The following is a 113,217-nucleotide window of genomic DNA, read 5'->3' on the forward strand; positions in this document are numbered from 1 at the left end:
TGCCCCCCTCCTAAACCGGCTCCCCGTGGTCCCCCGGGGGCGGTCCCCCCCCCCGTGGGGGGGGGGGGGGTGGGGGCGGGGGGGGCCCGGGCCCCCGCCCACGACGAGCTTCTGTCTCCCGCCGGGTCAACCTGCTCGGCTGACCTGCGGCATCGTCGGATCAACCGCCGAGGGTCGCCAACTCCGAGACGACGACGTTGGTCAGGGCCCGGCCGTCCCGGCGGACCTGGCGGAGGTACCACTTCTGGATCGGCGCGTGGGTGGCCTTGGCGAACTGCCAGGGCCCACGTGGGCTGTTGAGCTGCCCGAGGCCGGCGATCGCGGAGTTGATCTGCTCCGGGCTGGGGTTGGTGCCCGCTGCGGCGATCGCCCGGTCCAGCACGGCCGCCGCGTCGTACGACGCCATCACGATCGAGGTGGGTACCCGGCCCGGGTAGGCCGCGTTCCAGGCGGCGACGAATTCCCGGTTCGCCGCGTTGTCCAGGTCGGGTGAGTAGTTCAGGCCGTTGTAGATGCCCTCGGCCGCGTCGCCCTGCTCGGCCAGGCTGGCCGGCTCGGTCACGAAACCCGCCGCGTAGAGCGGCAGGTCAGCGACGGCGGACTCGGCGTACTGCTTGACGAACGTGATGGCGTTCTGCGCGTCGAAGAAGCAGTAGACCGCGTCGGCGCCGGACTCGGCGATCTCGTCCAGGTACGGCCCGAAGTCCTCGGTGACCGGGAACGGGCTGAACACGGCCTTGCCGCCGGGGTTGGCCAACCGGCCGCCGAGTTCGACGAACGTGTCGACGAATCCGCGCAGCTCGTCGCGACCGCTCTGGAAGTCGGGACCGATGGCGTAGACGCTGCCCTGCCCCACCTCCTGTTTGACGAACGGTGCCATGGCCACGCCCGGCTCGACGGAGATCAGGTTGGTGTGCCAGACGTACGTGACGTCGGTCAGCGCCGGTCGTCCCAGCGCGCCGACCAGCGGCACCTTGTGCTCGTCGATGAGCGGATGGATGGCCGCGACGCTACCGCCGTTGATGAGGCCGGTGATCGCCGAGACGCGGTCCTTTTCCAGCAGCTTGGTGGCGGACTCGACGGTCACGTCGCGGTCGTATCCCTCGTCGGCGACGATCAGCTCGGTCGGATGGCCACCCAACTGACCGCCGCGCATGTCCAGGTAGAGCTGGAAACCGTCGCGCAGCTCAGAGCCCGGCGCCTCAAGCGAGCCGGCCAGGACGGTGAGCATCCCGATCCGGATGGTCTGGCGCTCCGGCTCCGACCCACCGTCACAGGCGACGGTGCCGGCGACCAGAACGCCGGCCGTCAGGGCCGCGAGCAACCGGCGGGTGGGGTGGCCGGCGCTCACATCATCCCCAGCAGTTGGGACCGCACCGCCGGGGTCAGCACCTCACCCATCCGGTTGGCCAGGTCGGTCATCTCGTACGACACCTGACCCACGTCGCAGACCGGGGAGGCGAGCACGAGCAGCGACGCCCCGTCGCTGAACGACATGCAGAACATGAAGCCGCCGTCCATCTGGGTCACGTTCGAGATCACCGAGCCCGCCTCGAAGAACCGGGCGGCCCCGACGAGCAGGGCGATCAGTCCACTGCCGGTGGCGGCGAGCTGGTCGGCGCGGTCGCGGGGAAGGCTGTGGTTGTGCGCCAGGACCAGGCCGTCGGTGGAGATGGCGAGGGCATGGCTGACCTCCGGCGTACGGTTCACGAAGTTCTGCAACAGCCAGCTCAGATCGTTCGGGCTTGTCACGACGTTGCTCCAGATCGGGGAGGGGGGTTGGACAGTCAGCGTCAGAGGGGGTTGGGTGCGCGGCGTCCGGCTACGCCCTTGGCGTAGGCCGACATGGCTGCCGCCACGGCCGTCGGGTCCAGCTTCCGACGGGGGTCCGCGATCCGTTGGGGCACCTCGGGGACGAGATGCGGCTGGGGCACCCGGCGTGGCAGCCCGACCTGGGTGGCCAGCGGCGGCGTGGTGGTCGCCCAGGTCTCGCCGGCATCGACCGGCCAGATGACGGCCGCCGAGTCATCGTCCAGGGCGGTCTTGAACCAGCCGTTCACCGTCGGTCCAGCGGGTCGGCCCGAGCCGACCGGTTGGGCCTGGGTTGCCGGTTTGAACAGCGGTGCGGGCGCTGCGGGTCGGGCGACGGGGTTGGGCGACGGCGGTGCGCTCGACCGCCCGGCACCCGCCGTCACGGCACCGACCGGGGCCCGCCCGACGGTGGGCGTCGGGGTACGGGAGCCGGCCACCGGGAGGTCGGCGCGGGCCACCGTCGCGGCGACCGGGCGGGCCACGGCTGCGGAGGGCCGAGGGCGGGTCAACTCGGCTTCCACCGGCTGAAGCTGCTGAGCCGGTCGGCGCTCGACGATCGGCGCGGGCAGCGTGATCTCGGCGACCGTGCCACCCTTCGGCCCGGGACGTAGCTCCACCTTGACCGCGTGTCGGGCGGCGAGCCGGGCGACCACGGTCAGACCCATCGCCCGCACTCCCGACACGTCGATCGTCGACGGGTTGGCCAGGGCCGCGTTCAGGTGCGCGCAGCGTTGCGCGGACAGCCCGACGCCCTGGTCGACCACCTGCACGATGGCCCGGTCGGAGAGCGCGTGGCCGGTGACCAGCACCTCGGCGTCCGGCGGGGAGTATCCGGTCGCGTTGTCCAACAGCTCGGCGACCAGGTGCACGATCTCGTCGACCGCCGTGCCGGCGATCGCCAGTTCCTTGTCCACCGTGCCGATCCGGACCCGGGTGTAGTGCTCGATCTGGGACAGCGCGGCCTGGAGCACGTGGTCGAGGGGAACCGGCTCCTGGCGTACCCGGGAGATGCCGGAACCGCCGAGCACCAGCAGGCTCTGGTTGATCCGCGCCATCCGGGTCGCGAGGTGGTCCAGCCGGTACAGCTGCTGGAGGCGCTCCGGGTCGGCCTCGTCCCGCTCCACCTCGTCCACCTGGGCCAGCATCGCGTCCACCAGCCGCTGCTCGCGTCGGGACAGGTGCACGAAGATCTCGGCGATGTTCGCCCGCATCACGGCCTGTTCACCGGCGATCCGGACCGCCTCCCGGTGCAGCGCCCGGGTCGCGGTGGCCACCTCGGCGATCTCGTCGGAGCCGGTGATCCGGAATTCCGCCACCGAGCGATCCGCCACCTCGTCGGGCTGCACGCTCCCGGGTGGGGCGGCGCTGAGTTCCCGCACCACGGCCGGCAGCCGGTCGTACGCCACCTTGGTCACGGTGTTGCGCAGGGACCGCAGCCGGCGGGTGATCCGTCGGGCAACCACACCGGTGAGTACGACGGTGAGCGCCAGGACCAGGAAGATGCCGGCGCCCTGCGCCAACGCGTTCCGCAGTAGTTGTCCGCGTTCGGTGGACACCCGCTCCGCCACGGCGGCGTCCACCTCGCTCTGGATCCGGAACATCTGGCTGACCCAGCCGTCGGTGGCCTCGACCCAGGCGTTCGCGTCGACCGCGAGTCGTCCACCGGGCAGTGTGCGGCCCACCTGATCCTGAAGGCGTTGCGCGGCGACGACCTGTGCGTCGGTGCCGATCTGTTCCCAGTTCGCCACCCAGCCGGGTTCGGCGAGGGCCAGGAAGGCGTTGGTGGCTTCGGCGTACCGGGCCTGTGCGCCGACGATCTCCTGCTGCCCGGCCGGGGTCAGCTCGCCCCCGGCGAGGCTACGCAGCACAATGACCTGGAGCTGGCCGATCGCCTCGCCCGCCTCGGACACCGCCACCGCGGCCCGGACGTCGTCGGCGATGCGCGTCGAGGTGTCGGTGGCCACGGACGCGCGGAAGGCGAGCAGGTCCGCGATGAGGATCCGGTAACTGAAGGCGATGGCGGACAGGGTGGCGCGCGGACTCGCCCGGACCTGCTGGCGCACAGTGCTGAGCGATATCAGACCCGCGTCGACCCGTTGCAGGGCGGAGTTCCCGCTGGACACCTCGGCCCGGCGGCGCTGGAACTCGACGATCTCGGCGTCGGTGCGGGCGACCTGTTCGTCGAAGGCGGCGCTGGCGGCCTGGCCCTGGGTGGTCACCTCGACCGCGGCGATCACGCGTTCGGCTTGGAGGGCGCGGGCGAGCGCACCGGCCTGGGTGGAGAGCGTGACGACGTCGTGCACGGTGCCCGCGTTGAGCACCTGCCGGACCGTGCCCTCAAGGGCCAGGCCGGCGAACCCCACGACGGCGATCAATGGTACGGCTACCAGCAGCCGCAGCAGCCGGACGATACTGCCCCGGGCCAGCCATCCTCGGCGCGCTTCGGCATGGGTGCGCACCGCGGCTGCCGCTGTAACACCTGTCACCGGCGTACTCCGCTCCCTTGCCTCATCGACGTTGATCTCAGCAGGATCCGACGCTCGCGCCGGGGCTACACGGTGGAGGGTGGGCGTACCTGCCCACGTCAGAGCGCATTCCTACCATGGTGTAACGGTTCAGCTCTAGGTCCTCACACGATCGCCGCAGGCTTGACTGGCGTCTCGGACATCAACCGGAAACACGACAGCGAAACTAGTTCAGCCGATCGTTGTGGACGAATGGATGAACGGGCGAGGTATGGCTGGCGGCGGCGCTGTTATGAGCCGAGCCGCGCACATCGCCACCTCATACCCCCGAGGGGTATATGGTGGCGTTGGAGGCGATGACATGTCCCACGCGCAGCACCACGCGAAGCAGCACGGAGACGACGAACACGCCGGGCACGACAAGCACGCCGGGCACGATCCGGCGGCGTTCCGCCGCAAGTTCTGGCTCAGCCTGGCGCTGACCGTGCCGATCGTGGCCACCAGCCACATGGTGATGGACTGGTTCGGCTACGAGTTGGACTTCCCCGGCATCGGCCTGGTGGGACCGGTGCTCGGCACGGTGGTCTTCGGTTACGGCGGCTGGCCGTTCCTCCAGGGCGCGGTACGCGAGATCCGAGACCGGGCACCGGGGATGATGCTGCTGATCGCGATGGCGATCAGCGTTGCCTACGTGGCATCGCTGGCCACCTCGCTCGGCGCGTTCGACCTGGACTTCTGGTGGGAGCTGGCCGCCCTGGTGACGATCATGCTGCTCGGCCACTGGCAGGAGATGAAGGCGATCGGCCAGGCCCAGGGCGCGCTGTCGGCACTCGCCGCCCTGCTGCCCGACGACGCCGAGCGGCTCGACCCGGAGGGGCAGCCGCAGCGGGTCGCGGTCACCGAACTCGGTGTCGGCGACGTGGTCCTGGTCCGGCCGGGCTCGCGGGTCCCCGCCGACGGCACCGTGGTGGACGGCCGCGCCGAACTGGACGAGTCGATGATCACGGGTGAGTCGCGGCCGGTGTCCCGGGCGACCGGCGACCGGGTGGTGGCCGGCACGGTCGCCACCGACGCCGCGCTACGGGTCCGGATCGAGGCCGTCGGTGACGACACCGCGCTGGCCGGCATCCAGCGGCTGGTCAGCGAGGCCCAGCAGTCCAGCGGCCGGGCACAGGTGCTGGCCGACCGATTCGCCGCCTGGCTGTTCTACATCGCCACCGCGACCGCCGTGTTGACCCTGGTGGTCTGGTCGCTGCTGGGCGATGTGGACGAGGCGGTCGTACGCACGGTGACGGTGCTGGTCATCGCCTGCCCGCACGCGCTCGGGCTGGCCATCCCGCTGGTCATCGCGCTGTCCACGGCCGTCGCCGCCAAGGCCGGCATCCTGGTCAAGGACCGGCTGGCCCTGGAACGGATGCGCACGATCGACACGGTGCTGTTCGACAAGACCGGCACGCTGACCCGGGGCGAACACGTCGTCACCGACGTCGCCGCCGCCAGCGGCACGACCGAATCGGACGTGCTCGCCATCGCGGCAGCGGTGGAGGCCGACAGCGAGCATCCGCTCGCCCGAGCGATCGTGGCCGCCGCCGAGCAGGGCGACCAGCGGGTGGCGACCGGTTTCCACTCGCTCACCGGCCGGGGCGTACGCGCCGAGGTGGATGGGGTGACCTACGCCGTGGGCGGTCCGGCACTGCTGCGGGAACTCGACGTGACGGTTCCGGAGGACCTCGACGAGCATCGGCGGGACTGGTCACACCGTGGCGCGGCGGTGCTCTACCTGCTGCGGCTCAACGACGGCGACGCCACCGTCCTCGGCGCGCTGGCATTGGCCGACCAAATCCGGCCGGAGGCCCGGCAGGCCATCGCCGACCTGCGTGGCCAGGGCATCCGCAAGATCGCGATGATCACCGGCGACGCCCGCCCGGTCGCTGAGGCGGTCGCCGCCGACCTCGGGTTCCGCTCCGGCGAGGACGAGGTCTTCGCCGAGGTGCTGCCCGCCGAGAAGGACGACACCGTGACGGAGTTGCAGCGACGCGGACTGCGGGTGGCCATGGTGGGCGACGGAGTCAACGACGCGCCCGCACTGGCCCGCGCGAACGTCGGCATCGCGATCGGCGCGGGCACCGACGTAGCCATCGAGTCCGCCGGGGTGGTCCTCGCCTCGTCCGACCCGCGCGGCGTGAGCGGAGTGATCCGGTTGTCCCGGGCCGCGTACCGGAAAATGCTCCAGAACCTGGTCTGGGCCGCCGGCTACAACGTGATCGCGCTGCCGCTCGCCGCCGGAGTGCTGGCCTGGGCCGGCGTGGCCCTGAGCCCGGCGGTCGCCGCCGTGCTGATGTCGGCCTCCACCATCGTGGTCGCGCTCAACGCCCAACTGCTGCGCCGCGTCGCACTGCGCCCACCAGAAGCCACGTAGGCGCTCGACGACGATCGCAACGAGCAGCGGTGACGGCCTTCGGTCGTACCGCCACGGTCGTCACTTCGCGTCGTCCGGGGCCGGGTGCGGATGCTGCCGGGGAACGGGCGGAGTCTCGGTGCTCGCGTAGCCGGCGGCCTGGAGGGCGAACAGTCCGGCGTAGCGGCCACCGGCGGCGACGAGTGCGTCATGGGTGCCCTCCTCGATCAGACGGCCGTGATCCAGCACGAAGATCCGGTCGGCGTGCCGGACGTTGGCCAGCCGGTGCGTGATCAGGATGGTGGTGGCCTGGCCCCGCCGGTCGCGGATGGCCTGGAACAGCGCGTCCTCGGCACGCGGATCGAGCGCGGAGGACGGCTCGTCCATCACCAGCAGTTCGGCGTCGCGGAGGAAACCGCGCGCGGCGGTGATCCGCTGCCACTGCCCACCGGAGAGATCCTGCCCCTTGGCGAAGGTGCGGTCGAGCAGGGTCTCGTACCCGTGCGGCAGTTCGCGGATCATCTCGTCGGCGACCGCCCGGTGCGCGGCGGCCTCGATCCGGTCCTGCCGGGCCTCGCTGTCGATGTCGCCGATGGCGATGTTCGTGGCGGCGGTGAACGGCCACTTGTGGTACTCCTGGGTGACCACGGCGATGCGTGCGCGCAACGCGTCGGGGTCCAACTCGGACAGGGGTCGTTCGTTCCAGCAGACCGCTCCGTCGCTGGGCGTACGCAGGGCGGCGATCATCGCGGCCAGGCTGCTCTTGCCGGAACGACGCCGCCGGACGGAGCCGGCCTCGCTGCGCGCCCGCATACCCGTCTCCCACCACATGGCCCGCATCTCGGGCAGGACCGACTTCCCGGCCGCTACCCCGGCCTGCTCCGCTCGGTCACGACGCCGGGTCGACGTGGCAGCCATGGACACCTCCTGGGGTCGACGACACGTGGCCGTCGCCCCACCCGTCGGCGACGACGGGCGACATCGTCGACATTGCCCTAGGCGACCAACCAGCTACTTATGGTCACCGTCGATGGGATGGCGGTCCAGCCCTGTCGGCGCGTCGTGCCGCCGACACCCGGGTTTCCACAGTGGTGGACAGTCAGACGCCGCGCGGGGCGTACATGATGACGGCGACGCCGAGCAGGCAGATCCCGGCGCCTGTGAGGTCCCACCGGTCCGGGCGGAAACCGTCGAAGATCATTCCCCAGGCGAGTGAACCGGCGACGAAAACCCCGCCGTACGCGGCCAGGATGCGGCCGAAGTTCGGGTCGGGCTGAAAGGTGGCGACGAAGCCGTACGCGCCGAGGGCGAGCACCCCGGCGGCGACGAACCACAGCCCCCGGTGCTCGCGCCAGCCCTGCCACACCAACCAGGCCCCGCCGATCTCGGCGATCGCCGCCAGGACGAACAGCAGCACGGAACGCAGCACGGTCACCGCCGCACCCTACCGCCGCGTGCCCGCACCCCGGGTCGACGCGGCGTTACCCTCTGCACGGTGCACGTCGATCCGGATATCGAGCCGAACGCGCCGCGCGGACGGGCCGTCCGCGGCGGCACGGCCAGCCTGCTCGCCGTGATCGCCGTCGGCGGCATGATCGGCGCGGTGGTGCGACACGGGCTGGCCACTGCCTTCCCGCCCTCGCCGCACGGCTTTCCCTGGGCCACCTTCGCCGTCAACGTGTCGGGCTGCCTGCTCATCGGGGTGCTGATGGTGCTGATCACCGAGGCGTGGACCGCGCCGCGACTGGTCCGGCCCTTCCTCGGCGTCGGCGTGCTCGGCGGCTACACCACCTTCTCCACGTACGCCGTCGAGGTGCAACAGGCGGTGGCGGCCGGGGCCGCACGGACCGGCCTGCTGTATCTGGCCGGCACCCTCGTCGCCGCGCTCGCCGCCGTGTGGTCGGGCATGGTCCTGACCCGGCTGGTGACCGGCGTGCACCGGAGCGGCGGATGACCGTCGTGCTGGTGGCGATCGGTGCCGCCCTCGGCGCGCCGCTGCGCTACCTGGTCGACCGGGCGGTGCAGGCCCGCCACGGATCCGTCTTTCCGCTGGGCACCTGCACGGTCAACGTGGTGGGCTCGTTCGTCCTCGGCGTCCTGGTCGGGGGCAGCGCCGTGGGCGCGGTGTCCGGTTCCCTGGTCGCCCTGCTCGGCGTCGGACTGTGCGGTGCGCTGACCACCTACTCGACCTTCGGCTACGAGACGATCCGGCTCTTCGAGGGCGGCGCACGTCTTCATGCGCTGGTCAACGCGGTGGTCAGCGTCGCCGCCGCGCTGGTTGCCGCGTTCGGCGGGGTCGCCCTCGCCGAGGCGCTGTGGACCTAGCTACTCGACGGGATGGGCCATGGTCCCGGTGAGGGCCAGCCCGCCCGGCGACCGGGTGTCCTGCCGGAGGAACTGCACGATCACCGGCACCGACGAGCGCAGCAGGCAGCCGTACGGGCGGTCGAGGCGGACCGCCTCCGGATTGATCAGGTCGTTGACGCGTACGTGCCGGATCCGGCGGGCACCGACGCCGAACGGGTACGGCCCGACCGGCTCGGCGTCCTCGTAGTAGAAGTGGAGTGTCACCTCCGCCTCGGAGTCGGTGGTGTTCAGCACGCACAGCTGGTCGAAGCTGGTGAACTCCGGCTCGACGCCGGTGCCGCCGAACGGGACGTGCCCGCCCGGCACCGCCCACACCCGCGCCATCACGCCTCCTCCAACAGTCGGGCCAGGTCCGGGGTGAGGAACACCCCGTCCGGGTCGAGGCGGCGGCGGGCCGCCTGGAAGTCGTCCCAGCGGGGAAAGAGCGGACGTAGTTCGGCAGCGGTCAGCCAGTGCTTCTTGCCCCAGTGCGGTCGTCCGCCGTACTGCCGGAAGACGGTCTCCATGTCCCGGAAGTAGTCCTCGTACGGCAACGAGGCGTTCTGGAGGCAGGCGATGGTGGTGGTGCGGCGACCGTACGCGGTGCTGAGCCAGATGTCGTCGGCGGCGACGGTACGCACCAGCACCCGCCACCCCACGGTGCGCCGGTGCCGGTCGAGGATCCGTCGGCGTACCTCCGCGAAGCAGTCCGGAAACGCCTCCGACGGGATCATGTACTCGATCTCGTCGAACCGCAGCTCCCGGTGCCGGGGGATGGTGTGGTGGGTCGGCCCGATCTCCAGTTCGGCGGGCGCGTACCACCCCTCGGACCTGGACATCCGGCTCGCCTCGATCGGCACCTCGGGCACCTCGTCGGCCCGGTTGATGATGCGGATCTTGGTCAGGTCGCTGCGCGGGTACCAGTAGAAGTCCATGTTGCGGTTGGCCTGCTGCAACTCGGCCAGATGGTCCAGCGTCCACCGGACCGGCGCGCACCAGGCCAGGCGGCGCAGGTCCTGGCGGGGTAGCAGGTCGAGGGTGAGCTGGGTGACCACCCCCAGCACGCCGAGCGAGAGGCGGGCCGCCGGCAGCAGGTCGCTGTTGCTGGTCGCGGAGACGTCCAGCACCTCGCCGGTGCCCGTGACCAGGCGCACCTCGGACACCTGGGTGGAGAGCACGCCGAAACGCAGGCCGGAGCCGTGGGTGCCGGTGGCGGTCGCGCCCGCGATGGTCTGGTAGTCCACGTCACCGAGGTTCTCCATCGCCAGCCCGGCGTCGTAGAGGCGCTCGCCCAACTCGCTGAGCCGGCTCCCACCCCCGACGGTGGCCCGGTCACCGGCCTTGTCGATCACACCGGCGAGCCGGTGCAGGCTGACCAGCGTCCCGTCGGTGCGTACCAACGGGCTCGACGAGTGACCCGAGCCGACCGGCCGCAGGGTGGTGCCCGACTCTCGGGCCCGCGACACCAGCTCCCGCACCTCGTCCTCGTCGGCCGGCTCAGCCTGCCCGGACGCGGTGAAGGTCAGGCTGCCGGACCAGTTCACGAACGTGCGGGACACCCACAACCCTCCTCGTGCCGAACCGACCGCGCGCGCTTACCCCCGGGCTGGAGGGGTAGTCATCGCGGGACCGTCCGAGACGGTGTCGGCGCCCACGTCCCTGCGGAGCTGCGAATGGCCTATCCCCCGATCGACTCCTACGCGTTCCTCTCCGACACCCACACCGCCGCGTTGATCGCCGCGGACGGGGCGGTCGAGTGGCTCTGCGTGCCGCACTTCGCCGGTGACGCCGTCCTGGCCCGGCTGCTGGACCGCCGCAACGGTGGCGTCCTCGACCTCACCGTGGCGGGTTGCGCCGAGCCGAGCAGGCGGTACGTACCGGGCACCCTGGTGCTGGAGAGCCGGTACGAGACCGCCGAGGCAACGGCGGTCGTTCACGACTTCCTCGCGGTCCGGCCCGGCGACACCGCCCGGCCGTTGCACGCGGAGAAGACGCTGGTCCGTCGGGTCGCGGTCGAGCGGGGCACCATCCGGCTGGGCATCGAGGTGCGGCCCCGGATCGGGTACGGCGCCACCACGGTGTCCTGGGCGGGAGGTGACGGGCGATGGTGGGCCGCCGACACGCCGCTGCGCGTGGACTGCGCGCTGCCCGGCGAGGTGGTCGACGGCACGCTGCGGTTCTCCGCCGAGCTGTCCGCCGGCCAGACCACCGCCCTGCTGCTCGGCTACGGCGACGACCCGGCCGAACCCGCCGACCCGGCCGACCTGTTGCGGCGGACCTGCCAGACCTGGGAGACCTGGACTCGGCGTACCGATTACCACGGCTTCGGTGCCGACACCGTCCGGCACAGCGCGCTGGTGCTGCGCGGGCTCTCCTTCGACGAGACGGGCGCGCTGATCGCCGCCCCCACCACCAGCCTGCCCGAGGAGATCGGTGGCGTACGCAACTGGGACTACCGCCACGTCTGGCACCGGGACGCGGCCCTGCTGCTGCTCGCGCTCTTCCGGCTCGGGCACGCCGAGGAGGGCCGGCGGTACCTGCGCTTCCTGATGTCCGTCTGCTCGGGTGATCTGCTGACCCCGCTGGTGGGCATCCACGGCACCACCGCGCGGGAGCAGGAGTTGCCGCACCTGGAGGGGTACGCCGGGTCGCGGCCGGTGCGGGTCGGCAACGAGGCCGCCGAGCAGGTGCAGTTCGACACGTACGGGCACGTGCTCGACGCCGCGCTGGCGTATCACCAGCTCACCGGCGAGTTGACCGAGGAGCAGTGGGCGCTGCTGCGTCGACACGTCGACGTGATGGCCGATCGTTGGCACGAGCCCGACCACGGCACCTGGGAGATCCGTGGGCCGCGCCGGCACTACGTCCACGCGAAGGTGATGACCTGGGTCTGCCTGGACCGGGGCATCCGCCTGGCGGAGTTGCTCGGCGACTCGTCGGCGGCGGACGTCGAGCGCTGGCGGCTGGCGCGCGACACGGTGCACGCCGAGGTGCTGGAACGCGGGTTCGACCCGCAGGTGGGCAGCTTCGTGATGGAGTACGGCTCGACCGAGCTGGACGCCTCCCTGCTGCGTATCCCCCTGGTCGGGTTCCTGCCCGGCGACGACCCCCGGATGCTGGCCACCATCGACCGGGTACGCGCCGGGTTGGAGATCGGCCCTGGCCTGCTACGTCGCTACCGGGCCGACGACGGCCTGCCCGGCACGGAGGGTGCGTTCCTGCTCTGCTCCTTCGAGCTGGTGTCGGCGTTGGTGCTGGCCGGACGGCGGGACGAGGCCCACGAGGTGTTCGCCCGACTCCTCGCGTACGCCGGTCCGCTCGGCCTGTACTCCGAGGAACTCGCTGCCGACGGCACCGCACTGGGCAACTACCCGCAGGCGTTCACCCATCTCGCGCTCATCGAGGCGGCGCTGAACCTCGACGGCGCGAGCAACCGGGACGCGTTGCACGCCTGGGCCAGCCGGGGTGGCCCCTGAGCTGGGCGTCCATCGTTTCCGCCGGGCCCGACCGGGAACCATGCCGGCCCGGCGAGCGACTATGGGTACATGCGGTGTGAGCAGTGGCGGGAGATTCTGTCGGCGCAGTTGGACGGTGAGGCCACCGCGGACGAGCAGCAGCGGGTCGGTGTGCACCTGGAGACCTGCGTCGGCTGCCAGACCTGGTTCGACGCGGCGGCGGCGGTGACCCGCCGGACGCGTACCCGGGTGGTGACCTCACAGCCGGATCTGACCGAGTCGATCCTCGCCGTGGCCCCGCCGCCACACCGAAGCCGTCGTACCCGCGTCGCCTCGGCGATCTCCTGGTGGCCGACGTCCCTCGGGCGACCCGGCCTGGTCAACGGGCTGCGTGCCACGCTGGGTCTGCTCGGCGCGGTGCAACTGGTGCTGGGGCTGGCTCAGGTCGGCCGGGGCGACGTCGGCACCCACCTGCACGCCACCGGGCAGCACCTGTGGCACGAGTCCGCCGCGTGGAACGTCGCGGTGGGTGCGGGATTCCTCTTCGTCGCGCTGCGCCGGACCTCCCCGTCGGGGCTGGTGCCGATGCTCGGTGCCTTCGTGGTCACCCTGGTGCTGCTGTCGGTCAACGACCTCGTCACCGCGCAGGTCGAGGTGGAGCGACTGGTGGGTCACGGTTTCCTGGTGGTCGGCTATCTGATCACCGTGTTGCTGGCCCGAAGCTCCCGCAGGCCGGACGGCTCGGGTGATCGACACCAGCCGGAGCGGTCCCGCTGGCGGTTGCGCATCGACGAGATCGACGAGCCCGCCCCGCTGCGGCTGCTGCCGCCACCCTCGGCCCAGGCCCGTTACGGCACCACGCACGCCCAGCACGGCCCGGTCCGGGTCAGCGATGCCCGGCGCTGGGTCGCCTGACGAGGCCCGGAGGACCTCAACCGGCGGCGTCGGGCCGCTCGGTCTGGCGCTCGGCCGAGCGGATCGCCGCGACCAGGTCCTCGCGGGCCCGCGCCACCCGGGACCGGATGGTGCCGACCGGCACGTCACACACCTGCGCGGCCTCGGCGTACGACAGGTCGAGCAACTGGGTGGCCACGAACGCGACCCGGCGCTCGGGTGCGAGACCGTCGAGCAGCCGACGGAGCACCACCTGCTCGTCCACCCCGGCACGTACTCCGGCCGGAATGCTCTCCACGGTGGCCTGCCAGTCGCTGAGGTTCGCGGTCCGTGGTCGGCAGGTGGCGGCGCGCACCTGGTCCACGGCGACCCGGCGGGCGATGGCGAGCAGCCAGGTCCGGGCCGTCGAGCGGCCGGCGAACGACGGCAGCGACCGCCAGGCCCGCAGGTACGTCTCCTGGACCAGGTCGTCGACGTCCCGCACCCCGGGCAGGTGGGCCAGGAACCGACGTACGTCGTGCTGGGTGGCCCGCACGAACGCCGCCGCGGCGGCGTGGTCGCCCCGGCCCGCGGCGAGCGCGTACCCGCTGATGTCGTCGGTCACGGCTGTCATCGCCGTATTGGTCGGCCGTACCCGACGATTGGTTCCCCCGGTGGGCGGACGATCGTAGGACCGGTGTCTCAGCCGCCCCGCGCAGCACGCCTTACACTGCATCGATGAGGCACCTGGGGTGAGCGTGTGGAACGCCGTGCTGGCTGATCTGCCCGCCCCGTGCATGGAGGTGGCCCGGTGAGGACTGGCCCGGCCGCCGGGCGCACCGGCTACTTCCACGAGGCGCTCTGTTACGCCTCGGAGGAGGAGCTGCTCGCCGTCGTGGTGCCGTTCCTGGTCGGCGGCGTCGCGGCGGGCGAGCCCACGTTCGTGGCGCTCGGTGAGCGCACCGGCAACCTGGTCCGGGCCGCGTTGCCCGCCGACACGAAGGTCGAGTTCCTGTCCGGCGGCGACGTCTACGGCCGACCCACCGCCGCCATCCGGATGTACCGCCATCTCCTCGCCGACCTGGTCGCCGACGGGGCCACCCAGATCCGGATCATCGGCGAGGTGCCCGCGTTCGGGCTCGGCCCCACCTGGGACTGGTGGGGTCGGTACGAGTCGGCGATCAACCGCGCGTACGACGACTGGCCGCTGTGGAGCATGTGCGCGTACGACACCCGGACCACCGCGCCGGGGGTGCTGGCGGACGTCGCCGCCACCCATCCGCACTTCGCCGCGACCGACGGGCGGCACCTGCCGAGTGCTGGGTACGTGCCCCCGGAGACCTTCCTGCGCCGGGCGCGCCCGGTGCTCCCTGATCCGATCCAGGCGGACCCGCCCCTGGTCGAGCTGCGCGACCCGACGGCGGCGCAGGCCCGCGCGGCCGTGCACCGGGTCGGCCAGGGCCGACTACGGGACGACGAGTTCGACGACTTCGTGGTCGCCGTCAGCGAGACGGTCACCAACGGGCTGCGCCACGGCCTTCCCCCGGTCCGTCTCCGGGTCTGGGTCGGCACGGACCGCATCGTGGCCACCGTCAGCGACGGCGGCACCGGCCCGGACGACCCGTACGCCGGGCTGCTGCCGTCGGCCGCCGGGGAGCCGGGCGGGCTGGGCCTGTGGATCACCTACCAGTCGTGCAACCACGTCACCCAGCACCGGGACTCCGAGGGCTTCACCCTGCGGCTCACCGGCGGTCGACCACCGGGTGCCTGAGCACGGACACGAAAGCGCCGGGCCGGTGGCAACCGGCCCGGCGCTGAGTCGCGTACCGGCTACTTGCGGAACGCGTCCTTGATCTTCTCGCCGGCCTGCTTGAGGTTGGCGCTCATCTGGTCACCCCGACCCTCGGCCTCCAGCCGCTCGTTGTCGGTGGCGCGCCCCACGCCCTCCTTCACCTTGCCGCCGGTGTTCTGCGCGGTGTTGTCGAACTTGTCTTCGATACCCATGTCGGCCTCCCGGGGTTCCTGTTGCTACGAACAGTCAGGTACCCAGCCGGGCTGGGGCCAACCGGAAAAACTCAGGCGACCTGGCGAAACCGCCGCAGCCGCAGGCTGTTGGCCACCACGAACACCGACGAGAACGCCATCGCCGCACCGGCGATCATCGGGTTGAGCAGCCCGGCAGCCGCCAGCGGCAGGGCTGCCACGTTGTAGGCGAAGGCCCAGAACAGGTTGCCCTTGATGGTGCCGAGGGTGCTGCGGGCCAGCCGGATCGCGTCGACCGCAGCCAGCAGGTCGTCCCGGACGAGAGTCAGGTCGGACGCCTCGATCGCCACGTCGGTGCCGGTGCCCATCGCCAGGCCGAGATCGGCCTGGGCCAACGCGGCGGCGTCGTTGACCCCGTCGCCGACCATCGCCACCACCCGGCCCTCTCCCTGCAACCGGGCGACCACCTCGACCTTCTCCGTCGGCAGCACCTCCGCGATCACCTCGTCGACGCCGACCTCGGCGGCCACCGCGCGGGCGACCGTGGCGTTGTCACCGGTCAGCAGCACCGGCTTGAGTCCGAGGGCGCGCAGTCGCCGTACCGCCTCCGCGCTCGTCGGCTTCACCTGGTCGGCGACGGCGAGTACGCCACGGGCCCGACCGTCCCAACCGACCAGCACGGCCGTACGCCCCGCCGCCTCCGCGTCGACGGCCGCCCGCGCGACATCGTCCGGCACGACCAGACCTCGTTCGCGCAGCAGCCGGGCCCGGCCGAGCAGCACCTCCCGGCCGTCCACGGTGCCGACGACGCCCAGCCCGGCGACGTTGGCGAAGTCGGTGACCGGCGGCAGTTCGCCGATCTCGGCAGCACCGGCCACCACGGCGTGGGCGAGGGGATGCTCGGAGCCGTTCTCCAGGGCGGCGGCCAGCCGCAGCACCTCGTCGTGCTGCTCGCCCTGGGCGGGGGTCACCCCGATCAGGCTCATCCGTCCGGTGGTCACGGTGCCGGTCTTGTCCAGCACCACGGTGTCCACCCGCCTGGTGGACTCCAGTGCTTCGGGCCCCTTGATCAGGATGCCGAGCTGCGCGCCACGTCCGGTGCCGACCAGCAGCGCGGTCGGCGTGGCCAGGCCGAGGGCACACGGGCAGGCGATGATCAGCACCGCCACGGCGGCGGTGAACGCGGCGGCCGGGCCGGAACCGTTACCCAGCCACCAGCCCAGCGTGCCGACGGCCAGGGCGATCACGATCGGCACGAAGACCCCGGAGATGCGGTCGGCGAGCCGCTGGGCGGCGGCCTTGCCGCTCTGCGCCTGCTCGACCAGCCGGGCCATCTGGGCGAGTTGGGTGTCGGCACCCACCCGCGTCGCGGTGACCACCAGTCGGCCACCGGCGTTGACGCAACCACCGATCACGGCGTCGCCCGTGGCCACCTCGACCGGGACCGACTCCCCGGTGACCAGGCTGGCGTCGACCGCCGAGGAACCCTCCGCCACCGTCCCGTCGGTGGCGATCTTCTCGCCGGGCCGCACCACGAAGCGGTCCCCCACCGCGAGCTGGTCGACCGGAATCCGGGTCTCCACCCCGCCGCGCAGCACGGAGACGTCCCGGGCACCCAACTCCAGCAGGGCCCGCAGGGCCGACCCGGCGGTGCGCTTCGCCCGCGCCTCGAAGTAGCGCCCGGCGAGGATGAAGGTGGTCACCCCGGCGGCGGCCTCCAGGTAGATGTTGCCCGCGCCGTCGGTGCGACCGATGTCGAAGCTGAACGGGTGGGTCATCCCCGGGGTGCCGGCGGTGCCGAGGAACAACGCCCACACCGACCATCCCAGGGCGGCCAGCGTGCCCAGCGACACCAACGTGTCCATGGTCGCGGCACCGTGCCGCAGGTTGACCAGCGCGGCCCGGTGGAAGGGCAGCCCGCCGTAGACCACCACGGGGGCGGCCAACGTCAGCGAGAGCCACTGCCAGTAGGTGAACTGCCAGGCCGGCACCATGGCCAGCACGATCACCGGCACGCTCAGCGCCACCGACACCCACAGCCGGGTACGCAGGGCGGTCAGCGGGTCGGTCGGCTCGGCGGCGGCCGTCGGCGCGGCCGAGGTGGGCGGCGGCAGGGTGGCCCCGTAACCGGTCTTCTCGACCGTGGCGACGAGGTCGTCGGCGGTGACCGGGTCGGCGTAGGAGACGCTCGCCTTCTCGGTGGCGTAGTTGACGCTGGCCTGCACGCCGTCCATCCGGTTGAGCTTCTTCTCGATCCTGGAGGCGCAGGACGCGCAGGTCATCCCGCTGATGGCCAGCTCGATCCGGTGCGGCGCGGAGGTCAGGGGTCGGCTCGTGCTCATGGCTGGTCCCGTCAGTCGTGCCCGTGCCCGGGGCTGCCGTGCCCGTCCTCGGGCTCGGTGTCGTGCTCGGGCGCGGTGGTGGCGTGCTCGTCGGCCTCGGTGGTGGAGTCGCCCACGTGCACCGTGAACTCGGCGGTCCGCACCACGCCCCGGTGGCGGAAGTCGAGGTAGATCCGGTACGCCCCGGCCGAGGGGAACTCGGTGCCGAAGCTCACCTGCGGGCCGGGGGTGGTCCGCCCGTCTCCGGGGGTGCCCTCGGGGTGCACGTGCAGGTAGGCCAGGTCACCGCGGCGTAGCGCCACCAGGTGACCGTACGCGCCGAGGTACGGCTCCAGGTCGGTGACCGGTGCCCCGTCCCGGCTGACCGTCAACGTCAACGTCGCCTGACGTGCCGGTTGCGGAGTACCGGCCAGGGTGACGGTGTAGCCGTCGACGGTGACGCTGCTCGCCGGGGCGGGCAGCGGCCGTTCGACCAGCGCGCCGGGGACGGTCACGTCGACGCCGAGCGTCAACGGGACGCCGCCGGTCGGGGTGAAGTCGGCGAAGACGCGCCACGCACCGGGCGAGTCCAGCGGTGAGGCGATCCGCCAGGTGCCGTCGTCGGTCAGCTCGGGGTGGACGTGCCGGAAACCGGAGAGGTCGCGGCGGGCGACGATGAGGTGCATCCGCTTGTCGTGGGTGACGTCGTACCCGGTCACCGGACGGCCGTCGGGGCCGGTGATCCGGAACGCGAACTCGCCGGTCGGCGCACTGACCGGCACCAGGGTGAAGCCACGGTCGGAGACGAGCAGGCCGCCGGGCAGGTGCCCGGCCGCCTCCTCGCCGTGCCCGGTCGCTCCGTCGTCGCGGACGTCACCGCCATGGTCGGCGCTCTCGCTGTCGTGACCGGCTTCGGCCACGTTCACCGGGCCGGTCAGCTGCCCCACCCCGTACGTCGCGCCGAACACCGCTGTCAGGCCGAGTGCGAAGCCGATCAGCTTCGTCGCCGTGTTCATGGTTGACCCCTCGGTTCCGCCCGCCGGCCGTCAGGCTCCGGCCAACTCGTATCCGGCCTCGTCCACGGCGGCCCGCACCGCGTCGTCGGACAGCGGCTGGTCGCTGGTGACGGTGACCCGACCGGCGGCCAGGTCCACCTGGACGTCCTGCACTCCCTCGATCGCGCCGATCTCGGTGCTGACCGCGCTGACGCAGTGCCCGCAGGTCATGCCCTGCACCTGGTACGTCGTGCTGACCATGGAACTCTCCTCCACCTTCTCGGGCAGGCGAACGCCCACCCTGATACCCGTAGGGGGTATACAGCGGATCGACCGTACCATACCCCCCAGGGGTAGGTTATCCTTGCCGCCATGAGCACACCTGCGCCGATCCGTGGCTACACCGCCAGCAAGGACCAGCTCCTCGCCCGGCTGCGTCGGGTGGAGGGCCAGGTGCGCGGCATCGAGAAGATGGTCGACGAGGACCGCTACTGCATCGACGTGCTGACCCAGATCTCCGCCATCCAGGCCGCCCTGGACAAGGTCGCCCTCGGCCTGCTCGACGGGCACGCCCGGCACTGCATGCACGAGGGCGCCGCCGAGGGGCGTGCCGACGAGATGGCGACCGAGATGATGGCCGCCGTGGGCCGCCTGATGAAGCGCGGCTGACCCCGACCCGACTCACCGACGCACCCCTCGCGACCTGCGTCGGAATACCGGGCTGGTTACCATTCGCACACGATGGCCAGCCGAAATCCGCGCCTCGCGGCCCGAGGTCGCTGTCGGGCGTACGCCCGCACGGCTGCCACGACTCCACCGGCACCTCACGGTACGCAGCCACCCAGCCACGTTCAGGCCATCCCGGCTGCCCTACGGAATCTGTCGTCGGGCGGCACTGAACCGTCTCGCCCATCGACACGTACTCAGCCCTGAATCGTTGGGAGACAATGAATGGGCGCCGACCACACCCGTTCCGCGCCGCCCACCCCGCCCGGGGTGCGGCGGATACTCGTCGTGACGGTGGTCCCCCTCTTCCTGGCCACCCTGGTCGCCGCCCTCGTGCTCTGGCCCCGGGACGCACCCCGCCCCGAGGCCGCCGACGACACCCCCCGCTACCACGGCACGGTCACCCGGGTGGTCACCGAGCCCTGCCCGCCCAACCCGGCGGTGCCCGAGGGCACGCCGACCACCGCGGCAGGGCCCTGCGGCACGGTCACCGTACGGGTGCAGACCGGCCCGGACGCCGGCCAGGAGGTGCAGACGCCCATCCCGACCGGACCCGGAGCGCCCCGGATCGACGTCGACGACGACATCATCCTGGTCTCGCTGAGCGATCCGGAGGATCCCTCGGTCAGCAACTACAACATCGCCGAGCACCAACGCGGAAAGCCGCTGGTGTGGCTGGCCGTCCTCTTCGCCGCCGCCATCGTCGCCTTCGGGCGGCTGCGCGGGCTGGCGGCGCTGGGTGGTCTCGCCGCCAGCTTCGCCATCCTGTTGACCTTCGTGCTGCCCGGGATCAGCGCCGGTAGTCCGCCGCTCGTGGTCGCCATCGTCGGCGCCTCGTTGATCATGTTCGTGGTGCTGTACCTGACCCACGGCATATCCGCCCAGACCTCGGTGGCCGTGCTCGGCACGCTCGCCAGTCTGGTGCTCACCGGGCTGCTCGGGCTGGCCGCGACCGGGGCCACCCACCTGACCGGGTTCGGTAGCGAGGACGCCACCACCCTGTCCATGTTCCGCGCCGACGTCGACCTGCACGGCCTGCTGCTGGCCGGCATCATCATCGGCTCGCTGGGGGTGCTCGACGACGTCACGGTCACCCAGGCCGCCGCGGTCACCGAGCTGCGCCACGCCAACCCGAACTACACCCGCCGGGAGCTGTACCGCTCGGCCACCCGGGTCGGGCGCGCGCACATCGCCTCGGTGGTCAACACCATCGTGCTGGCGTACGCGGGCGCCTCGCTGCCGCTCCTGCTGCTGTTGACCGCCGACTCCCGCGCGCTGGGTCAGATCGTGACCAGCGAGTTCCTCACCACGGAGATCGTCCGCAGCGTGGTGGCCACCCTCGGCCTGATCGCCGCGGTGCCGCTGACCACCGCGCTGGCCGTGCTGGTCAGCACCGCCGGGCGCGGTGCGGCCGACACCGACTCCGACAAGCCCACCCCCGTGGTTCCCCGACCCGCGCCGGACCGGGCCGAAGCGCTACACGCCCTCAGCACCCCACCCACGCGAAACACGTCCCCCGCCACCCCCTCGGGGTGGCCCGACCCGGACAGGAGCACGGACACCAAATGGTGACACTCCTCAACGTGACCGTCCCGACCCGTAGGGCTCGAAACCGTGTCGCTGGTCACTCAACGCGATTACGAAATGACGCATCTCGTCGGGTTAGGGACGTAGAAGCACAGTCGGACGGTCGGGTAACCTCACTGCCGGTCACCGCCGAAGGCGCGCACCGGCGCCTGCGGTACCACCGCCCAATCGCCGTCAGGCGAGCCGGGGACCCAGGTACGTGGGGTGAATCCGCGAGAGCGGTAGGGGCCACTTCCGTCCCGAACCCGTCAGCTAACCCGGTCGGCGGTCGATGGAAGGGAAAACAGTGACGGCACCCCTACGCCGCTGGTTGACACCCGTGGTGGCCGTGCTCGCCGCGTTCGCCGTGTTCGCCGGTCCGATGCCGGCGACGGCCGCGCCGAACGACCCCAAACCGGCGGAGCACGACGACGATCCGCCGATGCTCAACGACCTGATCGAGGCGACCACCCGGGACTACTCCAAGGCCAAGGCGAAGCTGGAGAAATCCAAGAAGCGCCAGCTCAAGTTGGCGGTCGAGGTCCGCTCGGCGCAGGCCGACCTGGACGCGCTCGCCCCGCAGGTCGCCAAGATCGCCACTCAGTCGTACCGCACCGGCCGGGTCGGCGCGATCGCCATGCTGTTGCAGAGCACCGCACCGGACTCGTTCATCCACCGGGCCTCGGCGCTGGACGAGTTGAACCTCTTCAACGACAAGAAGCTGGGCGAGGTCAACGCGATCAAGCTCCGTGCCGAGCAGGCCAAGCTCGCGCTCGACGCCGAGGTGCGCGAGCAGAAGAAGCTGACCAACGACATGGCGCGCAAGAAGAGCGAGGCGGAGAAGTCGCTCCGGCTGGTCGGCGGTGTCGGCCTGACCGGCGGGCTGGTGGACGCCACCTCCCCGGTGGCCCGGGTCGCCCCGAACCGGGCCGCGGACGGCAGCTGGAAGCCCGAGTCGTGCAGCCAGAAGGACCCCACCACGTCGGGTTGCATCACGCCTCGGACGCTGCACATGTACAAGGAGGTCAAGCGGGCCGGATTCAACAGGTTCGTCGGCTGCTACCGCCCGGGGGACAAGTTCGAGCACCCCAAGGGCCGAGCCTGTGACTGGTCCCTGCAGAACAGCGGCTTCCGGCCGTGGCACAACAACGACACCCGGATCTACGGCAACAACCTGGCGGCCTTCCTGGTCCGCAACGCCGACCGGCTGGGCGTCTACTACGTGATCTGGAACCGGCAGATCTGGTTCGCGGCGACGGAGCGTTGGAGTTCCTACAGCGGCCCGTCCAACCACACCGACCACGTACACGTGTCACTGCTCTGACCGCTCGATCTCGACGCGACGAGGGCCGTTCCGCTGGCGGAACGGCCCTCGTCGTCAGGCATCAGGGTCAACGGGTCCGCCGGCGGTGTCACGCGGCGGCCCCGGCGGTCGCGGTCAGGGAACGGCTGCCACCGCCGCCTCGGCCAGCTCGGCCGGTTCCGCGGCCACCGTCCGCACCTCACCGGCGGCCAGCCGGTACGACATCCCGACCACCGCGCACCGCCCGGCGCCCACCTCCGCCGCGAGGGTCTCCGAGGAGGCCAGCATCGTCTCGACGGTCCGCGCGATGTGGATGTCCACGATCCCGTCCAGGTCGCGCACCCCGACCTCCCGTGCCCGGTGCAGGCTCGGCACCACCGCGTCGACCACGGCACCCAGGTGACCCGGGGGCGCGGTGGCGGTGGTCAGCGCGTCACAGGCCGCCCGGACGGCACCGCACGAGTCGTGCCCGAGCACCACCACCAGCGGCGTACGCAGCACCAGCACGGCGTACTCCACGCTGCCCAGCACCTCCGGCCCGACGGTGTGCCCGGCGGTGCGGACCACGAATAGGTCACCCAGTCCGCGATCGAAGATGATCTCGGCGGCGAGGCGGGAGTCGGAGCAGCCGACGATCACCGCGAAGGGGTGCTGTTCGTCCGCGACGGCGGCCCGCCGCCCGGCGTTCTGGTTCGGGTGCCACAGCGTGTCGGTGACGAACCGTCGGTTGCCGGCGAGCAGTTCGGCGAGGGCCTGCTGCGGGGCGCCGGGAAGATCTGCGGTGAGGAACTCGCGTTCCGGTCCGGGCTGTGGGCCGAGTGTTCCGGGTCGACTCATTCGGCTGCACCTCTTCACTGGGAGGAATGCCTGGTCATCCCGGGCCGACGCTGGTCACGGGCTGCTCTCACCGTCACACGCGGGGAGAACGTGCGTCAAGCTATACGTGATATGGATTTCATGCATTCGGGTAACCCTTGCGCACCGACCGGGTGCCACCACCAGCACGACAGAAAACGCGAATGGCAGGTCATACGATGGCGAGCATGGTGAGCACTGACGGCCGAGAAACAGCGCGAAACTGGACCTTCCTCACAAACCACGCGCATGTCCTGCTCGCCATCGCCCGCAACCCCACCGCCCGGCTGCGGGACGTCGCCACCGAGGTCGGCGTTACCGAGCGCGCCGCCCAGGCGATCGTCGCCGACCTTGAGGCCGGCGGCTATCTGCGCCGCACCCGGGTCGGCCGGCGCAACGAGTACACCCTCAACCCGGCCGGGCGGTTCCGTCACCCGGCCGAGGCCGACCGCCAGGTCGGCGACCTGCTGGCCCTCTTCACCGAGGTGGAGATGACCGGCACCGCCGACCGCTGAGCCGCCGTCCACACCGGACGAGTGGCGCGCCTCACCCGACCCCGCCCGATCGCGGCGCTGCGACGACGCCGAGGGCGGGATAGGTTGGGATGATGCCGTCGCCAGCGATCGCCCGTCCACTGTGGCCGGCGACGCTGCGCGCACTACGCGAGCTGACCCGGTTGGCGCTGGCCTCTCTCGTGCTCGCCGTCGGTCTCGGTGCCGCCGTCGCGGCCGATCCGGCGGCCCCTCCCGCCACCGTCCCGCCGCCGAACGCAGCGGTCGCGGTCGTCCCACCAGCCGGCCCGGTGGCGACGGTCCGGGCCGCCGCCCAGTCCGGCCCGGCGATCGACGCCGGTCACCAGCGACGGGAGCCGGCCCGCAACGCGCCGACCCGGCCCGCAGGCGACGCGGCCACGACGGCCGGTGCGGCCCAGGTCGAGCACATCTCCGCCGTACGCGCGGGCGAGCCGACCCGCCGTGGCCCACCCACCGGCTGACCCACGGCAGCCCCGACCGGCCGAACGAGCCGGTGACGTCGCCACCGGTCGCTCGCTGGTCAGCGGCCGACCGACCACGCCACGTCGCCGCCTCGGGCCGGTGAGCCCCGGACCATCCCGGCGATCCTGATCAGCCGGCCGGACGCACCTGCCGGACCACCGACCAGCCGTCACCGGCGTCCACCACAGTCGACGATCCATTCCGACCGCGAGGTGTTGATGATGCGTACCGCCCTCTCCACCGTTCTGCTCGACGCGCCCCGCGCCGCCGCCATCTGGCTCGGCCTGCTCGGCGTGGTGACCCTCGCCATCGCCGGCCTGCTGTTGCGCCCCCAGCTCTTCCGCTTCGACGCCGGTGCCCGCATCCGCGAGGCCGCGCTGCCGAGCCGGTCCGAACGCACCGAGCTACGACGCGACCAGGAACGCTGGGCCGAGGAGGTCGCTGTCGCCGCCAGCCGGGCCGAGGCCACGGCCCGGCACCGCCGCGAGGAGTGGCTGACCGCTCAGGACGAGGCCGAACAGTCCTGGCGGGCGTACGAGGCGGCGGAGGCGAACGTCCGTCGACTCGCCGACGCCGCCGCGATGCCATTGCCGCAGACCGACCGCACCCCCGCCGAGTACGCCGACCGTGAGCGCTGGCTGCACCGGGCCGCACTGGCCGCGTACTGGCGACGGGAGCTGTCGGTGGAGCAGCTCAGCGACGTCTTCGCGCACCGTGGCTGGGATCCCCGGCTGCATCCGGTCGAGCAGGAGTTGGTGCTGCGTCGCGCGGTACGCGACCACCTCTTCGCCCAGCAGCGGGCGGCCCGGGAACGGGAGCAGCTCGCCTGGCGAGCCGCGGAACTCGCCACCGCGGCGGCCCGCAGCCTGCGTGCGGAAGCCGCTCGCGCGCTGCTACCGGTGGTCGAGGAGCCCGATTCCGTCCTGCCGCTGACCGCGCCGGGTGCCGCCGAGCAGACCCGGGAGATCCCGGCGGTCGTCGTCGGTCGGGCACCGGCCGCCGCCTACTGAGGGATTTCCTACGCCCTAGGCGGCGGGCTGGGGGCTGCCCTAGGCGGCGGGCTGGGGGAGCAGGTGCTCGCGGAACCAGGCGACCGCCGCCTCGGCGACCTGGTCCAGGGTGCCCGGCTCCTCGAAGAGGTGCGTCGCACCGGGGATCACCCGCAGTTCGGCCTGGGACGTCAGCTTGCCGAGCGCCAGCTCGTTGAGGGTGATCACCTGCTCGTCGAGCCCGCCGACCAGGAGCAGTGTGGCGGCGCGTACCCGGCCCAACGCGTCCCCGGCCAGGTCCGGGCGACCGCCCCGGGACACCACCGCGCCCACCAGTTCCGGCCGTTGCGCCGCGGCGACCAGCGCGGCGGCGGCTCCCGTACTCGCGCCGAAGAGACCGATCGGGATCGCCCCGAACGGCCGCTCGGTGGCCAGCCAGTCCACGATCCCGGCGAGCCGGTCGGCCAGCAGCCCGATGTCGAAGCGCAGCTCGGCGGTGACCGCGTCCTTCTCCTCCTCGGCGGCGGTGAGCAGGTCCACCAGGACGGTGCCGATTCCACCACGATTCAACGTGCGGGCCACCGCGACGTTGCGTGGGCTGTGTCGGGAGCTGCCGCTGCCGTGCGCGAACAGCACCGCCCCGACCGGCTCGGCCGGTACCAGCAGGTCGGCCGGAAGCAGCACCCCTCCCGTCGGGATCGTCGCCGTCTCATCGCGTACGTCCATCTCGCCTCCCCACCGCCCGGCTCACCGGACCGGACTACCCGGACCGGTCAGCCGACACGCTCGGCCATCCGGAGGGTTTGTGGCCGGGAGTGCCGGGTAGCCGACCAGACGACCGCAGACGGACCGGCGTCACCGGCGCCGCCAGCAGATCGCGAGGACCGTCATGGCGCATCACCAGCGTGAGCCCGTGCAGACCGCCGCCGAACACAAGCGGCGGGAACAGGACGACCAGCACGGACGGGACTGGGCGGACGACGCGGCCGAGGCCCGTTCGGCCGACGATCCCCGGGCGAGGACGCCACACGACGCCACCGGCCGCCCCTCCCAGGGCGAGCCCATCTGACCCGGCGGCGCGACCGGGTCAGGCCCGGATCTCCGGCAGCCGGACCAGCGGTGCCCGGCCAGGTGCCTGCTCCGGCATCGGCAGATCGGTACGCGGCGGTGGGTTCGGCACGGTCACCGGCTCGTCGCAGACGACCCGCACCGCCTTGCCGTGGTGACGCAACTCGATCACCGCGTCCGGCTCGGCGTGGTGCAGGGCGTACGTCGTCTCGTGGTTGCGGACGTCGACCCGCAGCCGCATGCCGCACCACTGGAGCGAGAACGACAGGGCGTTGAGCCGGCTCGACAGGCACGGCGCGAAGGACAGCGTCCCGTCATGGTCCCGCAGGCCACCGAACCCGGCGACCAGCGCGATCCAGGCACCCGCGAGCGAGGCCATGTGCACCCCGTCGCGGGTGTTCTCGTTCAGGTCGTGCAGGTCCATCAACGCGGCCTCGCGCAGATAGGTGTGCGCCAGATCGGTGTAGCCGACCTCGGCCGCCAACACCGCCTGGGTGCAGGCCGACAGCGACGAGTCGCGCACGGTGCGCCGCTCGTAGTAGAGGAAGTTGCGCAGCTTCTCCTCGGCGGTGAAGGCGTCCCCCCGCCAGTGCATGGCCAGCACCAGATCGGCCTGCTTGATCACCTGCTTGCGGTACAGGTCGAAGTACGGGTAATGCAGCAGCATCGGGTACTTGTCGGGCGGGGTCTGCTCGAAGTCCCACTCCTGCAACCGGGTGAAGCCCTCCACCTGCTGGTGCACGCGGAGATCCTCGTCGTACGGGATGTGCATGGCTGCGGCGGCGTCCCGCCACGCGGCGGCCTCCTCGTCGGTGACCCGGAGGTGGAACGCCTCGTCGCGGTATCGCATCGCCACCTCGGCGGCGGCCCGCAGGTTCCGCTGGGCCATCAGGTTGGTGTAGACGTTGTCGTTCTTCACGGCGGTGTACTCGTCGGGGCCGGTCACCCCGTCGATGTGGTAGTTGCCGGCGCGGTCGTGGTGCCCCAACGAGCGCCACAGCCGGGCCGTCTCGACCAGCAACTCCAGCCCGATCTCCCGCTCCACTTCCCGGTCGCCGGTGGCCAGCACGTAGCGGCGCAACGCGTCGGCGATACCGGCCGCGACGTGGAACGCGGCGGTCCCCGCCGGCCAGTACCCCGAGGACTCCGGCCCCTCGATGGTCCGCCACGGGAAGGCGGCACCGGCCAGGTTCAGCGTCCGGGCCCGCTCCCGGGCCTGCTCCAACGTGGAGTGCCGCCAGTACAGCGCGTCCCGGACGGCGGCCGGATGGGTGTACGTCAACACCGGCAGGACGAACATCTCGGTGTCCCAGAAGGCGTGCCCGTCGTAGCCGGGTCCGGTGAGCCCCTTGGCGGAGATGGGCCGCCGCTCCGCCCGCGCACCCGCCTGGAGCACGTGGAACAGCCCGAACCGGACCGCCTGCTGCACCTCCGGATCCCCGTCGACCACGACGTCGGCGGCGTCCCAGAACTCGTCCAGGTATTCCCGCTGCTCACGGACCAGCCCGTCCCAGCCGTCCAGCTTCGCCGCGGCCAACGCGGCACCGACCTGGTCCCGCAGCGCCGGTAGCGACCGCCGACTCGACCAGCCGTAGGTCAGGTACTTGACCACCTGAAGCTTCTGGCCCGGCTCCAGCACACACGCCACGGTGGTACGCACCCAGTCCTCGTACCCCTCGGAGCCGACGGACGTCCGGGCGGGTGAGGTCACCTCGTGGTCCATGGCGGCGGCGACCCGCAGCCCGGAGACCTTGGTCTGGTGGATCAGCAGCCCGCCCGTGGCGGTGGTCAGCTCCTCCTCCGCCTGCAACGGCGACTCCAGCACGGCGGCGACGCGCGGATCACGGCTCTGCGGCGGCAACGTCTCGTTGGCCACCAACTCCGACTGGATGATCAGCCGCAGCGGCTTGCCGTCGGCCACCTCGACCTCGTAACGGATCGCGGCCACCGAACGTTGCCGGAAGGAGACCAGTCGGGTGCTGTTCATCCGGACCTCGCGCCCGGCCGGGGAGCGCCAGTGCAGCAACCGGTGCAGCGTGCCGGCCCGCATGTCGAGGGTCCGCTCGTGGGCGAGCACCTCGCCGTAGCGCACGTCGAGTGGCTCGTCGTCGACCATCAACCGGATGAGCTTGCCGTTGGTGACGTTGACGATGGTCTGACCGGACTCGGGGAAGCCGAAGCCCGCCTCGGCGTACGGCAGGGGTCGCAGCTCGTAGAACGAGTTGAGGTAGGTGCCGGGCAACCCGTGCGGCTCCCCCTCGTCCAGGTTGCCGCGCAACCCCACGTGCCCGTTGGACAGGGCGAACACCGACTCGGACTGGGCGAGCACGTCGATGTCCAGCCGGACCTCCCGGACGTGCCACGGATCGACCGGATACGCCCGCTCCCTGATCATTCGGGCCGTCCCGCGTCGAGCAGGTCGGCCAGATCGTCGACCACCACATCGGCACCGTGGGCGCGCAGCTCGTCGGCCTGCCCTGCCCGGTCCACCCCGATGACGTACCCGAAACCGCCGGCCCGACCGGCCTCGACCCCGGCCAACGCGTCCTCGACGACGGCAGCCTTCTCCGGTGGGACCCCGAGCAGCTTCGCCCCGGCGAGGAAGGTGTCCGGGTGCGGCTTGCCGCGCAGCCCCTCGGCTCGGGCGGTGAGGCCATCCACCCGCGCCTCCAACAGCGGCTCCAGCCCGGCGGCGGCGACCACCTCCCGGCCGTTTGCGCTGGCCGTGACGACCGCCCGACGCAGTCCCGCCGCCGCCACCGCCTTGAGGTAGGCCACCGAGCCCGGGTAGACGTCCACTCCGATGGTGCGGATCCGCTCCAGCACCAGGGCGTTCTTCTGGTTGCCGAGACCGTGCACGGTCTGGGCTCCCGGCGGGTCCTCCGGCGACCCCTCCGGCAGCGTGATGTCACGCGAGGCGAGGAAGCTGCGGATCCCGTCGAGACGAGGGCGGCCGTCGACGTAGCGGTGATAGTCCGGCCCCGGATCGAACGGCCGGTACGGCTCACCGGTGGCGGCCGATCGTCGGCGCAGGTAGTCGTCGAAGGTCTCGGTCCAAGCGGCGTTGTGCACCCGGGCGGTCTGCGTGAGCACACCGTCGAGGTCGAACAGCACTGCGGTCACGTGATCAGGCAGGCCGAGCATCGTATCAATCTATCCGCCGACACGTACCGGCAAACCACTTCCGCGAATACCGACGCGACAGGTCCACCCGGCGAGGTACGGGCGCCTCGCTCGTGCTGCCTGCCGGCGCGGGGTCGTGCGGCCTGCCAGCGGGTCAGAGTCCGGCGGCGGAGTCGTACCGGCGACGCAGGTCGGCCATCTCGGACGGCTCCAGCGCTTCCCGCTCCGCCAGTTGCGCGTACTTGGGCGGGAACATCTCGTGCAACCGGTCGATGAACCTGGTGTCCTCGGTCGCCTCCACCACCTCGATGCCGATCGGCTCGGTGGACATGTCCATGATCACCGGACCGGCGAGTTTGACCGCCCAGTCCCAGGTGCGGCCCTGCTCGGCGACTCCGCACAGGTGGAAGCCGTAGACCGTCTTCACCTCGTCCAGCACGGTGACCTCGGCCGGCTCGTAGCCGTAGACGTGGACTCCGCAGATGACCGGGGGCTTGACGTCCTCACCGTTGATCTGCTGGACCTCGTGCCCGGTGTGGTTGTGCTGCTCCGGGTCGGCCTGCTCCAGCGCGGCACGCATCCGGTTCATGATCTGCCCGCGCAGATCCGGCGGTCCCGACTTCGAGCCGGCCGTGTTGACCAGCACGACCGCACCGGCGGACACCAGCAGCACGATCGCCGCCGCCCACACGTAGCGGTGCCGGTACCAGCCCGTGAAACTCTCCCGGGAAATCATGATTGCTTCTCACCTCGTCGCCGGTTCGGTGCGTTGCGGATCGCTGGGACGCCTCCGGCGCGTCGACGGTCATCCGTCGCGGAACACGTGCCGGTTCACCTGCGACGAGACGCCTGCCCGGGAGGTGCGCTCGCCGATGTGGCGTGGAGCCGACGACGCGGCATGCGGCGCACCCCGAAGCGGCGCGCTGCCGGCACTGCGTGGCTCCCGTGCTCACCGGTCTCAGCGCGTTTGCCCCCACGCTGCGGCGATATGAGCCATTCCAGCACGCGTGGACCCGCCCCGGCAACATCGACGGTCCTCAGCAGCGGACCGGCGGCGGGTCAGTTCGGGCGCAGCGTCCAGATGACCGTCATCTCCGAGGTGGGCTTACCCGCCTCGGTGGCGATCTCCACGCGTACCGGAAACTCGGGTCGCTCACCGGCCTCCAACTCCGCGACCACCTCGGCGGGCGGTCGGCCGAGCCGCGCCGTCGCGCGCACCGCACCCATGGCGAGCTTGCGGTACGCGATCTCCGCCCGCACGGCCAGCGGCGTGGCCCGGTCGAGCAGGTGACCGAACGCGGCGAGCGCCACCGCGCCGGAGGCCGTCTCGCCGAGGGTGAACATGGCCCCGGCGTGCGGACCGCCGATGTGATTGTGGGTGGCCGGTGAGTCGGGCAGCCTGACCACTGCCCGGACGCCGCCCTCCGCCTCCGGGGCCACCTCGACGAACTCGACGCCGAGCGTGCGGGCGAACGGCACCGCATCGAGCATCCGAGCCGCCACCTGCCGCGAGTCGATGGTCATGCCCAGACGCTACGCGCCGGTAATGTCACCGGCAAGGCGCGATCGTGGCTGCACAGATGGTCGACACGCCGACGCCGGACCACCTGCCCTGCCGCTGTCCGGGGTCAGCGCCGGGTGGCGTACGCCAGGAAGGAGCGCCAGGTGTCGGGGGTGAAGGTGAGCGCTCTGCGATGGCGCCCCTCAACTGGTTGTCCAGGTAAGCCAGGTCATCGCCGTCAGTAGTTGTGGCGATCACGAAGGCGCCGTTGAGCCCGGGATAGGCGCCGACGCCCCGGGGCACCACGTGCAGGTGCACCCGGGTCCGGTTGCCCACCGTCACCAGGTGCCGCAACTGCTCCCGCATCACCTTCGGTCCGCCGACCGGGCGCTCCAGCACCGTGTAGTCGAGCACCGCCACCAGCAGCGGCGGGTTGGGCCGGTCGAGCACCTTCTGCCGGTCCAGCCGGGCCGCCAGCGGTTGCTCCACCTGGTCACCGACGAGGTGACTCGCGCCCTCGTAGAGCGCGCGGGCGTACTCCTCGGTCTGGAGCAGGCCGGGGACCACCAGCGGCTGGAAGCTGCACAGCGCGGTCGCCTCCTGCTCGATCGTCACCCACTCCCGGAACCACGGCATCAGGCTCTCCTTGAGGCCGATGTGGTGCTGCCGGGCCTGCGGCCAGCCGTGGCCCTGCTCGCTGGCCCGCGATAACAAGGGGCCCTTCCTCTACCGGAGGAGTTAGCAGGGGGCCCTTCCTTGCACCTCAGCGCCAGCCGACGTCGATGCGGTCGCCGCGCTCGTCGAAGAAGTGCAGGGCGTCCATGCGCACCTGGACCGCGAGCGGGTGACCGGCGGTGACGGCGGGATACGGCGCGAGGCGCACCGCCAGTTCGGCCGGGCGGCGGTGGTGGCGACCCGGATCGTTCAGCACGCTGGTGCGGTTGCCGTTTCCGCCGGTCGTCGTCGACTCGTTGACGGCACGCCCCTTGATGCGTTGCATCATCTGGCCGAACCGGCGCAGGCCACGCTGACCGGGCTGGGTCTCCGCGTCCACCGGTGCGCCGATGTCGTCCACCATGATGGCGGTGGCCCCGATGTCGAGGAAGGCCAACGACTCGTGGCCGTGGTGTTCCAGGTAGCGGATCCGGCCCTGGAGCACGTCGCCGGGGGTGTCCGGGGCGACCGGGGTGAGCGCCTCGGCCCGCATCCCGACCACGATCCGCTCACCGTGGTAGTGCGCCACGGCCCGGCTGCGGATGTCGTCCCACGGCAGGTAGAGCGCCTGTTCACCGAGGGTGAGGGTGACATAGCGGTCGAGGTGGACGTAGACCGACGCCTCCAGCAGGTTCATCCGGGGGCTGCCCAGGAACGCGGCCACGTAGAGCGTGGCCGGTCGGCCGTACACCTGGGTGGGGGTGCCCACGTCCTGGAGGACACCCTTGCGCATGATGGCGACCCGGTCGGCCATGGTCAGCGCCTCGGCCTGGTCGTGCGTGACGTAGATGGTGGTGACGCCCAGCTCGCGGGTCAGGCCGGAGATCTCGGCGCGCAGTTCGGCACGCAGCCCGCTGTCCAGGTTGGACAGCGGCTCGTCCATCAGGAACAACCCGGGCCGACGGACGATCGCCCGACCCATCGCGACCCGCTGCCGCTGCCCGCCGGAGAGCTGGCTGGGCCGTCGGGCCAGCACGTCACCGATGCCCAGCGCGCTGGCCACGTCGGTGACCCGCTCGCCGCGCGGCACCGGCTCGACGCCGGCCAGCTTGAGCGGGAAGGCGATGTTGTCGTTGACGCTCATGTGCGGGTAGAGCGCGAAGTCCTGGAAGACCATCGCGACCCTCCGCTCCCGGGGCGGCAGGTCGTTGGCCAACGCCCCGTTGAGCATGACGGCACCGGAGGTCGGGGTCTCCAGGCCCGCGACCATTCTCAGCACGGTCGACTTGCCGCAGCCGGACGGCCCGAGCAACACCATGAACTCACCGTCGTTCACGTCGAGGTTGACGCTGTCGACCGCGACCGTGCCGTCCCGGAAGACCTTGGTGACATCCTTGAGCGCGACGGTGGTCACCGTCTCCTCCCCACCTTCGTTCCACGAAGCCCCGAATGACTGTGGCGAGGATCATGCGGACGGCACATCGGGTAAACGTGCCATGTTTGAAACGTGACAGACCTATTACGGTCCATCGACCAGCGGCGTCCGGGGCAGAACTTCCAACTCAATCCAGGGTCTCGCCGAGGAAGACCCGGCGTACCACCCGTTCGGCGGCACGTCCGTCCTCCAGGGCACAGAACCGCTCGCGGAAGCGCGCCCGCGCCCGCTCGGCGTCGGGCGACCTCAGCGCATCCGAGTGGAACACATCGAGCAACTCGGTGAAGGTCCGGGCCACCGGGCCCGGCGGCTCGGCGACGATGTCCAGGTAGACACCACGGGTCAGTCGGTAGGCGTCCCAGTCCGGGGCATAGATGACGATCGGCCGGTCCAGGACGGCGTAGTCGAACATCGCCGACGAATAGTCGGTGACCAGGACGTCGGCGGCGAGGTACAGATCCTCCACCCGGGGATGGGCGCTCACGTCCAGCACCCGACCACGCGCGGTCGGCGGCGGCGACCGCCGATCCCGGTCATGGAAGTAGTGGCTGCGCATCAGCAGCAGACCGGCCGGACCGAGCGCGGCGAGGAACCGCTCCGGGTCGAACGGCGGCCGGTACCGGGGCAGATGTTCCCGATGGGTCGGCGCGTACAGCACGACCTGCTCACCGAGGCCGGCGTCGAACTCCGCGCGCAGCCGCAGCACCTCATCGGGGGTCGCGGTCACCAGCCGGTCGTTACGCGGATACCCCACCTCCAGAGTGGTGTACGCGGCCGGATAGGCGCGTTCCCACATCTGCGTGGAGAAGCTATTCGAGGTGATGCTGTAATCCCACCGGTCCACCCGGCGCAACAGCCCGGCGAAGTCCATCCCACCCGCGCCCAGTGGATAACGCTGCTGGTCCAGGCCCATCACCTTGACCGGGGTGCCGTGGTGGGTCTGCACGTGCACCGTGCCCGGCCGCTTGCGTACCGAGTCGGGGAAGTTGACATTGTTGACGAACCATCGGGCCCGCGCCAGCACCCGGTGGTACGCGGCGGTGCCCGCCACCACGTACTCGACCCCGTCCGGCAGGGTGTGCACCCGGTCCCGCCGGACGATCCACACGCCCCGGACCTGCGGTGCCAGTCGACGGGCCGCCTCGTAGACCGCGGCGGGATTGCAGCTGTAACCGCGATACCAGTACGCGGCGTAGACGGCCAGGTTCTCCTCGACCGGCCGACGACGCTCGGCCCGTTGGTACTGACGCAGCACCACGTCACGGGTCCGCCGTACGCCGACCCGGGCCGACGGCAACACCCGTCGGCTGGTCCTGCCGGCGACCCGGCGGACGGTCTCCCCCGCCTGGCTCGCCGCCCGCAACGCGCTGAACGTACGCCACCGACCCGCCGCCACCAGCCGGTGCTTGAGCCCCGCCACCCCACCCGGCACCCGGTGCCCCTCGGGCGGCCGGAACCGGGCGTGTTCGGCCGCCACCCGAGCGAAGAAGGTCGGCCGCAGTTCGGGCCCGATCCGGTCGCCGTTGCCGAGCACGACCAGGTAGTGCCACATCATCCGCTCGAAGATCACCGGGCGCAGTTCCTCGGCCCCGAGCCGGTCCAGCTCCCGGAACACCCGGTGCCACTGCTCGAAGACGTCGAAGTGTCGCTCCCCACGGGTCCTCGTGATCGCCCCCGCCCGCCGCTGCCGGTAGTTCACACAGACCAGGTCCAGGACCCCGATCCGGTCGGCGGCCATCAGCGTCGGGTAGCTGAAGGAGACGTCCTCGTACCAGCCGGGCGCGAAGCGCAGCCCCACGTCGGCCAGGAATTGCCGACGGACCAGCCGGTTCCACGCCGTGTGCAGCAGGTTCACCGTCTCCGGCCGCTCGGCCAGGCGGAACGTCGCCGGTCCGGGTGGGACAGGGAAGACGTCGGCCATCGCGCTGCGGGTCGTCGTGTCGTCCCAGTGCGCGCGTACGTGGTCGACGATCAGCACGTCCGGCCGGGTTTCGCGCAGTCGGGCGGCCACCTCGACCAGGCAGTCCGCCGTCAGCCAGTCGTCACCGTCGACGAACCAGACGTACTCGCCGACAGCCCGGTCCAGACCGACGTTGCGGGCCGGGCCGAGCCCCACGTTGTGGTCCAGGCGGACGGCCGTCACCCGGTCGTCCCGGTCGGCGTACTCGGCGAGGATCTCGCCACTGCCGTCCGGCGAGCAGTCGTCGACCCCGATCACCTCGATGTCGGTGACCGGTTGGGCGAGGATCGAGTCCAGGCACTCCCGCAGGTAGCCCTGCACCCGAAAGGCCGGGACGACGAAGCTGACCAGCGTCACCGTCCCGGACCTCCTCAGCGAGTCGCGCCACCTCCCGCGCCCACCGGCAGCTGCGCGGCGCGTACCGGCCGAACCCACGCCAACACCACGCTGGCCACGAACAGCGCCAACAGGTAGATACCGAGTGTAGCCAGACCAATACTCACGATTCCGGCGATCGCCGTCAGCGCCAGCACCAGCGAACGTCCCTCCCAGCCGAGCGAGGCGGCGTGCAGCGGCGGTGCCGGCTGCCGCTTCTCCAACCGCGCCACCAGGTCGTAGTGGTGCAGGGTGAGCACGAAGACGTACCCGAAGATGAGCCAGGGCGGCGCATCGCCGAGTACGCCGACGGCGATGGCGAACAGGTACTCGGCGGCCCGCAACGCGGCCGGTACCAGCCAGTCCAACGGCCCGTTGTGCACCGCCGCCGAACCGGCCCCGGCGATCAGCAGGAGCAGCACCACCGGCACCACCGCCCAGCGCAGCCACGACGGCGCGGTGCCGTCGGCACCAGCAACCTCCACCAGCGTCACCACCAGCAGCATCGCCGCGCCGAAGGCCGCGATCGTCGCGAGCACCAACGGTCCCGGTCGCCGCAGCACCGGCAACCGGGCGGCCAGCAGCCCGTCGTCGCGGTGCAGTGCCGCGTCGAGCGTGTCCAGCACCGGCACCCGCATCCAACGTGCCCGCAGCGTACGCAGCCCACCGGTGTACGCGAACGCCAGTACGCCCCAGGTCAGCACCGCCAGCAGGGCGGCCCGCTGGTCGACCAGCGCCACCACCAGCGAGATCAACGCCCACCGCTCCCCGATCGGGAAGACCACCGTGCGCTTGAGCCAGTACGACACCGAGCCGGTGTCCGCCTGCACCCGCGTCGACGCCGCGTTGAGCCGGTCGCCGATCCCGCCACCCGCAGAGCCGACGGTCTTCGGCCGCCGCGCCGCCTCGTCGTGCAGCACGCCGTACCACGCGTCGGTCATGTGCCGCGCGGTCTGCAACGTCATCGCGGCGACGGCCAGCGCCCAGCCGTACCGGAACCCGGCCTGGCTGGCGCCGAGGCCGAGACCGGCGTAGACCAGATACTCCTTCGCCCGGTCGGCCATGGTGTCCAGCCAGCCACCCCAGGCGCTGAAGTTGCGGGTGTACCGGGCCAGTTGGCCGTCCACACAGTCCAGCACGAACCCGAGGTAGAGCAGCACCGCGCCGACGACCAGCAGCGGTCGGCCACCGATGGCGAACATCGTCGCCGCAGCCACCGCGAAGGCCACCGAGATCATGGTGACCGCCGTCGGGCTCAACCCCAGCCGGGCACAGACCTTCGTGACGTACGGCGACCAGGTGCTGACGAAGAAGGTGGTGAAGAAGTCGTCCCGCTCCTTCACCGACAGCCGCAGCTCGGCCCGGTCCTCGTCGACCGCGGCCACCGCCGCCTCCGCACGGGCCAGCTCCGCCGCCTCGTCGACCCGGTGCGCCACGAGCAGGCGTACCCGGTGCGCGAAGACCAGCACGCGCTGCCGGGTGAGCGCGGCGAAGAGCCGATCCACGACCGGGGCCGCCGGGTCCGGACGGGAGACCGACCCGGCGGCCTCGAAGGGGTCGACCGCGACGCCGCCGGCCGGTATCCGCCCCCCGGCGACCGCACGGGCCGCCGCCACCAGCGCCGGCACGTCGGCCCGACCGACCCGCACCGCGCCGCCGAAGATGCCGGTGGGCGTACCCCCCGTCACCTCCTCCGGGGTGCCCGCCTCGACCACCTGGCCGCGCTCCTCGCGCAGCACCGTCCGCCCGTCGGTGGGCGGGTCGGTCAGCACCAGCGCCACGGTCGGCCCGACCGGGCTGGTCACCAGGTGGCGCAGCACGGCCGTGTGCGCGACCAGGTCGACTCCGCTGACCACCACCGGGCCCTCGGCCGCCCCGGCGAAGTCGGCCAGCTCGTCCAGGTCGGCGGCTACCCGCACCTCGGTCACACCGGCCCGACGCCACTGGGCGGCCAGCCGGTCGCCCATCGTCTCGCCGGTACCCGTCGGCAGGCTCGCGGCCGGTGAACCGGCGGCGAGCACGATCGCGAGGGTCACCGGGGAACCGCGTCGTGGTAAGCGGCCATCGCCTCGGCGATCGTGCCGTCGACGGTCAACCGGCCCGCGTCGAGAAAGAGACCGCGACGGCAGAACCGGGTCAGATCCTTTTCGTTGTGTGACACCAGCACCAGAGTGCGCCCCTCCCCGAGCAGACGGTCGATGGTCGTGTAGCACTTCTTGCGGAACTCGGCGTCGCCCACCGCCGTCACCTCGTCCATCAGGAGTATCGGGTGCGGCAGGTGCGAGATGATCGCGAACCCGAGCCGCACCTTCATACCCGACGAGTAGTGCCGGACCGAGGTGTCGATGGCCCGTTCCACCTGCTCGCCCGCGAACGCGACGATCTCGTCGAAGTGTCGTCGCAGGTAACCCGAGGACAGCCCGTGCAGACCGCCCACCAGGTGCAGGTTCTCCCGCCCGGTCAGGTCGTTGGAGAAGCCGGCGGAGAGTTCCAACAGCGGAGCGACCGCGCCGGAGACCCGGATCCGACCCTCGTCGGGTATCAACACCCCGGCGATCAGCCGCAGCAGGGTGCTCTTGCCGGTGCCGTTACGGCCGATCACCCCGACGGTCTCCCCGGGCTCGATCGAGAAGGAGACGTCGCGCAGCGGCCAGAACCGGCCGTCGGAGGCATTCCGCGTACCCCGGTGGATGAACAGTTCCCGCAGCCGCAGCTGTCGGCGACGGTTGCGGACGAACTGGATGCCGAGGCCCTCCGCCTCGATGATCGGCGCACCCATCACAGCTCCTTGAGCACGGCGGGTTCCAGCCGACGGAACGCCCACCAGCCGCTGACCAGCAGCAACACGCTGATGCCGACGGTGGTGGCGAGCAGCCGGGCATTGGGGAACTCGGCCGGGTACCACACCGCGTGGTGCAGCTGGAAGATGCCGACCAGCGGGTTGAGTTCGTACGCCAGTCGGAGCCAGCCCGGCAGGTCGGAGTCGCGGACCAGGCTCAGCGGATAGATGATCGGCGTGGCGTAGAAGAGCACCCGGATGACCAGGCGCATGAACCGCTCCACGTCCCGCATCAGCACGTTGAACGCCGACAGCAGCAACGCCAGCCCGATCAACAGGGTCGCCTGCACCAGCACCGCGAGCGGCAGGGCGAGCAGCGACCAGCCCGGGTCGATCCGGCCCTGCGCCGTGTACCAGATCGCGATGGCGGCGAGGATCGGCAGGCCGGCGGCGTACTCGGCGAAACGGCCGACGACCCGGCCGATCGGGAAGACCTGCCGGGGCACGTTCATCGTGGTGATCAGCCGGGACTGGCCGGTGAGCGCGTGGGTCGCCTCGCTCAGCGCCGAGCTGGTCCACATCCAGGCGAAGATCCCGGTGATCAGGAACAGCGGGTACGACCCGGCCGCCTCGCCGAGATGTCGGTTGGTGTCCCGGGAGTAGAGCACGCCGAAGACGAACCAGTAGATCGCGCCCATGCCGAGCGGCTCGATCAGCGACCAGAGGTAGCCCAGCACCGACTGCTGGTACTTGACCGCGAGATCACGCCGGACCAGGATGCGCAGCGAGTTGCGGTGCGACCACAACGCCCCCACGCCAGAGGTCACCGTCGTTCTCCCGCCTACTGAACGGACGACAGGTTAGCAGCCGGGCGGACGCCGCCCGTTCAACACTCGATCACGTTGACCGCGAGCCCGCCGCGCGCCGTCTCCTTGTACTTCACCTTCATGTCGGCGCCGGTCTCCCGCATGGTCTTGATGACCTTGTCGAGCGAGACGGCGTGCACCCCGTCGCCGCGTAGCGCGAGCCGGGCGGCGGTGATCGCCTTGATGCTAGCCACCGCGTTGCGTTCGATGCACGGGATCTGCACCAGGCCACCGACCGGGTCGCAGGTCAGCCCCAGGTTGTGTTCCATGCCGATCTCCGCGGCGTTCTCCACCTGGGCCGGTGTGCCACCCAGCGCCTCGGCCAGCCCGGCGGCAGCCATCGAACAGGCCGAGCCGACCTCACCCTGGCAGCCCACCTCCGCGCCGGAGATCGACGCGTTCTCCTTGAACAGCACCCCGATCGCGCCCGCCGCCAGCAGGAACCGCACCACTCCCTCGTCGGAGGCACCCGGTACGAACCGCGTGTAGTAATGCAGTACCGCCGGGATGATCCCGGCCGCCCCGTTGGTCGGCGCGGTCACCACCCGACCGCCGGCCGCGTTCTCCTCGTTGACCGCCAGGGCGAACAGCGTCACCCAGTCCATCACGTGCAGCGGATCCCCAGCGGTCGGCGTTGCGCCGACCGAGGTGTCCGGACTACCGGAGTCGGCCTCCAGGCTGCGCCGCAGTTCGGCGGCGCGGCGGCGCACCTTGAGGCCACCGGGCAGGGTGCCGTCCCGGGTGCAGCCGCGCTCGACACACTCACGCATGACCCGCCAGATGTCGAGCAGGCCCGCCCGCACGTCCGCCTCGGCGCGCCAGGACATCTCGTTGGCGAGCATGACCTCGCTGATCGAGAGCCCGGTCGCGGCGGTCACGTCGAGCAGTTGCGCACCGGTCAGGAACGGATGCCGGACCGGGGTGTCGTCCGGCTTGATCCGGTCCGCACCCGCCGCCGCCTCGTCCACCACGAACCCGCCGCCGACGGAGTAGTAGCTGCGGGTACGCACCTCGGCCCCACGCCCGTCGTACGCCGTGAAGACCATCCCGTTCGGGTGGTACGGCAGCGACCGGCGACGGTGCAGCGTCAGGTCCCGCTCCGGATCGAAGTCGATCTCGTGCGTGTCGAGCAGGGACAGCCGGTGCTCCGCCCGGATCCGGCCCACCCGGGCCTCGACGCCGTCCGTGTCGACCGTCTCGGGGGCTTCACCGGCCAGACCGAGCAGCACGGCCCGGTCGCTGCCGTGCCCGTGCCCGGTCGCGCCGAGCGAGCCGAACAGCTCGGCCCGTACCCGGGTGGTGTCCGCGAGCAGCCCGTCGGCCTTGAGCCCGGCCACGAAGGTACGCGCCGCCCGCATCGGCCCCACCGTGTGCGAGCTGGATGGCCCGATACCCACGCTGAACAGGTCGAACACGCTGATCATGACAGTGCCTTCTCGCCGTCGCCGGTGTCACCGGTCGACGGCCGGTCATGGGTCGGCTCCGGTCGTGGAGTCGACCCGGTCGTGGCCGGCCCCGGTACGGTCCAGCCCTGGTGGCGCGCCCGGGTGAGGGCGTCCGACCGGCGAGCCTACTACCCGGAGTGGGGCCGTGACCTGCGTGCGGGCACGACCGAGCCGACAGCGCCCGGACGAGGACGGCACCGGTTCGCCCAGCACACGAGCGGCTCATCGACGGTAGGCGTCGCCCCCGGGCGGGTAAGCACCTACGGGTCAGCGGTGTCACCGTCCTCCTCGGGACCGAGGGCAGGACGGCCATTCATTCCTAGCGTTGATCTCAGCAGCGGCGGATCGCCGCAGAGGGGAAGTGACACGAATGAGTCGCAAACTGGTCCGCCCCCGCGAGGGGCGCATGTTCGCCGGGGTCTGTGCCGGTCTGGCGCAGCGGTTCGGGACATCGGCCGGGTTGGTCCGGCTGCTGTTCCTGCTGTCGCTGCTGCTGCCCGGCACCCAGGTGGTCATCTACCTGGCGCTCTGGATCATCATGCCCAACGAGGACCGCTACCTCGTCGCCGGACGCTGAGTCACCCGCCGCCGACCGGACCTGCCCACCCGGCGGCGGGGACCGGTCGGTCAGGGAGCCGTGTAGCTGACGCTGACCTGCTCGAAGCCGAGCGAGCGGAGCAACCCCTCCAGCATCTTGCGAGTGTTCTCCTCGGCTCGGGCGTTCAGGCCGCTGTCCCGGGCGGCGGCGGTGATCCGGTCCTCGGCCAACCGGTAGACCTCCTGCTGCCGGTTCGGGTCACCACCGATCAGATCACCGACGCGGTTGAGCAGGCCGCGCTCCTCCGCGAAGACGTAGCTCTTGTCCAGGTCGAGGTTGGTCTTGGCCAGTTGCGGCGACGGCAGCGTGATCTCGACCGACTTCCCGTCGGCCGACTGCACGATCGCCCCCTCGGTGAGGGTGCCGAAGTCGACGTACGCCTCGACGCTGCCCGACCCGACGAACAAGGTCCGCTGGTTGAGCAGCCAGTCCGGCACGTGACGTCGATCGTTCTGTAGGTCGACCACGACCTGGAAGTTGCCCTCGGCGGCCACGTAGCGGCTGAGGTCCTGCATCGACTCAAGCAGCGCGGGCTGCGAACGGTCGGTCTGCTCCTTGGTGAACGGGTTACGGAACTCGGGCAGGATCCCGGTGGTCTGCACGCCGAGCAGCACCACCACCGCGAGCGCTGCGGCACCGAGCACCCACAGCAGGGCACGGGCCGCCCCGCCACCCGAGGGTGTGGCCTGCGGTGGTGCGTCCGGGGCGTCCGTGAGCACATCGCCCGACGGGTGGTCAGTCAACCTGCTGGTGGGCTCGTTGATGTCGCCGTCGCGTGCCATCGCCCTCACCGTCCTCGTCAGACGCGGTTTCTGTTGATGACGGTAAGCCCAACGTGCGACAGTCGCTCGCCGAGCCCGTCAGGTGAAGTGGGACAGGGTTCAGGTGAACGCCGAGACTCCGGTGAGCCGCTGCCCGATCACCAGCTGATGGATCTCCGAGGTGCCCTCGTAGGTCAGCACACTCTCCAGGTTGTTGGCGTGCCGCATCACCGGGTAGTCCCCGGAGACCCCGTTCGCGCCGAGGATGGTCCGGCACTGCCGGGCGATGGCCAGCGCCTCCCGTACGTTGTTCAGCTTGCCGACGCTGACCTGGTCGGGGCGCAGTTTCCCGGCGTCGGCCAACCGACCCAACTGGAGCGCCAGCAGGTAACCCTTGTTCCACTCGACCGCCATGTCGGCGAGCTTGGCCTGGGTGAGCTGGAAACCGGCCAGCGGCCGACCGAACTGGGTGCGGGTCGTCGCGTACGTCAGGGCGGTCTCCAGGCAGTCGCGGGCCGCGCCGAGGGCACCCCAGACGATGCCGTGCCGGGCCTCGGTCAGGCAGCTCAGCGGCGCCTTCAAGCCGGTCGCGTCGGGCAGCTGGGCGGCTGCCGGCAGCCGGACGTCGTCGAGGGAGATCTCCCCGGTCAGCGAGGCGCGCAGCGACATCTTCCGGCGGATCTCCCGGGCCGTCACCCCGGGCGTGTCCATCGGTACGACGAAACCCCGCACGCCCTCGTCGGCGCGCGCCCAGATCACCGCCACGTCGGCGATCGGCGCGTTGGTGATCCACATCTTGCTGCCGTTGAGCACCCAGTCACCGCCGTCACGGCGGGCGCGGGTGGCCATCGACGCCGGGTCGGAGCCGTGATCCGGCTCGGTCAGCCCGAACGAACCGATCGCCTCACCGGCGGCCATCGCGGGCAGCCAGCGCTGCTTCTGCTCCTCGCTGCCGTAGCGCCAGATCGCGTACATGGCCAGCGAACCCTGCACCGAGACCAGTGACCGGACACCGGAGTCACCGGCCTCCAGTTCCAGGCAGGCCAGCCCGTACGCGACAGCCGTCGAGCCGGCGCAGCCGTACCCGGTGAGGTGCATGCCGAGCAGGCCGAGCTTGCCGAACTCGCGGGCGAGTTCCCGGGCCGGCACCTCACCGGCCTCGTACCAACCGGCGACCTGCGGGCGCACCAGGTCGGCGACCACCTGGCGCACCACGTCGCGGATCTGTCGCTCGTCCTCGGTCAGCGACGCGTCGAGGTCGAGCAGGTCCACCTGGGTCACTCGACAGCCCCGGCGAGCACGAACACCCGAGCGTGGATCTGGTTGCGCTGTTGCAGTGCGGCACGCAACGCCCGGTGCAGACCGTCCTCCAGGTAGAGGCCCCCGTTCCACTGCACGACGTGCGGGAACAGGTCACCGTAGAAGGTGGAGTCCTCGGCGAGGAGCTTGTCCAGCGCGAGTTCACGCTTGGTGGTGATGAGCTGATCCAGACGCAGTGGCCGGGGCGGAATCTCCGCCCACTGCTTCAAGGTCAGGTTGTGTTCCGGGTAGGGACGCCCGTCCCGGACCGCTCTGAAGATCACGACGGCACGCTCCCCTCCCCTGGCCGGGCCGAACCACGACGCCGGGCCGCGTCGCGGCACAGCGCCGCGACCTGCGGCGCCGATGACCGTGCCAGCGTAGCCGGACCTCGCACCCCACGTTCTGCTCCCTGATGCCAGTTTCACCACCGGTCGTCCGGTTCTCAACCGGACGAAACCACCGGTTCGGGTCAGCTCCACCGCCCTCGCCGGACAACCTCACTCACCGGACGGCGACCCCGACGCAGCGATGGTGACCGGTGGTCGGGGGCCCGATAACCGATAGTGAGGGCACCGATCGGGTGGTACGCCTCCGGCACGCCGAACGCCGCCCGGTAGGAATCCAACCGTTGCGGCGGGATGCCGAAGAAGCAGGAGCCGAGCCCCTCGTCCACTGCGGTGAGCATCATCAGCAGCGCGGCGAAGCCGGTGTCGACGTACCAGTAGGGCACCGGCCAGCGATCCGTGGACCGGTCCGCCCAGCCCTTGTCCGGCTCCGCGTACCGCTCAAGGTAGACCGAGCGGTTGGCGTGCGGCACCACGATCAGCGGTGCCCGACGCATCCCGGCGAGCCACCGCCCCCGGCCGCCGCCCTCGGGGGTACTGGCCGACCAGAACAGCTCCCGGTCCTCCGGCGACTCCAGCACCAGGAAGCCCCAGCCCTGCGAGAACCCGGCCGACGGGGCCCGCACCGCGTGGTCCAGCAGCCGCTCCAGCACCTCCGGCGGGACCGGTCGGTCCGGGTCGTAGTTGCGCACCATCCGGCGTCGCCGGACCACCTCCGCGAACTCCACCGCTTCCTCCACACTGCCCACCCGGCCGGTCGCCCGGGTGCCGTTGCCCACCCGGGCGGTCGCCCGGGTGCCGTTGCCCACCCGGGCGGTGGCCCGGAGTACTCAGACGCCGGGTTGGATGCCCCATTCGCCGCGCCAGGTGTCGCCCGGGGCCAGGGTGATGAGGTCCCGGCCGGACCGGAACGCGTCCGGCGGGCAGGTCATCGGCTCCACCGCCACCGAGCGGCGGAACCGCTCGCCGGTCAGCGTGTCACCGGTGTACACCTGCCACCAGCCGAACTGCTCGTCGGCCCAGAGCCGCAGCCCGGTCGAGGTGTCCGGCCCGGTCAGCGTCACCGAAGAGCCGCCGTCGGCGTCCCGGATCACCTGCCCGAAGGCGAGATCCAGCACCGCTTCACCGATGCGGCGCGGCTCGGTGTAGTCGTACTCGGTGCCGGCCACGGCCGCCGCGCCGACCGGCAGCAACCGACCGTCCAACACCAACCGGGTCCGGCCGGGCACCCGCAGCGCGATGTCCTCCACCGGCACCCCCGGCAGCTGCAGGTACGGGTGGACGGAGAAGCCGAAGGGCACCGCCTCGGTGCCGATGTTGGTCACCTCGTGCTCGGCGCGCAGCCCGTCGGCGCCCACACTCCACCGGGTACGCAGCCGCAACGGCCACGGGTACCCGGGCTGCGGCAGCAGGTCCAAGCCGACCGTGACCTCGTCCGGTCGCTGCGCGATCAGGTGCCAGGAGGCCCAGTTCACCAGGCCGTGGATGGCGTTGTGCCGCTCCGGTTCGGTCAGGTTCAACTGCCTCGACTGACCGTTGAAGGTGTAGACGCCGTCGCGGATCCGGTTCGGCCAGGGCGCGAGCACCTGCCCCGCAGAGCCCGGGCACATCTCGTCGGTGGCGTACCCGTCGAGATGCTCGACCCCGTCCTGACGATAGGCGCGGAGCCCGCCACCCACCTCGACGATGACCGCCTCGTGACCGGCGGCTGAGATACTCCACTGCGCTCCCGACAGGGGAAGCGGATCACGGCTGTCCATGTCGCCAGACCCTAGCCGCCGATGCCGTCCTTCGCTGGACGCGGTCCGTCGCTGTCCTGAGGTCCGGACCTGTCCTCCCCGGTCGGCGGGCGGTAGCGGGCCAGCGCCGGGAAGGCCACGGCGAGCAACACCGCGAGCAGCGCCGCCGCGATACCGCCACCGACCCAGGCCACCCCGCTGCCGAACCCGGTCGCCATCGCCCCGGCCCGCAGATCGCCCAGGCGCGGACCACCGGCCACCACGACGGTGTTGACGCCCTGGAGTCGACCCCGCATCCGGTCCGGTGCGTAGATCAGCAACATCGACTGCCGTAGCACGGCGCTGACCAGGTCCGCCGCACCGGCGACGGCGAGCAGCAGCACCATGAGCCACAGTTGTCGGGCCAGTCCCGCCGCCGCGATGGCGAGCCCCCAGCCCACCACGGCCACCACCAGCACCAGGCCCTGCCGACGGAGCCGGCTGATCCAACCGGAGGTGAGCCCACCGAGCATCGCGCCGATCGCGATGGCGCTGAACAGCCAACCCACCGCCCCGTCCCCGCCGAACCGCTCCTGCGCCACCTCGGGGAAGAGCGCCCGGGGCATCGCCAGGATCATCGCGATCAGGTCGATGGCGAAGGACAGCAGCAGCACCGGCGTGGTGGCGAGGTAACGGAAACCGTCCACCACGCCGCGCAGCCCGCCCCGGCGCGCCTCGCCGTCGACACTCGACTCGGGCGGCATCGCCGGGAGCCGGACGGTGGCCACCACCAGCGCGGTGAAGAGCACCGCGTCCATCGCGTACGCGATCGGCAGGCCCCGGTCGGTCCCGAAGGCCGCGAAGATCAGCCCGGCGGCCAGCGGCCCGACCACCGACGCGCCCGTGAAGGTCGTGTAGTTGAGGGTGGCGCCGGCCGGCACGAGTTCCATCGGCAGCAGTCGGGGCAGGATCGCGCTGCGCGCCGGTGAGCTGATCGCGAACGCGATCGAGTGGAGGGTGACCAACGCCAGCAGCAGCACCGGGCTACCGATGTCGAACAGTGCGTGCCCGAGCAGCCCGAGCATCGACGCCCAGAGCAGCGCCGAGCCGCCGAGCAGCACCCGCCGCCGGTCCCAGGCGTCGGCCACCGCCCCGCCCCAGAGCCCGAAGACCAGCAACGGCACGAAACCGGCGACCCCGAGCAGGCCGACCCAGAGCGAGTCCCGGGTCAGCGCGTACATCTCCACCGGGACGGCGACTGCGGTCAGCTGAAAACCGAACATCGCCACGGTGTTGCCGAACCACATCCGCCGGTACGCCGGCACCCGCAGCGGACGCAGGTCGATCGCCCAGCGGCGCTGCTCGCGCTGCCGGTTGGCTGTGTCGACGGTCACGGAGCCAACCGCTCCACACGCCAGCCCACGCTGGTGCGGCGGAACCGCAGCCGGTCGTGCAGCCGACTCGCCCGGCCCTGCCAGAACTCGACCGAGTCGGGGCGTACCCGAAGCCCGCCCCAGTGCGGCGGCGCGGGGATCGGGTCGACCTCGGCGAACCGCTCCGCGGCGGCCCGGTACGCGCCGTCGAGGGCGGCCCGGTCCGGCAGCACCGAGGACTGGGCGCTGGCCCAGGCCCCGAGCTGCGAGCCACGTGGGCGGCTGGCGAAGTACGCCTCCGTCTCCGCCCGGTCGACGCGTTCCACCCGGCCGGCGACGATCACCTGCCGCTGCATCGGGAACCAGGGAAAGAGCAGGCTGGCGTACGGGTTGGCGGCCACCTCGACGCCCTTGCGGGAGTCGTAGTTGGTGAACAGGACGAAACCCTCCGGGTCGTACCCCTTGAGCAGCACCGTCCGCGCGCTCGGCCGCCCGGCGGCGTCGGCGGTGCCGAAGACCATGGCGTTCGGCTCGGGCAGCTCGGCGGCGACCGCGTCGGCGAACCACCTGTCGAACTGGGTGTGCCAGTCGGCGGCCAGTTCGCTCTCCGTCAGACCGGAATCGGCGGCGTACTCGTGCCGCATCCCGGCCGGTACCGGTGTGTCCCCCATCACGTCCCCGCTCATGTCCCGTCGGGCCGATAAGCGCCCGGCGACCAGCCCGTCCGGCCCAGTCTTATCGGTGTACGGAGGGGCCCGGCAAGCGGGATGTCGCCAGCAGCACATCGACAGCGTCTCGCGTACCCGGTCACCAGCAGGCAAGATGTCACGAACACATCCCTGAGGGTCGCCTAAGGCGCTCACCCGGCCGGGGCCGGGACACCGAGCCCGGGCGGGCGCACCGACCACACACCAGGAGTAGTGAGATGGCCGACTTCAAACCCGGACTTGAGGGCGTCGTAGCCTTCGAAACCGAGATCGCCGAGCCCGACCGCGAGGGCGGTGCGCTGCGGTATCGCGGGGTCGACATCGAGGACCTGATCGGCCAGGTCTCCTTCGGCAATGTCTGGGCGTTGCTGGTGGACGGCCGCTTCGGCCCGGGCCTGCCCCCAGCCGAGCCGTTCCCGGTGCCGGTGCACTCCGGCGACATCCGGGTCGACGTGCAGTCCGCCGTCGCCATGCTCGCCCCGTACTGGGGCCTACAGCAGATGCTGGACATCTCCGACGAGCAGGCCCGCGAGGACCTCGCCCGGGTGTCGGTGACGGCGCTCTCCTTCGTCGCCCAGTCCGCTCGCGGCCTCGGGCTGCCGGCGGTGCCGCAGAAGGAGATCGACAAGGCGGAGACGATCGTCGAGCGCTTCATGAAGCGGTGGCGCGGTGAGCCCGACCCCCGGCATGTCAAGGCTGTCGACGCGTACTTCATCTCGGCCGCCGAGCACGGCCTGAACGCCTCCACCTTCACCGCCCGGATCGTCGCCTCCACCGGCGCGGACGCCGCCGCCTGCATCTCCTCGGGCATCGGCGCGCTCTCCGGCCCCCTGCACGGCGGCGCTCCGTCGCGGGTGCTGAGCATGCTGGAGGCGGTCGAGCGCAGCGGTGACGCGGAGGGATACGTCCGGGGGGTCCTCGACCGGGGTGAGCGGCTGATGGGCTTCGGCCACCGGGTCTACCGGGCCGAGGACCCGCGCGCCCGGGTGCTCCGTCGCACCGCCAAGGAACTCGGTGCCCCGCGCTTCGAGGTCGCCGAGGCCCTGGAGCGGGCCGCCCTCGCCGAGTTGCAGGCCCGCCGGCCGGACCGGGTGCTCGCCACCAACGTCGAGTTCTGGTCGGCCGTGGTGCTCGACTTCGCCGAGGTGCCGGCGCACATGTTCACCTCCATGTTCACCTGTGCCCGGATGGGCGGCTGGAGCGCCCACATCCTGGAGCAGAAGAAGCTCCAGCGGCTGGTACGCCCCTCGGCCCGCTACGTGGGTCCGGGCACCCGCAAGCCGCACGAGGTCGACGGCTGGGACGCCGTCCCGCACGACGCCTGAGGTGTAAGGAAGGGCACCTTTATAACGCCTGCGGTATAGGAAGGTGCCCTTCCTTACATCCACCCGCCGACCCGAGCCGGCTGCCGGGGCGGCGGGCGGGTAACGGGTGGCGGCGGATGTGGGCGACGCCACGGGCTGTGGCGGACGCCTCAGGGTTCAGGGTGGGACCAGCACCCGGACCGGCCGTGACTGGTGCGAGGATGAAATCCGGCAGCGCTGCCGGACGGGCTTTGACCCGGCAACGCCGTGCGATCACGCACGCGCCCGCCATCGGTCCACGCCAATTCTGCTCACCCGGGCACCGACCATGCGGAAGGATCTTGAACACCGTGGCTGACGCACCGACCATCCGGATTCCCGACGAGATCAAGCCCGCCGACGGCCGATTCGGCTGCGGGCCGTCCAAGGTCCGTCCGGCGGCGGTCTCCGCGCTCGCCGAGGTGGCCACCAGCTACCTGGGCACCTCGCACCGGCAGAAGACCGTCCGCGACCAGGTGGCCCGGCTGCGCTCGGGCATCGCTGAGTTCTTCTCCCTCCCCGAGGGCTACGAGGTGGTCATCGGCAACGGTGGCACCACCGCCTTCTGGGAGGTCGCCACGTTCGGCCTGATCCGCGACCGGGCCCAGTTCGCCAGCTTCGGCGAGTTCGGCGCGAAGTTCGCCAAGGCCGTCAAGGATGCTCCCTTCCTGGGCGAGCCGACGATCCGCAAGTCCGACGCGGGCAGCGCACCGACCCTGGTCGCCGAGGCCGGCGTGGACGTCTACGCCACCCCGCACAACGAGACCTCGACCGGTGTGGCGGTGCCGATCGAGCGGGTGGCCGGTGCCGACCCCGGCTCGCTGCTGCTGGTCGACGCCACCTCCGGTGCCGGTGGCCTTGAGGTCAACGTCGGTGAGACCGACGTGTACTACTTCGCTCCGCAGAAGTGCTTCGGCTCCGACGGCGGGCTCTGGCTGGCCCTGATGTCGCCCGCCGCGCTGGAGCGGGCCGCCGAGATCAAGGGCTCGGGGCGGTACATTCCGGCGTTCCTCGACCTGGTCACCGCGATCGACAACTCGCGGCTGGAGCAGACGTACAACACACCGGCGCTGGCGACCATCTTCCTCGCCGCCGAGCAGACCGACTGGATGAACTCCCAGGGCGGTCTGGCCTGGGCGGCCAAGCGCACCGCCGAGAGTGCCGCGATCATCTACGGCTGGGCCGAGCGCTCCGCCGTCGCCACGCCGTTCGTCACCGACCCGGCGCTGCGCTCCAACGTGGTCGCCACCATCGACTTCGCCGACGGGGTGGACGCCACCGCGATCGCCAAGGCGCTGCGCGCCAACGGCATCGTCGACACCGAGCCGTACCGCAAGCTGGGCCGCAACCAGCTGCGGGTCGCGCTCTTCCCGGCCGTGGAGCCGGCCGACGTCGAGGCGCTGACCGCGTCCATCGACTACGTCGTCGAGCGGCTGTAGTACCGCCGACAGTCGTCGCGGCCCGGGTCCGGCATCCCGATCGGGTGCCGGGCCCGGCCGGACGAGCGTCGGGGATGGACCTCCGGTACCCCGGGGACCGGGGCGACGCCGAAGCACGTCGGCCTGTGCGCCACACCACTGTCCGCCGTCGACAGCTGACCCGCCGAACAGCGGCGGAGCAGCGGATCTGCCGCTTACCCGGGCGTGGCGTCTCCCACCCGGGGACGGATGGGCGTACCGTGGAGCGCAACGCCCCGGGTGGTCGGCTCGTGGCGTACGGCCAGCGAAGCGGGACGGAGGCAACGCGATGCGCCCAGTACGCTTCGTCGCCCTCTCCGAGGACGGCCAGGCCCTGGTGCTCGCCGACGAGGTTGGGCGACTGCTCGCCCTGCCGTTGGACGAGCGGGTCGCCGGAGCGCTGCAAGCCGAGCCGGGCACGCCCACGCTCGCGGTGGCAGCAGCCACCGCCGACCCGGTGCCCTCCCTGTCTCCTCGGGACATCCAGGCCCGAATCCGCTCCGGCGAGTCCGCTGAGGACGTCGCCCGGATCGCCGGTGTCCCGGTCGACCGGGTGCTCCGCTACGCCGGGCCGGTGCTCCAGGAGCGTGCCATGCTCGCCCAGCACGCGCGGCGGACCCGGCTCAAGGGTGCCGAGAAGCCGACGCCGCTGGCCGAGGTGGTGAACGGTCGGCTCGCGCAGCACGGGATCGACACCGAGAAGATCTCCTGGGACGCGTGGCGTCGCGACGACGGCACCTGGCGGATCGTCGCCACCTGGCCGTCTGGCAAGGCCACCGCCCAGGCGGCCTGGGATCTGGACAAGACCCGGCAGACGGTCACCCCGCACGACGACATGGCGCAATACCTATGCGCCGAGCGTCCGACACCGATCCTCGGTCAGGAACCAGCACCGGAGCGGGGCGGCCACGCCCTGCCCGGCCCGTCGCGTGGCGAGCCAAGCCGGGGTGGGCACGGGCTGCCGTCGCCCGCCGAGCCGGGGCGCTCGGGTCGTGACCCGATCCGGGCCGGTCGTGACGCCCTGCTCGCCTCCCTCGACCGGCCGCTGGGTTCGACCTCGGGCCGTGGTCTCGAATCGCGCTCGCCGGCCGCGCTCGCGGGTGGTTCGGAGTCGCAGCGTCAGCGGGCGGTGTCCGGGGGTGCTGCGGCGCTGCTCGGGGGCGGCCAGGGTTCGGCCTTCGACGACGACGCGGACGCGCCCAAGGAGGTTCCGGCCGTGCCCTCGCTGGCGGTGCTGCGGCCCCGCCGGACGAACGCGCCGACCGGTGGTGCCACCGAGTCCAGCGAGGCCGGCGGCAAGCCGCGCAAGCGGCTCCCCAGCTGGGACGACGTCCTCTTCGGCAGCGGCCCGGCGGCGCGCGAGTCATCCTGACCCGTGGCCGCCACGGCCAGCCGTCGGCCTTCCAAGCGGCCAGGCGGCGAGCCGGTGGTAACGCGACGGGGATCCGGGTCGGCTCTGCGCCAGCACCAGTTCCGTTGCTGGCCAGGGCGGCCCGAGGTAGCTGTCGAGTGCCGCCAGGTCCGCCTCGATGTCGTCGTGCGTCATCCGGTCACCGGGGCGGGCGATGGTCAGGTGCGGGCGGAAGGGCTTGTCGTCGTACGGCACCCGGGCCGTGGCCAGTGCGGCGCGTACGACATCAGCCAGCGCCACCAGGCCGGAGACGTCGCCGCGTACGTCGACCCAGAGCACGGTGCCACGGCCCCAGCCGAACCGGCCGCCGCCGCCCAGCCGCAGGACGGGTGGGCCGCCCTGTCCCGCCGCCACCACGGCACGCGCACCGTCGGCAGCGAGCCCGAGGGCCTGCCGTACGTCGCTCAGCCGCGCCGGATCGACCTCACCGAGGAAGGCGAGCGTGAGGTGGGCATGGGTCGGATCGGCCAGCCGTACGTTGGTGCCGGCCGCCGAGGCCGCCGCCAGGCGTAACCCGGCCACCCGCGCGGTCAGGTGCGCGATGGCCTCGGCCGGCGGGTAGATCGCGGTGAAGAGTCGCACCTGTCACAGGATGACAGTCAGCGGTTCCGTTCGGGCTGCTCGGGGCGGTTGACCGGCAGCCGTAGCCCGGCCGCGTCCAACTCGGCCTCGATCCGCACCCGTTCGATCTGTCGGTCGAGGCCGGTCAACTCGGCGAGATGTTCGCTGATGCCCAAGGCCCGGCAGGCCAGGCTGAGCCGGTGGTCGTACGCGTCGAGTACCTCGCTGTGCCACAGGACTGATCGGCTGCCACCGACCCGGTCCCGACGCAGACACCGCAGGTCGGCGGCGATCTGCTCCAGTGGTCGCCGGTCGGTGCGGTCGAACGCCTCGAGGTCGATTCGCCCGGCGATCGCCTCCGCGTCGGCGGCCTCGTCCAGCCGGGCGATCAGACGCCGCTCCTGACGCTGTCTTCGGCGCCCGCCGGTCAGTCGGTCGACGACCCCGTCGATGCCGATGGCCAGCGCGATCAGCACCGGCACGAAGACCACGGCGACGAGCGCCAGAGCCAGCAGCAGTACGCGTAGGACCTCCACCCGTTGAAGCTATGCCGATGCGCAGCGTAACGTCACCGAGTTTTCGTATCCGGCCGCGCCCGGCTCACACCTCGGTGACGTAGAAGCGGGGCAGCGGAAGGACCTGGAACCGCAGCCGGGCTCCGGCCCGGCGCAGTTGCCAGGCCAACGCGAGCAGTGCGGTGGTCAGCGAGAGCAGGCCACCGGCCCAGATGCTGGCGCCGGCGCCGAAGGTCTCCGCGACCCAGCCGATGATCGGTGCGCCGACCGGATTGGTACCCAGGAAGACCAGCACCCACAGGGCCATCACCCGGCCCCGGAACGCGGCGTCGGTGCCGAGCTGCACCCGCTGGTTCGCGGCCTGGGCGAAGTAGACCATGAAGAAGCCGGTCAGCGGCAGCAGGGCGACCACCATCCAGTACGCCGGGGCGAGCCCGACGAGCGTGCCGAAGGTGGCGCAGCCGATCGCGGCACCCAGCACCAACCAGACCGAGGGTCGGCTACGCCGTCCGGTCCCGGCCAGCGCACCGATCAGCGCGCCGACCGCCAGCGTGGTGCTGAACAGGCCGAACGACGCCGCTCCGGTGTTGAAAACAGTCTTCGCCAGGGCCGCGAGCGTCAACTGGAAGTTGAACAACGACATCCCGATCACCGACATCACCACCATCGGCAGCAGGAGGTCGGGGCGGCGACCGACGTAGCGCAGCCCGTCGAGCACGGTCGCGGCGGCCCGTTCGTCCCGTGATGGCAGCGGATCCCGATGCAGTTCGGCCGGACGCATCCGGATCACCGTGACCAGCGGTGCGATCGAGCTGAGCGCGGTGAACAGGAAGACCGGCCCGACGTCGAAGACGGCGATGGCCAGACCCGCCACGGCCGGACCGACGATCCGGGCCGAGTTGAACACGGCCGCGTTGAGCGAGAGCGCGTTGGGCAGCAGCGACATGCCGACCAGTTCGGAGACGAACGCCTGCCGCACCGGGGTCTCCACCGCGTTGGCCACACCGAGCAGCGCGGCGAAGACGAAGACGTGCCAGAGCTGAACCAGGCCGGTGAGCACCAGCACGCTCATCGCCAGCGACAGCACGGTCCAGAACGCGTTGGCGATGAACAGGAGCATCCGCTTGTCGTACCGGTCGGCGAGCCGGCCGGAGAGCAGCGTGAGCAGCAGCACCGGGGTGAACTGGAGCGCGACGACCACGCCGAGCGCGGTCGCCGAGTCACCGGAAAGCTCGAGGACCAGCCAGTCCTGGGCGATGAACATCATCCAGACACCGATCAACTTGACCAGTTGCCCGAATGCGAAAAGCCGGTAGTTGCGGACCTGTAACGACTGGAACATCGTGCTCAGCCTTGCCTGCACTCTTGGTGCGCCTCCTCGCGGTCGTACGCGTCGTCAACGACGGACGGCACGGCGCGGGGCGCACACCATGTGTGCGCGGCGTCAGGCGTGGGAGATTCTCTGCAGGATCTCCGCAGCTTGGTGCAGCGTCTTCCGGTCTGTGTCGCTCAACTCGGCCAGCCTGCGGGCCAGCCACTCGTCCCGGACCCGCTCGAACTGGTCGAGCACGGCCCGTCCTCCCTCGGTCGTCGCGAGGATGACCTGCCGACCGTCGGTCGGGTGTGGAGTGCGTTGCACGAGGCCACGCTCCTCCAGCTTCGCGACGATCTTCGTCATCGTCGGTGGCTGGACCCGTTCGACGTCGGCGAGTTCCCGCGGCGTGAGCGCGCCCGCCAGCCGAAGGCTGGTGAGCGCGGACAGTTGGGTGACCGTGAGGTCACCAACCGGTCGGGCCTGTCGAACCCGCCGGTTCAACCGGGTGATCGCATCACGCAGCTGAAGGGCCAGCTGCGCCGGTGGCATGCTCTGAGCCGTCACCGTCCGCTCCGTCACGATAGTTAGCCTAACTAAGTAGCTGACCGAACCGCAGCTGATATGAGCATGCTCACCCTGACGTTTCCCCTGCTCCGGGCCGGGCGCGCCGATCTGCGTTCCGTGGATCACACGCGCCCGGCCCGGTGACAAGTCAGAAGAGCAGCGCCTCGATCGGACCGCGAAGGAAGTACACCACGAACAGCGCCGCCACCGCGTACAGCAGCGGGTGAACCTCCCGCGACTTGCCCTTGGCCAGCTTGACCACCACGTACACGATCAGGCCGGCTCCGATCCCGTTGGAGATCGAGTAGGTGAACGGCATCAACACGATGGTGAGGAAGGCCGGGATGGCGATCTCGTAGTCGGACCAGTCGATGGTCCGCACCGCCGTCATCATCAGGAAGCCGACCACCACCAGCGCCACGGACGCCGCCTCGAACGGTACGACCACCACCAACGGCGCCAGGAACATGGCCAGCAGGAAGAGCACGCCGGTGACCAGGTTGGCCACCCCGGTCCGGGCGCCCTCCGCGACACCGGCGGCACTCTCGATGTACGACGTGTTGCTGGAGACGCTGGCCGCACCACCACTGGCCGCCGCGATCGAGTCGACCAGCAGGATCTCCTTGGTGCGCGGCGGGGTGCCCTCCTCGTCGAGCATGCCGCCCTCCTGACCGACGGCGACCATCGTGCCCATCGTGTCGAAGAAGTCGGTGATGAGCAGGGTGAAGATGAACATCAGCACGACCAGCCAACTGGCCCGCTCCCACGAGCCCAGCACGTTGAACTGCCCGAGCAGGGACAGGTCAGGCACGTCGACCGGGTTGCTCGGCAGCGTCGGGACGTTCAGCGACCAGCCCTTCGGGTTCGGCGCACCGTCGACGAAGGACGGGCCGATGTTGCCCACCGCCTCCACCACCATGGCCAGCGCCGTGGAGGCGAGGATGCCGACCAGGATCGCGCCCTTCACCCGGCGTACCACCAGCACCAGGGTCACCAGCAGGCCCACCACGAAGACCAGCATCGGCCAGCTGACCAGCTTGCCGCCGATGCCGAGGCCGACCGGGACGGTGGTGTTCGCCTCGTCCGGGATCCGCCGGACGAACCCGGCGTCCACCAGACCGATGATGGTGAGGAACAGGCCGATGCCGACCCCGATCGCCGTCTTCAGCTGGGTGGGCACCGAGCGGAACACGGCGGTACGCAGCCCGGTCAGCACCAGCACCGCGATGATCAGACCTTCGATCACCACCAGGCCCATCGCGTCGGCCCAGGTCATCTCGGGGGCGATCTCGTACGCCACCAGAGCGTTGACGCCGAGGCCAGCAGCGACCGCCAAGGGGAACCGGCCGACCACGCCCATCAGGATGGTCATCAGACCCGCGACCAGAGCGGTGGCCGCCGCGATCGCGGGAATCGGCAGGGTGTTGCCGTCTCCGTCGACGGCGCCGCCGAGGATGAGCGGATTGAGCACCACGATGTACGCCATCGTGAAGAAGGTGGCCAGGCCACCGCGTAGCTCGCGGGTGAGCGTGGAGCCGCGGGCTGTGATCTCGAAGTATCGGTCGAAGCCGTTGCGTGGCTGACCGGAGCCGGGTGGCGTGCCGTTATCGGGCGGCGCTACTGCCATCAGGAACCTCACAGCGAATCATCGGGTTGTCGCGCGCATCGTCGCAGATGGCCGGCCTGGCAGGAAACGGGGTCACGTACCCTGGTCAGGTGTCCGCCCCACCACCCCGCCCCGAGCCGCTCGACCCGCCGATGGTGCCGTTCGCCCTCGCCGGGATGGCGATCTGGGCCGTCACCGGGCTGGTGTTGCTGATCTTCCGCGAATGGCTGGTCGCCCACGGTCACGAGAACTGGCTCTGGGTCTGCCTGGCCGGATTCCTGTGGGGTTTCCCCGGTTTGGCGGTCATGATGCGGCACGACGCCAATCGCCGCCGCCGTCGCGGCACCGCCTGAACCGGCGGCAACGGCCCCACGATCAGGAGTGGCCGTACGGCTCCGCCGGCTCGCCGTCTTCGACGGACCCGGGCGCCCGGCTGACCGGCACCGGCTCCACCGCGCTGTCGTCGTAGACGGTGGGCATCTCGTCGACCGCCGTGTCCACCTCGACCAACGTCTCCGAGTGGGCGCCGCAGCCGTGGTCGGCGCTGACCACCCGGCCGTCGTCGGGCGCGTAGAAGTTGCCGCAGACGCCGAAGCACTGCCGCAGCTTGCCGGCGAGCGGCAGGTAGAAACCGCAGGTGCCGCAGCGGGCGGCGGCGGGCGCGGAGGTGGAGATCGGCGCCGAGGGGCCGTGATCGCCGTCGTACCAGCGCTGAGCCGTCTCGATCCGCCCCTCCCGCGACATGACCCGGGTCCGACCCAGCCCCAACTCCCAGGCGGTCTCCTCGACCGCCGGGTCGTCGGAGAGCAGGTAGCCGGGTTGCAGGCGCTCGTCGTCCGACGGGGTCGGCAGCAGATCGCCGGGGCCCAGGTCACCGGGCTTCAACCGCTCCTGCCAGGGCAGCCAGCCCGGGGCGAGCAACGCGTCCGGCCCGGGTAGCAGGACGGTCTCGCAGATCGTCACCGTCCGGCTGCGCGGCACCCGGGTCACGGTGACCGCCCACCGCCAACCGCGGTAACCGGCCAGCCGGCACTCGAAGTAGTGGGTGACGAGACGGTCACCCTCGGCCACGGCCTGGAGGTGATCGCCGACGTCGTCGGGGCCCACCTCGGTGATGCCGGCGCGGGCCACCTCGACGGCGGCGGCGCAGACCTGGTCAAGGCGAGCGGCACGAGCGGAGACGGGCCTGGTCACCCGACCATTGTTCCCCATCGGGTGGGCCGCCTGTGAGGCACTCCCCAGAGGTGTTCTCGGCCGGTGGCGCAGCATCGCCCGAGCCGATGGTTCAGGATGGGTGCCATGCCGCTGTTCTCCCGCTCTGAGCGGTCCCTCCTCGGGCGGACCGTCGGCACCGGCATCCGCGCCACCCGGCTGATGCTGCGTGGCTCACTGACCAGCGGTCGATGGGTGACCCGCAGTGCCGCTCGGGCCCGGGCCAGGGGCGCGGGCGGCGAGACCGGCATGGTCCGCCTGTTCGACCTGCACGCGGTCTCCTGCGCCGGTGACACGCTGATCGCCATCGGGCTGGCCGGGACGATCTTCTTCAACGTGCCGCTCGGCGAGGCACGGAGCAAGGTCGCGCTCTACCTGCTGGTGACCATGGTGCCCTTCGCCATGCTCGCTCCGGTGGTCGGGCCACTGCTCGACCACTTCCGGCACGGTCGGCGGTACGCGTTGGCCACGACCATGCTGGGGCGGGCGTTCCTGGCCTGGATGATCTCCGACTACATCCACGGCTTCGGGCTGTACCCGGCCGCCTTCGGGGTGCTGGCGCTGTCCCGGGCGTACGGGGTGGCACGTTCCGCCGCCGTACCCCGGCTGCTGCCGGAAGGGCTCGGCCTGTCCCAGGTCGGTGCGCGGGCCAGCGTCTATGGCACGGTCGCCGGGGCGCTGGTCGCCCCGATCGGGCTGGCTGCGTTCTGGTTCGGCCCGCAGTGGCCGTTGCGGGTCGCGTCAGTGATCTTCCTGGTCGGCATGGTGATCTCCCTCCGGCTGCCGCCGAAGGCCGATTCCGAACCGCCGGAACGGGTGCCGCGACCCCTGCGAGCGCTGCGTCGGGCCACGGACGACCGGCCACTGGGCCGGGGGCGGCCCGCCGGACGCCTGGTGATCTCGACGCTGGTCGGCGCGGCCACGTTACGCGCGATCTACGGCTTCCTGCTGCTGTTCCTGGCCTTCACCATCAAGGCCGGTGACCTGACCACCGTGGTGTTCGGCCGGGACCTCGGTGACGAGGGAGCACTCGGCCTGGTCGGGGGCGCGCTGGCCATCGGCACCTTCCTCGCCACCGCGATCGGCACCCGGCTGCGCATCCACCGGCCCGCCGCCCTCCAGTCCAGCGGCATCGTGATCGTCGCCGGGGTGGCCGTACTCACCGTGGTGAACTTCTCGCTGCCGATGGTCGCCCTGCTCTGCGTGGTGGCGGCCATGATGAGCGGCATCGCCAAGCTGGCCGTGGACGCCTCGATCCAGGAGCGCATCTCGGAACGCCTTCGGGCCAGCTCCTTCGCCCACTCCGAGACCGTGCTGATGCTCGCCTTCGTCGCCGGTGGCGGGCTGGGGCTCGTACCCTTCGACGGCCGGATCGGCATCGCCGTCGCCGCTGCCGTCGGCGCGCTCGCCGCCGCTCGCGGCCTGGTGATGGCTCGGCGACTGCGCGCCGAGCGGCTGCGTGGACGGCCGCTGACCGACGACGAGTTGCACGCCGAGAAACAGGCCGAGGAGGAAGCGGCCGACGAGGACCACGTCGCCGAGGCCACCCCCATGTCGCCGGCCCCCGTCCAGGGTGGCCGGGACCCTGAGGAATCGGAGATGGCACCGCCCGGCTTCCACATCTACCGCCCCTCCTCGACGGTCACCGGTTCCGCTGGCGGCGAAGACGAGACGCGGCGCAGTTCACCGGGCCCACTGTCGTGAGCGGTCTGCTCGTGGTGACCGCGGTACCGGCCGAGGCGGAGGCGATCCAGGCCGGGCTCGCCGACCCGGCCGTCGCGGTGCTGCCGGTGGGGGTCGGCCCGGCGGTCGCCGGTGCGGCGACCGCCCGTTTGCTGGCGCTCGCCGAGTTGGCCGGCCGCCCGTACCGGGCAGTGGTCAGTGCGGGGGTCGCCGGTGGCTTCACCGATCGGGTCGCCGTCGGCGACACCGTGATCGGCACCCGGGCCGTCGCCGCCGACCTGGGCGCGGAGTCACCCGAGGGCTTCATTCCGATCGACGAACTCGGTATGCCGGCTGAGCTACTCGGCGGCGGTCCGGCCCTCGACGCCGACCCGGCGTTGCTGGACGCCCTGCGCACGGCGCTGCCGACCGCGACCGTGGGGCCGGTGCTGACGGTCAGCACCGTCACCGGCACCACCGCCGGCACCGACGAACTGGTCCGGCGCTACCCCGACGCGGTGGCCGAGGCCATGGAGGGATACGGCGTCGCGGTCGCCGCCAGCCAGGCCGGAGTGCCCTTCGTCGAGCTGCGCACCGTCTCGAACCCGATCGGCCCCCGCGACCGCGCGGCCTGGCGGTTGCGCGACGCCCTCACCGCCCTCACCGCCGCCGCCGTCGCCCTACGCTGACCCGCCGACCCATCCAAGATCCGCGCAACTTCGGCGATGTTGCTGGCTCAGGCCGAGCTGAGGCAGCAACATCCGGGAAGTTGTCCGGATCTTGGATGGGGTGGGGGGTGGCGTGCTGGGGGCGGGTCAGGTGGGCCGGGCTACGGTGGGGGGGTGGCGCTCTCGCTGGCGATCTCGCCCTGCCCCAACGACACGTTCGCCTTCCACGCCCTGGTGCACGGACAGGTGCCCGGCGCACCGCCAGTCGAGGTGACGTACGCCGACGTCGACGTCACCAACACGGCCGCCGAGCGTGGCGCTTTCGACCTGGTGAAGGTCAGCTACGCGGCGCTGCCGTGGCTGCTGGAGAAATACCACCTGCTGCCCTGCGGGGGCGCCTTGGGTCGGGGGTGCGGCCCGTTGGTACTCACCCGGGCCGGTCACGGCGGCGCGCCGGACCGGGCCGACCTCACCGACGCCACCGTGGCGGTCCCCGGCGACCGGACCACGGCCTACCTGCTGTTCCGGCTGTGGGCGGCCGGACGGACACCGCGCCGCATCGAGGTGGTCCCGTTTCACGAGATCATGCCGGGCGTCGCCGCTGGGCGGTACGACGCCGGCCTGGTGATCCACGAGGCCCGGTTCACCTACCCACGGCACGGTCTCACCGCCCTGGTCGACCTGGGCGAGTGGTGGGAGTCCGACACCGGCCTGCCGATCCCGCTCGGTGCCATCCTGGCCCGTCGGGGCGTGGTCGACCCGCACCAGGCCGCCGATTGGATCCGGGACTCCGTCCAGCGGGCCTGGGCCGACCCGGCGGCCAGCCGGGCGTACGTGCTGGAGCACGCCCAGGAGATGGAGCCCGACGTGGTGGACCGGCACATCGGTCTCTACGTCAACGAGTTCACCGCGGACCTGGGTGACGCGGGTCTCGCTGCCGTCGAGGCGCTGCTCGGCCGGGCCGCCGACGCCGGGCTCGTGCCTCAGACCTCCAGCTCGCGGGCGACCGCGTGGACCAGCTGAGCGATCTTCTGCGCGGTCCGGCGGTCCGGGAAGCGACCCCGACGCAGGTCGGGCTGAACCTTCGCCTCCAGCACCTTGATCATGTCTTCCACCAGGCCGTGCAGCTCCTCGGCGGGACGGCGGCGCAGCTCCGCCACGGACGGCGGCGCATCCAGGAGCTTCACCCCCATCGCCTGCGCGCCTCGCCGGCTGTCCACCACGCTGAAGTCGACCCGTTGGCCGCCCTTGAGATCGGTGACCCCCACCGGTAGCGCGCCCTTCGGCAGGAACACGTCGCCACCCTCGTCACTGGTGACGAACCCGTATCCCTTGGCCGCGTCGTACCACTTCACTCGACCCGTAGGCACCTGAGAACCTCTGCTTCGCTTGAACCGTCTACTACCTCAAGGCTAGCCGGATCATCCCGTCGAGCGCCGCTGGGAATCCGGTGAGATCCGCCAGCACCACCGCCGCCCCGGCGGAGCGCAGTTCATCCGCCGAACATGGGCCCGTGGCCACCGCGATTCCGGGCACCCCGGCCGCCTCGGCGGCCACCATGTCCGCCACATGGTCGCCGACGTAGTGGGTCGCCCCGTGTGCCCGCAACGCGGTCGCCTTCTCCTCGGCGAACAGGTCACCGGCCAACTCGTCCACGACCAGCCCCAGATGGTCCAGATGCAGCCGCGCCAACCTACCGATCTTCGAGGTGACCACCAGCACCCGGCCGCCCCGCTCGCGGACCGCGGCGAGCGCCGCCTCCGCACCGGGCAACGGCACGGTCGGCGTGATCGCGTACGCCGGGTACAACTCGCGGTAGACCGACACCGCCTCCTCGACCTGCTCCGGCGGGAACCACCGGGCGATCTCGGTACGCAGCGGCGGGCCGAGCCGGGACACGGCGGCGTCGGCGTCGACGGGTACGCCGGTCCGCTCGGTCAGGGCGCGGTAGGTAGCGGCGATACCGGGGCGCGAGTCGACGAGCGTCATGTCAAGGTCGAATCCGACGGTCAGCGAGGACATGTGGGAAAGCTACCCGGCCAGCCGGAGCGGCCGGGACGTCCGATGGGCGAGAGTGGCCCCCACCGGGCTAGCGTGGAACGACGATGAGCACCTCACTCGCCGACCACCTGCGGTCGCTGTCCGACGAGTCCCTCGCCGCGCTCCTCCAGCTGCGGCCCGACCTCGTCGTGCCGGTCCCCGCCGACGTGGCCGCCCTCGCCATCCGGGCACAGTCCCGCGTCTCGGTGTCGCGCGCCCTCGACGGGCTGGACCAGTTCACGCTCCAGATCCTGGACGCCGCCCGGTTGACCCGTGACCCGGCCGACGGCACCACCTCGGTCGACGGGGTGCTCGCCCTGGCCACCGCCGGGCCCAACCCGCCCGCGCCCACCACCATCCGGGCCGCCGTCGACCGGCTACGCGCCCGGTTCCTGCTGTACGGCCCGGACAACGCCCTGCGACTCGTCGGTGGCATCGACGAGATCTCGCCGTACCCCGCGGGCCTCGGCCGACCGGCGACGGAGCTGGACGCGCGCACGGCGGCGCTCTGCGCGGACCCGGCGAAGCTGCGGCGGACGCTGCTGTCCGCGCCACCGTCGGCCCGGGCGATCCTGGACCGGCTGGCCGCCGGTCCGCCGGTCGGCAGCGTGCCGCCCGGCGCGTTGCAGGCACCGGCGATCGGCGCGGACGACGACCTGCCGCCGGACGACACCAACGGCGGGGCACCGACCGGGTCGCCGGTGCGCTGGCTGGTCGACCATCGGCTGCTGGTGCGGGTCTCCGGCGGTAAGAACGGCACCAACGGGATGGTCGAGCTGCCCCGGGAGGTCGGGCTGCTGCTGCGCCGGGAGACCGGGCCGCTGGGGCCGCTGCGCAGCAGCCCACCCCAGGTCACGGCCACTGTGCGCGAGCCGAAGGCAGCCGACTCCGCCGGAGCCGGGCAGACCATGGAGGTGGTACGTCACACCGAGGCGCTGCTGGAGCAGTTGGCCGCCGAACCAGCGCTGGTGCTGCGCTCCGGCGGGATCGGCGTGCGGGACCTGCGCCGGCTGGTGCGGGCCACCGGGCTGGACGAGCCGACCGCCGCGCTGCTGCTGGAGGTGGCGTACGCGGCCGGGCTGGCCGGTGAGCTGGAGTTGCCCGGCGTCGCCGGGCGTTACGGTGCCGACCAGCAGGTGCTGCCCACCGCCGGGTACGAGGTGTGGCGGGCCGGGTCACTGGCCCAGCGCTGGGAGCAGTTGGCCCGGGCCTGGCTGACCATGACCCGACAGGTCGGACTGGTCGGCCAGCGGGACGACCGGGACCGCCCGATCACCGTGCTGTCGGCGGAGGCGGAACGGGCCGGTGCACCCGCCGCCCGGCAGGCGGTGCTCGGCGTACTCGCGGATCTGGAACCGGCCAGCGCCCCCAGCGTCGACGAGGTGCTGGCGCTGCTGGACTGGCGAGCGCCGCGCCGCAGCCGTGGCCGGGAGAACGCACACCGGGAGGTGCTGGCCGAGGCGGCCACGCTGGGAGTGACCGGGCTGGGTGCGCTCACCTCGTACGGGCGGCTGCTGCTGGCCGAGGCGACGGCGGGCGAGGAAGGCGCGACGGACGACCCGCTGGGTCTCCGGGCCGACGCCGAGGACGGCGGCAGTGCGGTCCGGGTGCTGGACACGCTGCTGCCCGCCCCGGTGGACCACTTCCTCGTCCAGGCCGACCTGACCGTGGTGGTACCCGGGCCTCCGGAGCCGGCGCTCGCCGCCGAACTGGAGCTGATCGCCGAACCGGAGTCGGCAGGCGGGGCGAGCGTGCACCGGATCACCACGGCCAGTGTGCGGCGCGCCCTGGACGCCGGCTACTCCGCCGACGACCTCCAGGAACTGTTCCGTCGCCGGTCCCGCACCCCAATCCCGCAGGGTTTGACGTACCTGGTCGACGACGTTGCCCGCAAGCACGGCGGTCTGCGGATCGGCTCCGCCGGGGCGTACCTGCGCAGCGACGACGAGGCTCTGCTGGCCGAGGTGCTGGCCGACCGGCGGGTCGAGGCGTTGACGCTACGGCGGCTCGCGCCGACCGTGCTGGTGACCCCGTTCCAGGCCAATCGGCTGATCAGCGTGCTACGGGAGGCCGGGTACGCCCCGGTGGCCGAGGATGCCACCGGCTCGACGGTGCTCACCAAACCGAAGACCCGACGGGCACCGGCCAGGGTGACCGGGGCCACCCGGACCCTCGACCCGCTCGCCACGCCACGTCTGCCACTGCCGCGCCTGCTCGGCGTGGTGGAGCAGATCCGGCGCGGCGACGCGGCGGCACGGGCCGCGCGACGGGCCCCGGCGGTGGTGCGGGGAGCGTCGCCGGACGGTCCGGTGTCCGCGCACAGTCACCAGGACGCCATCGCCGTGCTGCAACAGGCGGTACGGGACAAGGCGCTGGTCTGGGTCGGCTACGTCGACGCGCACGGGGCGACCGCGTCCCGCCTGGTGCGGCCGGTCTCGCTCGGCGCGGGCTACCTGCGCGCCGAGGACGAACGCACCGAGATGCTGCACACCTTCGCGCTGCACCGGATCACCGCGGCGGTGCTGGAGAAGTAGGGCTCGGCCGCGCTCAGCGGCGGCTGCGCCGTACCGACCCGACGATCGCCACCAGCAACAGCAGGGCGAACCCGGTGCCGGCGGCCTCACCGACCGAGTCGACGAAGCCCTGCTGGAGCACCAGCCAGCCGAAGAGGAACCATCCGAACAGGACGACACCGACGATCGCGTACGCGATCACCGTGGCGGTGGAGACGGGCTCGGTCGACTCTGCCTGCTCGCGCTCGGGGACAACTTCCTGGTCAACAGTCATCTACCCTCCCCCGTACGATCCGTGCCTGGACGTCAAGGGTGTCATTCTCGACGGCTGTCGACCAGCACCGTCACGTACCGATCCGGCTCGGATCCACCCGCCGGGCCGCCGGTAAGGGGTTCGCCGGTACGGCCCGGGGCGCGCCGCTCGCCCCCGTTGGCTTGCCCACGGCGACGGGAAGGGCCCCCGCTTCCTGGCCCGTCGGACCGTGGATCGAACGCGCTACGCACCGGAACCGACCGGCATGACGACCGCGAGGACGTACGGTGGCCCGTCCGCGACTGACCGACCGTCGACCTCGACAGCTCGTCCCCTACTGCTAGACGCACATGACTACCAGCAAGGTTGCGCAAAAGTGAGCACATTCTTGGCAACTGCCACCGCGTGCAACACTGGATGGTCGCCCGGTGCCAGGTCAGCTGCGTGCTCAGGCGGCCGGATCAGCCGTACGGACGAGAGGATTCGGCGTGAGTGGTGGACCCCTTATCGTGCAGTCGGACAAGACCCTCCTGCTGGAGATCGATCACCCCGACGCACAGTCCTGCCGGATGGCCATCGCCCCCTTCGCCGAGTTGGAACGCTCGCCTGAGCACGTGCACACGTACCGGCTGACGCCGCTCGGGCTGTGGAACGCCCGCGCCGCCGGCCACGACGCCGAGGGCGTGGTGGACGCCCTGCTCAAATATTCGCGGTATCCGGTGCCGCACGCGCTGCTGGTCGACGTGGCCGAGACCATGGACCGCTACGGTCGCCTCCAGCTCGCCAACGACCCGGCGCACGGTCTCGTCCTGCGCGCCCTGGACCGGGTGGTGCTCGTCGAGGTGGCCAAGAGCAAGAAGCTCGCCGGGATGCTCGGCAACCGCATCGACGACGACACCATCGCGGTGCACCCGTCCGAGCGGGGGCGGCTCAAGCAGGCGCTGCTGAAGCTCGGCTGGCCGGCGGAGGACCTCGCCGGATACGTCGACGGGGAGGCGCACCCGATCGAGCTGGCCGAGGCCGGTAAGGACGGCGGCAAGCCGTGGACGCTGCGGTCGTACCAGCGGGAGGCGGTCGAGGCGTTCTGGGCCGGCGGATCGGGCGTGGTGGTGCTGCCCTGTGGCGCCGGTAAGACGTTGGTGGGGGCGGCGGCGATGGCCGAGGCGAAGGCCACCACGCTGATCCTGGTCACCAACACGGTGGCGGGGCGGCAGTGGAAGCGGGAGTTGATCGCCCGTACCTCGCTGACCGAGGAGGAGATCGGCGAGTACTCGGGCGAGCGCAAGGAGATCCGCCCGGTCACCATCGCCACCTACCAGGTGCTGACCTCGCGTAAGAAGGGTGTCTTCACCCACCTGGACCTGTTCGGCGCCCGCGACTGGGGCCTGGTCGTCTACGACGAGGTGCACCTGCTGCCCGCGCCGATCTTCCGCTTCACCGCCGACCTCCAGGCCCGCCGCCGGTTGGGCCTGACCGCCACCCTGGTCCGCGAGGACGGCCGGGAGGGCGACGTGTTCAGCCTGATCGGCCCGAAGCGGTACGACGCGCCCTGGAAGGACATCGAGTCGCAGGGCTGGATCGCCCCCGCCGAGTGTGTCGAGGTGCGGGTCACCCTGACCGACGCCGAACGGATGTCGTACGCGACAGCGGAGGCGGAGGAGCGGTACCGGATGGCGGCCACCGCCCGCACCAAGCTGCCGGTGGTACGCGCCCTGGTCGACCGGCATCCGGACGAGCAGACGCTGGTCATCGGCGCGTACATCGACCAGCTGCACCAGCTGGGGGAATACCTGGACGCCCCGATCGTGCAGGGCTCCACCACCAACAAGGAGCGTGAACGCCTCTTCGACGCGTTCCGCACCGGGGAAATCCGCACGCTGGTGATCTCGAAGGTGGGGAACTTCTCCATCGACCTGCCGGAGGCGGCGGTGGCGATCCAGGTGTCGGGCACCTTCGGCTCCCGCCAGGAGGAGGCGCAACGGCTGGGGCGGGTGCTGCGCCCGAAGGCCGACGGTCGGCAGGCGCACTTCTACACCGTGGTCTCCCGGGACACCATCGACACCGAGTACGCCGCCCACCGGCAGCGCTTCCTCGCCGAGCAGGGGTACGCGTACACCATCGTCGACGCCGACGACGTCCTCGGCCCGACGCTGCCCACGGTCGACTGAGCGACGCTTTGGTCGACCCGACAGCGGTCTCTCTCCGCCGCCGTTATCCGGCATCAGGCTCCGGCTACGGGTCCGGGCTTATGCCGCCACGAGTGTCGTCGGCGTGTTTGAGCAACCTGGTGATGCGTGGGCGGTGTCCACGCCATCCCAACACCGCCACATTCCGCATAGGTGGGTTCAGTTGAGCCTCGGCCGGGGTACGCCGACCTTCTCGATGCGGGCGGCGATGGATCCGACGAAGGCGACGAACCCGATCTCCGGGTCGGGTTGGCGGATGGGTGCGTCCGGCTCCCGTGAAGATGTAACGAGGCACGTGGCGTCGTACAATCCTGCGTCTATCAACCGCTTGCAGAGGATCGCGTAACGGTCCAGGTAAGAGGTGTCGGAGAAGACAGGGTCGATAGGCAACGTACCGCTCCTTGGTTTGCCCTTGCGCGTCGACCCGTTCGCCTCTTCGACCAGGAGCACGTAGCCGAGCCACGGCCGCAGCCGGCCGAGTAAACCATGCTCATAGGCTCGCCACAGATCGACGGCGCTACCGATCGCCTCCTCGTTGCGGTTGTTGAAGTTGTTGCCGAAAGACGGGCCGACATGCGACTTCAGCTCGATGGCCGCAACCAGCTCCTCCTCGTGAAGCACGACGAGGTCCCACTGCTTTGTGGGCCGGAAATAGCCGGGCAGCTCGATGCCGGACTTGCAACGCACCGCGTCGGGCGGGAAACCAGCATCGCGGAAGACGTTCGCCAGCAGTTCAGTCAGAGCGTCGAGATGCGCACCACCGGTGACTGCGCCACGTCCTCCGGTATCGGCTCTGCCCGACAGCAGCTTCTTCGCGGCCTGCGACTCTCGAACCACCCAGGAGCTACGGATTGCCTCCTCAAACGCCCGCTGGTCCATCGATCAGGTCTCCCGGCTCGTCGATCCCGTACACCCGTAGGGCAACCTCCGTCGCCGCCCGGCTGTTCCGCTTGTCGAAGGCGGCGGCGAGCGCAGCCCGGTCCGCAGCGGAGATGGCCTCGGGTCGGGGTACGCGGATCCGGCGCAGATACTGGGCTTGGAATCGAAGGGTGCCGCCACGCATTTTAACGGCGTAAGCCTCCACGAAGGCTTGTGCGACACGAGAAAGCAGGAGTCCACCTAGGACCCGGAGATCCCAGGTGTCGGAAACGATGTAGTACAAGTTGTGGTGCGGATAGCAGCCACCCTCGTCCAGGACGGGATGCATGGCGTTCTTCATGTCGGGAAACAGCAGTTTCGGACGCTCGATGAGGGAGTGGTCGACCTTGTCGATCGTCCGGTACCAGTGGGCGGGTTGTTTGCCGGCAACGTGCCGCCGTTTGAGGGCCGCCGCGTGCCTCTGGTAGTAGGCCCGCAGGCGAGGCAGGGCATCCAGGTCGACGAGTTGCCCGTCCGTATTCCACGGGTTGACCAGGTAGTGACCGGACCATCGCAGGGTTCCCGATGTCGTGTCACGCACCATCGACAGCGGCAGCAGCCGCTCCGGCTCGACGTCCGCGTCGGTGGTGATGAAGACGCTGTCGGCACCGGTCGCTACCCCGATTCCGACCCGAGTGCCGGTCGCCGCGTCTTGCAGCGGCGGAAAGCGGTCGTTCAGGTCCTCGATCAGCGCCAGCCGTGAGGGCGACCCTGCCGGCCAGGAGTCGCCGCCGTCGAACCAGTGGGGTAGCCGTGCGATCTCGTACCGGTCGTCCGCCCCCGGCCTCGACTCCCGATCGGCGACCCACTTCAACAACTCCGGGGCATCCGGAGCCGCGAAGCCTCGCCGGGCATCGGCCACCACTGCCGCACCCTGGGAGGCATGCCGAAGCACGGTGATCGCTGGATAGGCGGAGACCTGCTCCTCGAACGCGTCGACATCGTGCATGGTGACCGTCACGTCGACGCTGTAGCCGGCAGCAATAAGCTCTCGCAACTGCCGCCCGTACTGGTTGCGCATCCACCGGTCGGCGCAGATGAACGCCAGCACCCCGCCCGGCTTCAGGGAACGCAGCCCCCGCTCGTAGAAACCGACATACAGATCCGACCTGCCGGTCATCGTCGGGCACGCGGCGCGGTAGGCCAGCATGCGGTCCACCGGCACATCCTCCAACCGGACGTACGGCGGATTGCCCACCACCAGATCGACACCGACATCGACGTACGCATCCAGCAGGTAGTCACCCTGCCGTACCCATGCCGTTGCCACCTCGCGGGCCTCGGGTAGCGGCCAGCCGTCCTCGACGAACACGTCCCGGGCGACCTGGCGGCTCGCCGCCACGTTGGGCGCCAGCAGGTCGAAGGCACGCACCGCGTGCTTCGCGTCCAGCAGAGACCGGTCATGCTTGCGACACGAAGCACTGACCCGGGCAGCCATCGAGGCCAGAAAAGCTCCCGCCCCGCAGGCCGGCTCGACCGCCACCAGCAATGCAAGATCACGATCAGCGGTGTACCCGGCTAGGTCCAAAATCAGATCCACCACCCAACGGCGAGTGAAAACCTCGCCGTGCTCGACGGATTCCGCCGGAATCGCCGTCGGCGGCGCGAGGATCTCACCGAGCATGAGCTGCCCTGTCTGCCGCGCCACCGCACTCACGCAGCGAGCATAGGGCACCCCGCCGACAGTCACCCCACCAGCACGCTGCGAGAACCTGGCCCGAAGTGGCACGACGCACCCCGAAGGGTATCGGAGCTCAGGACTGGATCGCTCCGCCCGAATGCATCGAAGAACGCGTCCACGCTCACCAAGGCGCACGTCATGAGCACCTCGACAACAAGGGGCAAAGCAGCCATGCGAGCCGCCGTCGACCTGATCAACAGGGTCGACGAGGGATGACGGACCGGAGGCCTGGTGGGTCAGAGGATCCGGGTCACCTGCTCGGCGGCGGCGACCGCGTCCCGGTCGGCGGGGTCGAGGTTGGCACAGAGCACCACCGACGCACCGGCCGCCAGTGGCGCGAGCAACCATTTCAGCGGCTGATCGTGCTCGGCGACGTCGACCAGCAGCCGGTCGCCGACCCGCAGGTCGAGCTGCTCGGCGACGACCTGGGCCACCTGACCCCACTCGTGGTAGGTGGTGCCGTCCGGGCTGGCCGGGTCGGTGGCCCGCAGCGTGGGGCGGTCGGCCGGGGCGGCACCGTGCCGCAGCACCTCCACCGACCAGTCGAGCCAACCGGCCGGCACGGCGGCCAGCGGCTCCGGCCCGGTGCCGACGAGGTAACGGTGCAGCCCGTCGGGTACGTCCTCCAACCAGTCGTCGAGCCGTTCCGGGGTGACCAGGACAACGTCGTACGGTCGATCGCCGCCGGGCTCCAGCACCGGCAGCCCGGCGGTGGCGCGCGGCCGGAACGAAACCTCCAGCCCGACCGCCCAGGCGCCCAGCAGAGCCGCAGCGGTACGCCAGTGCGGCGGCAGCAGCACCGCCACCCGGCTGCCCGGTGTCAGGCCGCAACCGTCCCGCAGCAGCCCGGCGGCCCGCGCCGACCATTCGCCCAGCTCGGCGGCGGTCACCTGATGGCGGTGTCCGCTCCGGTGGTCGAGGTAGGTGATCAGTGGCTGATCCCGCTCGGCAGGGCGGACGGCGGAGAGCACGGGCAGCTCGACAGGCATGGAAAACTGTCCTACCTCCCTGCTGCCCGTACTGTCGAGCGGGCCGGCGTGTCGCTGCCGTTCACCGTCGTGTCGGTGCGCGCGGCGGCAGTTCGGGGCCGCCGTCGAGGAGCGGGGCGAGGAGGTCGCCGTGCTCGTCGACGCGGGCGAGGACCTCGGTGGCGGTGTACGGCTTCGTCGCCGGCCGCTCACCTGCCGCACCGGCGGAAACCTCGTCCCAGGTCAGCGGAGTCGACACCGCCGGGATCGGCTGGGCGCGCAGCGAGTACGGCGCGACCGTGGTCTTCGCCGCGTTGTTCTGACTCCAGTCGATGAAGACCTTGCCGGAGCGCAGGTTCTTCGCCATCTTGGACACGATCAACTTCGGGTGTTCGCGTTCCAACTCCTGGGCGACCCGCCGCGCGTAGTCGGAGACGTCGTCGGCGGACTGGGTGCCGGAGATGGGGCAGCAGAGCTGCATGCCCTTCTTGCCGGAGGTCTTCGGGTAGGCGTCCAGGCCGTCGGCGGCCAGCCGGTCCCGCAGCAGCAGCGCCACCTGGCAGCACTGCTTCAGCGCGGCCGGGGCCCCCGGATCGAGGTCGACCACCATCAGGTCGGGATGCGCACCGATCTTCCACTGCGGGGTGTGCAGTTCCAGCGCGGCGAGGTTGGCCAGCCAGACCAGGGTGGGCAGGTCCTCGGCGACCACGTAGTCGATGGTTTCCCGCCCCTTGGTGGAGCCGGGTGCGGGCAGGTTCTCGGTGCGTACCCAGTCGGGGGTGGCGGCCGGGGCGTTCTTCTCGAAGAACGAGTTGCCGTCCACGCCGTTGGGGTAGCGGATCCGGGTCAGGGCACGATCCGCCAGGTGCGGCAGCAGCACCGGGGAGATGCGGGTGTAGTAGTCGATCACCTCGCCCTTGGTGAAGCCCGCCTGCGGATAGAGCACCTTGTCGAGGTTGGAAAGCTCCAGCGTGCGGCCCTGCACCTCGACCTGGACCCGGTCAGCTGGCATCGTCGACCTCCTCGGCCGGTTTGTCCGGACGGATCCGTAGGAGCCGGGGGAAGCGCAGTCGCCCGTCCGGGGTGCGCTGGCCGTACTTGACCTCCACCACCACCCGGGGAGTTACCCAGATCGCGCCCCGGGCATCCTCGCGTGGCACATCTCCGGAGAACGGCGAGGCGGTGGTGCGCAGCGGCTCCAGCTCACGCAGCAACTCCCGCTCCAGGGCCGCCCCGATGCCGCCACCGACCCGACCACGGTAGACGAGTCGGCCGTCGGGGCCCGGCACGCCGACCAGCAGCCCGCCGACCTTCCGGGCCCCGGGTCGCCAGCCGCCGACGACGAAGTCGCCGGTCACCTCCAGTTTGACCTTCACCCAGTCCGGTGAACGCACCCCCGGCCGGTAGGTCGACTCGACACGCTTGGCCATCACCCCTTCGAGCCCGTGCTCACCCGCCGCCTCGTAGGTGGCCGGGCCGTCGTAGAAGACCGGGGGGACCGCCCACCGCGCCGCGCCCAGCCCCAGGCCGTCGAGGGTCTCCCGACGCCGGGCGTACGGCCAGCCGGTGAGGTCCTGCCCGGCCAGCCGCAACACGTCGAAGATCATGTACGTGACGGGTACCGTCGCCGCCAGCCGGGCCGCCTTCGCGGCGTTGCGGACGTGCATCCGCTCCGCCAGTGCGGTGAACGACGGCCGCCCGGCCTGGTCGAACAGCACCACCTCACCGTCGAGCAGGGCGTCGTCGACCTGCTCCCCGAGCGGGATCAACTCGGGATAGGCGGTGGTGATCTCCACCCCGGAGCGGGCGTACAGGCGCGGCCGTCCGGCGGCGATGTCCGCCAGGGCGCGTACGCCGTCCCACTTGAACTCGTACGCCCACCCGGGACCGGTCGGAAGCTGCCCGGTCACCGCGAGCATCGGCTTGAACGGCGCGCCGGGCACAGAACGACTGTAGTAGCAGGCAGAACACCTCGCGCCCGGTTCGCTGTGATGCGAGCATGGTCGATACCGGGGAAGGGAGCGCAGCATGCGGGCCATCTGGAAAGGTGCCGTGTCGTTCGGCCTGGTCTCGATCGCGGTCAAGCTGTACTCCGCAACCGAGGAGAAGGACATCCGTTTCCACCAGGTGCACCGGGCCGACGGCGGGCGCATCCGGTACAAGCGCACCTGTCAGGTCTGCGGCGAGGAGGTCAGCTACGACGACATCGCCAAGGGCTACGACCTCGGCGGCGGCGAGATGGTCATCCTCACCGACGAGGATTTCGCCGAACTGCCGTTGAGCACATCCCACGCGATCGACGTGCTGGAGTTCGTGCCGGCCGAGCAGGTCGACCCGATCCTCTACAACAAGGCGTACTTCCTGGAGCCGGAGGGCACCGCGACCAAGCCTTACCTGCTGTTGCGGAACGCGCTGACCGACTCGGAGCGGGTGGCAATCGTCAAGGTGGCGCTGCGCCAGCGGGAGCAGTTGGCCACCCTGCGGGTACGCGACGGCGTGCTGCTGCTGAACACGATGCTCTGGCCCGACGAGATCCGGAAGCCGGATTTCGGGTTCCTCGACGAGGATCTGAAGATTCGGCCGCCGGAGTTGGCGATGGCCACCTCGCTGATCGATTCCATGGCCGGAGACTTCCATCCGGACGAGTTCACCGACGACTACCGGGCGGCGTTGCAGGAGGTCATCGACGCGAAGGTGGAGGGCCGCGAGGTGGTCCAGCCGGAGGAGGCGGAGGAGGCCCCCGCCGCCGCGGTCGACCTGATGGCCGCACTCAAGGCGTCCGTGGAGCGGGCGCGGGCGGCCCGCGGCGAGGCACCGGCCGGTGGGGGCGCGGAGCCCACCCCGATCTCGTCGGCGCGCTCGGCCCAGAAGAAGGCGGCGGAGAAGAAGGCCGCCAAGGCACCGGCCAAGAAGGCGCCCGCGAAGAAGCCCGCAGAGAAGAAGACCACCGCCAAGAAGGCCCAACCGGCCAAGAAGACCGCGGAGAAGAAAACCACCAAGAAGGCCACTCCGCGCAAGTCCGCCTAATCCCGGCGATTCCCTACCTCGGCCCGCGCGAACACGACTCCCGGCGGCCCCGGAGTGACCCGGACGTCACGATCGACGCGACCACCGCTTATCCGTGGGCCATCGATGGTCGGAAGTGCGTCCGATACCAGGTACCGTGTGTCGGCGACGGCTGCCCGTGGCCGGACCACCCCCACACCTCTCAGCAGGGAGTCGAGGACGTGAGCGAGCAGGAGACCAAGTCGCGGCGTCGACTGGCCGAGCAGTTGGCGGCTCAGAAGGCAGCGGAGGCGAAGCGCCGTCGGCAGGCCTGGGCCGGCGCGTTCGCCGCGATCGCAGTCGTGGCGGTGCTGATCACCGTGTTCGTGATGGTGGGCCAGCGCGGTGGTGACGACGCCCCCGAGCAGGCCGCCGGCACGCCGTCCACTCCCACGGAGACCGCCAACGAGCCGCCCGCGCCGCAGTTGCCGGAGGGCGCGGACCCGGCCCTGGGCAGCAAGCCGACCGTCACCGGCGGCGAGGGCAAGCTGGCCAAGCTGACGGTGACCCCGCTGATCGAGGGCACCGGGCCGAAGGTCCAGGCCGGTCAGTCGATCACCACCAACTACGTCGGGGTGTTCTACGAGAGCGGCGAGGAGTTCGACTCCTCATGGGAGCGCGGGCAGCCGGCCACCTTCCCGATCGGGGTCGGGAAGGTCATCCCCGGCTGGGACAAGGGCCTGGTGGGTGTGACGGTGGGCAGCCGGGTGCAGCTCGACATCCCGGCCGAGGACGCGTACGGAGAGGGTGGCGGCGGCCGTCCGGCGGGCCCGCTGCGCTTCGTGGTGGACGTGCTCGGCGCCGAGTGACGCTCGACCCGAGGCCTCCGTGGCCTCCGTGGCCCGTGGCCTCCGTGGCCCGTGGCCTCCGTGGCCCGAGGCCTCCGTGGCCCGTGGCCTCCGTGGCCCGAGGCCGGGGTGCCAGAAACATCGATGCCGTTCACCACAGATGGCTTCCGGACGGTCACCGACCGGCAGTAGGTTCGACCGGCGTCCCGGGCATCGACCCGGGCGCTGGTCGAAGCAAACGCGGAGGTGCACGTGACGGCAGAGGACGCCGAGGGGCGGACCGCCCGGTCGATGTGGACGCACTACGAACCGGTGCACGCCGTCACCTATTTCCATCCGCGCGCCCGTGCCGCCTACGAGGCGGTCGGGCTGCGCGGCTACTGGCGAGGATACTTCGCCGGTCGAGCCGCCCCGCTCGGGCCGACCGGTCCGGCTCCGGTGATCGCCGCCTTCTACAGCTTCGCCCCGCACATGGTGAGCCGGGCGCTGCCAGCGGTGTGGCAACTGGCCGAACCGGACCAGGCGCTGCGTGCCCGGCTGACCGGGGCGGTGCAGGCACTCGCCGAGTTGACCTACGAGCTGCCGGAACGGCACCTCGTGGAGGCCGCCGACCTGCTTGAGGCGGCGACCGACGGGCTCGCGACGGCCGGTCGGGTGCTCGGGGCGGCGAATGCGGCACTGCCGCGCGGTGAGTACCCGCTCGCCCGGCTCTGGCAGGCCGCCACGACGCTGCGCGAGCATCGGGGCGACGGGCACGTGGCGGCACTGGTCGCCGCCGACCTCGACCCGGTGGAGACGCTGGCCTGGCGGGTCGCGGTCGACATGTCCCCGGCCAACCTGCTCGGCCGGGGCTGGTCGGAGCAGGAGTGGGCGCAGGCTCGGGAGCGGCTGACCGCCCGTGGTTGGCTGGACGCCGACGAACAGCCGACCGAGCATGGGCGGGCTGCCTTCCAGGCGATCGAGGACGCCACCGACCTCGCCGCCGCCCGCCCCTGGGTGGCGCTCGGCCCCGACCGGACGCGTCGCCTGCGCGAGCTGCTCGACCCGATCGCCCGCGCCGCCCACACCGTGATCCCGCCGGGCAGCCCCATCGGCCTCCCACCCCTGACAAGTTGACCAAGAAGTTTTCGTCATTTTTGATCGCTGTCCCCGACGCAAACTTCTTGATCAACGCGGGCGGGGGAGGATGGGGGTGTGACGGTGGACGGGGTGGTTTTCGACCTTGACGGTGTGATCGTCGATTCCGAGCCGGTGTGGGAGGAGGTTCGGCGGGCGTACGTCGCCGAACACGGCGGCGTCTGGCAGGACGACACCCAACGCCGCTTGATGGGGATGAGCACCGGCGAGTGGGCCCGGTACCTCAGCGACGAGTTGGGGGTACGGCGCACCGCCGACCAGGTCGCCGCCGAGGTGGTCGAGGAGATGGCCCGCCGGTACGCCGCCCGGGTGCCGGTGATCGACGGCGCGGTCGACGTGGTCCGCAGGCTGGCCGAGCGGTGGCCGCTGGGGTTGGCCAGTTCCTCGCCGACCCGGCTGATCGCTGCGGCGCTGGCCGCCACCGACCTCACCGACGCCTTCCGCACCACCCTGTCGACCGAGGAGACCGAGCGGGGCAAGCCGGCACCGGACGTCTACCTGACCGTGGCGCGGCGGCTCGACCTCGACCCGACGCGCTGCGTGGCGGTGGAGGACTCCTCCAACGGAGTGCGTTCGGCGGCTGCCGCGCAGATGGCGGTGGTGGCGGTGCCACACGGGGCGTACCCGCTGGATGCCGACGCTCGACGGCTGGCCGCGACGGTGCTGGAGTCGATCGACGAGTTGACCCCGGAGGTCGTCGACCGGCTGGGCTGAACCGCCACCGGACGGTCTCCGGCCCGCCTACGGTCGGTGGCATGAAGGCGATCGTGTACGAGCGCACCGGTGACCCTTCCGTGCTCCAGTTGGTCGAGCGGCCGGTGCCGCAGCCCGGTCCGGGTGAGGTGCTGGTGCGGATCGCGGTGGCCGGGGTGAATCCGACGGACTGGAAGTCGCGGCGGCAGGGCCCACTGCCGGCCGGTTGGCAGACGCCCGGCCAGGACGGCGCCGGGGTGATCGAGGCGGTCGGCACCGGCGTCGACGAGGAGTTGATCGGCGAGCGGGTCTGGCTCTGGGAGGCCGCCTGGCAGCGTCCCTGGGGCACCGCCGCCGAGTACACCGTGGTGCCGGTCCGTCAGGCGGTACGCCTCGGCGGCGCCTCCTTCGAACTGGGGGCCTGCCTGGGCATTCCGTTCCTGACCGCGCACCGGTGCCTGACCGCCGGGGAGTATCTGCCGAAGAGCCTGCGCCCGGGTGCGCTCAGCGACCACACGGTGCTGGTGCAGGGCGGAGCCGGTGCGGTGGGCAACGCGGCGATCCAACTGGCGGCCTGGGCCGACGCCTGCGTGATCGCCACGGTGAGCAGCCCCGAGAAGGCTCAGCTGGCTGCGGCGGCCGGTGCCACGGCGGTCTTCGACTACCGCGCACAGGACGTGGTGGAGGAGGTCCGCAAGATCGCACCCGACGGGGTGCACGGGATCGTGGAGGTCTCGCCCGCGCGTAACGTCGCCACCGACGTCCAGTTGCTGCGCCCGGGTGGGGTGGTCTGCGTCTACGCCGACGACGGTGGCGACGAGGTGACGTTGCCGATCCGCCCGCTGATGGCACCGAATGCCCGCTGGCAGTTCGTGCTGGTCTACACCATGCCGAAGGCCGCCAAGGCGCAGGCGTTGGTGGACGTCGCGGCGGCTGCCGCACAGGGCGGGATCCGGGTGGGTGAGGAGGCCGGTCTGCCGTTGCACTGCTACCCGCTGTCGGCGACCGCCGACGCGCATCAGGCGGTGGAGGACGCGGCGGTGGGCAAGGTGCTGCTCAACGCCGCCGGCTAGGCAGGCGGTTTGACCTGGGAGTTTTTCGCCGTCCGCCGGACAGAGGCGAACAAGTTTCGCAATACTGGCTTTGCGGGTCGCCCCGCAAAGGAACGGGCGGCCCCGGCGCGGTGCGAACGCCGGGGCCGCCCACCGGAGAGAGGTCTATGCAGGCCACTACTCCCAATGGCGATGATGCGCCGAAAAACGTTACGGCGTGGCCAGTTCCCGCACATCCAGGTCACCCTCGGCGTATCGGGCGCGCACCACCTTCTTGTCGAACTTGCCGACACTGGTCTTCGGCACCGCCTCGATGAACGCCCACCGCTCCGGCAACTGCCAGCGCGCCACCGACCCGGCCAGGAAGTCGCGCAGCTCCTCCGGGGTCGCCGAAGCGCCCTCCCGGAGCACCACCGTCGCCAGCGGCCGTTCGTCCCACCGCTGGTCCGGTACGCCCACCACGCAGGCCTCCAGCACCGCCGGATGGGCCATCAACGCGTTCTCCAACTCCACCGAGGAGATCCACTCGCCACCGGACTTGATCACGTCCTTGGCGCGGTCGGTGAGGGTGATGTACCCGTCCGCCGAGAGGGTCCCCACGTCCCCGGTCCGCAGCCAGCCGTCGCGGAACTTCTCCGGGTCCGGCGCGTCGTCACCGACGTACCGCTCGGTGACCCACGGCCCACGGACCTCCAACTCGCCGACGGAGGTGCCGTCGGCGGGCAGCGGCTCCCCGGCCGGACCCACGATGCGGGCCCGCACCCCCGCCGGCACCCGACCCTGTGTGTAGCGGTAGCGCCAGGCGTCCTCCCCGACCGCTCCGGCCGGTGGGCGTGCCACCGAACCCAGCGGCGACATCTCGGTCATCCCCCACGCGTGGATCACGTCGATGCCGTGTCGCTCGTCGAACGCGTGCATCAACGACGGCGGACAGGCCGACCCACCGACGATCACCTCCTTGAGCGAGGAGACGTCGGTGCCACTCTGGTCCAGGTACGCCAGCAGGTCGGTCCAGATGGTCGGCACCGCCCCGGCCAGGGTCGGCCGCTCGGCGGCGATCATCTCGGCGATCGGCGCGGCCTGGAGGAAGCGGTCCGGCATCACCAGCGACGCGCCGGAGAGGAAGGCCGCGAACGGCAGCCCCCACGACATGGCGTGGAACATCGGCACGATGGCCAACTCGCGGTCGGTCGGTGCCAGCCCGAACCCCTCCGGCAGGCAGATCTGCAACGAGTGCAGGTAGATCGAGCGGTGCGAGTAGGCGACGCCCTTGGGGTTGCCGGTGGTGCCGGAGGTGTAGCAGAGGGCGGCGGCGTCGCGCTCGTCCACCTCAGGCCAGTCGTACGTCTCCGGCCGCCCGGCCAGCAGCGCGTCCCAGTGGTGCACGGTGATCCGGTCACCGGCCGCCGCGACCAGCGGTGCGGAGTCGCCGCCACCGACCACCACCACGTGCCGCACGCTGGTCATGGCGCCGAGGGACTTCGCCAGCAGCGGGATCAGCGTCGAGTCGACCAGCACCACCCGGTCCTCGGCGTGGTTGGCGATGTAGGCGACCTGGTCGGGGAAAAGCCGGATGTTCAGCGTGTGCAGCACCGCGCCCATGCTGGGCACGGCGAAGTACGCCACCAGATGCTCGGTGTTGTTCCACATGAAGGTGGCGACCCGCTCGTCACCGGTCACCCCGCACTCCGCCCGCAGGGCGTGGGCGAGCCGGGCGGCGTCTCGGCCGACCTCCGCGTACGTGCTGCGTCGTGACTCGGCGCCGGTCCACGTCACCACCTCGGCCGTGCCGTGCACGGTGGCGCCGTGTTCGAGGATCCGGGAGACCTGAAGGGGGGCGTCCATCATCGTGCTACGCATGGGTAACAAAGTAGTGTCGCCGGTCACACGTTGGGAACCCCCGTAAATTGTCCGGGTGAGCATCTCCTGGGCTGATTCGTACGTCGGGCAACTGCGTGCCCTGGCTGGCGACCGGACGCTGATGTTCGTCGGTGCGCGGGCCGTGGTGCGGGACAACTCGGCACGTGTCCTGCTGATCCGCCGCTCCGACAACGGCCAGTGGGCGCTGCCCGCGGGCGCGATGGAACTGGGCGAGTCGATCGCGGACTGCGCCGTGCGGGAGGTACGCGAGGAGACCGGGCTACGGGCGCTGCGGGTGAGCGCCTTCGCGCTCTACACCGGCCCGGACCGTACCCACACCAACATGTACGGCCACACCTACCAGATCTTCACCACCGCGTTCCGGGTCGAGGAGTGGGACGGTCGGCTGACCAGGGTCACCGACGAGACCATCGACGCGGGCTTCTTCCACCGCGAGGCGTTGCCCCAGCCGCTCTCGGCCAGCGTTCCGGAAACCCTGGCCGACCTCGACGTCTTCGAGCAGACCAACCGCCTGATCCTGAAGTGACGCCGCAGCCGCCGGTGGCTTCACCCAGGCGGGCGAAGCCACCGGAGGACTCAGTGCCGTCCCTCGGCGAACTCCTCGACGATCTTGGCGCAGAAGGCCGGCAGGTCGTCGGGCTTGCGGCTGCTGACCAACCCGTTGTCGGTCACCACCTCCTCGTCGACCCACTGCGCACCGGCGTTTACCAGATCGGTGCGTAGGCTGGGCCAACTGGTGATCCGGCGACCCCGCACCACGTCCGCCTCGACCAGCGTCCACGGGCCGTGGCAGATCACCCCGACCGGCTTACCGGCATCGAAGAAGGACCGCACGAACCGGACCGCGTCGGCGTCGGCACGCAGGAAGTCCGGATTGGCCACCCCGCCGGGCAGCACCAGCGCGTCGTACCGCGCGGGGTCCGCGTCGGCGGCGCTGACATCCACCTCGTACGTGGTGGACGGGTCGAGGTGCTCGAAGGAGGTGATCTTTCCGGGCTTGATCGACACCAGTTCGACGGTCGCGCCGGCCTGCTCGACGGCCTGACGCGGCTGCACGTACTCGACCTCCTCCACACCGTCGGCGGCCAGGAAGGCGACCCGCTTACCCTGCAACGTCGCTGCCATCTCGTACTCCTCTCCGGGGGTTCGTCCACAACCGTTCCCGCCGCCGACGTCACGAAACGCGGCGCGGCGGTGGCCCACCGCACGTCGCGGCCAGCAGGTGCCCGGTCGGCAGGTTTGACCCCGCCGACCGGAGGGGAACCGCCGGCATGGCACGAGCAGCAGCGGAACAGGTCCGGCTCGCCGACGTCGTGCAGAGCTGGCTCGGGCGTCCGGTCCTGGTGATCGGCGACGCCATGCTCGACGAGTGGCGGTTCGCCGACTCCGACCGGTTGTGCCGGGAGGCCCCCGCCCCGGTCCTCACCCTGCGTCGCCGCATCTCGGCGGCGGGCGGCGCCGCCAACACCGCCGTCAACATCGCCACCCTGGGCGGACGCTCGGTGCTGGTGGCACCCGTCGGCGCCGACGCCGCCGGTGACGAGTTGCACGACTGTCTCGACCGGGCCGGAGTCTGGGACCGTACCGTCAGCCAACCCGGACGCCCGACGCCGGTGAAACGCCGAATGCTGGCCGACGACCAGATCCTGCTGCGGGAGGACTCCGGCGACCCGGACGACCCGCTCAGCGACGTGGGAGTGGACTGCCTGCTGACCGCCCTGGACTGCGCGAGCGAGGAACTGCGGGCGGCCAGTGGAGGCGAAGTCCCCGCCCTGGTGGTCTGCGACTACGGCCTCGGTGCGCTGCCCGCGCCGGTCCGCGCCTGGCTGGTCGAGAACCGGCACCGGTACGCCACGGTCGCGCTCGACGCCCACGACCTCGCCGACTGGCGAGGGCTCGCGCCCACCGTGGTGACGCCGAGTTTCGCGGAGGCCACCCGGCTGCTCGCCCGCGCGGGCACCGTCGCGTCGACCACGCAGCCGGTCGCTCCCGCCGACCCGGCCGGTGCCACCGCCTCGCCGACCGACGACAGCACGCCGACCGGTGGCCATGAGCTGCACCTGGAACATCCCGAGGTCGACCCGGCCGACGGGCCCTCCGAACTGACCGTGGGAACCGCCCCCGGCGGGGCCGGGATGCGGCGTACCGACGGGCCCATCGGTGAACCCACCCCCGGCGAGAGCCGGGTGGCGCTGACCCGCGACGGGCTCAGCGTGACCGGCACCGGGGTGACCGTGAACGCCGAGGCGGGGGCGGGCGTGGACCGGGCCGTGCTGGCCGAGTCCCGGCTCGCCGAACTGCGCGCCCACACCGGCGCGGACGTGGTGGCGGTGACCCTGGACACCGAAGGGGCGGTGGTCGGCGGTGCCGACGGTACGCCCGCCCGCAGCCACAGCACACCCGTGCCGGCCAGCCACACCGTCGGCGCCGGTGACGCGTACCTGGCGGCGATGACCCTCGCGTTGGCCGCCGACGCTCCGTTGTCCACCGCCGCCCAACTGGCCCAGCTCGCCGCGACGAGCACCGTCGCCGGCACCGGCACCTGCGTCTGCCGCCGCGAGGACCTGCTGGCCGCGCTGGGCCGCCCGACACCCGACGGCCGGCAGGTGCTGGTCGACACCCGGTCCCTGACCGAGATCGTCGCCGAGCACCGGCGAGCCGGACGCTCCATCGTGTTCACCAACGGCTGCTTCGACGTGCTGCACCGGGGGCACGTGCGGTACCTGGAACAGGCCCGCGCGCTCGGCGACCTGCTGGTGGTGGCGGTCAACTCGGACGGCAGCGTACGCCGGTTGAAGGGAGCCGACCGGCCGGTGAACCCGATCGAGGACCGCACCGCCCTGCTCGCCGCGCTGGCCTGCGTCGACCACGTGGTGGTGTTCGAGGAGGACTCGCCAGCCACCCTGATCGAGGCCGTCCGGCCGGACATCTACGTCAAGGGCGGCGACTATCCGCCCGAGTTGGTGCCGGAGGCACCGCTGGTGCAGCGGCTGGGCGGCCAGGTACGCACCCTGGGATACGTGCCGGACCGCTCCACCTCGGCCATCATCGACCGGATCCGCGCCCACGGTCAGGACGGCGTGACCGGTACGGAAACCGGGCCGACGGTGCCCGCGTCCGGGGTGCAGATCCCCGGCACGACAACCACGACCGGTGCGGACACGCCACCGCTGACCGGCAAGGCACCGTGAACCGACCCCTCGACGCCGGTACGCCCGCGCAGTTCCGCGTAGACCGACAGGTCGACGTGCTCGTCCCCACCCGCAACCGCCCCACCGAACTCGCCGTCACCCTCGCCGGGCTCGCCGCCCAGGAGGGGGTGCCGGGGTTCGGTGTGGTGGTCAGTGACCAGTCCGACGGCGAACCCGGGTACGCCCACCCGGCGGCGGCCACCATGGTCCGGGCGCTGCGGCACCGAGGACATCCGGTGCTGCTGACCCGGCGGCTGCCCCGACGAGGGCTCGCCGAACACCGCAACTTCCTGCTCACCCACTCCGCCGCCCGGTACGTGCTCTTCCTCGACGACGACGTCTGGTTGGAACCGGGGACACTGCGCCGAATGGTGACCGCCATCGACGAGCTGGGCTGCGGCTTCGTCGGCAACGCGGTGCACGGGCTGTCCTACCTGCACGACGTACGGCCGGAAACGCACCGGCACTACCAGGAGTGGGTGGGTCGGCCCACGCCGGAACGGATCCGACCGAGCACCCCCGAATGGGACCGGGCACAGATCCACTCCGCGGCGAACCTGCTGCACGTGACCGCGTCGCTGCGCCTGACGGCGGGCGAGTGGCGGGCGTACCGGGTCTCTTGGGTCGGCGGCTGTGTGCTCTACGACCGGGCCAAGCTGGTCGACTCCGGCGGCTTCGACTTCTGGCAGCGGGTGCCGACCCGGCATCAGGGCGAGGACGTCGCCGCACAGCTCGCCGTGCTGGCGCGCCACGGTGGTGCCGGCGTACTGCCCAGCGGCGCGTACCACCTGGAGTCACCGACCACCGTCACCGAACGCGACGTGGAGGCGTGGGAGGTCGTCCTCGCCGACCCGGACGCCTGAGCACGCGGGCGCGTTGGTTAGCAAGGGCCCCTTCCTATACACCAGGCGTTAACAAGGTGCCCTTCCTTTCAACGGAGCAGGAGTTCGCGGGCGGCTTCGAGCACCTCGGCCAGCGGCACGTCGGTGACGAAGGAGTCGCGGTGCGGGCAGTCGCCGTCACCCGGGCGGTGCGGGTAGATGCCGGGGGTGCAGTCCACGCCGCAGACCGGGCAGTGCACCGTCCACGAGGTGATCGGCCGGTGCCGTCCACGCAGGACGGGAGCGGTGGTGATCAGGTTGCCGACCCAGAAGACGCCGACGGTGGGGGTGCCGACGGCAGCCGCGAGATGCAGCGGGCCGGTGTCGTTGGAGACCACCAGCTCACAGCCCGCGTAACAGGCGGCCAGCCCACCCAGGCTGAGCGTGCCCACCTGCGGCCGGACCGGCACACCGGCGGTCGCCACGACCTGGTCGACCACGTCCTGCTCGGCAGGGGTGCCGGTGACCAGGATTTCGTACCCGTCGGCGTGCAGCGTCCGGGCCACCTGCCCGAAGCGGTCGGCGGGCCACCGACGACGGGTGTCGGTCGCGCCGGGATGCAGGGCCACCCGGGGCCGTTGCGGCTCGCCGAGCACCGTCCGCGCCTCGGCCCGGTCGGCGTCGGTGACCGTGAGCCTCGGGGTGATCGTGGTGGCGGCGGCACCCACCAGAGCCACCGTCTCCAGGTAGCGGATCACCTCGTGCTGGTAGTAGACGTAGCGCAGCCAGCGGTCCAGCGGCGGCGCGTCCTCGGCCCGCAGGCCCGCGGTGACCCGGGCGCCGAGCGCCGCCACCAGCGGGTTGGAGTTGGCACCGCCGCCGTGCAGTTGCAGCGCCAGGTCGAAGCGTTCCGCGCGGGCGGCGGCCAGGAAGTCGACCATGCTGGACTCGGACTCACCCGAGGTCGCCGTCCGGATCCCCGGGGCGGGCGGCACCACCAGAACCCGGTCCACCGGGCCCGGCCGATCGCGCCACAGCTGCGCGTGCCAGGGCGCGCCGAGCAACACGATCTCCGCCCGGGGGTACGCGGCCCGCAGCGCCTCCAACGCGGGCAGTACGAAGATGAAGTCACCGAGCGCGTTGGCCCGCAGCACGGCGATCCGGGCCACGTCGGGCACCCGCTCGGCGGCCTCCTCCAGCAGTGCCGGTGCCACCGGAGGCGCTACCTGTCGGAGTCGTCGGCGACAACGTCCGGCTGGTGCAGTTCCCGGTCCGCCGCCGGGTCGAGGCTGCCCCGCGTACCGCCGGAACGGTCGGCGGAGCGCGGCCCGGTGCGGCCGACGGTGATGGTGCGCGGCGCGGGCTGGTGCGCCCGGGGTAGACGTACCCGCAGCAGACCGTGATCCATCACCGCGTCAATGCCATCGGGGTCCACCCGCGACGGCAACTGCATGCGGTATTCGAAACCCCGGGTCTCGAACCCGCCCGGAATCCCGTGGTCGGCGTTGACCTCGGCCTCCGTCCGCGCCCGTACGCACAGCTCGCGGTCGTCGAGTTCCACCGCGACCTCCTCCGGGGCGACACCGGGCAGCCGGACGATCGCCTCCCAGCCGTCGTTGGTCTCACCCAACTCCACCTCGGGTGGGCCCGGCCGACCGCCGACCAGCCGACTCAGCTCGGCCCGCAGCGACTGCAACTCCCCCATCGGATCCCAGCCCTGCTGCCCGCCCCGCCAACCGCGTCCCGGCTTGGTCATCGCAGATCTCCCATCCGTTGACTGGCGGCCGCCGGCCGCAGTGAACTCGACGCGTCAAGGCCCGCGTCGCGGTCGACCCCGACACCGAGGCGGTCGACGAGTTCACCGCCCAGCCAACCGCTGACGCCGAGGATGCCGATCGCCACCACCTCGATCGCGATCAACGCCCCGCCCGCACCCCGCGAGTCGGCGTTGAGGCGTACCGCCCAGACGGCGGCGAAGAGCAGGATCACCGCGACGTTCGCGGCGGCGTGGGTGAGGGCCACCCGCTTGGCCCTGGTGCCCGAAGGGATGGCCAACAGGTCGAACGTGCCCGCTGCCGCCGCCAGCAGACCACCGATCAGGCCGACGGTGAGATTCCAGTACGCCACCTCGCCGAGGAAGTCCGGCCCGCCGACCGTGTCGATGACGTCGAAGAGCACGGCGGTGACGAGCAGGGCGAACGGAAACATCACCAGCATCGGGTGGACGGGGTGCCCCAGGATCTTGAGCCGACTCTCCATCTCCGGGCCTCCACTGCTCTCCGACGCTCGGTGGGCGGTACCCGGGTCACCGGGGGACAAACCTCACGAGTGACCGCGACCGCACTGCCCGTGGCGGCCTTCTGCCCGGGTGCCGTCCACCACGGTCAACTCCACGGGAAGCCACCCAGTGACGGTGGAGATCGCACCCGTTGCCCAGCCGGGCGGGCCGGACAGGCCGTTGCCACCTGGACCTACGGTCCCCGGCATGGAGCTGTCCCGCGCCTGGCTCGTGGCCTGTCTCGTCGTGCCACCCCTGACCGGGTGCGTGACCGTACGCACCGAGACACCGATGGCTCCGCCGGTGACGTACACCTGCTGTGAGACCGCAGACATCGACAGGCTGTACGCCCCGGGGCAGATGTTCACCCTGCACTGGATCGTCGAAGAGTCGGGTGAGCAGTCCACGACGCCACCACGTCCGGTCGACCTGGAAGCGGAGCTGACCGGACCGTTCGCGACGGTGGAGGCGCTGAAGGCCGCGATGGAGTCGAGCGCCGGGCCCGCCGGACCGGCCACCTTCAAGGCCGAGACGGTCCGCACCTCCAGCGAGCCCGGCCATCGCCCCGTCAGCACCAGCGCGATCCCCACCGACGCCGGGACAGGCTTCTACAACCTGGTCACCACGGTGACCTATCGAACACCGGGATGAGCGTCGTCGAAGTGGCCCCCGCCCGCTGACCCGCCCACGGCATCGGCAGACGTCCTAGCTTCGAGGGGTCACCGAGGTGGCGGCGACGACACTGTTGACGACCGTGGCGGTCATGGTCCGTGTCACGGCTTCCGCTGCGGCACCGGCTCCCCAGTTGCCCTGCTCCAGTTCCTTGGCGCGGGTGACCACGCGTGAGGTCCAGGGGATGTCGCGGTCGAACTCGGGCAGGGTTCCGCTGCTCGACAGCAGCGCCGCGAGCGCGGCCACCCGGGCCGACGGTTCCGCGCCGGCCACGAGGACCTGCCGGACCTGCTCCAGCAGGCGCGCGCGGCGTCCGCTGCCACCGTCGCGCAGCGCTGTCGTACGGAACAGGCCGAGCATCTTACGATCCTCTCGGGTGATGTCGCCGCGTTCGATGAGCCGCTCCAACACCGGCTTGCGCAGCTCGGGGCCGATCGCGGCGAGTACCGTCTGCACGCCTCGGGGTTTCGCGGAGAGGTAGTCCCACGCCGACCGGAGCAGGTCATCCGACGGTGCACGACCCTCGACGACCCTCACCTTGCGCCGGTCCGCCATTGCCACCTGACCGTTGAGAGCAAGATTCGCGAGTACGGCTCCAGCGAGGACGTAGAAGAGGGTGTTCTCTCCGGCGATACTGCCCGACCTCGGCTGGAACAGCAGCAGCAGGAGGTCCTCCACCAGAGTCGGCGTGCCGGTTTGCTTCGTCTCGGTGGTCACGGCAGCTCCTTCGTCGTACGTCTTCGGGCCATGTGCCTGGTTGAACGGACGGTCGAGGTCAACGGCGACGCGCCTGTCGCCTCAGCGGCGGGGTTCCCAGCTGAACAGGCGGCTGGCCAGCACGACGGCGACGATCACCCAGCCCAGTGTCGGTGCCAGCAGGAGCAGGGAGTCGGTCACGGCGACACCGCCGTTCCAGGCGTTCATCGCCAGCTCGGTGGCGGAACCACCGGGCAGCAGTCGCTTGAGCAGGGTGAGGTTCTCGGTGCCGCTGATGCCGACCCAACTGGTCACGGCGATCACGCCGAGGGTGACCGGCAGGGTGGTGACCTGGGCGTGCTCGGGCGAGTTCGTCAGGCCGGCGGTGGCCAGGCCCAGACCGATCATCATGGCCAGGCTCGCCAGCACCGCCACCACCAGCAGGGGAACGTTGGCCGGTCCGCCGGCCACCATGGCCAACGCGGTCAGGATCGCGACCACCTGCACCACGGCGACGACCGTGGCGGGCAACAGCAGCCCGGCGACGATGCCGGAGTCCCCGATGGCCGTGGAGCGCAGCCGCTTGAGGAAGAGGTTCTGCCGGCGGGACGCCAGGGTGGTAACGGTCGTCGTGTAGAGCCCGAACGCGGCCACGGTGAACAGCACGATCGCCGCGATGTAGCCGAGGCTGCCGAGGTCGGCGAAGGTCTCGTGCTGGCGGACGAAGTACGCGGAGACCACGACCGGGATGACGAAGCTGGTGATCAGCACCAGCCGGTTGCGGAAAAGCTGGATCAACTCACTGAAAGCGATGGAAAACATGGCAGATCCTCTCGGAGACCAGTCAGCTGCTGATCGAACGGAACACGTTGTCGAGTCGGGTGGCTCCGGCCTCCAGGTCCCGCAACTCCACGGCGTGCTCCTGCGCCCAGGAGAGCAGGGTGTGCAGGTCCTTCTGGAGGCCGAAGGTCTCGATCGCCACCTTGCCGTCGCCGTCCATGACGTAGTGCAACGGCAACGCCGGTGCCGCCGGTGGCAGCGCGAAGCGGATGACGGCCGGCAGGGTACGGGTCAGTTCGGAGATCGTTCCCTCGCGGTAGAAGGTGCCGTCGTGCATCAGCCCGATCCGGTCGGCGCGTTGCTGCGCCTCCTCCAGATAGTGCGTGGTGAGCACGATGGTCGAGCCGTTCTCGCGGAGCCGGTCCACGGTCGCCCACAGGTGGTCCCGTGACTGGATGTCCAGGCCGGTGGTCGGCTCGTCCAGGAAGATCAGCTCCGGGGTGCCGTAGACGGCGGTGGCGAAATCCAACCGCCGTTTCTCCCCGCCGGAGAGCTGGGCAACCTTCCGGCCGGCCCGGCTGGTCAGGTCGACGAGGTCGAGCACCCGGTCGACGTCGTCGGTACGCCGGGTAAGTCTGCCGATCAGACGGACCGACTCACGCACCGTGAGATCCGGGGAGAAACCACTCTCCTGGAGCATCACGCCCATCCGGGGACGTACCACGTCGCGTTCGACCGGGCTGCGCCCGAAGACGCGCACGGTGCCGGAGCTCGGTCTCCGGTGCCCCTCGATGGTCTCCAGAGTCGAGGTCTTTCCCGCTCCGTTCGTGCCGAGCAGCGCGTACAGTTCGCCGCGCCGAACCTCGAAGGAAAGATCCTTTACGGCGTGGAAGTCGCCGTACTTGACGTTGAGACGTTCGACTTCGATGACTGGTGTGGTGGACATGCCCCAATGACAGCAGCGGTCGCGCCGGTCGTTCAGGGGCGTCATGTCATGACCCCATGTGACGTGGTGTCACTGCCTGCCGAGCCCGATCGGCAGAATACTGGGCAGGTGACTTCGAGTTCACCGGCCTTCACCAAGACGACGCAGAGTCGCCTGCGCCGGCTCAATCTCGTGATGTCACTCCCGCCGGTCGTGTTCGCCTCGGTGGTCCTCCTGGCCGTCGACGTGCACACCTGGTGGCACCTCATCGTCCTGGCACCCGGTGCCGTGGCCGCGCTGGTGGCCTTCGAGCGTTGGACGGCGGACGACCTAGCCCGGGTCGCCCGACCATGCCTGATCGTCGCTGCCGTGGTGTGGCCGCTCGGGGTTCTGCTGACCGGCAGCCCCAACGCCTACTGGGGTTTCTGCGCGGTGGGGTCGCTCGCCCTACGCCAGGTACCGCGCCGTCGGGCGCTGGCGGCGGCCGGGATCTTCGCCTACGTCGCCACCGTCGGCGCGACACGGTTGCTGGTGCAGCAGGACGACGTACGCGGCGTCCTGATCAGCTACGTCCTCGTCCCGACGGCCCTCACCATCGCGGTGACCGTGCTGACGGTCGTCGGTGAGCGCTTCTACGACCTCATCCGGGAACTCGATCACGCCCGGGAACGCGAGGCGGAACTCGCGGTCATCCGCGAACGTGTCCGCTTCGCCAGCGATCTGCACGACATCCAGGGCCACACGCTGCACGTGGTCAAGTTGAAGATCGCGCTGGCCCAGAAGCTGGTACTCCGCGACGCCGAGCAGGCCGAGAAGGAACTACGTGAGACGTACGCCCTGGTCAGTGACACCATCACGCAGACCAAGGAGTTGGCGTACGCGCAACGCCGGCTCAACCTCTCGGCGGAGATCGAGAACGCGAAGAACCTCTTCGAGGCCGCCGGTATCCGGGTCCGGGTGACCCGGGAGGCCGAGGTGGGTCCGCGCAACAGTGAACTGCTCGGTCAGGTCCTCCGCGAGACCACGACGAACATCCTGAGACACGCGCAGGCCACCCAGGTGCAGATCACGCTTTCCGAGTCCGGCATCGCCATCGTGAACGACGGTGTACGCGGCGACGCGCTACCCGAGCTCAAAGGGCTCTCCGTACTCCGGCAACGGGTGGCAGGTGAGGGCGGCGAGCTGACCGTGGAACAGCAGGACGGACGGTTTCTGACGGCTGCCAGCTTCCCGCCGTTCCGGGCCGACGTGCCCTCCGGCGGGCAGCGGAAGGACGATCGATGACCAACATCGTGCTCGCCGACGACGAGGCACTGCTCCGCAAGGCGCTGGCCGCGTTGCTGCCACTCGAAGGCGACATCACCGTCGTCGCCGAAGCCTCGAACGGTGAGAGCGCCGTCGAGGCCACCCTGCGCCTCCAGCCCGACGTGTTGGTCATCGACCTGGAGATGCCCGGTGTCGACGGCCTGGGCGCCATCACGCAGATCCGCCACGTCCGACCGGAGCAGGTGGTCCTCATGCTGACCCGACATGCCCGGCCGGGCGTGCTGCGCCGGGCGTTGAAGCTCGGCGTCCAGGGCTTCGTCAGCAAATCCGCGGAACCGGCGCACATCGCCACGGTCATCACCACCCTGCACCAAGGCCACCGGTGGATCGACCCGGACGTCTCCGCGCTCGCCATCATCGACGACTGCCCACTCACCGAGCGGGAACTCGACGTGTTACGGGTGACCAGCGAGGGCTACTCGGTCGCCGACATCGCCGCCCGGCTCCACCTCGCGCAGGGCACCGTGCGCAACTATCTCTCCAGCGCGATGCAGAAGACGCAGACCCACACCCGCCACGAGGCCGCGCGCTACGCCCGGGAACACGACTGGCTGTGAGTCGCAGCGCACCGAACTGCGCCAGCGTGCGCTGCTGCCACCATGCCTAGTCGTATGTGGGCGGAGGTTTCCGCCCTGTCGAGGCGATCACGTGGGGCCGCGACACGGATCGGCTTCGTGGACGCCGCACGGCCGTTCGACCTCGTTGTATGCGGCTTCCCGGCGGCACAGACCCGGCAGGCGTGGCTCCCGTGAGCGTAGGGTTGGCGAGTGCCAGCTTCTGCGCCCCGGGGCGATCTTCGCCCGCCGAGCATCGAAGCCGACGAGAAAACCACCCTGGTCGCCTTTCTCGACTACCTGCGCGAGGCCGTGGTTGCCAAAGCGCTAGGTGTCGATGACCAGCATGCCCGCCGGGCCGGGGTCAAGTCCGGCACCAGCCTGCTCGGCATCGTCAAACACCTCACCGCTGTGGAACGCAACTGGTTCGTCTGGGCCTACCTCGGTGAGGGCGTGACCCTGGCAGACGACCAGGCACCACCGGACGCCGCGGAAACCGCAGCGGAACTCATAGCCGCCTATCGAGCCGCGGTGGCCCGATCCAACGAGATCGTGCGCGGTTGTCCGGACCTGTCCCGTCCGGGGACACGTTCCCTTCGCGAGACCGACCCGCCGACCATGCGTTGGGTGCTCGTGCACATGATCGAGGAGACGGCCCGGCACGCCGGCCACGCGGACATCCTTCGGGAACAGATCGACGGTTCCATCGGCCGCTGACAGCCCGTAACCGGACCCAGGTCGGAGGGGCGCAAACTTGTCTGGACTGATTTGTCGCAAGCTCGCAGCCGTGCCCGTAATAGACCTTGGCCGATTCTCACGGGGGAAGTGGCAGCCATGCGGCAGGAGCACAAGACCTTTCAGGCGATCGAGGTCGGCGACGGCGGCGACGGGCGGTGGGCCGCCTACGCTCGGGGCCTGTGGCAGGAGATGGAGGGCCTGCTGACCGAGGAAGGCCGGACTCCGGAGGGCGCGGATCGTGTTCGGGGCGCTGTTCCGTGCGCACATGCCGGAACTGGTCCCGGTTCTGGGCGCCGGGCGGCGGTCCCCGCTCAGCGATCGCCGACCGCATTGAGCGCGCCGACGGGTACGTCATCGCCACCCCCGAGTACAACCACAGCTACCCGGCCGGCTTGAAGCGGGCGATCGATTGGCACTACGGCGAGTGGATGTTCAAGGCGGCCACCGTGCTCTCGTACGGGGTGCACGGCGGCCTGCTGGCCACCGAGCATCTGCGCGGCGTCTTCGCCGATCTGCATGTGGTGACCACCCGGCGTGCCGTCGGCTTGCGTGCCCCGTGGAACGACATCGGCGACGACGGCTTCACCCCGCCGCCGGGCACGGGAGAAGCCTTTGACGAGGCGTTGCGCGAACTGGTCTGGTGGGCGGCGACGCTGCACACCGCCCGCCGCGACCGCCCGTTCCAGCACTGAGCGTCGGCGGGACGCTCCATTGCTCCTCGCTGCGTTCGTCGTCCGCGCCCTGCGCATCGATGCCCCACTGGTGCGGTTGCTGCGCCACCGACCTCTCGCCGCTGGCCTGGGCGTGCTGATGTTTTTCGGTGCCGCCTACTTCGGATCGATGTCGATCCTGCCGATCTACGTCCAGGGCGTCCGCGGCGACCCCGCAGCCCTGGCCGGCAGCATCACCATTCCGATGGCTCTCGCCGTCGGAGCGACTCTGCAGATCGCCACCCGACTGGTGGACCGAGTGCCACCAACACGCATCGTGTTCACCGGTGTGACATTGGGCCTGCTAGGAAGCGTTGCACTACTGATCACCACGACCAGCGGCGCTTCGTACCCGATGATCGCAGCCGCGGCGGCCGTTCTCGGCGTCGGTTCCGGTGCCACCCTGATGCCGTCCATGACCGTGGCCGTGCGCGACCTGGAGCACGAGGACACCCCCGCGGGCTCGCCGCGATGCTCGCCCTCGATCCACCCGCCCGCGCCGTGCTCGAAACCCAGCTTGCCGGAGCAGTCGGCGGTAGCTACGCCATCGCCGCAGTCCTCATGGCACTGAGCGCACTGGCGGCAGTCGTAGGACTCCGTAACAGAGCGCGGGCCGAAGACCCAGCCGAGGGGCCGAGATCGCCGGCCTGACGGGACGTCTCCCAAGCCAGCTATCCCACGCACACAGTCATCACCATGCATGATCGATGCGCGACGGGCCAGCGCGCGGGATGCGGACCGGCACTTCCGGCGACGGTGTCGTTGATCTCGGAAAATGGCGAAGCCCAGGTCGGTGACCTGGGCTTCGTGCCGAGCCGCCTGACGGAATCGAACCGTCGACCTACGCATTACGAGTGCGTCGCTCTAGCCGACTGAGCTAAGGCGGCAACGGTGGTCAAGTGTACGACACGCGCCGCTGCGTGGCCGAGCGGGATTGCCCCGACACGAACGGACCGGGACGCTCGGGTCGTTTCCGGGGTCGTCGGCTCATGCGGGCAGCACTACGCTGCGGCGAATGACCGACGATCACACCTCTCGCGACGAACCGGTCGATGTCGGGTCACCGGCGCGTGGCCGGGCGCAACCGCTGGGCCCGTACGCCGAGGAGGCCGCCGGAGGTCGGGCGGCCCGGCGGCCCCGCAGTACCGATCCGCTGGAGTTGGGCTTCACACCCCGCAAGCCGGTGCCGTGGCTCGCGCCGTTCCTGCTGATCAGCACCGGCCTGCGTACGCTGCTGGCAATGTTGTTCGGGGCGTACCTGGACAAGCGGGAGTTGCAGAAGGCGCTGGACGCGGAGATCTCCCGGCAGGTGGGGCCGGACGGCGGGCTCTGGCTCGACTACGTGGCCGACCTCGGTGACGGTTTCAACGCCACCTATTCCGTCGCGTACCTGCTCGCCCAGCGGGAGATCACGGTCGACGGGCACCGGCTGCCCCGGGCGCAGACCCTGGTGATGGGCGGCGACCAGGTGTACCCGTCGGCGGAGTACGCGGCGTACGAGGACCGGTGCAAAGGGCCGTACCAGGCGGCGCTGCCGGCCACCCCACCCGAGCAGCCGACGATCTTCGCGGTGCCCGGCAACCACGACTGGTACGACGGGCTGACCGCGTTCCTGCGCCTGTTCGTGCGTACCCGGGACCGGCACTTCGGCGGCTGGCGTACCGGCCAGTCCCGGTCGTACTTCGCCGCCGAGCTGCCGGCCGACTGGTGGTTGCTCGGGCTCGACGACCAGTCCGGCTCGTACGTCGACGACCCGCAGCTGACCTACTTCGACGCGGTGGCGAAGCGGCTCGGACCGCAGAGCCGGGTGATCCTGGCGGTGCCGGCTCCGGCCTGGGTGAAGGCCGTCGACCAGCCCAACGCGTACGACTCGATCGACTACTTCGTGCGGACCATCGTCGCGCCCACCGGCGCCCAGGTCCGGCTGCTGATCTCCGGCGATCTGCACCACTATGCGCGGTACACCGGACCGGACGGGCGGCAACTGGTGACCAGCGGGTGCGGCGGCGCCTACCTGTACCCGACGCACAAGTTGCCCGAGCGCATCGAGGTGCCGCCGCGCGACACCCTGGCGCGGCGGTCCAGCCCGTCCCGGGAGTACGAGTTGGCCGGACGCTACCCCGACGCCGCCCGCTCCCGCCGGTATGGCTGGGGGGTCTTCGCCTGGTTGCCGCGCCGCAACCCGGGTTTCTCCGCGTTGCTGGGCGTCCTGCAAACCCTGTTGATGCTCTCCATGGCCGGGGTGACCGACTTCCGGTCGGAAGCCTCCGAGCAGCGGCTGTTCAGCGTGCCGTTGGTGGCGATGGTGCTGGTGACGGTGCTCGCGGCGGCGATGTTCGCGAAGCCGCCCAGTTCCGGCGGCAAGCGGCAGGCCCGGCACTGGATCCTCGGCATCGGGCACGGGTTGGCGCACGTCGGGCTGGCCGCTCTCGGCACCTGGGTTTGGCTCACTCTGCCGTTCCACGGCTGGTCCTGGCCGCTGCCGGCGGTGGCGGCGGCAGTGCTCTACCTGCCGGTGATCGGGCTGGTGGCCAGCCAGTTGGTGGCCGGGTACCTGCTGGTCGCGAGCGCTTTCGGGGTCAACGTCAACGAGCTGTTCGCCGGGCAGGGCATCGAGGACGCCAAGGGGTTCGTCCGGATGCGTATCGATCCCGACGGGACACTGACCCTCTATCCGGTCGTCGTCGACCGGGTCTCCCGCGACTGGCGGGTCAATTCCGACCAGTCGCCCGAGTCCTCCTGGCTGGTCCCCGCCACCCCGCTGGTCCCCCGCCTGGCCGAACCTCCCATCACCGTCACCTGACCACGCCGCCGTGATCAAGAAGTCTGTGCCCTCGAACAGTTCGAGGGCACAGACTTTTTGATCAGCTCGATTTGGGGGTGTAGTGCTGGTCGTGCGCCTGGCGGGGGGCGCAGACGGAGGCACGGGAACAGGAGCAGCGGGAGCCGTCGGCGTCCAGGCGGACGGTCACCGCGTCTCTCGGGACGCTGTGGCCGACCACGCGGCCCTCCCCCTCGGGGGTGGTGACGCGGGTGCCGATCGCCGGGGCGGACTCGGTGAACTTGGCGTACAGCGGATGTTCGTACTTCAGGCAGCACATCAGCCGACCGCACGCGCCGGAGATCCGCAGCGGGTTGAGCGGTAGATCCTGGTCCTTGGCCATCCGGATGGTGACCGGCTCGAAGTCGGTCAGGAAGGTGGCGCAGCACAGATCGCGCCCGCAGGAGCCGATGCCGCCCTGCACCCGCGCGGAGTCGCGGGCCGACAGCTGCCGCAACTCGACCCGGCAGTGCAGGGTCGCGCCCAGGTCACGGACCAGGGAACGGAAGTCCACCCGGTGCGGGGCGGTGAAGTAGATGGTGCTGCGCTCACCACCACCCTCACCGTTGCCGAGCACGTGGTCGACCGCCACCACCTTCATCGGCAGGCCGTGCTCGCGGATCAGTCGTTTGGCCGCGACCTTCGCCTCGGCCTTGCGTCGCCGCAGCGCCTCGTCGCGGCGCAGGTCCTCCTCCTGCGCCAGCCCGGCCAGCCGGGGAAAGCCATCGGTCTCCTCGGTGACCCACTGCGCCGCCCACACGCACTCCGCCACCTCGGGGCCGTCGTCGGTGGGCACCAGCACCTTGTCGCCCACCTGCGGCCGGAGGTCGCCGGGGTCGAGATAGTAGAGGCGCCCGTACCGCTGGAAGCTGACCGCGCAGAGCATGCCCATTCCCTCACCCTACGTCGCGCGTGCCGGATCGCCGCCCGTACTCCGCCCGCGCCTGTGGGCGGACCTCACCAACCGACGCGGGTCGTCCGGCCACCCGCCGGGCCACCGGTGTCCGGGCGGAAGCGTCCACCACCCGGTCGCCACGGGGACTCGGCCAGACTCGGTGACCACTGCCGCAACAGGGTCTCCGCTCCGTCGTACGCGACGCAGAGCACCGCCAGCACCCGGGCGCCGATCTCGGCGGCGGCGTTCGCGCCCGCCCTGGACGGCCCGGCGTCCGGCGGCTGGCGTACCGAGGTGGCGGCAAGGACGGTGACCGCCTCGGCCGACCCGATCACCTCGGCCAGTGCCCGCGCGACGGCGAGCCGGCTGCCCTCCACCCAGTCGGCGAGCGCGTCGGCGTAGCCGGCGGTGGCCTCCAACCGCCCGACCAGGCTCTCGGGGCCTTCGTCCAGGTGGCGGGAGAGCGCCGCCCGGGACTGGCCGTACGCCATGGCGGCCGAACCGGACCAGAGCACCGGATCGGTCAACGCGGCGCAGGCGTGGTCGTAGCCGTGCACGTGCCGGCGCACCGCGTGCCCGGCGGTGGCCAACGGCCCCGGCCGTAGGTCGAGGAAGCCGCGCAGCGCGTCACCGGGCAGCACCTGCATCCGGCGCAGCAGGGGCCACACCCGGTGCCCCTCCGGAGCACCTGCCGCGAGCAGCGTGTCGACCCGCCCGAGCAGGTCGAGGCCGGGCTCGGCGAGCCGGTCGAGAGGATCCATCACGCCTCACCGACGAGCCGGCGGGACACGGCGGAGTCGGTGTCGGCGTAGCGGTCCGCCGCTTGGCGCAGCGCGGCGGCCACCGACGCCACCTGGACGGCGGCGGTGTGCGCCTCCCGGGCCCGGTCACCGGTCGCGGCCACCCACTGCCGGTGCAGTGCCCGACCCACCTCGCCCGGACGGCCCGGTGCGTCGGCGCCGAACGCCACCTGCGCCGGGTCGCTGGCGGTGACCGATCGGGAGAGCGCGGTCAGCGTGGCGCTCGCCTCGTCGAGGCGGCTGGCCAGGGCGCGAAGGCTGTCCATCTCAGGCCCCCGTCAGCGGTCGGTACGCGGTGAATGTCTCGTTGTGCAGCTTCTCCTTCGCCCACTCCGCGGCGTCGGCGGCGGCGGCCACCGCAGCCCGGACGGACGCGGCCACGTCTCGCGGGGCCCGGGTGTGCAGCGGGCCGAGGAACCGCACGTCGGTGATCCGGCCACCTGCGGTGACCACCACCTCGACCAGACCGTCCGGCGACCGGACGGTTACCTCGACCGTCGCCACGGCCTGGTCGAACTCGGCCTGGAGAGACTCGATACGGCGGTAGCGCCGGACCGCCTCCTCAATCCACGCCTCGTCGATCTCACCCCGCGGCATCGCCGGACTCCTCCCGGATTCATCACTGTGCGTGCCGCCACGGTCACCGCGGCACACCGGACCGTACCGCACGCGAATTGCGCCTGTCGATGGCTCTGGGCAACGGTCCGGCTACGGTCGCCGGGAGCGCCGGTGCCGCCGGTTGGTGGCGGTCAGCCCTTCCAGAGGGCGAGCATCATCGCCTCGACGGCGATCCGGGGCTTGACGTTGGACTCGATCGCGGCGCGACAGGCCAGCACCGCCTCCAGTCGGCGCAGCGCCCCCTCCGCCTGCCAGCTACGGGCACCGGCCTCGGCCACCTCGGCGGTATCGGCGTGTACCGGCGACACCGGCGCGCCCAGCGCGATGGCCAACGCGTCCCGGTAGAAGGCGGCGAGGTCCACCAGGGCCCGATCCAGCGCGTCCCGCTGCGCCCGGGTCGCCCGCGACTTCTGGCGTCGTTCCAGCTCCTTCAGCTGCCCGGCGACCCCCCGGGCGGCACCGGCCGCGCCCCGGCCGGTCCCACCGGCACCGAGCGCCGTCTCCAGCGCGGCGCGCTCCGCGGCGTCGACCTCCGCGACCGACGCCTCGGCCTCCGCCTCGGCGGCCTCGATCAGCGCGGACGCCGCGTCGAAGGCGGCACCCACCCCGGTGAGCCGACGCGGCACCGCGAGCACCGCCTCCCGGCGGGCCCGCGCCTGCGGGTCGCGGGCCAACCGTCGGGCCCGCCCCACATGGCCCTGCGTGGCGGCGGCCGTCCAGCGGGCCACGTCGGGGGCGATCCCGTCCCGACGGACGAGCACCTCGGCCACCGCCTCGGCGGCCGGCTGACGCAGCGGCACCACCCGACACCGCGACCGGATGGTGACCGAGATGTCGTCCGGGTGGGTGGACGGCGCGCAGAGCAGGAAGACGGTCCGCGGCGGCGGCTCCTCCACCGCTTTGAGCAGCGCGTTGCTGGCCGCCTCGGTCAACCGGTCGGCGTCGGTGACGATGACGACCTGCCAGCGCCCGCCGGACGGGGTACTGGCCGCGCGAAGCACCAGCGCCCGCATCTCGTTCACCCCGATGGAGAGCCCCTCGGGCACCACCAAACGGACATCGGCATGGGTTCCGGCGAGGGTGGTGTGGCAGCCGGGACACTCGCCGCACCCGGTGCCGTGTACGCACTGGAGGGCGGCGGCGAAGGCCCGTGCCGCGACCGATCGGCCCGAGCCGGGCGGGCCGGTGAAGATCCAGGCGTGGGTCATCCCCCCGCCCGGGTCGACACCTGCGGGCACCTCGGCCTCACCGGCGGTACGCAGCACGGCCGCCGCAGCGGCGGCGGCCCGGCGCAACGTCTCCACCGCCTCGTCCTGCCCGACCAGGTCGGCAAAGGCGTCCGGCATCAGGTCCGCTCCGTCGTCACCAGCTCCGACGGGGATAACTCAGGCTGCACCGAGGTGTCCGGCCCCTGTGCCGGACCCGGGTGGTCGATCCCGTCGGGGCTGCCGAGCAGCTCGTCGACCCGGCGGGCGACCCGCTCGGCGATCTCCTCGACCGGGCGGGCGGCGTCCAGCACCAGGTAACGCTTCGGATCGGCGGCGGCGAGGTCGAGGAAGGCGTAGCGGACCCGCTCGTGGAAGGCGACCGACTCGCCCTCCAGACGGTCGGCGCTCGCCGCGCGGGCGGCGACCCGGGACAGCCCGGTACGCGGATCGACGTCCAGCAGCACCACCAGGTCGGGCTTGAGCCCGCCGGTGGCCCAGGACGAGAGCCAGGACACCTCGTCGACCGGAAGTGTCCGACCGGCACCCTGGTACGCCAGGGACGAGTCGACGTACCGGTCGCTGACCACCACCGCGCCCCGGGTCAGGGCGGGCCTGACCACGGTGGCCACGTGATGCGCCCGGTCGGCGGCGTAGAGCAGCGCCTCGGCGCGCGGGGACGGTGCCTCGTCCGGCGTGGTGTCCAGCACCAGCGACCGGATCCGGGCACCGACGCCGGTGGCGCCCGGCTCCCGGGTGACCACCACGTCGCGCCCCTGGCTCTTCAGCCGCTCGGCCAGTTCGCGGAGCTGGGTCGACTTGCCGGCACCCTCGCCACCCTCGAAGACCACGAAGAGTCCGGCCGAGACGAACGGCTCGGCCGGCATCAGCGGACGGCCCCGGATCGACCCCCACAGGTCGGCCAGGACCGGGACGCCCTTCTTGTCGTCCATCTGCCCGAAGGCGCTGATCCCGGCGAAGATCCCGGCCGCACCGGCGGCGAGCAGCAGCAGACGCGTGGAGGAGATGGAGATGCCCAGGTCGGCGATGTTGAGCGTGCGGGAGCCACCGACACCGGCCAGCAGGCTGCCGAGCGCGATCGCCAGGATCAGCACGAGCCGGGTGCCGATCTGCACCACGGCGAAGACCCGGCCGCGTACCTCGTCGGCGACCTCGCCGCCGAGCAGGGTGGTGCCGGAGAGGAAGGCCATCCCGGCCCCCGCGCCGACGAAGACCGCACCGACCAGCGCCATGGACAGGTGGATGGCGAAGGCCAGCGTCATCACCGAGGCGCTGGCCAGCACGATGCTCATGCCGAACCAACGACGTCGGGACATGTCCCGCACGATCATCGGGCCGAGCCCGATGCCGATCGCCAGACCGATGAAGATCGCGCCGAACAGCAGGTAGAAGGCGGCGTCACCGGCGCCGAGCGAGTCGGCGAAGAACCGGGCGGTGCCGATGACGATGCCGCCTCCGGCGAAGGCGCCGAGGATGCCGAGGACCAGTCCGCGCACCAGCGGGGTCTGTCCGATGAACCGCCAGCCCTCGGTGAACTGGCGCATCATGCTCTGCTCGGTGCGTTCCCGTTCGTCGGTCTGCCCCTGGCTGATCTCCTTGATGCCGAAGGCCACCACGACGGCGGTGGCGAGCCGGGAGAAGGCGTTGAACCAGAGCGCGAGTTGGGCCGGCTGGGCCCAGTCCGGCATCTCGCCGCCGGTGGCGCCCCGGATGATGCCGTCGAGCGAGGAGAGCACGATCGCGGCGAAGACCGGGGTCAGGCCGTACGTGGTGATCAGGGTGAGCTGGTTGGCCGTCTCCAGGCGCGCCCGTGGGATGAGGTTCGGTACGGCCGCTTCCTTGGCCGGGATCCAGAGCAGGGTGACCGTCTCGATCAGGAAGGTGGCGATGGCCGCCCAGCTGACCACCCGCGCGCCGCTGGCCCCGGTCAACGCGTACAGCGGGATCGAGGCGAACAGCACGAACCGCAGCACATCGCAGATGACCATCGTCCAGCGCCGGTCGAACCGGTCGGCGAGGACTCCGGCGACCGGGCCGAGCAGCAGGGCCGGGAGCAGTCGGATGGCGATCACGCCACCGAAGGCCGCGCCCTTGGCGGTGCTCCCCTCCACCTGGGCGGCGGCGAAGACGCTGGTGGCGAGCAGGCCGAGCCAGTCGCCGAAGGAGGCCGCGCCGAGCACGATCCAGAGCCGGCGGAACGGGCGGATACGCAGGACCGAGCGGATCGCACCGTATCCGCTTAGGTCGGGTTGCCCGCCGGAGCCACCTGGTGGACCCTGCGTGCCGGGCTGCTTGCGGGCGCCCTCGGGCTGGCCGGTCGCGTCGCGTCCGGCGGCGGGCTGTCCGGCCGCAGCTGTGCCGGCAGGCTGGTGGGCGGACGGCGACACGCCGGGCGACTCGCCGTTGAACTCGCTTTCGATGGCCGTACCTCCACGTGCCGGCCCATCGCTGGGCACCCCCGGTGGAACACTCTAGACCCGGTAGGGACGTCCTTCCGTCCTACACCGCCTGTTCGCCGAGCCTAGGCGGCCGAGGCCAGCCCGAGCCCAGGCGACACAGACGCGAGGGTATTTCGCATTAACCGTTTCACAGTTAGCGTGCACACGTGGCCACCCACAGCGAGAATCTGCGCCACCGGCTGGACCGGGCAACCGCGCACCTCGATCCGCCGTACGCGGTGGTCGACCTCGACGCCTTCGACACCAATGCCGCCGCGCTCGTCGACCGGGCCGGCGGCAAGCCGTTGCGGGTCGCCAGTAAGTCGGTGCGCAGCCGCGACCTGATCGCCCGCGCGCTGGCCCGGCCGGGCTGGCACGGGGTGATGGCATTCACCCTGCCCGAGGCGATCTGGCTGGTCCGCAGTGGGATCACCACCGACGTGCTGGTGGCCTACCCCACGGTCGACCGAGGCGCGCTTGCCGACCTGGGGGCCGATCCGGCGCTCGCCACCGCGATCACCCTGATGGTCGACGACACCGATCAACTGGACTTCTGCGACACGGTGTCGCCTTCCGGACGCCGGTCCGAGCTGCGAATCTGCCTCGATCTGGACGCCTCGTGGCGGCTACTCGGCGGGCGGGTGCACGTCGGCGTACGCCGTTCACCCGTGCACAGCGCCCGGGAGGCCGGGCGACTGGCCGCCACGATCGCCCGCCGACCGGGCTTCCGGCTGGTCGGGCTGATGTCGTACGAAGCGCAGATCGCCGGTTTGGGTGACGCGCCGCCTGGGCGGGCGGTGCTCGGCGGGGCGATCCGGCTGGCCCAGCGCGGTTCCTACCGCGAGTTGCTGACCCGCCGGAGCGCGGCGGTGGCCGCCGTACGCGAGCACGCCGACCTGGAGTTCGTCAACGGCGGCGGCACCGGCAGCGTGGCCGCGACCGGTGCCGATCCCGCGGTGACCGAGATCACCGCGGGATCGGGCCTGTACGGTCCGACGCTGTTCGACGCGTACCGCGCCTGGCGGCCCACCCCGGCGGCCTTCTTCGCCTGCGGGGTGGTCCGACGCCCGACACCCGACCTGGCCACCGTGCTCGGTGGCGGCTGGATCGCCTCCGGCTCGGCCGACCGCAGCCGACTGCCCCGGCCGTGGCTGCCCGCCGGGCTCAGCCTGCTCGACGTCGAAGGTGCCGGCGAGGTGCAGACCCCGCTTACCGGCTCGCCCGCTGCCCACCTGCGCATCGGTGACCGCGTCTGGTTCCGGCACGCGAAGTCGGGCGAGCTGTGTGAACGGGTGAACGAGCTGCACCTGGTGGAGGGCGACGAGGTGGTGGCCACCGTGCCGACCTACCGGGGCGAGGGCCGAGCCTTCCTCTGACCGAACGGCCGCCCGACACCCGTCGGGGTCGGTCCTACCGATCTAAAGTGCCCGGTCAGGCCGGCTGGGCCTCCGGCTGCGCCGGCTCGGCGTCGGCGACGATTTTGTCGTCGGCCGGCTTCGCGGGCTGCACCACCGGCCGACGGCCGGCGTCCCCCCTCGCGTTGACCTGCCGGTGCAGGTACTCCCGGATGAGCGCCTTCGCCTCGGTCAGCACCCGGTCGTCGCCGTCCGGCTTCCGCCGGAAGGCCAGCTTGATCAGGGCGTCGGCCGCCTCCACCGCGATCTCCAGGTGGAATCGCAGGTCCGGCACGTCGGCCAGCCCGAACCGCTCGGTGAGCACCCGGGCCAGCTGGTCGGCGATCACCCCGTTGTTGTCCCGCTGCTCATCGAGCAGATGCAGGTCGACCACGTCGCCGAAGTGCAGGGTACGGAACCCGGGAACGGTGCGGTGCATCGTGATGTATTCATCGATCCCCGCGTCGACTCCGTCCCACCAGTGGGTCAGGTCGTCCGAGGCGAAGCGTTCGTCGAGCCGCTGGAGATAGGACTCCATCGTGCGCAGCGTGAGCGCCTGCACGATCGCCCGCTTGTCCGGAAAGAACTGGTAGACCGACCCGATCGCCACCTCGGCCCGCTCGGCGAGCAGGGTGGTGGTCAGCCCCTCGTACCCCACCTCGTCGACGAGTTCGGCGCAGGCGTCCAGCATCCGCTGGACCCGCGCGACACTACGACCCTGCACTGGTACTCGGCGCAGTGGCCCGGTCGTGGCGGCTGAAGTGGACACTCGCCACCCCCTCTCGACGGATGAACATATCTGCACGTCACGAGTCCGTGACTACCGGTACAACGAGCGGACCTCGATTGCGGTGTTTACCAGGGACAACGTTCCTGATATGAATTCGGTTCATATTCATCTCCAGGGAGTCGGACCATGGTCGAGAGCACCGCCACCGAGACCGCCGCCTGGTCCAACTGGGCGGGCAACCAACGCGGCGTAGCCACCGCCGTACTCCGGCCGTCCTCGGTCGACGAGGCCGTCGCACAGATCCGCCGGGCCACCGAGACCGGTGCGCGGATCCGCCCGGTCGGCAGTGGTCACTCCTTCACACCCGTCGCGGTCAGCGACGGACAGCGGATGGACCTGACCCGACTCGCCATCGACGTACGCGTAGACGTCGATCGACGCCTCGTCACCGTACCGGCCGCGATGACGTTACGGGGGGTGAACGCGCTACTCGCCCAACACCGGCTGGCCCTGCCCAACCTCGGTGACATCGACGCGCAGACCGTGGCCGGGGCCATCTCCACCGGTACCCACGGCACCGGCGCGGCCTACGGCGGTCTGGCCACCTTCGTCGAGGCGCTGACCCTGGTCACCGGCACCGGCGAGGTGCTGCGCTGCTCCGCCGAGGAGCATCCGGAGGTGTTCGACGCCGCCCGCGTCTCCCTCGGCGCGCTCGGCGTCCTGGTCGAGGTGACCCTGCGCTGTGTGGACGCCTTCGTCCTACTGGCGCACGAACGCCCGGCATCGCTGGACGCCGTGCTCGCGCAACTGCCCGACCTGGTCGCCGCCCACGACCACCTGGAGTTCTTCTGGTTCCCCTACACCAGCCGCGTGCAGCTCAAGACGAACGACCGAGTAGCGGTCGACGACCGCCCACTGTCCCGCTGGCGCAGCTGGCTGGACGACGACTTCCTGGCCAACACCGTCTTCGCCGGGGCCTGTCGGCTCGGTCGTGCCGCGCCGGGCCTGGCACCCGGCATCAGCGCGATCTCCGCGCGGGCGCTCACCGAACGGCGCTACACCGGTCGCTCCGACGCGGTCTTCTGCACCCCGCGCCGGGTCCGCTTCCTGGAGATGGAGTACGCGCTGCCCCGCGAGGCCCTGCCCGAAGCGCTGGACGCGGTGCGTCGGATCATCGACGGGCTGCCGTTCAAGGTGCTCTTCCCGGTCGAGGTGCGCTTCGCCGCCGGTGACCCGATCTGGCTGTCCCACTCCCACGGCCGCGACTCGGCATACGTCGCCCTGCACCAGTACGTCGGCATGCCCTACGAGCCGTACTTCCGGGCCTTCGAGGAGGTGGCGACCGGGCTGGGTGGCCGACCGCACTGGGGCAAGCTGCACTGGCGTGACGCCGCCTCGCTCGCCCCCGCCTATCCGCGCTGGGCTGATTTCCAGGCCGTCCGCGCCCGCCTCGACCCCCACCGCATCTTCACCAGCCCGCACCTCACCGCCGTCCTCGGCTGACCCGAGAACGTCCCGGCCCGAGAACGCCCCTCCTGGGGCGGTTTCGGGCTTCGGCGACGTCAGTCGGCGGTGCGGGTGGCCTTGGTCGCCTTGGCGGCCTTGGCGGCGGTCGCCTTCGTCGCCTTCGCGGCCGTGGACTTGGTCGCCTTGGTGGCGGTGGACTTAGCGGCCTTCGCGGCGGTGGCCTTGGTGGCCTTGGTGGCCTTCTTGGCCGGGGCCTTCTTGGCGGCGGCCTTCTTCTTCGGGGCCGGGCCCTTCGCCCGCTTCTCGGCGAGCATCTCGGAGGCTTCCTCGATGCTCAACGCCTCGGGCGTCTGCCCGCGCCGCAACGAGGCGTTGGTCTCCCCGTCGGTGACGTACGGGCCGAACCGGCCGTCCTTGATGACCAGCGGCTTCTCGGTCAGCGGGTCGACACCCATCTCCCGCAGCGGCGGAGCAGCCGCCCGACGCTGGCGGGTCTTCGGCGCGGCCAGCAGCGCCAACGCCTCGTCCAGCGTGATGGTGAACATCTTCTCTTCCGAGTCCAGCGAGCGGAACTCGTCACCACGCTTGACGTACGGGCCGTAGCGGCCGTTGTTGGCGTAGACCTCCGCGCCGTTCGGGTCGACCCCGATCAACCGGGGCAGGCTGAGCAGCTTGAGCGCCTCGTCGAGGGTGAGCGAATCCGGCGACTGCGAACGCAGCAGCGACGACTTGCGCTCCCCACTGGCCACGTACGGCCCGAACCGGCCGGATTTGAGCACGATCGGCTCCCCGGTCGACGGGTCGTCACCCAGCTTGCGTTCGCCCCCGCCGCCGAGGAACAGCTCGTGCACCTTCTCCGGGGTCAGCTCGTCCGGCGCCAACCCTTCCGGGATCGGTGCCCGGTCACCCGGGCTGGCGCCCTCCTCGCCCTCCGCCGCGGGTGCCTGCTCCTCACCCGGCACCCGGCGCTGCAGGTACGGCCCGTAGCGGCCGACCCGCACCACCACCTCACGCCCCTCGTCGTCGGTGAACAGCGGGATGGAGTTGACGCTGCGCGCGTCGATGTCGCTGAGGTTCTCGGTGACCAGCTTCTTCAGCCCGCCGGAACGGGCGATGTCCTGGTCACCGGCACCGTTGGTGGTGCCGAAGTAGAACGCGGTGAGGAAGTCGACGGCGGCGTGGTCGCCACCGGCGATCTCGTCCAGCTCGTTCTCCATGCTCGCGGTGAAGTCGTAGTCGATCAGGCGCGGGTAGTGCCGTTCCATCAGCCCGATCACCGCGAAGGCCAGGAACGACGGGATCATCGCCTGACCGCGCTTGAAGACGTACCCCCGGTCCTGGATCGTCTGCATGATCGACGCGTACGTCGAGGGACGGCCGATGCCCAACTCCTCCAGGGCCTTGACCAGCGACGCCTCCGTGTAGCGGGCCGGCGGCTGGGTGTGGTGCCCCTGCGCGGCCAGTTCCTCGGCGGTCAGCGGCTGGTCCTTGACCAGGTTCGGCAGCCGACGTTCGGCATCCTCGGCCTCGGCGTTCTCGTCGTCGCTGGACTCGACGTACGCCCGCAGGAAGCCCGGGTCGGTGATGGTCTTGCCGGTGGCGCCGAAGTCCGCCTCCTCGCCACCGGAGGTGGTCGCCCGGATGCGGACCGAGACGCTGGAGCCGACCGCGTCGGTCATCTGCGAGGCGATGGTGCGCCGCCAGATCAGCTCGTAGAGCTTGAACTCCTCGGCCGACAGCTCCTTGGCCACGTCACCGGGGGTGCGGAAGTTGTCCCCGGCCGGGCGGATCGCCTCGTGCGCCTCCTGCGCGTTCTTCACCTTGCCGGTGTAGCGGCGCGGCTCCGGCGGCACGCTGCGCTCGCCGTACAGCTCGACGATCTGCCGACGGGCCGCCGCGATGGCGGTCTCCGACAGGTTCACCGAGTCGGTACGCATATAGGTGATGTAGCCGTTCTCGTAGAGCCGCTGCGCGGTACGCATCGTCTGCTGCGACGAGAACCGCAGCTTCCGGGCCGCCTCCTGCTGGAGGGTGGAGGTGATGAAGGGGGCGTACGGGCGGCGTCGGTAGGGCTTCTCCTCGACCCGGGTGACGGTGAACGGCCGCCCCGCCAACCGGGCGGCGAGCCCTCGGGCCCCGCCCTCGTCGAGGTGGACCACACCGGCGCCGGGCTTGACCCGACCGGTGGTCGGCTCGAAGTCCTTGCCGGTGGCGATCCGGTCACCGTTGAGCGCCACCAGGGTGGCGTTGAAGCTGCGTGGCCCCTTGCCCGGGTTGGTCACCGCGAGGGTGGCCAGGATGTCCCAGTACTCGGCGGTGCGGAAGGCCATCCGCTGCCGCTCCCGCTCGACCACGATCCGGGTGGCCACGGACTGCACCCGGCCCGCCGAGAGTTTCGGCATGACCTTCTTCCACAGCACCGGGGAGACCTCGTAGCCGTACAGCCGGTCGAGGATGCGCCGGGCCTCCTGGGCATCCACCAGATCCCGGTCGATCTCCCGTGGGTTGGCCACCGCCGCCTGGATGGCCGGCTTGGTGATCTCGTGGAAGACCATCCGCCGGACCGGCACCTTGGGCTTGAGCGTCTCCACCAGGTGCCAGGCGATCGCCTCGCCCTCGCGGTCCTCATCCGTGGCCAGGAAGATCTCGTCGACCTCCTTGGCCAGCTTGGTCAGCTTGTTGATCTGCTGCTTGCGGTCGGGGGAGACGACATAGAGGGCGTGGAAGCCGTTGTCCACGTCGACGCCGAGTCGGGCCCACGGTTCGCCCTTGTACTTCGCGGGCACGTCGGCGGCGTTGCGGGGCAGGTCACGCACGTGCCCGAAGCTGGCTTCCACGACGTACCCCGGGCCGAGGTAGCCCGAGATCGTCTTGGCCTTCGCCGGAGACTCGACGATGACCAGACGGGTGGTTGCAGCGTTACTCGGCACGTCTGTTTCGACCTCATTCCCACTCAATGGCCGCGCCTGGCCGGCTTGGGGCGCACTCGACCCACCGGTTCCCGGCGGTCCAGATGTCCAACGTAACGCGCCGTCCGTGTTTCTAGTTTCGCGGGCGGCGATCCGCCCGGGACGATCCGTGGTCACGCCGGACGGCGTCACCGTACACCCTGGGTAGGGTGTCGAGCGGGCCGCTGTGACCATGGCAGCCCCTCGGTGGAGGTCAAACCCGGCCGATTCTCCCGGTGTTCCCCGACATCCGGCTGTCTCCGATCGGACAGCCCCGCCTGCGGTCAGATCCGGCTCGGCCAGGCCGTGGGCGGGCTCGTCGGCGGGCGCTCGCCGACCAGTTCGGCCAGCCGCCGCGTCCAGCGACGGCCCGCGATCCGGTACGCGGGACCACCCGGTCCCGCCTCGGTCAGCTCACCGGTCAGCCCGGCCGCGGCCAGGGCGGCACCGACCACCGCCCACCGCTGTGGATCGCTGCCACCGAGCTGGAGCAGGAAATCGGGCGGATCGGCCACACCGGCCGCAGCGAGCCAGAGGCGCAGCCGCCGACCGTCGAGCTGGAATCCCGGCGGGGGCTGCTGCGTCGGGCCGCGCAGCCAGGCCGCCGCGAGCGGCACCAACGACCGGGTGTACGCGGTCCGCACCAGGTAACCGTCGTCCTCGGTGGGTGCCCAGGTGCTCCGGACACCCCGCTGGGCCAGCTCACCGATGAGCACGTGGACCCGCCACGCCGCCGCCACCCGCACCGACAACCGGGCCGTGCCGCCCATCCGGTGCACCTCACCCGGGCCGGCGAGCAGCCCGGCGAGATCGGCCACCGACGGTTCCCCGGTCTCCGCGCCGAAGAAGACCAGTTGCCGTTCGGTGCCGGTCGCGTCGGGCGGTGGCGGCGGGTCGTCCCGGTGGTCGTCGGGCGGCGGGCTCACCGGGGCGGATCGGCGGCCGGGCATCCGGCGGCGGCGCGACCCCGACGGCGCCTCGACGGGCGGCGGGAAAGACACCGGCAGCGGTTGCGCCGCCGGTGTCTCACCGGAACCGCTCAACGGCATTCGGGTACCTCGTCGAAGGCACGCTTCAGCTCCTCCGAGTCCAGCCGGCTGGTGTCCAACGCGCTCGCGTCGTACTCCCGTTGGAGGACCTCCACCGCGTCCTGGACGCCTTCGTAGAAGGTGCTGGCCTCTCCGGTACCCAGACCGTCGATGGTGCTCCGGGCCCGGCCGTAGGCGTCCCGCATCGACGCGAGCGAGGCGCTGAATCCGGCGGAGACCTCCTCGCCGTGCTCGACCTCGGGCACCCCGGCCTGCTCCACCTTGCGTCGGGCGGTCTCGCTGGCCTGCTCCGCGCCGCCGAAGAGTCGCACCAGGTTCTCCTTGGCCTGTGCCGGCGTGGTCTGCGCGGTCATCTGCTGGTCGGTGCTACTGGTCAATTTGCTGATCTCGGCGCGCCAGGGGGTGAGCGCCGAGCAGACCGAGGCGGCCCAGGCCCGTGGACTGGGACCGCTGGAGCTGCACGCGGTCAGCAGCAACAGCGTGGCCAGGACCACCGTGAACTTTCCGGCGGCTGCCGCCCGGCACGTACGCATGCGTTGCAGCGTACGGCTTCTGCTGCCGGTCGGCACCGGTCGTCGGTACCGGGCCCACACAAGCGACCGGTCCCCGGTCGGCAGACGTCGCCGACCGGGGACCGGTGAGGTGGTACGCGTCAGGCCTTGATCTCCTCCGGACGCGGATCCCCGCTGCCGGAACCGCTGCCCGCGTCGTCGCCCATCGCGATGCTCTTGCGCTTGCTGAACACCACCGCCGCGACGACGATCAGCGTCGCCACGACCGCGATGGTGACCCGCAGGCCGACGTTGCGGTCGTCGCCCACGCTCCACGCCACCACGGCCGGTGCGATCAGCAGCGCCACCAGGTTCATCACCTTGATCAGCGGGTTGATCGCCGGGCCGGCGGTGTCCTTGAACGGGTCACCGACGGTGTCACCGATGACGGTCGCGGCGTGCGCCTCGGAGTTCTTGCCGCCGTACGCGCCGTCCTCGACCATCTTCTTGCTGTTGTCCCAGGCGCCACCGGAGTTGGCCAGGAAGACCGCCATCAGCGTGCCGGCACCGATCGCACCGGCCAGGTACGACGCCAGCGCGCCCGGTCCGAGACCGAAGCCGACCGCGATCGGCGCCATGATGGCCAGCAGACCGGGGGTGAGCAGCTCGCGCTGCGCGTCCCGGGTGCAGATGTCGACGACCTTGCCGTACTCCGGACGCTGCGTGCGGTCCATGATCCCGGGCAGCTCACGGAACTGCCGACGAACCTCCATCACCACGGCGCCCGCCGAGCGGGAGACCGCGTTGATGGCCAGGCCGGAGAAGAGGAACACCACCGCCGCGCCGATGATCAGGCCGACCAGGTTCTGCGGGTTCGACACGTTCAACGCGTTGAGGATCATGTCGTTCACGTCGCCGACACCCGCGTCCGCGTACGCGGTGCGCAGCGTGTCGGTGTAGGAGCCGAACAGCGCGGTCGCGGCCAGCACCGCCGTGGCGATCGCGATGCCCTTGGTGATCGCCTTGGTGGTGTTACCGACGGCGTCCAGCTCGGTGAGCGTACGAGCACCGTGCTCGTCGATGTCGCCGGACATCTCGGCCACGCCCTGGGCATTGTCGGAGATCGGGCCGAAGGTGTCCATCGCGACGATCACGCCGACGGTGGTGAGCAGACCGGTACCGGCCAGCGCCACGGCGAACAGCGAGAGGGTGATGGAGCCGCCGCCCAGCAGGAAGGCGCCGAAGACACCGGCGGCGATGAGCAGCGCCGAGTAGACCGCCGACTCCAGGCCGACGCTGATGCCGGCGAGGATGACGGTCGCCGGGCCGGTCTGGGAGCTCTTGCCGATGTCCTGCACCGGACGCCGGTCGGTCTCGGTGAAGTAGCCGGTGAGCGCCTGGATGGCGGCGGCCAGCACGATGCCGATGACGACCGCGCCGATGACCACGCCACGCGGGCCGAAGAGCGGGTCGCCGCCGTTGACGTTGAGGGTCTCCCGCCAGTCGTCGCCGAGCTGCGCCGCCCAGGACGGCTGAAGGTAGGCGAAGGTGGCCACCGCGACCAGCACCGCCGAGATCAGCGCGGAGAGGTAGAAGGCCCGGTTGATCGCGGTCAGACCGTTGCGGTCGGAGGTGCGCAGCCGGGTGATGAAGACACCGATGATGGCGACCAGCACACCGATCGTGGAGATGATCAGCGGCAGCACCAGGCCGTCGGAGCCGAACGCGGCCCGACCCAGGATCAGCGCGGCGACCAGGGTGACCGCGTACGACTCGAAGAGGTCGGCGGCCATGCCGGCGCAGTCACCGACGTTGTCACCCACGTTGTCGGCGATGGTGGCGGCGTTGCGGGGGTCGTCCTCGGGGATGCCCTGCTCCACCTTGCCGACCAGGTCGGCCCCGACGTCGGCGGCCTTGGTGAAGATGCCGCCACCGACCCGCATGAACATGGCCAGCAGGGCGGCGCCGAAGCCGAAGCCCTCCAGCACCGTCGGCGCGTCGCCCCGGAAGATCAGCACGACCAGCGCGGCACCGAAGAGGCCCAGGCCGACGGTGAGGAAGCCGACGACGCCACCGGTCCGGAAGGCGATCTTCATGGCCGACTCCCGGCCACCTTCACGCTCCCGGGCGGCGGCGGCCACCCGCAGGTTGGCCCGGGTCGCCAGCCACATGCCCGCGCCGCCGATGAAGGCGCTGAACAGAGCACCGACCACGAAGAAGAGCGAACGACCGATCTTCACCGCGACTTCACTGCCGTCGGTGTTGTGCACCGGCAGCAGGAACAGCAGAACCACGGCGATCACCACGAAGATCGCCAGGGTCCGGAACTGCCGGAACAGGTAGGCCGAGGCGCCCTCCTGCACGGCCCCGGAGATCTCCTGCATGTTGGTGGTGCCCTTACCGGCAGCCAGCACCGTCTTCGTCAACGCGGCGGCGAAGGCGAGCGCGACCAGCGCGATCACCGCGGCGATGACGACGTACGTGACATTGGCTCCGGTGAGGGAGATCCCGCCGCCCTCGGCGGCCAAGGTGTCGGACATCTGTGTCCTCCTGTGCCGAACAACGCGCCGGCCGGTGGAGACGCACCGCCCGGCGCCTGGATGCGAACTCGCAAGCGCGCGCCGATCCACCCGGCGAACCAGCGACTCCACGCCCATTTGCGCTGGCGGCCGGGTGGATCACTTGCTGACAACCCGCGTACTCTAGCCGTCCGCAGTGTTCGAGGTCACACCGAGGTGGCGGCAGGTCTGGATGATCTTTGTCGCTGTGTTATGAACCGAAATCTGATATAGCGACCGATCGTTGGCTCGGCGCGGCGGCCGGCCAGTGTGGGTTCAGCGGCCGACCGGCCAGACCATCCGCACTTCGGTACCGATGCCCTCGTCGACCGGGCGGACCTGAAGGTCCTCGACGAATCCGGCGAGCAGGGCGAAGCCGACGCCGGTGGTCAGGTCGTCCTCGTTCAGCGCCTCGTTGGCCAACTGGTCGGCGTCGAGCGCGGCCAGACCGATGCTCGCCTCGATCGGCGCCCGGTCCACCACCCGCACCGAGTACGCGCCCGAGTCGGACATCTCCACCAGCACCGGATCGGCGACGCCGTACTGGCGGTGCAGGGCGACCGCCCGGGTGCACGCCTCGCCGATGGCGAGTCGGACCTCGTCGAGCAGATCCTCCCGAACCCCCGCGCGCCGGGCCACCGCGACACCGACCAGGCGGGCGGTACGAACGTGCACCGGCGCGGGCGAGAAGGAGAGCCGGACCGTGGCCATCACTGGCCGGCGCCGGTCGCCGCTTCGACCGTTGGATACAGCGGAAACACCTGGTCCAACGCGGTGATCCGGAAGATCTTGAGCAGTGGCTCCTTGTCGCAGACCAAGGCGAACGTGCCGTCGGCGGTCCGCAGCCGCTTGAGCGCGCCGACCAGCACACCCAGCCCGGTGGAGTCGAGGAAGTCCACCCGACCAAGGTCCACCACCACGTGCCGGGCTCCGGCGTCGATCAGTTCCAGGAGCCGTTCGCGTAGCCGGGGGGCGGTGTACACGTCCACCTCACCGCCGACCTCGAGCACCGTGTGCTCACCCACGGTGCGGGTCGCCAGTGACAGCTCCATCCGTCCTCCCTCAGGCAGCCGTAAACTCTTTTGGCATCTAACCACTACCCCAGGGCTCGGCCGACGACTCACGACGCAGTCCATCCGTACCCGGCCCGCCGATTTCCGATTTCCGAACACCAGTGCGAGAGTGCAGTACGTGACCTCGGCAGCCACCGTATCCGCCGGCAGCGACCCCGAGCGCACCACGGATGCCGGTCCGGCCGGCCCGCCGGTCGCGTCACCGGGGGACCTGCTGCGCCGGCTACGCCAGCGGCATCCCGCCGACCCGGTCACCCACGTCGAGCGGGTACCGCCCCGGGCCGGGACCACGGCACCGTGGCCGTCCTGGACTCCGGAGGACCTACGCGCGGCGTACGCCCGGCGCGGGGTGACAGCGCCGTGGCGGCACCAGGCCGAGGCGGCCAGCCTGGCGTACGACCGGCGGCATGTCGTGGTGGCCACCGGCACCGCCTCCGGCAAGTCCCTGGCGTACCAGCTGCCGGCCCTGGCCACGCTGCTGGCCGATCCCCGCGCCACGGTGCTCTACCTGGCACCGACCAAGGCACTCGCCGCCGACCAGTTGCGCGCCGTCGCCACGCTGGAGATCGAGGGCGTGCGCCCGGCCTGCTACGACGGTGACACCCCGCGCGCCGAGCGGGAGTGGATCCGGCGGCACTCCCGGTTCGTGCTGACCAACCCCGACATGCTGCACCACGGCATCCTGCCCGGGCACGCCCAGTGGTCCGGCTTCCTGCGCCGACTGGCGTACGTGGTGATCGACGAGTGCCACGTCTACCGGGGCGTGTTCGGCTCGCACGTCGCCCACGTGCTGCGCCGGCTCCGTCGGCAGTGTGCCCGCTACGGTCGCACCGGCGGGCCGACGTTCGTGCTGGCGTCGGCGACGTCGGGTGACCCGGCCGCGGCGGCCGGTCGGTTGACCGGCCTACCGGTGACCGCCATCACCGAGGACACCTCGCCGCGCGCGGGAGTCACCTTCGCCCTCTGGGAGCCACCGCTGCTCCCCCCGGAGCCCTCCGCCGCCGCTGCCGGGTCGCCGAGCCCCTCCGCCGCCGCTGCCGGGTCGCCGAGCCCCTCCGCCGCCGCTGCCGGGTCGCCGAGCCCTTCCGCCGCCGCTGTGGTGTTGCCGGAGCAGGGCGGCCACCGGGCCGCCGGGGACACGCCACCCATGCCGGCACCTCGCCAGGAGTCGCCCACCGGGTCCGACCTCACCCAGGTCCGCCGGTCGGCGCTGCGGGAGACCGCCGACCTGCTCGCCGACACCGTCGCCGCCGGGGTACGCACGCTCGCCTTCGTCCGGTCCCGACGGGGTGCCGAGGTGGTGGCGACCAGTGCCCGACGCAGCCTCGACGAGGCGGTCCCCGGGCTCGGCGACCGGGTGGCCGCGTACCGGGGTGGCTACCTGCGCGAGGAGCGCCGGGAACTGGAGCGGGCGCTGCTGCACGGCGACCTGCTGGGGCTGGCCTCGACCAACGCCCT

107 protein-coding genes, 1 tRNA gene, 1 pseudogene and 1 riboswitch (1 of these 110 only partly in view) are annotated in these 113,217 nt (G+C 71.2%); of the genes and pseudogenes, 41 read left to right on the forward strand and 68 right to left on the reverse strand.

Translation table 11 applies throughout. From position 1 onward, the window contains the following. Nucleotides 1-160: 160 nt before the first annotated feature. Genes ACLQ2S_RS05925 through ACLQ2S_RS05935 form a run of 3 tightly spaced genes read right to left on the reverse strand, consistent with a single transcriptional unit; the run spans nt 161 to nt 4,298 of the window. Entirely contained in the window at nt 161-1,351 is a 1,191-nt protein-coding gene (locus ACLQ2S_RS05925) for an ABC transporter substrate-binding protein (protein WP_309223182.1), read from the reverse strand. Then, nucleotides 1,348-1,752: a roadblock/LC7 domain-containing protein gene (locus ACLQ2S_RS05930; protein WP_309223181.1), complete on the reverse strand. Its 405-nt coding sequence runs from the start codon at nt 1,750-1,752 to the stop codon at nt 1,348-1,350. Before ACLQ2S_RS05930 ends, ACLQ2S_RS05925 begins: the two co-directional genes overlap by 4 nt. Nucleotides 1,753-1,793: 41 nt before the next feature. Beyond that, complete coding sequence (locus tag ACLQ2S_RS05935) at nt 1,794-4,298, reverse strand: nitrate- and nitrite sensing domain-containing protein (protein WP_425701282.1); 2,505 nt, start codon at nt 4,296-4,298, stop codon at nt 1,794-1,796. 340 nt (nt 4,299-4,638) lie between these two features. Between ACLQ2S_RS05935 and ACLQ2S_RS05940 the strand changes: the two genes are divergently transcribed. Then, nucleotides 4,639-6,696 carry a copper-translocating P-type ATPase gene (locus tag ACLQ2S_RS05940; protein WP_155217519.1) on the forward strand — a complete coding sequence of 686 codons (2,058 nt, stop codon included), beginning with the start codon at nt 4,639-4,641 and terminating at the stop codon, nt 6,694-6,696. A gap of 60 nt (nt 6,697-6,756) precedes the next feature. On the opposite strand, the pseudogene ACLQ2S_RS05945 reads toward ACLQ2S_RS05940, so the two are convergent. Beyond that, nucleotides 6,757-7,650 (reverse strand): annotated as a pseudogene (locus ACLQ2S_RS05945) (ATP-binding cassette domain-containing protein); the annotation flags it as partial. 124 nt (nt 7,651-7,774) lie between these two features. Continuing rightward, nucleotides 7,775-8,110 (reverse strand): YnfA family protein, encoded by a 336-nt coding sequence (locus tag ACLQ2S_RS05950; RefSeq protein ID WP_309223180.1) that lies wholly within the window; start codon nt 8,108-8,110, stop codon nt 7,775-7,777. Between the two features lie 60 nt (nt 8,111-8,170). Here ACLQ2S_RS05950 and crcB (ACLQ2S_RS05955) point away from each other — a divergent pair, with 60 nt between their 5' ends. Then, on the forward strand, nt 8,171-8,629 hold the full coding sequence (gene crcB / locus ACLQ2S_RS05955; protein WP_309223179.1) for a fluoride efflux transporter CrcB: 459 nt from the start codon (nt 8,171-8,173) through the stop codon (nt 8,627-8,629). After that, entirely contained in the window at nt 8,626-9,000 is a 375-nt protein-coding gene (gene crcB, locus ACLQ2S_RS05960; RefSeq protein WP_155217517.1) for a fluoride efflux transporter CrcB, read from the forward strand. Before crcB (ACLQ2S_RS05955) ends, crcB (ACLQ2S_RS05960) begins: the two co-directional genes overlap by 4 nt. On the opposite strand, the gene ACLQ2S_RS05965 is transcribed toward crcB (ACLQ2S_RS05960), so the two are convergent. Further along, nucleotides 9,001-9,366, reverse strand: a complete 366-nt coding sequence (locus ACLQ2S_RS05965; protein ID WP_155217515.1) for a sensory rhodopsin transducer — start codon at nt 9,364-9,366, stop codon at nt 9,001-9,003. After that, nucleotides 9,366-10,580, reverse strand: a complete 1,215-nt coding sequence (locus ACLQ2S_RS05970; RefSeq protein ID WP_425701283.1) for a D-arabinono-1,4-lactone oxidase — start codon at nt 10,578-10,580, stop codon at nt 9,366-9,368. Before ACLQ2S_RS05970 ends, ACLQ2S_RS05965 begins: the two co-directional genes overlap by 1 nt. Nucleotides 10,581-10,694: 114 nt before the next feature. On the opposite strand from ACLQ2S_RS05970, the gene ACLQ2S_RS05975 reads away from it, so the two are divergent. Further along, on the forward strand, nt 10,695-12,497 hold the full coding sequence (locus ACLQ2S_RS05975) for a glycoside hydrolase family 15 protein (RefSeq protein ID WP_425701284.1): 1,803 nt from the start codon (nt 10,695-10,697) through the stop codon (nt 12,495-12,497). A gap of 69 nt (nt 12,498-12,566) precedes the next feature. Beyond that, the gene (locus ACLQ2S_RS05980) at nt 12,567-13,391 is read left to right on the forward strand and encodes a zf-HC2 domain-containing protein (RefSeq protein WP_155217509.1); all 825 of its coding nucleotides are present in this window, start codon (nt 12,567-12,569) and stop codon (nt 13,389-13,391) included. A gap of 16 nt (nt 13,392-13,407) precedes the next feature. Here ACLQ2S_RS05980 and ACLQ2S_RS05985 read toward each other — a convergent pair whose 3' ends face one another. Beyond that, the gene (locus ACLQ2S_RS05985; RefSeq protein ID WP_155217507.1) at nt 13,408-13,983 is read right to left on the reverse strand and encodes a sigma-70 family RNA polymerase sigma factor; all 576 of its coding nucleotides are present in this window, start codon (nt 13,981-13,983) and stop codon (nt 13,408-13,410) included. A 177-nt stretch (nt 13,984-14,160) separates the two neighbouring features. On the opposite strand from ACLQ2S_RS05985, the gene ACLQ2S_RS05990 reads away from it, so the two are divergent. Continuing rightward, a complete protein-coding gene (locus ACLQ2S_RS05990) occupies nt 14,161-15,120 on the forward strand; it encodes an anti-sigma factor RsbA family regulatory protein (protein ID WP_309223177.1) in 960 nt (319 codons plus the stop codon). A gap of 59 nt (nt 15,121-15,179) precedes the next feature. Here ACLQ2S_RS05990 and ACLQ2S_RS05995 read toward each other — a convergent pair whose 3' ends face one another. The 4 genes from ACLQ2S_RS05995 to ACLQ2S_RS06010 form a co-directional block, all read right to left on the reverse strand. Further along, nucleotides 15,180-15,353 carry a CsbD family protein gene (locus ACLQ2S_RS05995; protein ID WP_155217505.1) on the reverse strand — a complete coding sequence of 58 codons (174 nt, stop codon included), beginning with the start codon at nt 15,351-15,353 and terminating at the stop codon, nt 15,180-15,182. A 71-nt stretch (nt 15,354-15,424) separates the two neighbouring features. Further along, complete coding sequence (locus ACLQ2S_RS06000; protein ID WP_425701285.1) at nt 15,425-17,674, reverse strand: heavy metal translocating P-type ATPase; 2,250 nt, start codon at nt 17,672-17,674, stop codon at nt 15,425-15,427. Nucleotides 17,675-17,685: 11 nt separating this feature from the next. Continuing rightward, nucleotides 17,686-18,669: a hypothetical protein gene (locus ACLQ2S_RS06005; protein WP_155217501.1), complete on the reverse strand. Its 984-nt coding sequence runs from the start codon at nt 18,667-18,669 to the stop codon at nt 17,686-17,688. Between the two features lie 30 nt (nt 18,670-18,699). Beyond that, nucleotides 18,700-18,909 (reverse strand): heavy-metal-associated domain-containing protein, encoded by a 210-nt coding sequence (locus tag ACLQ2S_RS06010; RefSeq protein WP_155217499.1) that lies wholly within the window; start codon nt 18,907-18,909, stop codon nt 18,700-18,702. A gap of 111 nt (nt 18,910-19,020) precedes the next feature. Between ACLQ2S_RS06010 and ACLQ2S_RS06015 the strand changes: the two genes are divergently transcribed. The 3 genes from ACLQ2S_RS06015 (at nt 19,021) to ACLQ2S_RS06025 (ending at nt 22,264) form a co-directional block, all read left to right on the forward strand. After that, nucleotides 19,021-19,317 (forward strand): metal-sensitive transcriptional regulator, encoded by a 297-nt coding sequence (locus ACLQ2S_RS06015; RefSeq protein ID WP_093408543.1) that lies wholly within the window; start codon nt 19,021-19,023, stop codon nt 19,315-19,317. Nucleotides 19,318-19,599: 282 nt separating this feature from the next. Further along, nucleotides 19,600-20,946: a YibE/F family protein gene (locus ACLQ2S_RS06020; RefSeq protein ID WP_155217497.1), complete on the forward strand. Its 1,347-nt coding sequence runs from the start codon at nt 19,600-19,602 to the stop codon at nt 20,944-20,946. Between the two features lie 166 nt (nt 20,947-21,112). Further along, a riboswitch (cyclic di-AMP (ydaO/yuaA leader) is annotated at nt 21,113-21,243 on the forward strand. A gap of 4 nt (nt 21,244-21,247) precedes the next feature. Beyond that, nucleotides 21,248-22,264: a coiled-coil domain-containing protein gene (locus ACLQ2S_RS06025; RefSeq protein ID WP_425701286.1), complete on the forward strand. Its 1,017-nt coding sequence runs from the start codon at nt 21,248-21,250 to the stop codon at nt 22,262-22,264. 114 nt (nt 22,265-22,378) lie between these two features. Here the strand turns inward: ACLQ2S_RS06025 and ACLQ2S_RS06030 are convergent, their stop codons facing one another. Beyond that, complete coding sequence (locus tag ACLQ2S_RS06030) at nt 22,379-23,080, reverse strand: carbonic anhydrase (protein ID WP_155217493.1); 702 nt, start codon at nt 23,078-23,080, stop codon at nt 22,379-22,381. 197 nt (nt 23,081-23,277) lie between these two features. Here ACLQ2S_RS06030 and ACLQ2S_RS06035 point away from each other — a divergent pair, with 197 nt between their 5' ends. The 3 genes from ACLQ2S_RS06035 to ACLQ2S_RS06045 all read left to right on the forward strand — a co-directional run bounded on the left by ACLQ2S_RS06035 (nt 23,278) and on the right by ACLQ2S_RS06045 (nt 25,103). Continuing rightward, nucleotides 23,278-23,613, forward strand: a complete 336-nt coding sequence (locus ACLQ2S_RS06035; protein WP_425701287.1) for a helix-turn-helix transcriptional regulator — start codon at nt 23,278-23,280, stop codon at nt 23,611-23,613. A 92-nt stretch (nt 23,614-23,705) separates the two neighbouring features. Then, nucleotides 23,706-24,092, forward strand: coding sequence for a hypothetical protein (locus ACLQ2S_RS06040; protein WP_155217489.1), 387 nt, complete (start codon nt 23,706-23,708; stop codon nt 24,090-24,092). 222 nt (nt 24,093-24,314) lie between these two features. Continuing rightward, nucleotides 24,315-25,103 carry a hypothetical protein gene (locus ACLQ2S_RS06045; RefSeq protein WP_425701288.1) on the forward strand — a complete coding sequence of 263 codons (789 nt, stop codon included), beginning with the start codon at nt 24,315-24,317 and terminating at the stop codon, nt 25,101-25,103. Nucleotides 25,104-25,142: 39 nt separating this feature from the next. On the opposite strand, the gene ACLQ2S_RS06050 is transcribed toward ACLQ2S_RS06045, so the two are convergent. Then, nucleotides 25,143-25,808, reverse strand: a complete 666-nt coding sequence (locus tag ACLQ2S_RS06050; protein WP_425701289.1) for a dienelactone hydrolase family protein — start codon at nt 25,806-25,808, stop codon at nt 25,143-25,145. 163 nt (nt 25,809-25,971) lie between these two features. Here ACLQ2S_RS06050 and ACLQ2S_RS06055 point away from each other — a divergent pair, with 163 nt between their 5' ends. Continuing rightward, nucleotides 25,972-26,151: a hypothetical protein gene (locus tag ACLQ2S_RS06055; RefSeq protein WP_155217483.1), complete on the forward strand. Its 180-nt coding sequence runs from the start codon at nt 25,972-25,974 to the stop codon at nt 26,149-26,151. Nucleotides 26,152-26,169: 18 nt separating this feature from the next. On the opposite strand, the gene ACLQ2S_RS06060 is transcribed toward ACLQ2S_RS06055, so the two are convergent. The 11 genes from ACLQ2S_RS06060 to ACLQ2S_RS06110 all read right to left on the reverse strand — a co-directional run bounded on the left by ACLQ2S_RS06060 (nt 26,170) and on the right by ACLQ2S_RS06110 (nt 40,267). After that, nucleotides 26,170-28,545 carry a glycoside hydrolase family 65 protein gene (locus tag ACLQ2S_RS06060; RefSeq protein WP_155217481.1) on the reverse strand — a complete coding sequence of 792 codons (2,376 nt, stop codon included), beginning with the start codon at nt 28,543-28,545 and terminating at the stop codon, nt 26,170-26,172. Beyond that, entirely contained in the window at nt 28,542-29,294 is a 753-nt protein-coding gene (locus ACLQ2S_RS06065; RefSeq protein ID WP_155217480.1) for an HAD family hydrolase, read from the reverse strand. Before ACLQ2S_RS06065 ends, ACLQ2S_RS06060 begins: the two co-directional genes overlap by 4 nt. 133 nt (nt 29,295-29,427) lie before the next feature. Further along, nucleotides 29,428-30,009: a hypothetical protein gene (locus tag ACLQ2S_RS06070; protein ID WP_155217478.1), complete on the reverse strand. Its 582-nt coding sequence runs from the start codon at nt 30,007-30,009 to the stop codon at nt 29,428-29,430. A 323-nt stretch (nt 30,010-30,332) separates the two neighbouring features. Continuing rightward, on the reverse strand, nt 30,333-30,797 hold the full coding sequence (locus ACLQ2S_RS06075) for a DUF4442 domain-containing protein (protein WP_155217476.1): 465 nt from the start codon (nt 30,795-30,797) through the stop codon (nt 30,333-30,335). Nucleotides 30,798-30,822: 25 nt separating this feature from the next. Next, entirely contained in the window at nt 30,823-31,488 is a 666-nt protein-coding gene (locus ACLQ2S_RS06080) for a DUF5753 domain-containing protein (RefSeq protein ID WP_425701290.1), read from the reverse strand. Nucleotides 31,489-31,537: 49 nt separating this feature from the next. After that, nucleotides 31,538-32,842: an ABC transporter ATP-binding protein gene (locus ACLQ2S_RS06085; RefSeq protein WP_309223175.1), complete on the reverse strand. Its 1,305-nt coding sequence runs from the start codon at nt 32,840-32,842 to the stop codon at nt 31,538-31,540. Between the two features lie 148 nt (nt 32,843-32,990). Further along, a complete protein-coding gene (locus ACLQ2S_RS06090; protein WP_309223174.1) occupies nt 32,991-35,180 on the reverse strand; it encodes a bifunctional glycosyltransferase/CDP-glycerol:glycerophosphate glycerophosphotransferase in 2,190 nt (729 codons plus the stop codon). Between the two features lie 14 nt (nt 35,181-35,194). Then, complete coding sequence (locus ACLQ2S_RS06095; RefSeq protein ID WP_425701291.1) at nt 35,195-37,234, reverse strand: DUF5941 domain-containing protein; 2,040 nt, start codon at nt 37,232-37,234, stop codon at nt 35,195-35,197. Further along, on the reverse strand, nt 37,231-37,977 hold the full coding sequence (locus tag ACLQ2S_RS06100; protein WP_155217474.1) for an ABC transporter ATP-binding protein: 747 nt from the start codon (nt 37,975-37,977) through the stop codon (nt 37,231-37,233). The genes ACLQ2S_RS06095 and ACLQ2S_RS06100 overlap by 4 nt, the downstream gene beginning before the upstream one ends. Then, nucleotides 37,977-38,804 carry an ABC transporter permease gene (locus ACLQ2S_RS06105; protein ID WP_309223173.1) on the reverse strand — a complete coding sequence of 276 codons (828 nt, stop codon included), beginning with the start codon at nt 38,802-38,804 and terminating at the stop codon, nt 37,977-37,979. Before ACLQ2S_RS06105 ends, ACLQ2S_RS06100 begins: the two co-directional genes overlap by 1 nt. A 59-nt stretch (nt 38,805-38,863) precedes the next feature. After that, nucleotides 38,864-40,267: an L-serine ammonia-lyase gene (locus ACLQ2S_RS06110; RefSeq protein WP_155217472.1), complete on the reverse strand. Its 1,404-nt coding sequence runs from the start codon at nt 40,265-40,267 to the stop codon at nt 38,864-38,866. 391 nt (nt 40,268-40,658) lie between these two features. Between ACLQ2S_RS06110 and ACLQ2S_RS06115 the strand changes: the two genes are divergently transcribed. Continuing rightward, complete coding sequence (locus ACLQ2S_RS06115; RefSeq protein WP_155217470.1) at nt 40,659-40,865, forward strand: PspC domain-containing protein; 207 nt, start codon at nt 40,659-40,661, stop codon at nt 40,863-40,865. A 50-nt stretch (nt 40,866-40,915) separates the two neighbouring features. On the opposite strand, the gene ACLQ2S_RS06120 is transcribed toward ACLQ2S_RS06115, so the two are convergent. The 7 genes from ACLQ2S_RS06120 to pdxH all read right to left on the reverse strand — a co-directional run bounded on the left by ACLQ2S_RS06120 (nt 40,916) and on the right by pdxH (nt 47,070). Further along, nucleotides 40,916-41,668 carry a DUF4230 domain-containing protein gene (locus ACLQ2S_RS06120; protein WP_155217468.1) on the reverse strand — a complete coding sequence of 251 codons (753 nt, stop codon included), beginning with the start codon at nt 41,666-41,668 and terminating at the stop codon, nt 40,916-40,918. 99 nt (nt 41,669-41,767) lie between these two features. Continuing rightward, a complete protein-coding gene (locus tag ACLQ2S_RS06125; protein WP_309223172.1) occupies nt 41,768-42,928 on the reverse strand; it encodes an acyl-CoA dehydrogenase family protein in 1,161 nt (386 codons plus the stop codon). Next, on the reverse strand, nt 42,925-43,230 hold the full coding sequence (locus ACLQ2S_RS06130) for a type II toxin-antitoxin system VapB family antitoxin (protein WP_204002044.1): 306 nt from the start codon (nt 43,228-43,230) through the stop codon (nt 42,925-42,927). The genes ACLQ2S_RS06125 and ACLQ2S_RS06130 overlap by 4 nt, the downstream gene beginning before the upstream one ends. Nucleotides 43,231-43,418: 188 nt before the next feature. Beyond that, entirely contained in the window at nt 43,419-44,021 is a 603-nt protein-coding gene (locus ACLQ2S_RS06135; RefSeq protein WP_309223191.1) for a nitroreductase family protein, read from the reverse strand. 102 nt (nt 44,022-44,123) lie between these two features. Beyond that, on the reverse strand, nt 44,124-45,053 hold the full coding sequence (locus tag ACLQ2S_RS06140; protein ID WP_155217466.1) for an aldose 1-epimerase family protein: 930 nt from the start codon (nt 45,051-45,053) through the stop codon (nt 44,124-44,126). An 11-nt stretch (nt 45,054-45,064) separates the two neighbouring features. After that, nucleotides 45,065-46,405 (reverse strand): MFS transporter, encoded by a 1,341-nt coding sequence (locus ACLQ2S_RS06145; protein ID WP_309223171.1) that lies wholly within the window; start codon nt 46,403-46,405, stop codon nt 45,065-45,067. Next, nucleotides 46,402-47,070 carry a pyridoxamine 5'-phosphate oxidase gene (gene pdxH, locus ACLQ2S_RS06150; RefSeq protein ID WP_425701292.1) on the reverse strand — a complete coding sequence of 223 codons (669 nt, stop codon included), beginning with the start codon at nt 47,068-47,070 and terminating at the stop codon, nt 46,402-46,404. The genes ACLQ2S_RS06145 and pdxH overlap by 4 nt, the downstream gene beginning before the upstream one ends. A 239-nt stretch (nt 47,071-47,309) precedes the next feature. Between pdxH and ACLQ2S_RS06155 the strand changes: the two genes are divergently transcribed. From ACLQ2S_RS06155 to sepH, 3 genes are all read left to right on the forward strand, one after another. Further along, nucleotides 47,310-48,416: a citrate synthase 2 gene (locus ACLQ2S_RS06155; protein ID WP_425701293.1), complete on the forward strand. Its 1,107-nt coding sequence runs from the start codon at nt 47,310-47,312 to the stop codon at nt 48,414-48,416. Nucleotides 48,417-48,745: 329 nt separating this feature from the next. Further along, nucleotides 48,746-49,873: a phosphoserine transaminase gene (serC, locus tag ACLQ2S_RS06160; RefSeq protein WP_425701294.1), complete on the forward strand. Its 1,128-nt coding sequence runs from the start codon at nt 48,746-48,748 to the stop codon at nt 49,871-49,873. Between the two features lie 307 nt (nt 49,874-50,180). Further along, nucleotides 50,181-51,263 (forward strand): septation protein SepH, encoded by a 1,083-nt coding sequence (sepH, locus tag ACLQ2S_RS06165; protein ID WP_155217459.1) that lies wholly within the window; start codon nt 50,181-50,183, stop codon nt 51,261-51,263. Here the strand turns inward: sepH and thpR are convergent. From thpR to ACLQ2S_RS06190, 5 genes are all read right to left on the reverse strand, one after another. After that, complete coding sequence (thpR, locus tag ACLQ2S_RS06170) at nt 51,255-51,884, reverse strand: RNA 2',3'-cyclic phosphodiesterase (protein WP_425701295.1); 630 nt, start codon at nt 51,882-51,884, stop codon at nt 51,255-51,257. The two genes, sepH and thpR, sit on opposite strands and share 9 nt — an antisense overlap. 17 nt (nt 51,885-51,901) lie before the next feature. Continuing rightward, on the reverse strand, nt 51,902-52,399 hold the full coding sequence (locus ACLQ2S_RS06175) for a hypothetical protein (RefSeq protein WP_309223168.1): 498 nt from the start codon (nt 52,397-52,399) through the stop codon (nt 51,902-51,904). Nucleotides 52,400-52,463: 64 nt separating this feature from the next. Beyond that, nucleotides 52,464-53,741: an MFS transporter gene (locus ACLQ2S_RS06180; RefSeq protein ID WP_309223167.1), complete on the reverse strand. Its 1,278-nt coding sequence runs from the start codon at nt 53,739-53,741 to the stop codon at nt 52,464-52,466. Between the two features lie 81 nt (nt 53,742-53,822). Beyond that, complete coding sequence (locus tag ACLQ2S_RS06185; RefSeq protein ID WP_309223166.1) at nt 53,823-54,272, reverse strand: MarR family winged helix-turn-helix transcriptional regulator; 450 nt, start codon at nt 54,270-54,272, stop codon at nt 53,823-53,825. Between the two features lie 133 nt (nt 54,273-54,405). Then, a complete protein-coding gene (locus tag ACLQ2S_RS06190) occupies nt 54,406-55,884 on the reverse strand; it encodes an NCS2 family permease (RefSeq protein WP_155217455.1) in 1,479 nt (492 codons plus the stop codon). An 89-nt stretch (nt 55,885-55,973) separates the two neighbouring features. Here ACLQ2S_RS06190 and ACLQ2S_RS06195 point away from each other — a divergent pair, with 89 nt between their 5' ends. After that, nucleotides 55,974-56,216 (forward strand): DUF2530 domain-containing protein, encoded by a 243-nt coding sequence (locus ACLQ2S_RS06195; RefSeq protein WP_309223165.1) that lies wholly within the window; start codon nt 55,974-55,976, stop codon nt 56,214-56,216. Nucleotides 56,217-56,238: 22 nt separating this feature from the next. Here the strand turns inward: ACLQ2S_RS06195 and ACLQ2S_RS06200 are convergent, their stop codons facing one another. After that, the gene (locus ACLQ2S_RS06200; protein WP_155217451.1) at nt 56,239-57,075 is read right to left on the reverse strand and encodes a DUF3027 domain-containing protein; all 837 of its coding nucleotides are present in this window, start codon (nt 57,073-57,075) and stop codon (nt 56,239-56,241) included. Between the two features lie 87 nt (nt 57,076-57,162). Here ACLQ2S_RS06200 and ACLQ2S_RS06205 point away from each other — a divergent pair, with 87 nt between their 5' ends. The 3 genes from ACLQ2S_RS06205 to ACLQ2S_RS06215 all read left to right on the forward strand — a co-directional run bounded on the left by ACLQ2S_RS06205 (nt 57,163) and on the right by ACLQ2S_RS06215 (nt 60,428). Beyond that, nucleotides 57,163-58,779, forward strand: coding sequence for an MFS transporter (locus ACLQ2S_RS06205; RefSeq protein WP_425701296.1), 1,617 nt, complete (start codon nt 57,163-57,165; stop codon nt 58,777-58,779). Then, complete coding sequence (locus ACLQ2S_RS06210) at nt 58,776-59,426, forward strand: futalosine hydrolase (protein WP_309223164.1); 651 nt, start codon at nt 58,776-58,778, stop codon at nt 59,424-59,426. Before ACLQ2S_RS06205 ends, ACLQ2S_RS06210 begins: the two co-directional genes overlap by 4 nt. Nucleotides 59,427-59,579: 153 nt before the next feature. Then, a complete protein-coding gene (locus ACLQ2S_RS06215) occupies nt 59,580-60,428 on the forward strand; it encodes a 1,4-dihydroxy-6-naphthoate synthase (RefSeq protein ID WP_309223163.1) in 849 nt (282 codons plus the stop codon). Here the strand turns inward: ACLQ2S_RS06215 and ACLQ2S_RS06220 are convergent. Both ACLQ2S_RS06220 and ACLQ2S_RS06225 read right to left on the reverse strand, forming a co-directional pair. Then, nucleotides 60,389-60,775, reverse strand: a complete 387-nt coding sequence (locus ACLQ2S_RS06220; protein WP_309223162.1) for a cold-shock protein — start codon at nt 60,773-60,775, stop codon at nt 60,389-60,391. The two genes, ACLQ2S_RS06215 and ACLQ2S_RS06220, sit on opposite strands and share 40 nt — an antisense overlap. A 31-nt stretch (nt 60,776-60,806) precedes the next feature. Then, the gene (locus tag ACLQ2S_RS06225; RefSeq protein WP_155217447.1) at nt 60,807-61,427 is read right to left on the reverse strand and encodes an HAD family hydrolase; all 621 of its coding nucleotides are present in this window, start codon (nt 61,425-61,427) and stop codon (nt 60,807-60,809) included. 83 nt (nt 61,428-61,510) lie between these two features. Between ACLQ2S_RS06225 and ACLQ2S_RS06230 the strand changes: the two genes are divergently transcribed. Further along, nucleotides 61,511-63,979: a helicase-associated domain-containing protein gene (locus ACLQ2S_RS06230; RefSeq protein ID WP_155217445.1), complete on the forward strand. Its 2,469-nt coding sequence runs from the start codon at nt 61,511-61,513 to the stop codon at nt 63,977-63,979. Nucleotides 63,980-63,992: 13 nt separating this feature from the next. Here the strand turns inward: ACLQ2S_RS06230 and ACLQ2S_RS06235 are convergent, their stop codons facing one another. Then, nucleotides 63,993-64,232, reverse strand: coding sequence for a hypothetical protein (locus ACLQ2S_RS06235; RefSeq protein ID WP_155217443.1), 240 nt, complete (start codon nt 64,230-64,232; stop codon nt 63,993-63,995). Nucleotides 64,233-64,699: 467 nt separating this feature from the next. Between ACLQ2S_RS06235 and ACLQ2S_RS06240 the strand changes: the two genes are divergently transcribed. After that, nucleotides 64,700-66,379, forward strand: coding sequence for a DNA repair helicase XPB (locus ACLQ2S_RS06240; protein ID WP_309223161.1), 1,680 nt, complete (start codon nt 64,700-64,702; stop codon nt 66,377-66,379). A gap of 177 nt (nt 66,380-66,556) precedes the next feature. On the opposite strand, the gene ACLQ2S_RS06245 is transcribed toward ACLQ2S_RS06240, so the two are convergent. The 5 genes from ACLQ2S_RS06245 to ligD (ACLQ2S_RS06265) all read right to left on the reverse strand — a co-directional run bounded on the left by ACLQ2S_RS06245 (nt 66,557) and on the right by ligD (ACLQ2S_RS06265) (nt 71,907). Further along, complete coding sequence (locus tag ACLQ2S_RS06245; protein WP_155217441.1) at nt 66,557-67,276, reverse strand: PaeR7I family type II restriction endonuclease; 720 nt, start codon at nt 67,274-67,276, stop codon at nt 66,557-66,559. Then, on the reverse strand, nt 67,257-69,131 hold the full coding sequence (locus ACLQ2S_RS06250; protein ID WP_425701297.1) for an Eco57I restriction-modification methylase domain-containing protein: 1,875 nt from the start codon (nt 69,129-69,131) through the stop codon (nt 67,257-67,259). Before ACLQ2S_RS06250 ends, ACLQ2S_RS06245 begins: the two co-directional genes overlap by 20 nt. 101 nt (nt 69,132-69,232) lie before the next feature. After that, nucleotides 69,233-69,985, reverse strand: coding sequence for a TIGR03089 family protein (locus ACLQ2S_RS06255; RefSeq protein ID WP_425701298.1), 753 nt, complete (start codon nt 69,983-69,985; stop codon nt 69,233-69,235). A gap of 61 nt (nt 69,986-70,046) precedes the next feature. Further along, a complete protein-coding gene (gene ligD / locus ACLQ2S_RS06260) occupies nt 70,047-70,976 on the reverse strand; it encodes a non-homologous end-joining DNA ligase (protein WP_425701299.1) in 930 nt (309 codons plus the stop codon). Next, entirely contained in the window at nt 70,966-71,907 is a 942-nt protein-coding gene (ligD, locus tag ACLQ2S_RS06265; RefSeq protein WP_425701300.1) for a non-homologous end-joining DNA ligase, read from the reverse strand. The genes ligD (ACLQ2S_RS06260) and ligD (ACLQ2S_RS06265) overlap by 11 nt, the downstream gene beginning before the upstream one ends. Nucleotides 71,908-71,992: 85 nt before the next feature. Between ligD (ACLQ2S_RS06265) and ACLQ2S_RS06270 the strand changes: the two genes are divergently transcribed. From ACLQ2S_RS06270 to ACLQ2S_RS06290, 5 genes are all read left to right on the forward strand, one after another. After that, entirely contained in the window at nt 71,993-72,991 is a 999-nt protein-coding gene (locus ACLQ2S_RS06270) for a Ku protein (protein ID WP_425701301.1), read from the forward strand. Nucleotides 72,992-73,191: 200 nt separating this feature from the next. Then, complete coding sequence (locus ACLQ2S_RS06275) at nt 73,192-73,818, forward strand: FKBP-type peptidyl-prolyl cis-trans isomerase (protein ID WP_425701302.1); 627 nt, start codon at nt 73,192-73,194, stop codon at nt 73,816-73,818. 270 nt (nt 73,819-74,088) lie between these two features. Beyond that, entirely contained in the window at nt 74,089-74,913 is an 825-nt protein-coding gene (locus ACLQ2S_RS06280) for an SCO6745 family protein (RefSeq protein WP_155217716.1), read from the forward strand. 78 nt (nt 74,914-74,991) lie between these two features. Beyond that, nucleotides 74,992-75,648, forward strand: coding sequence for an HAD family hydrolase (locus tag ACLQ2S_RS06285; RefSeq protein ID WP_309223157.1), 657 nt, complete (start codon nt 74,992-74,994; stop codon nt 75,646-75,648). 41 nt (nt 75,649-75,689) lie between these two features. Next, nucleotides 75,690-76,700, forward strand: a complete 1,011-nt coding sequence (locus ACLQ2S_RS06290) for an NADPH:quinone reductase (RefSeq protein WP_155217433.1) — start codon at nt 75,690-75,692, stop codon at nt 76,698-76,700. Between the two features lie 189 nt (nt 76,701-76,889). Here the strand turns inward: ACLQ2S_RS06290 and ACLQ2S_RS06295 are convergent, their stop codons facing one another. Then, entirely contained in the window at nt 76,890-78,524 is a 1,635-nt protein-coding gene (locus ACLQ2S_RS06295) for a fatty acid--CoA ligase (RefSeq protein WP_196222520.1), read from the reverse strand. A 70-nt stretch (nt 78,525-78,594) separates the two neighbouring features. Between ACLQ2S_RS06295 and ACLQ2S_RS06300 the strand changes: the two genes are divergently transcribed. Further along, a complete protein-coding gene (locus ACLQ2S_RS06300; RefSeq protein WP_309223156.1) occupies nt 78,595-79,086 on the forward strand; it encodes an NUDIX domain-containing protein in 492 nt (163 codons plus the stop codon). 50 nt (nt 79,087-79,136) lie between these two features. On the opposite strand, the gene ACLQ2S_RS06305 is transcribed toward ACLQ2S_RS06300, so the two are convergent. Continuing rightward, nucleotides 79,137-79,685 (reverse strand): type 1 glutamine amidotransferase domain-containing protein, encoded by a 549-nt coding sequence (locus ACLQ2S_RS06305; RefSeq protein ID WP_155217429.1) that lies wholly within the window; start codon nt 79,683-79,685, stop codon nt 79,137-79,139. 146 nt (nt 79,686-79,831) lie between these two features. On the opposite strand from ACLQ2S_RS06305, the gene rfaE2 reads away from it, so the two are divergent. Together rfaE2 and ACLQ2S_RS06315 are read left to right on the forward strand one after the other, a co-directional pair. Next, nucleotides 79,832-81,751, forward strand: coding sequence for a D-glycero-beta-D-manno-heptose 1-phosphate adenylyltransferase (rfaE2, locus tag ACLQ2S_RS06310; protein WP_425701303.1), 1,920 nt, complete (start codon nt 79,832-79,834; stop codon nt 81,749-81,751). Continuing rightward, nucleotides 81,748-82,614: a glycosyltransferase gene (locus tag ACLQ2S_RS06315; protein WP_309223155.1), complete on the forward strand. Its 867-nt coding sequence runs from the start codon at nt 81,748-81,750 to the stop codon at nt 82,612-82,614. Before rfaE2 ends, ACLQ2S_RS06315 begins: the two co-directional genes overlap by 4 nt. 68 nt (nt 82,615-82,682) lie before the next feature. On the opposite strand, the gene ACLQ2S_RS06320 is transcribed toward ACLQ2S_RS06315, so the two are convergent. The 3 genes from ACLQ2S_RS06320 to ACLQ2S_RS06330 are packed head-to-tail and all read right to left on the reverse strand — an operon-like array spanning nt 82,683 to nt 84,831. After that, nucleotides 82,683-83,786, reverse strand: a complete 1,104-nt coding sequence (locus ACLQ2S_RS06320) for a glycosyltransferase family 9 protein (RefSeq protein WP_309223154.1) — start codon at nt 83,784-83,786, stop codon at nt 82,683-82,685. 8 nt (nt 83,787-83,794) lie between these two features. Then, entirely contained in the window at nt 83,795-84,328 is a 534-nt protein-coding gene (locus tag ACLQ2S_RS06325) for an Hsp20/alpha crystallin family protein (protein WP_425701304.1), read from the reverse strand. Then, nucleotides 84,325-84,831, reverse strand: coding sequence for a DUF2231 domain-containing protein (locus ACLQ2S_RS06330; protein ID WP_155217423.1), 507 nt, complete (start codon nt 84,829-84,831; stop codon nt 84,325-84,327). Before ACLQ2S_RS06330 ends, ACLQ2S_RS06325 begins: the two co-directional genes overlap by 4 nt. 226 nt (nt 84,832-85,057) lie before the next feature. Between ACLQ2S_RS06330 and ACLQ2S_RS06335 the strand changes: the two genes are divergently transcribed. Then, a complete protein-coding gene (locus tag ACLQ2S_RS06335; protein ID WP_425701305.1) occupies nt 85,058-85,501 on the forward strand; it encodes a hypothetical protein in 444 nt (147 codons plus the stop codon). Nucleotides 85,502-85,555: 54 nt separating this feature from the next. Here the strand turns inward: ACLQ2S_RS06335 and ACLQ2S_RS06340 are convergent, their stop codons facing one another. From ACLQ2S_RS06340 to ACLQ2S_RS06350, 3 genes are all read right to left on the reverse strand, one after another. Next, on the reverse strand, nt 85,556-86,239 hold the full coding sequence (locus ACLQ2S_RS06340; protein WP_425701306.1) for a GOLPH3/VPS74 family protein: 684 nt from the start codon (nt 86,237-86,239) through the stop codon (nt 85,556-85,558). Nucleotides 86,240-86,320: 81 nt separating this feature from the next. Then, on the reverse strand, nt 86,321-87,040 hold the full coding sequence (locus tag ACLQ2S_RS06345) for a hypothetical protein (RefSeq protein ID WP_425701307.1): 720 nt from the start codon (nt 87,038-87,040) through the stop codon (nt 86,321-86,323). Nucleotides 87,041-87,062: 22 nt separating this feature from the next. Further along, nucleotides 87,063-87,944, reverse strand: a complete 882-nt coding sequence (locus ACLQ2S_RS06350; RefSeq protein ID WP_425701308.1) for an ABC transporter ATP-binding protein — start codon at nt 87,942-87,944, stop codon at nt 87,063-87,065. Nucleotides 87,945-88,052: 108 nt separating this feature from the next. On the opposite strand from ACLQ2S_RS06350, the gene ACLQ2S_RS06355 reads away from it, so the two are divergent. From ACLQ2S_RS06355 to ACLQ2S_RS06375, 5 genes are all read left to right on the forward strand, one after another. After that, a complete protein-coding gene (locus ACLQ2S_RS06355; protein WP_425701309.1) occupies nt 88,053-89,207 on the forward strand; it encodes a sensor histidine kinase in 1,155 nt (384 codons plus the stop codon). Next, nucleotides 89,204-89,806: a response regulator gene (locus ACLQ2S_RS06360; protein WP_425701310.1), complete on the forward strand. Its 603-nt coding sequence runs from the start codon at nt 89,204-89,206 to the stop codon at nt 89,804-89,806. Before ACLQ2S_RS06355 ends, ACLQ2S_RS06360 begins: the two co-directional genes overlap by 4 nt. A 210-nt stretch (nt 89,807-90,016) precedes the next feature. Next, nucleotides 90,017-90,520 (forward strand): DinB family protein, encoded by a 504-nt coding sequence (locus ACLQ2S_RS06365; protein ID WP_425701311.1) that lies wholly within the window; start codon nt 90,017-90,019, stop codon nt 90,518-90,520. 278 nt (nt 90,521-90,798) lie between these two features. Next, a complete protein-coding gene (locus ACLQ2S_RS06370) occupies nt 90,799-91,233 on the forward strand; it encodes an NADPH-dependent FMN reductase (protein WP_425701312.1) in 435 nt (144 codons plus the stop codon). Next, on the forward strand, nt 91,154-91,822 hold the full coding sequence (locus tag ACLQ2S_RS06375; RefSeq protein WP_425701313.1) for an MFS transporter: 669 nt from the start codon (nt 91,154-91,156) through the stop codon (nt 91,820-91,822). Before ACLQ2S_RS06370 ends, ACLQ2S_RS06375 begins: the two co-directional genes overlap by 80 nt. 242 nt (nt 91,823-92,064) lie before the next feature. Here the strand turns inward: ACLQ2S_RS06375 and ACLQ2S_RS06380 are convergent. After that, nucleotides 92,065-92,138 (reverse strand) — tRNA-Thr (locus ACLQ2S_RS06380). A 128-nt stretch (nt 92,139-92,266) separates the two neighbouring features. Here ACLQ2S_RS06380 and ACLQ2S_RS06385 point away from each other — a divergent pair. Next, complete coding sequence (locus ACLQ2S_RS06385; protein ID WP_155217413.1) at nt 92,267-94,054, forward strand: metallophosphoesterase family protein; 1,788 nt, start codon at nt 92,267-92,269, stop codon at nt 94,052-94,054. Nucleotides 94,055-94,115: 61 nt separating this feature from the next. Here ACLQ2S_RS06385 and ACLQ2S_RS06390 read toward each other — a convergent pair whose 3' ends face one another. The 6 genes from ACLQ2S_RS06390 to tmk all read right to left on the reverse strand — a co-directional run bounded on the left by ACLQ2S_RS06390 (nt 94,116) and on the right by tmk (nt 99,818). Then, nucleotides 94,116-94,964 (reverse strand): PSP1 domain-containing protein, encoded by an 849-nt coding sequence (locus ACLQ2S_RS06390; RefSeq protein WP_155217411.1) that lies wholly within the window; start codon nt 94,962-94,964, stop codon nt 94,116-94,118. Nucleotides 94,965-95,029: 65 nt separating this feature from the next. Continuing rightward, nucleotides 95,030-95,728, reverse strand: coding sequence for a hypothetical protein (locus ACLQ2S_RS06395; RefSeq protein ID WP_230462524.1), 699 nt, complete (start codon nt 95,726-95,728; stop codon nt 95,030-95,032). Then, nucleotides 95,728-96,033, reverse strand: coding sequence for a hypothetical protein (locus ACLQ2S_RS06400; protein WP_155217409.1), 306 nt, complete (start codon nt 96,031-96,033; stop codon nt 95,728-95,730). Before ACLQ2S_RS06400 ends, ACLQ2S_RS06395 begins: the two co-directional genes overlap by 1 nt. 1 nt (nt 96,034) lies before the next feature. Further along, the gene (locus tag ACLQ2S_RS06405; protein WP_155217407.1) at nt 96,035-96,364 is read right to left on the reverse strand and encodes a YbaB/EbfC family nucleoid-associated protein; all 330 of its coding nucleotides are present in this window, start codon (nt 96,362-96,364) and stop codon (nt 96,035-96,037) included. Between the two features lie 152 nt (nt 96,365-96,516). Continuing rightward, nucleotides 96,517-97,731 carry a DNA polymerase III subunit delta' gene (locus tag ACLQ2S_RS06410; RefSeq protein WP_425701314.1) on the reverse strand — a complete coding sequence of 405 codons (1,215 nt, stop codon included), beginning with the start codon at nt 97,729-97,731 and terminating at the stop codon, nt 96,517-96,519. Then, nucleotides 97,731-99,818: a dTMP kinase gene (tmk, locus tag ACLQ2S_RS06415; RefSeq protein ID WP_309223190.1), complete on the reverse strand. Its 2,088-nt coding sequence runs from the start codon at nt 99,816-99,818 to the stop codon at nt 97,731-97,733. The genes ACLQ2S_RS06410 and tmk overlap by 1 nt, the downstream gene beginning before the upstream one ends. A gap of 398 nt (nt 99,819-100,216) precedes the next feature. On the opposite strand from tmk, the gene ACLQ2S_RS06420 reads away from it, so the two are divergent. Then, the gene (locus ACLQ2S_RS06420) at nt 100,217-101,425 is read left to right on the forward strand and encodes an amino acid deaminase/aldolase (protein ID WP_425701315.1); all 1,209 of its coding nucleotides are present in this window, start codon (nt 100,217-100,219) and stop codon (nt 101,423-101,425) included. A gap of 55 nt (nt 101,426-101,480) precedes the next feature. Here ACLQ2S_RS06420 and ACLQ2S_RS06425 read toward each other — a convergent pair whose 3' ends face one another. Then, nucleotides 101,481-102,134: a TetR family transcriptional regulator gene (locus ACLQ2S_RS06425; RefSeq protein WP_155217698.1), complete on the reverse strand. Its 654-nt coding sequence runs from the start codon at nt 102,132-102,134 to the stop codon at nt 101,481-101,483. Between the two features lie 225 nt (nt 102,135-102,359). On the opposite strand from ACLQ2S_RS06425, the gene ACLQ2S_RS06430 reads away from it, so the two are divergent. Next, nucleotides 102,360-103,676, forward strand: coding sequence for a D-arabinono-1,4-lactone oxidase (locus tag ACLQ2S_RS06430; protein WP_155217403.1), 1,317 nt, complete (start codon nt 102,360-102,362; stop codon nt 103,674-103,676). A gap of 59 nt (nt 103,677-103,735) precedes the next feature. On the opposite strand, the gene topA is transcribed toward ACLQ2S_RS06430, so the two are convergent. The 6 genes from topA to ACLQ2S_RS06460 all read right to left on the reverse strand — a co-directional run bounded on the left by topA (nt 103,736) and on the right by ACLQ2S_RS06460 (nt 111,738). Then, on the reverse strand, nt 103,736-106,570 hold the full coding sequence (topA, locus tag ACLQ2S_RS06435; protein WP_425701316.1) for a type I DNA topoisomerase: 2,835 nt from the start codon (nt 106,568-106,570) through the stop codon (nt 103,736-103,738). Nucleotides 106,571-106,872: 302 nt separating this feature from the next. Then, nucleotides 106,873-107,637 (reverse strand): hypothetical protein, encoded by a 765-nt coding sequence (locus ACLQ2S_RS06440; protein WP_425701317.1) that lies wholly within the window; start codon nt 107,635-107,637, stop codon nt 106,873-106,875. Continuing rightward, nucleotides 107,628-108,170, reverse strand: a complete 543-nt coding sequence (locus tag ACLQ2S_RS06445) for a hypothetical protein (RefSeq protein WP_425701318.1) — start codon at nt 108,168-108,170, stop codon at nt 107,628-107,630. The genes ACLQ2S_RS06440 and ACLQ2S_RS06445 overlap by 10 nt, the downstream gene beginning before the upstream one ends. A gap of 119 nt (nt 108,171-108,289) precedes the next feature. After that, nucleotides 108,290-110,668, reverse strand: coding sequence for a sodium-translocating pyrophosphatase (locus ACLQ2S_RS06450; RefSeq protein ID WP_155217397.1), 2,379 nt, complete (start codon nt 110,666-110,668; stop codon nt 108,290-108,292). A gap of 294 nt (nt 110,669-110,962) precedes the next feature. After that, complete coding sequence (locus ACLQ2S_RS06455) at nt 110,963-111,397, reverse strand: ATP-binding protein (RefSeq protein WP_155217395.1); 435 nt, start codon at nt 111,395-111,397, stop codon at nt 110,963-110,965. Beyond that, nucleotides 111,397-111,738, reverse strand: a complete 342-nt coding sequence (locus tag ACLQ2S_RS06460) for an STAS domain-containing protein (RefSeq protein ID WP_099847876.1) — start codon at nt 111,736-111,738, stop codon at nt 111,397-111,399. The genes ACLQ2S_RS06455 and ACLQ2S_RS06460 overlap by 1 nt, the downstream gene beginning before the upstream one ends. 82 nt (nt 111,739-111,820) lie before the next feature. On the opposite strand from ACLQ2S_RS06460, the gene ACLQ2S_RS06465 reads away from it, so the two are divergent. Beyond that, nucleotides 111,821-113,217: the 5' portion of a DEAD/DEAH box helicase gene (locus ACLQ2S_RS06465; protein ID WP_425701433.1), read on the forward strand. It continues 1,225 nt past the right edge of the window; 1,397 of the gene's 2,622 nt are visible here — the first part of the coding sequence; its start codon is at nt 111,821-111,823; the stop codon falls past the right edge of the window.

This window comes from Micromonospora sp. DT48, assembly GCF_049844495.1.
Taxonomy (GTDB): Bacteria; Actinomycetota; Actinomycetes; order Mycobacteriales; family Micromonosporaceae; genus Micromonospora.

Excerpts from the sequence above, each read along its gene's own strand:
- ACLQ2S_RS06035 (WP_425701287.1), top strand. The coding sequence starts at position 23,278 with ATGGCGAGCATGGTGAGCACTGACGGCCGAGAAACAGCGCGAAACTGG.
- ACLQ2S_RS06405 (WP_155217407.1), bottom strand. The coding sequence starts at position 96,364 with ATGCCGCGGGGTGAGATCGACGAGGCGTGGATTGAGGAGGCGGTCCGG.
- ACLQ2S_RS06110 (WP_155217472.1), bottom strand. The coding sequence starts at position 40,267 with ATGATCAGCGTGTTCGACCTGTTCAGCGTGGGTATCGGGCCATCCAGC.
- rfaE2 (WP_425701303.1), top strand. The coding sequence starts at position 79,832 with ATGGCACGAGCAGCAGCGGAACAGGTCCGGCTCGCCGACGTCGTGCAG.
- ACLQ2S_RS06000 (WP_425701285.1), bottom strand. The coding sequence starts at position 17,674 with ATGAGCACGAGCCGACCCCTGACCTCCGCGCCGCACCGGATCGAGCTG.
- ACLQ2S_RS06235 (WP_155217443.1), bottom strand. The coding sequence starts at position 64,232 with ATGACTGTTGACCAGGAAGTTGTCCCCGAGCGCGAGCAGGCAGAGTCG.
- ACLQ2S_RS05980 (WP_155217509.1), top strand. The coding sequence starts at position 12,567 with ATGCGGTGTGAGCAGTGGCGGGAGATTCTGTCGGCGCAGTTGGACGGT.
- ACLQ2S_RS06020 (WP_155217497.1), top strand. The coding sequence starts at position 19,600 with ATGGGCGCCGACCACACCCGTTCCGCGCCGCCCACCCCGCCCGGGGTG.
- ACLQ2S_RS06140 (WP_155217466.1), bottom strand. The coding sequence starts at position 45,053 with ATGGACAGCCGTGATCCGCTTCCCCTGTCGGGAGCGCAGTGGAGTATC.
- pdxH (WP_425701292.1), bottom strand. The coding sequence starts at position 47,070 with ATGAGCGGGGACGTGATGGGGGACACACCGGTACCGGCCGGGATGCGG.
- ACLQ2S_RS06205 (WP_425701296.1), top strand. The coding sequence starts at position 57,163 with ATGCCGCTGTTCTCCCGCTCTGAGCGGTCCCTCCTCGGGCGGACCGTC.
- ACLQ2S_RS06190 (WP_155217455.1), bottom strand. The coding sequence starts at position 55,884 with ATGGCAGTAGCGCCGCCCGATAACGGCACGCCACCCGGCTCCGGTCAG.
- ACLQ2S_RS05965 (WP_155217515.1), bottom strand. The coding sequence starts at position 9,366 with ATGGCGCGGGTGTGGGCGGTGCCGGGCGGGCACGTCCCGTTCGGCGGC.
- ACLQ2S_RS06005 (WP_155217501.1), bottom strand. The coding sequence starts at position 18,669 with ATGAACACGGCGACGAAGCTGATCGGCTTCGCACTCGGCCTGACAGCG.
- ACLQ2S_RS06115 (WP_155217470.1), top strand. The coding sequence starts at position 40,659 with ATGAGTCGCAAACTGGTCCGCCCCCGCGAGGGGCGCATGTTCGCCGGG.
- ACLQ2S_RS06445 (WP_425701318.1), bottom strand. The coding sequence starts at position 108,170 with ATGCGTACGTGCCGGGCGGCAGCCGCCGGAAAGTTCACGGTGGTCCTG.
- ACLQ2S_RS06410 (WP_425701314.1), bottom strand. The coding sequence starts at position 97,731 with ATGCCGGACGCCTTTGCCGACCTGGTCGGGCAGGACGAGGCGGTGGAG.
- ACLQ2S_RS06120 (WP_155217468.1), bottom strand. The coding sequence starts at position 41,668 with ATGGCACGCGACGGCGACATCAACGAGCCCACCAGCAGGTTGACTGAC.
- ACLQ2S_RS06155 (WP_425701293.1), top strand. The coding sequence starts at position 47,310 with ATGGCCGACTTCAAACCCGGACTTGAGGGCGTCGTAGCCTTCGAAACC.
- ACLQ2S_RS06400 (WP_155217409.1), bottom strand. The coding sequence starts at position 96,033 with ATGGACAGCCTTCGCGCCCTGGCCAGCCGCCTCGACGAGGCGAGCGCC.
- ACLQ2S_RS06245 (WP_155217441.1), bottom strand. The coding sequence starts at position 67,276 with ATGGACCAGCGGGCGTTTGAGGAGGCAATCCGTAGCTCCTGGGTGGTT.
- ACLQ2S_RS06390 (WP_155217411.1), bottom strand. The coding sequence starts at position 94,964 with ATGGGCATGCTCTGCGCGGTCAGCTTCCAGCGGTACGGGCGCCTCTAC.
- ACLQ2S_RS06325 (WP_425701304.1), bottom strand. The coding sequence starts at position 84,328 with ATGACCAAGCCGGGACGCGGTTGGCGGGGCGGGCAGCAGGGCTGGGAT.
- ACLQ2S_RS06330 (WP_155217423.1), bottom strand. The coding sequence starts at position 84,831 with ATGGAGAGTCGGCTCAAGATCCTGGGGCACCCCGTCCACCCGATGCTG.
- ACLQ2S_RS06350 (WP_425701308.1), bottom strand. The coding sequence starts at position 87,944 with ATGTCCACCACACCAGTCATCGAAGTCGAACGTCTCAACGTCAAGTAC.
- ACLQ2S_RS06200 (WP_155217451.1), bottom strand. The coding sequence starts at position 57,075 with ATGGGGAACAATGGTCGGGTGACCAGGCCCGTCTCCGCTCGTGCCGCT.
- ACLQ2S_RS05975 (WP_425701284.1), top strand. The coding sequence starts at position 10,695 with ATGGCCTATCCCCCGATCGACTCCTACGCGTTCCTCTCCGACACCCAC.
- ACLQ2S_RS05985 (WP_155217507.1), bottom strand. The coding sequence starts at position 13,983 with ATGACAGCCGTGACCGACGACATCAGCGGGTACGCGCTCGCCGCGGGC.
- sepH (WP_155217459.1), top strand. The coding sequence starts at position 50,181 with ATGCGCCCAGTACGCTTCGTCGCCCTCTCCGAGGACGGCCAGGCCCTG.
- ACLQ2S_RS06045 (WP_425701288.1), top strand. The coding sequence starts at position 24,315 with ATGCGTACCGCCCTCTCCACCGTTCTGCTCGACGCGCCCCGCGCCGCC.
- ACLQ2S_RS06255 (WP_425701298.1), bottom strand. The coding sequence starts at position 69,985 with ATGCCTGTCGAGCTGCCCGTGCTCTCCGCCGTCCGCCCTGCCGAGCGG.
- ACLQ2S_RS05940 (WP_155217519.1), top strand. The coding sequence starts at position 4,639 with ATGTCCCACGCGCAGCACCACGCGAAGCAGCACGGAGACGACGAACAC.
- ACLQ2S_RS06440 (WP_425701317.1), bottom strand. The coding sequence starts at position 107,637 with ATGCCGTTGAGCGGTTCCGGTGAGACACCGGCGGCGCAACCGCTGCCG.
- ACLQ2S_RS06010 (WP_155217499.1), bottom strand. The coding sequence starts at position 18,909 with ATGGTCAGCACGACGTACCAGGTGCAGGGCATGACCTGCGGGCACTGC.
- ACLQ2S_RS06360 (WP_425701310.1), top strand. The coding sequence starts at position 89,204 with ATGACCAACATCGTGCTCGCCGACGACGAGGCACTGCTCCGCAAGGCG.
- ACLQ2S_RS06225 (WP_155217447.1), bottom strand. The coding sequence starts at position 61,427 with ATGTCCTCGCTGACCGTCGGATTCGACCTTGACATGACGCTCGTCGAC.
- ACLQ2S_RS06075 (WP_155217476.1), bottom strand. The coding sequence starts at position 30,797 with ATGACCATCGACTCGCGGCAGGTGGCGGCTCGGATGCTCGATGCGGTG.
- ACLQ2S_RS06030 (WP_155217493.1), bottom strand. The coding sequence starts at position 23,080 with ATGAGTCGACCCGGAACACTCGGCCCACAGCCCGGACCGGAACGCGAG.
- ACLQ2S_RS06460 (WP_099847876.1), bottom strand. The coding sequence starts at position 111,738 with ATGGAGCTGTCACTGGCGACCCGCACCGTGGGTGAGCACACGGTGCTC.
- ACLQ2S_RS06345 (WP_425701307.1), bottom strand. The coding sequence starts at position 87,040 with ATGTTTTCCATCGCTTTCAGTGAGTTGATCCAGCTTTTCCGCAACCGG.
- ACLQ2S_RS06055 (WP_155217483.1), top strand. The coding sequence starts at position 25,972 with ATGGCGCATCACCAGCGTGAGCCCGTGCAGACCGCCGCCGAACACAAG.
- ACLQ2S_RS06100 (WP_155217474.1), bottom strand. The coding sequence starts at position 37,977 with ATGGGTGCGCCGATCATCGAGGCGGAGGGCCTCGGCATCCAGTTCGTC.
- crcB (WP_155217517.1), top strand. The coding sequence starts at position 8,626 with ATGACCGTCGTGCTGGTGGCGATCGGTGCCGCCCTCGGCGCGCCGCTG.
- ACLQ2S_RS06425 (WP_155217698.1), bottom strand. The coding sequence starts at position 102,134 with ATGCTGGACGCCTGCGCCGAACTCGTCGACGAGGTGGGGTACGAGGGG.
- ACLQ2S_RS06430 (WP_155217403.1), top strand. The coding sequence starts at position 102,360 with ATGGTCGAGAGCACCGCCACCGAGACCGCCGCCTGGTCCAACTGGGCG.
- ACLQ2S_RS05995 (WP_155217505.1), bottom strand. The coding sequence starts at position 15,353 with ATGGGTATCGAAGACAAGTTCGACAACACCGCGCAGAACACCGGCGGC.
- ACLQ2S_RS06455 (WP_155217395.1), bottom strand. The coding sequence starts at position 111,397 with ATGGCCACGGTCCGGCTCTCCTTCTCGCCCGCGCCGGTGCACGTTCGT.
- ACLQ2S_RS06015 (WP_093408543.1), top strand. The coding sequence starts at position 19,021 with ATGAGCACACCTGCGCCGATCCGTGGCTACACCGCCAGCAAGGACCAG.
- ACLQ2S_RS06450 (WP_155217397.1), bottom strand. The coding sequence starts at position 110,668 with ATGTCCGACACCTTGGCCGCCGAGGGCGGCGGGATCTCCCTCACCGGA.
- ACLQ2S_RS06070 (WP_155217478.1), bottom strand. The coding sequence starts at position 30,009 with ATGATTTCCCGGGAGAGTTTCACGGGCTGGTACCGGCACCGCTACGTG.
- ACLQ2S_RS06065 (WP_155217480.1), bottom strand. The coding sequence starts at position 29,294 with ATGCTCGGCCTGCCTGATCACGTGACCGCAGTGCTGTTCGACCTCGAC.
- ACLQ2S_RS06305 (WP_155217429.1), bottom strand. The coding sequence starts at position 79,685 with ATGGCAGCGACGTTGCAGGGTAAGCGGGTCGCCTTCCTGGCCGCCGAC.
- ACLQ2S_RS06395 (WP_230462524.1), bottom strand. The coding sequence starts at position 95,728 with ATGGATCCTCTCGACCGGCTCGCCGAGCCCGGCCTCGACCTGCTCGGG.
- ACLQ2S_RS06280 (WP_155217716.1), top strand. The coding sequence starts at position 74,089 with ATGTGGACGCACTACGAACCGGTGCACGCCGTCACCTATTTCCATCCG.
- ACLQ2S_RS06060 (WP_155217481.1), bottom strand. The coding sequence starts at position 28,545 with ATGATCAGGGAGCGGGCGTATCCGGTCGATCCGTGGCACGTCCGGGAG.
- ACLQ2S_RS06230 (WP_155217445.1), top strand. The coding sequence starts at position 61,511 with ATGAGCACCTCACTCGCCGACCACCTGCGGTCGCTGTCCGACGAGTCC.
- ligD (WP_425701299.1), bottom strand. The coding sequence starts at position 70,976 with ATGCCAGCTGACCGGGTCCAGGTCGAGGTGCAGGGCCGCACGCTGGAG.
- ACLQ2S_RS06335 (WP_425701305.1), top strand. The coding sequence starts at position 85,058 with ATGGAGCTGTCCCGCGCCTGGCTCGTGGCCTGTCTCGTCGTGCCACCC.
- ACLQ2S_RS06290 (WP_155217433.1), top strand. The coding sequence starts at position 75,690 with ATGAAGGCGATCGTGTACGAGCGCACCGGTGACCCTTCCGTGCTCCAG.
- ACLQ2S_RS06385 (WP_155217413.1), top strand. The coding sequence starts at position 92,267 with ATGACCGACGATCACACCTCTCGCGACGAACCGGTCGATGTCGGGTCA.
- ACLQ2S_RS06270 (WP_425701301.1), top strand. The coding sequence starts at position 71,993 with ATGCGGGCCATCTGGAAAGGTGCCGTGTCGTTCGGCCTGGTCTCGATC.
- ACLQ2S_RS06295 (WP_196222520.1), bottom strand. The coding sequence starts at position 78,524 with ATGGACGCCCCCCTTCAGGTCTCCCGGATCCTCGAACACGGCGCCACC.
- ACLQ2S_RS06040 (WP_155217489.1), top strand. The coding sequence starts at position 23,706 with ATGCCGTCGCCAGCGATCGCCCGTCCACTGTGGCCGGCGACGCTGCGC.
- ACLQ2S_RS06050 (WP_425701289.1), bottom strand. The coding sequence starts at position 25,808 with ATGGACGTACGCGATGAGACGGCGACGATCCCGACGGGAGGGGTGCTG.